At 60.4% G+C, this 95,982-nt stretch carries 83 protein-coding genes and 2 tRNA genes; 62 read left to right on the top strand and 23 right to left on the bottom strand.

Translation table 11 applies throughout. From position 1 onward, the window contains the following. Positions 1–465 (top strand): hypothetical protein (locus SCM96_08510; protein ID MDW7760665.1); only part of this gene is annotated, 465 nt, incomplete at its 5' end. 131 nt (positions 466–596) lie between these two features. On the opposite strand, the gene SCM96_08505 is transcribed toward SCM96_08510, so the two are convergent. Continuing rightward, positions 597–671, bottom strand: a tRNA-Glu gene (locus tag SCM96_08505). A 219-nt stretch (positions 672–890) separates the two neighbouring features. On the opposite strand from SCM96_08505, the gene SCM96_08500 reads away from it, so the two are divergent. The 4 genes from SCM96_08500 (at position 891) to SCM96_08485 (ending at position 5,245) form a co-directional block, all read left to right on the top strand. Next, a complete protein-coding gene (locus SCM96_08500) occupies positions 891–1,262 on the top strand; it encodes a hypothetical protein (GenBank protein MDW7760664.1) in 372 nt (123 codons plus the stop codon). A gap of 217 nt (positions 1,263–1,479) precedes the next feature. Beyond that, the gene (locus SCM96_08495) at positions 1,480–2,826 is read left to right on the top strand and encodes a phosphoglucosamine mutase (GenBank protein ID MDW7760663.1); all 1,347 of its coding nucleotides are present in this window, start codon (positions 1,480–1,482) and stop codon (positions 2,824–2,826) included. 1 nt (position 2,827) lies between these two features. Further along, complete coding sequence (gene glmM / locus SCM96_08490; protein MDW7760662.1) at positions 2,828–4,183, top strand: phosphoglucosamine mutase; 1,356 nt, start codon at positions 2,828–2,830, stop codon at positions 4,181–4,183. A 69-nt stretch (positions 4,184–4,252) separates the two neighbouring features. Beyond that, the gene (locus SCM96_08485) at positions 4,253–5,245 is read left to right on the top strand and encodes a hypothetical protein (GenBank protein ID MDW7760661.1); all 993 of its coding nucleotides are present in this window, start codon (positions 4,253–4,255) and stop codon (positions 5,243–5,245) included. A gap of 98 nt (positions 5,246–5,343) precedes the next feature. Here the strand turns inward: SCM96_08485 and SCM96_08480 are convergent, their stop codons facing one another. After that, positions 5,344–6,441 carry a 6-bladed beta-propeller gene (locus tag SCM96_08480; GenBank protein ID MDW7760660.1) on the bottom strand — a complete coding sequence of 366 codons (1,098 nt, stop codon included), beginning with the start codon at positions 6,439–6,441 and terminating at the stop codon, positions 5,344–5,346. A gap of 178 nt (positions 6,442–6,619) precedes the next feature. Between SCM96_08480 and SCM96_08475 the strand changes: the two genes are divergently transcribed. The 4 genes from SCM96_08475 (at position 6,620) to SCM96_08460 (ending at position 14,022) form a co-directional block, all read left to right on the top strand. Next, complete coding sequence (locus SCM96_08475) at positions 6,620–9,289, top strand: DUF5916 domain-containing protein (GenBank protein ID MDW7760659.1); 2,670 nt, start codon at positions 6,620–6,622, stop codon at positions 9,287–9,289. Positions 9,290–9,485: 196 nt separating this feature from the next. Next, the gene (locus tag SCM96_08470; protein ID MDW7760658.1) at positions 9,486–10,919 is read left to right on the top strand and encodes an amidophosphoribosyltransferase; all 1,434 of its coding nucleotides are present in this window, start codon (positions 9,486–9,488) and stop codon (positions 10,917–10,919) included. Between the two features lie 179 nt (positions 10,920–11,098). After that, positions 11,099–13,729, top strand: a complete 2,631-nt coding sequence (locus SCM96_08465) for a glycoside hydrolase family 2 TIM barrel-domain containing protein (protein MDW7760657.1) — start codon at positions 11,099–11,101, stop codon at positions 13,727–13,729. Between the two features lie 14 nt (positions 13,730–13,743). Then, positions 13,744–14,022: an MTH1187 family thiamine-binding protein gene (locus SCM96_08460; protein ID MDW7760656.1), complete on the top strand. Its 279-nt coding sequence runs from the start codon at positions 13,744–13,746 to the stop codon at positions 14,020–14,022. 74 nt (positions 14,023–14,096) lie between these two features. Here SCM96_08460 and SCM96_08455 read toward each other — a convergent pair whose 3' ends face one another. Beyond that, complete coding sequence (locus SCM96_08455; GenBank protein ID MDW7760655.1) at positions 14,097–15,041, bottom strand: OmpA family protein; 945 nt, start codon at positions 15,039–15,041, stop codon at positions 14,097–14,099. A gap of 214 nt (positions 15,042–15,255) precedes the next feature. Between SCM96_08455 and SCM96_08450 the strand changes: the two genes are divergently transcribed. The 3 genes from SCM96_08450 to SCM96_08440 all read left to right on the top strand — a co-directional run bounded on the left by SCM96_08450 (position 15,256) and on the right by SCM96_08440 (position 18,159). After that, the gene (locus tag SCM96_08450; GenBank protein ID MDW7760654.1) at positions 15,256–15,609 is read left to right on the top strand and encodes a TIGR04076 family protein; all 354 of its coding nucleotides are present in this window, start codon (positions 15,256–15,258) and stop codon (positions 15,607–15,609) included. Between the two features lie 91 nt (positions 15,610–15,700). Next, positions 15,701–16,771 carry an aldo/keto reductase gene (locus SCM96_08445; GenBank protein MDW7760653.1) on the top strand — a complete coding sequence of 357 codons (1,071 nt, stop codon included), beginning with the start codon at positions 15,701–15,703 and terminating at the stop codon, positions 16,769–16,771. Continuing rightward, positions 16,768–18,159, top strand: a complete 1,392-nt coding sequence (locus SCM96_08440) for a Na+/H+ antiporter NhaC family protein (protein ID MDW7760652.1) — start codon at positions 16,768–16,770, stop codon at positions 18,157–18,159. Before SCM96_08445 ends, SCM96_08440 begins: the two co-directional genes overlap by 4 nt. Before the next feature lie 47 nt (positions 18,160–18,206). Here SCM96_08440 and SCM96_08435 read toward each other — a convergent pair whose 3' ends face one another. The 4 genes from SCM96_08435 to SCM96_08420 all read right to left on the bottom strand — a co-directional run bounded on the left by SCM96_08435 (position 18,207) and on the right by SCM96_08420 (position 21,500). Beyond that, positions 18,207–18,632, bottom strand: a complete 426-nt coding sequence (locus SCM96_08435; GenBank protein MDW7760651.1) for a PIN domain-containing protein — start codon at positions 18,630–18,632, stop codon at positions 18,207–18,209. Then, on the bottom strand, positions 18,622–18,843 hold the full coding sequence (locus SCM96_08430) for a hypothetical protein (GenBank protein MDW7760650.1): 222 nt from the start codon (positions 18,841–18,843) through the stop codon (positions 18,622–18,624). Before SCM96_08430 ends, SCM96_08435 begins: the two co-directional genes overlap by 11 nt. Positions 18,844–18,983: 140 nt before the next feature. Then, positions 18,984–19,865 carry an HD domain-containing protein gene (locus SCM96_08425; GenBank protein MDW7760649.1) on the bottom strand — a complete coding sequence of 294 codons (882 nt, stop codon included), beginning with the start codon at positions 19,863–19,865 and terminating at the stop codon, positions 18,984–18,986. Positions 19,866–19,943: 78 nt separating this feature from the next. Continuing rightward, entirely contained in the window at positions 19,944–21,500 is a 1,557-nt protein-coding gene (locus tag SCM96_08420; GenBank protein MDW7760648.1) for a M20/M25/M40 family metallo-hydrolase, read from the bottom strand. 335 nt (positions 21,501–21,835) lie between these two features. On the opposite strand from SCM96_08420, the gene SCM96_08415 reads away from it, so the two are divergent. From SCM96_08415 to SCM96_08405, 3 genes are all read left to right on the top strand, one after another. After that, on the top strand, positions 21,836–22,540 hold the full coding sequence (locus SCM96_08415) for a hypothetical protein (GenBank protein ID MDW7760647.1): 705 nt from the start codon (positions 21,836–21,838) through the stop codon (positions 22,538–22,540). Between the two features lie 64 nt (positions 22,541–22,604). Beyond that, the gene (locus SCM96_08410; GenBank protein ID MDW7760646.1) at positions 22,605–22,961 is read left to right on the top strand and encodes a 4Fe-4S binding protein; all 357 of its coding nucleotides are present in this window, start codon (positions 22,605–22,607) and stop codon (positions 22,959–22,961) included. 84 nt (positions 22,962–23,045) lie between these two features. Then, positions 23,046–23,630 carry a molybdenum cofactor guanylyltransferase gene (locus SCM96_08405; GenBank protein ID MDW7760645.1) on the top strand — a complete coding sequence of 195 codons (585 nt, stop codon included), beginning with the start codon at positions 23,046–23,048 and terminating at the stop codon, positions 23,628–23,630. A gap of 70 nt (positions 23,631–23,700) precedes the next feature. Here the strand turns inward: SCM96_08405 and SCM96_08400 are convergent, their stop codons facing one another. From SCM96_08400 to bfr, 7 genes are all read right to left on the bottom strand, one after another. After that, complete coding sequence (locus SCM96_08400; GenBank protein ID MDW7760644.1) at positions 23,701–24,084, bottom strand: carbonic anhydrase; 384 nt, start codon at positions 24,082–24,084, stop codon at positions 23,701–23,703. Positions 24,085–24,153: 69 nt separating this feature from the next. Beyond that, positions 24,154–24,795 (bottom strand): molecular chaperone TorD family protein, encoded by a 642-nt coding sequence (locus SCM96_08395; protein MDW7760643.1) that lies wholly within the window; start codon positions 24,793–24,795, stop codon positions 24,154–24,156. Continuing rightward, on the bottom strand, positions 24,792–25,625 hold the full coding sequence (locus SCM96_08390; protein ID MDW7760642.1) for a DmsC/YnfH family molybdoenzyme membrane anchor subunit: 834 nt from the start codon (positions 25,623–25,625) through the stop codon (positions 24,792–24,794). The genes SCM96_08395 and SCM96_08390 overlap by 4 nt, the downstream gene beginning before the upstream one ends. Next, positions 25,626–26,249: a DMSO/selenate family reductase complex B subunit gene (locus SCM96_08385; protein ID MDW7760641.1), complete on the bottom strand. Its 624-nt coding sequence runs from the start codon at positions 26,247–26,249 to the stop codon at positions 25,626–25,628. Continuing rightward, on the bottom strand, positions 26,246–28,654 hold the full coding sequence (locus tag SCM96_08380) for a DMSO/selenate family reductase complex A subunit (GenBank protein ID MDW7760640.1): 2,409 nt from the start codon (positions 28,652–28,654) through the stop codon (positions 26,246–26,248). Before SCM96_08380 ends, SCM96_08385 begins: the two co-directional genes overlap by 4 nt. Next, entirely contained in the window at positions 28,651–29,292 is a 642-nt protein-coding gene (locus SCM96_08375; protein ID MDW7760639.1) for a hypothetical protein, read from the bottom strand. Before SCM96_08375 ends, SCM96_08380 begins: the two co-directional genes overlap by 4 nt. An 83-nt stretch (positions 29,293–29,375) precedes the next feature. Continuing rightward, positions 29,376–29,843, bottom strand: coding sequence for a bacterioferritin (gene bfr, locus SCM96_08370; GenBank protein MDW7760638.1), 468 nt, complete (start codon positions 29,841–29,843; stop codon positions 29,376–29,378). 150 nt (positions 29,844–29,993) lie between these two features. Between bfr and SCM96_08365 the strand changes: the two genes are divergently transcribed. The 19 genes from SCM96_08365 (at position 29,994) to SCM96_08275 (ending at position 53,364) form a co-directional block, all read left to right on the top strand. Further along, positions 29,994–31,382: an amino acid permease gene (locus SCM96_08365; GenBank protein MDW7760637.1), complete on the top strand. Its 1,389-nt coding sequence runs from the start codon at positions 29,994–29,996 to the stop codon at positions 31,380–31,382. Between the two features lie 39 nt (positions 31,383–31,421). Beyond that, the gene (locus tag SCM96_08360) at positions 31,422–31,799 is read left to right on the top strand and encodes a response regulator (protein ID MDW7760636.1); all 378 of its coding nucleotides are present in this window, start codon (positions 31,422–31,424) and stop codon (positions 31,797–31,799) included. An 18-nt stretch (positions 31,800–31,817) separates the two neighbouring features. Continuing rightward, positions 31,818–32,321: a hypothetical protein gene (locus SCM96_08355; protein MDW7760635.1), complete on the top strand. Its 504-nt coding sequence runs from the start codon at positions 31,818–31,820 to the stop codon at positions 32,319–32,321. A 590-nt stretch (positions 32,322–32,911) separates the two neighbouring features. Next, positions 32,912–34,876: a molybdopterin-dependent oxidoreductase gene (locus SCM96_08350; GenBank protein ID MDW7760634.1), complete on the top strand. Its 1,965-nt coding sequence runs from the start codon at positions 32,912–32,914 to the stop codon at positions 34,874–34,876. 2 nt (positions 34,877–34,878) lie between these two features. Next, on the top strand, positions 34,879–35,934 hold the full coding sequence (locus tag SCM96_08345) for a 4Fe-4S dicluster domain-containing protein (protein ID MDW7760633.1): 1,056 nt from the start codon (positions 34,879–34,881) through the stop codon (positions 35,932–35,934). Positions 35,935–35,940: 6 nt separating this feature from the next. Continuing rightward, a complete protein-coding gene (locus SCM96_08340) occupies positions 35,941–36,783 on the top strand; it encodes an FAD/NAD(P)-binding protein (protein ID MDW7760632.1) in 843 nt (280 codons plus the stop codon). Next, positions 36,780–38,699, top strand: a complete 1,920-nt coding sequence (locus SCM96_08335) for a proton-conducting transporter membrane subunit (protein MDW7760631.1) — start codon at positions 36,780–36,782, stop codon at positions 38,697–38,699. The genes SCM96_08340 and SCM96_08335 overlap by 4 nt, the downstream gene beginning before the upstream one ends. Beyond that, positions 38,693–40,378, top strand: a complete 1,686-nt coding sequence (locus SCM96_08330) for an NADH-quinone oxidoreductase subunit C (GenBank protein MDW7760630.1) — start codon at positions 38,693–38,695, stop codon at positions 40,376–40,378. The genes SCM96_08335 and SCM96_08330 overlap by 7 nt, the downstream gene beginning before the upstream one ends. A 2-nt stretch (positions 40,379–40,380) precedes the next feature. Next, complete coding sequence (locus SCM96_08325; protein MDW7760629.1) at positions 40,381–41,283, top strand: complex I subunit 1 family protein; 903 nt, start codon at positions 40,381–40,383, stop codon at positions 41,281–41,283. Positions 41,284–41,312: 29 nt separating this feature from the next. Further along, positions 41,313–41,849 (top strand): 4Fe-4S binding protein, encoded by a 537-nt coding sequence (locus tag SCM96_08320; protein MDW7760628.1) that lies wholly within the window; start codon positions 41,313–41,315, stop codon positions 41,847–41,849. Position 41,850: 1 nt separating this feature from the next. Then, complete coding sequence (nuoB, locus tag SCM96_08315; protein ID MDW7760627.1) at positions 41,851–42,381, top strand: NADH-quinone oxidoreductase subunit NuoB; 531 nt, start codon at positions 41,851–41,853, stop codon at positions 42,379–42,381. 21 nt (positions 42,382–42,402) lie between these two features. Next, positions 42,403–42,807, top strand: coding sequence for a response regulator transcription factor (locus SCM96_08310; GenBank protein ID MDW7760626.1), 405 nt, complete (start codon positions 42,403–42,405; stop codon positions 42,805–42,807). After that, entirely contained in the window at positions 42,804–44,774 is a 1,971-nt protein-coding gene (locus SCM96_08305; GenBank protein MDW7760625.1) for a cache domain-containing protein, read from the top strand. Before SCM96_08310 ends, SCM96_08305 begins: the two co-directional genes overlap by 4 nt. Further along, the gene (locus tag SCM96_08300) at positions 44,771–45,838 is read left to right on the top strand and encodes a response regulator (protein ID MDW7760624.1); all 1,068 of its coding nucleotides are present in this window, start codon (positions 44,771–44,773) and stop codon (positions 45,836–45,838) included. Before SCM96_08305 ends, SCM96_08300 begins: the two co-directional genes overlap by 4 nt. Before the next feature lie 40 nt (positions 45,839–45,878). Beyond that, positions 45,879–47,033 carry a uroporphyrinogen decarboxylase family protein gene (locus SCM96_08295; GenBank protein MDW7760623.1) on the top strand — a complete coding sequence of 385 codons (1,155 nt, stop codon included), beginning with the start codon at positions 45,879–45,881 and terminating at the stop codon, positions 47,031–47,033. Continuing rightward, positions 47,017–48,165: a uroporphyrinogen decarboxylase family protein gene (locus SCM96_08290; GenBank protein MDW7760622.1), complete on the top strand. Its 1,149-nt coding sequence runs from the start codon at positions 47,017–47,019 to the stop codon at positions 48,163–48,165. The genes SCM96_08295 and SCM96_08290 overlap by 17 nt, the downstream gene beginning before the upstream one ends. Then, positions 48,162–50,609 (top strand): glycoside hydrolase family 31 protein, encoded by a 2,448-nt coding sequence (locus tag SCM96_08285; protein ID MDW7760621.1) that lies wholly within the window; start codon positions 48,162–48,164, stop codon positions 50,607–50,609. Before SCM96_08290 ends, SCM96_08285 begins: the two co-directional genes overlap by 4 nt. Before the next feature lie 52 nt (positions 50,610–50,661). Next, entirely contained in the window at positions 50,662–52,464 is a 1,803-nt protein-coding gene (locus SCM96_08280; GenBank protein MDW7760620.1) for an SLC13 family permease, read from the top strand. A gap of 150 nt (positions 52,465–52,614) precedes the next feature. After that, a complete protein-coding gene (locus tag SCM96_08275; protein MDW7760619.1) occupies positions 52,615–53,364 on the top strand; it encodes a sulfite exporter TauE/SafE family protein in 750 nt (249 codons plus the stop codon). A 123-nt stretch (positions 53,365–53,487) separates the two neighbouring features. On the opposite strand, the gene SCM96_08270 is transcribed toward SCM96_08275, so the two are convergent. The 5 genes from SCM96_08270 to SCM96_08250 form a co-directional block, all read right to left on the bottom strand. Next, positions 53,488–53,868, bottom strand: coding sequence for a DUF2784 domain-containing protein (locus tag SCM96_08270; GenBank protein ID MDW7760618.1), 381 nt, complete (start codon positions 53,866–53,868; stop codon positions 53,488–53,490). After that, the gene (locus SCM96_08265; GenBank protein ID MDW7760617.1) at positions 53,868–55,406 is read right to left on the bottom strand and encodes an AbgT family transporter; all 1,539 of its coding nucleotides are present in this window, start codon (positions 55,404–55,406) and stop codon (positions 53,868–53,870) included. Before SCM96_08265 ends, SCM96_08270 begins: the two co-directional genes overlap by 1 nt. A 108-nt stretch (positions 55,407–55,514) precedes the next feature. After that, positions 55,515–55,600 (bottom strand) — tRNA-Leu (locus SCM96_08260). Positions 55,601–55,711: 111 nt separating this feature from the next. Continuing rightward, positions 55,712–56,110: a hypothetical protein gene (locus SCM96_08255; protein MDW7760616.1), complete on the bottom strand. Its 399-nt coding sequence runs from the start codon at positions 56,108–56,110 to the stop codon at positions 55,712–55,714. Positions 56,111–56,279: 169 nt separating this feature from the next. Then, positions 56,280–57,827 carry a peptidase S10 gene (locus tag SCM96_08250; GenBank protein MDW7760615.1) on the bottom strand — a complete coding sequence of 516 codons (1,548 nt, stop codon included), beginning with the start codon at positions 57,825–57,827 and terminating at the stop codon, positions 56,280–56,282. A 153-nt stretch (positions 57,828–57,980) separates the two neighbouring features. Between SCM96_08250 and SCM96_08245 the strand changes: the two genes are divergently transcribed. From SCM96_08245 to SCM96_08135, 23 genes are all read left to right on the top strand, one after another. Further along, a complete protein-coding gene (locus tag SCM96_08245; GenBank protein ID MDW7760614.1) occupies positions 57,981–59,516 on the top strand; it encodes a TldD/PmbA family protein in 1,536 nt (511 codons plus the stop codon). 12 nt (positions 59,517–59,528) lie between these two features. Beyond that, entirely contained in the window at positions 59,529–60,854 is a 1,326-nt protein-coding gene (locus SCM96_08240; protein MDW7760613.1) for a TldD/PmbA family protein, read from the top strand. A gap of 290 nt (positions 60,855–61,144) precedes the next feature. Beyond that, positions 61,145–62,548 carry a mercuric reductase gene (locus SCM96_08235; GenBank protein MDW7760612.1) on the top strand — a complete coding sequence of 468 codons (1,404 nt, stop codon included), beginning with the start codon at positions 61,145–61,147 and terminating at the stop codon, positions 62,546–62,548. Between the two features lie 545 nt (positions 62,549–63,093). Then, complete coding sequence (locus SCM96_08230) at positions 63,094–64,437, top strand: reductive dehalogenase (GenBank protein MDW7760611.1); 1,344 nt, start codon at positions 63,094–63,096, stop codon at positions 64,435–64,437. A gap of 4 nt (positions 64,438–64,441) precedes the next feature. Then, complete coding sequence (locus SCM96_08225; protein ID MDW7760610.1) at positions 64,442–64,651, top strand: hypothetical protein; 210 nt, start codon at positions 64,442–64,444, stop codon at positions 64,649–64,651. Next, positions 64,648–66,660 (top strand): amylo-alpha-1,6-glucosidase, encoded by a 2,013-nt coding sequence (locus tag SCM96_08220; protein ID MDW7760609.1) that lies wholly within the window; start codon positions 64,648–64,650, stop codon positions 66,658–66,660. The genes SCM96_08225 and SCM96_08220 overlap by 4 nt, the downstream gene beginning before the upstream one ends. Before the next feature lie 10 nt (positions 66,661–66,670). Next, complete coding sequence (locus tag SCM96_08215) at positions 66,671–67,486, top strand: SDR family oxidoreductase (GenBank protein MDW7760608.1); 816 nt, start codon at positions 66,671–66,673, stop codon at positions 67,484–67,486. Between the two features lie 34 nt (positions 67,487–67,520). Further along, on the top strand, positions 67,521–70,175 hold the full coding sequence (locus SCM96_08210) for a glucosidase (protein ID MDW7760607.1): 2,655 nt from the start codon (positions 67,521–67,523) through the stop codon (positions 70,173–70,175). Continuing rightward, on the top strand, positions 70,172–71,236 hold the full coding sequence (locus tag SCM96_08205; protein ID MDW7760606.1) for an ROK family protein: 1,065 nt from the start codon (positions 70,172–70,174) through the stop codon (positions 71,234–71,236). Before SCM96_08210 ends, SCM96_08205 begins: the two co-directional genes overlap by 4 nt. Before the next feature lie 12 nt (positions 71,237–71,248). Continuing rightward, positions 71,249–72,157 carry a decarboxylating 6-phosphogluconate dehydrogenase gene (gene gnd, locus SCM96_08200; GenBank protein MDW7760605.1) on the top strand — a complete coding sequence of 303 codons (909 nt, stop codon included), beginning with the start codon at positions 71,249–71,251 and terminating at the stop codon, positions 72,155–72,157. A gap of 2 nt (positions 72,158–72,159) precedes the next feature. Further along, the gene (gene zwf, locus SCM96_08195; GenBank protein ID MDW7760604.1) at positions 72,160–73,611 is read left to right on the top strand and encodes a glucose-6-phosphate dehydrogenase; all 1,452 of its coding nucleotides are present in this window, start codon (positions 72,160–72,162) and stop codon (positions 73,609–73,611) included. After that, entirely contained in the window at positions 73,596–74,345 is a 750-nt protein-coding gene (gene pgl, locus SCM96_08190; GenBank protein ID MDW7760603.1) for a 6-phosphogluconolactonase, read from the top strand. Before zwf ends, pgl begins: the two co-directional genes overlap by 16 nt. Positions 74,346–74,416: 71 nt before the next feature. Beyond that, complete coding sequence (arsS, locus tag SCM96_08185; protein ID MDW7760602.1) at positions 74,417–75,382, top strand: arsenosugar biosynthesis radical SAM protein ArsS; 966 nt, start codon at positions 74,417–74,419, stop codon at positions 75,380–75,382. Beyond that, positions 75,363–76,073 (top strand): TVP38/TMEM64 family protein, encoded by a 711-nt coding sequence (locus SCM96_08180; protein ID MDW7760601.1) that lies wholly within the window; start codon positions 75,363–75,365, stop codon positions 76,071–76,073. The genes arsS and SCM96_08180 overlap by 20 nt, the downstream gene beginning before the upstream one ends. Then, the gene (locus tag SCM96_08175; protein ID MDW7760600.1) at positions 76,060–77,589 is read left to right on the top strand and encodes a mercuric reductase; all 1,530 of its coding nucleotides are present in this window, start codon (positions 76,060–76,062) and stop codon (positions 77,587–77,589) included. Before SCM96_08180 ends, SCM96_08175 begins: the two co-directional genes overlap by 14 nt. A 9-nt stretch (positions 77,590–77,598) precedes the next feature. Then, positions 77,599–78,891 carry a TIGR04283 family arsenosugar biosynthesis glycosyltransferase gene (locus tag SCM96_08170; GenBank protein MDW7760599.1) on the top strand — a complete coding sequence of 431 codons (1,293 nt, stop codon included), beginning with the start codon at positions 77,599–77,601 and terminating at the stop codon, positions 78,889–78,891. After that, entirely contained in the window at positions 78,888–80,954 is a 2,067-nt protein-coding gene (tkt, locus tag SCM96_08165) for a transketolase (GenBank protein MDW7760598.1), read from the top strand. The genes SCM96_08170 and tkt overlap by 4 nt, the downstream gene beginning before the upstream one ends. Further along, positions 80,951–81,700 carry an HAD family phosphatase gene (locus tag SCM96_08160; protein ID MDW7760597.1) on the top strand — a complete coding sequence of 250 codons (750 nt, stop codon included), beginning with the start codon at positions 80,951–80,953 and terminating at the stop codon, positions 81,698–81,700. The genes tkt and SCM96_08160 overlap by 4 nt, the downstream gene beginning before the upstream one ends. A gap of 4 nt (positions 81,701–81,704) precedes the next feature. Beyond that, positions 81,705–82,148: a ribose 5-phosphate isomerase B gene (rpiB, locus tag SCM96_08155; GenBank protein ID MDW7760596.1), complete on the top strand. Its 444-nt coding sequence runs from the start codon at positions 81,705–81,707 to the stop codon at positions 82,146–82,148. A 111-nt stretch (positions 82,149–82,259) separates the two neighbouring features. Continuing rightward, complete coding sequence (locus SCM96_08150; protein MDW7760595.1) at positions 82,260–83,903, top strand: hypothetical protein; 1,644 nt, start codon at positions 82,260–82,262, stop codon at positions 83,901–83,903. 69 nt (positions 83,904–83,972) lie between these two features. After that, positions 83,973–86,249, top strand: a complete 2,277-nt coding sequence (locus SCM96_08145) for a spermine synthase (GenBank protein MDW7760594.1) — start codon at positions 83,973–83,975, stop codon at positions 86,247–86,249. 35 nt (positions 86,250–86,284) lie between these two features. Continuing rightward, a complete protein-coding gene (amrS, locus tag SCM96_08140) occupies positions 86,285–87,394 on the top strand; it encodes an AmmeMemoRadiSam system radical SAM enzyme (protein ID MDW7760593.1) in 1,110 nt (369 codons plus the stop codon). A gap of 61 nt (positions 87,395–87,455) precedes the next feature. Next, entirely contained in the window at positions 87,456–88,538 is a 1,083-nt protein-coding gene (locus tag SCM96_08135) for a hypothetical protein (protein MDW7760592.1), read from the top strand. Between the two features lie 3 nt (positions 88,539–88,541). Here SCM96_08135 and SCM96_08130 read toward each other — a convergent pair whose 3' ends face one another. Genes SCM96_08130 through SCM96_08115 form a run of 4 tightly spaced genes read right to left on the bottom strand, consistent with a single transcriptional unit; the run spans position 88,542 to position 92,905 of the window. After that, on the bottom strand, positions 88,542–89,579 hold the full coding sequence (locus tag SCM96_08130) for a putative zinc-binding metallopeptidase (protein ID MDW7760591.1): 1,038 nt from the start codon (positions 89,577–89,579) through the stop codon (positions 88,542–88,544). Further along, entirely contained in the window at positions 89,576–90,841 is a 1,266-nt protein-coding gene (locus tag SCM96_08125) for an aminotransferase class V-fold PLP-dependent enzyme (GenBank protein MDW7760590.1), read from the bottom strand. The genes SCM96_08130 and SCM96_08125 overlap by 4 nt, the downstream gene beginning before the upstream one ends. Before the next feature lie 7 nt (positions 90,842–90,848). After that, complete coding sequence (gene guaA, locus SCM96_08120) at positions 90,849–92,669, bottom strand: glutamine-hydrolyzing GMP synthase (GenBank protein MDW7760589.1); 1,821 nt, start codon at positions 92,667–92,669, stop codon at positions 90,849–90,851. Positions 92,670–92,713: 44 nt separating this feature from the next. Then, positions 92,714–92,905 carry a hypothetical protein gene (locus SCM96_08115; protein ID MDW7760588.1) on the bottom strand — a complete coding sequence of 64 codons (192 nt, stop codon included), beginning with the start codon at positions 92,903–92,905 and terminating at the stop codon, positions 92,714–92,716. On the opposite strand from SCM96_08115, the gene SCM96_08110 reads away from it, so the two are divergent. From SCM96_08110 to SCM96_08090, 5 genes are all read left to right on the top strand, one after another. After that, positions 92,904–93,485, top strand: coding sequence for a CbiM family transporter (locus SCM96_08110; protein MDW7760587.1), 582 nt, complete (start codon positions 92,904–92,906; stop codon positions 93,483–93,485). The two genes, SCM96_08115 and SCM96_08110, sit on opposite strands and share 2 nt — an antisense overlap. Next, entirely contained in the window at positions 93,482–93,994 is a 513-nt protein-coding gene (locus tag SCM96_08105) for a hypothetical protein (GenBank protein MDW7760586.1), read from the top strand. Before SCM96_08110 ends, SCM96_08105 begins: the two co-directional genes overlap by 4 nt. Next, a complete protein-coding gene (locus tag SCM96_08100; protein MDW7760585.1) occupies positions 93,991–94,722 on the top strand; it encodes an energy-coupling factor transporter transmembrane component T in 732 nt (243 codons plus the stop codon). Before SCM96_08105 ends, SCM96_08100 begins: the two co-directional genes overlap by 4 nt. Then, positions 94,719–95,471 (top strand): ABC transporter ATP-binding protein, encoded by a 753-nt coding sequence (locus tag SCM96_08095; protein MDW7760584.1) that lies wholly within the window; start codon positions 94,719–94,721, stop codon positions 95,469–95,471. Before SCM96_08100 ends, SCM96_08095 begins: the two co-directional genes overlap by 4 nt. A 120-nt stretch (positions 95,472–95,591) precedes the next feature. Next, positions 95,592–95,966: a response regulator gene (locus SCM96_08090; GenBank protein ID MDW7760583.1), complete on the top strand. Its 375-nt coding sequence runs from the start codon at positions 95,592–95,594 to the stop codon at positions 95,964–95,966. Positions 95,967–95,982: the final 16 nt, after the last annotated feature.

The raw sequence follows: 95,982 nt of genomic DNA, 5'->3' as shown, positions 1-95,982 counted from the left end.
CTGTTGAACGGCAACCCCCTGTTCCGCCTGCGGCAGGCGGAGCTGGAAACGTTGAAGCCCGAAGACGAGCCTTTGGTCCGCAATCTGGCCCGAACGATCCGGCGCGGCTTTCGTGAGTTGCTGGCGGCCTTGCCGGAGAGCCGTTACCCTAAAACGCGGACCTACCTGCTGAACTTCTCGCAACAGGCCCTGGTCTTTTTTGACTACTGGCTGGACCACCAACGCTGGATCCCTTTCACCACCAACATTGCCGAGTCGGCCTTCAGCCGGGTGGTGAATCGGATCAAACGGGTCGGTCGCCGTTGGAGCGAGGCCGGGCTCCTCAACTGGCTGACGATGGCCATGCGCAAAATCTTTCACCCCACGATGTGGACAAGCTTGTGGTCTCAATATCTCCGGCTTCATCGCCGTTTACACCTTGTGTCTCTCATCTCCAACTACAGGTGGATCGATGCCATCACGTAACTTTGAAACAAGCTCCATTATTCTATGTTCCGGACCCGTGATGTCAAGGATGAATGAACTGTCTCAACCCTCCTCCGGAGTTCAGAACTTGTATGGACCGGGAAAATCAGGGGATAAACAAAAAATGGATGTGGTAGCGCTACGGGGATTCGAACCCCGGTTTGATGGCTGAGAACCACCCGTCCTAACCCCTAGACGATAGCGCCACCGGAAAAAAGTAAAATAGCAGATTTGCGGACGGGCTGTCAACGAAAATCGGCTCGGCCGCACTTAACCGCAGGCGGTGAGCCGGCCCGGCGAAAAATCACCCTCCAATACACCCCGGAGGCGCATTGACGTCCGTTTCAGTCCGGATCTAAAATTCCAAGCCCCGGCCGGCCGCAGAGGTCTTGACGAGGTCGAGGAATCGTTAAGGAGGTATTGATATGAACGTCAAAAAGCTGCGTGAAGCCGTTGAAATGCAGAAGGAAAGCCTGGGCGACGGACTGCTCGCCAGCGATATCTTTTCAAGCAATGACGGCCAATCCCTGGTGGGATACAATTCCAATCCCCAGGCCTGTGCTCTCTTCAACCGCATCACCCAAATGCTTCTCAAAGCCCTGGACGGCAGCGCTTTCCCCAAACTCACGGATTACTACATCATCAACCTCGAGGGCGGGCATATGGTCGTCGTGCTCCCGATGGGCGATTTCCAGTGGGGCATGCTGATCAACACCAACAAGGTCCAGCTCGGCCTTCTTCTCAATATCGTCATTCCGAACATGATTGAGGCCTTCGAGGCGGCGAAAAAGGGCTGAACGGCGGGCTTGACCGCACGGCCTCCGCGGCCGATAATGTCATCAAACGAGGAGGGCCTCGTCCAAGGCATATCAGGAATCGGAGCAGGATCTTAAGAGGATCCGGCTCCAGGCCCTCCTCCCTTTTTTTTATTCCCGTTTCCCCGATTGCCGATCCAACCGGACCGGCCGGCATTGACATCCCTGCAAGGCCGGAGTATATGTCCCCTGGATAAAGATGAAACTTCTGAAGATCGGGTTGTCCGGTGTGCGCGGCGTCGTCGGCGAGGCCTTGACGCCCGAGCCGGCCATGGATTTCGCCTGCGCCTTCGGCACGGCCGTGGGCCCGGGACGCATCCTCGTCGCCCGCGACACACGGTCTTCCGGACCGATGCTGCGGGCCGCCTCCGTCTCGGCGCTCGTTTCCACGGGATGCGACGTCGTCGACCTCGGCGTCTGCCCGACGCCGATTCTCCAGTTCTGGATTCCCCGGCTCAAAGCCCGGGGCGGGCTGGCCATCACGGCCGGACACAACGACGCCTCCTGGAACGCCCTGACGTTCATCAACAGGGACGGAACGTATCTCAACGAATATCAGGGCCAGGAAGTTCTCGATCTCTTTCATCTCGGGCGATTCAGTCGGGTCGCTTCGGACCGGCTGGGAACCGTCCGGACCCATGAGGATCCCCTCAGTCCTTATTTCCAAGCCCTGATGCACGTCCTCGACCGCAAGGCCATCGCAAGTGCGGGATTCAAAGTCGTGGCCGATCCCTGCAACGGGGCGGCGGCCGGGATCGTCGACCGGTTCTTTTCCGAACTCAGTTGCAAATTCGTCCCGGTCAACAACACTCCGTCAGGCTATTTCCCTCATCCCCCCGAACCGAGACCGAGAAACGCCTCCGAGACATCCTCCATCATCCGGATCGCCGCGGCCGACGCCGGCTTCCTTCTGAACAGCGACGGCAGCCGCGTCTCCCTGGTCGCCGAGGACGGCGAAACCCTCTCGGAGGAATACACGTTCCCCATCGCCGCGGACCGAATTCTGGAGCGGGACGGCGGACCCGTTGTGACGACGCTCTCGACATCGCGGATGATCGACGGCGTCGCGGCCCGCCGCAAAGTCCCTGTCGTCATGTCGAAGGTCGGACAGTCGCCCGTCATCCAGGCCATGATCGCCGAGGATGCGGCCGTGGCCGGCGAAGGCAGCGGCGGCGTCGCCGCGCGTCTTTTTCAGCCGGCTTTCGACGGGTTTTTGACGATGGGACTCGTTCTGGAGGCCATGGCCGTGAGAAAACGGAAGCTTTCGGAACTCGCCGCGGAGCTTCCCCGCTATCACATCGTCAAGGAAAAAATTTATTGCCTCCCCCACCGCATCCACTCCGTCGTGGCCCGAACCCGCGACCTTTTCCCCGAGGAAGACATCCAGTCCGGCGACGGCATTCGGGTCGAGCGCCGCGACGGTTGGATCCAGATCCGGGCCTCAGCCACGGAACCCATGATCCGCATCACGGCGGAATTCGCGACGCGGCGGCGGGCCCTCGAGGAACTGGACCGGGTGGCCGCCGAAGTCGTCCGGATGGTCTGACATGAAGAGTAAATCCTCCCTCAAGGTCGGCATCTCCGGAGTCCGGGGCATCGTGGGGGACAGCCTCTCGCCCCAGGTCGCCGCCCGATTCGCGGCCGCGTTCGGAACCTACGCCGGGCGGGCCCGGATCATTGTCGGCCGGGACGCCCGATCCTCCGGTCCCATGCTGACCGAGGCCGTCTTTTCCGCCCTCCTGGCCGCGGGCTGCCGGCCGGTCGATATCGGAATCTGCCCGATCCCGACCATCCTTCTCTATGTCAAGGAGCGCCGGGCTCTCGGCGGCGTGGCCGTCACGGCCAGCCACAATCCCGGAGAATGGAACGGCCTGAAGTTCATAAGCGGCCGGGGACTCTATCTCAATCCGGCCGAAACCGCCGAATTCCTGGATATCTACCACCAGGGCGATTTCGCTTTCGCCGGCGCCGAAGGCATCCGCACGGTCGAGCGCGAGGACGGCGCCCCTCACGCCCATCTGAGAAGACTTCTTCGGAATCTGGATGTCGAGGCCGTGCGAAAGAGAAAACTACGGGTCGTCGCCGATTGCGCGGGCGGCGCGGGCTCCGTTTTGATGCCGGCTCTCCTTGAAGAACTGGGCTGCCGGACCGTCCTGATCGACGCCGTTCCCGACGGCTCCTGTTCCCGGCCTTCGGAACCGACTCCTGAAAATTTGTCCGAACTCAGCCGAACCGTCGTCAAAAACCGGGCCGACATCGGGTTCGCCCAGGACGCCGATGCCGACCGCCTGGCCCTGGTCGACGAGAAAGGGCGGCCTATGGGCGAGGACATGACGCTCGCCCTGGCCGTCCGCCGCGTTCTCGGCGGAAAGCCGGGCCCCGTCGTCGTCAACCTCTCGGCCAGCCTGGCCATCGACGACATCGCCCGGGAGGCCGGCGTTCCCGTCTTCCGGACGAAGATCGGCGAAACCCACGTCGTCGAGGAGCTCCTGCGGCGCAAAGCCGCGATCGGCGGCGAGGGAAACGGCGGCGTCGTCTGGCCGGCCGTCCATCCCTGCCGGGACAGTTTCGCCGCCGCGGGCCTCATCCTCGAAAGCCTGGCGGCCTCGAACCGAACCGCCTCGGCGCTTCGGCGCACCATCCCCTCCTACGTCCTGGTGAAAGACAAGGTCGAGGGAACGCCCGATCAGGCCCACCGCATCCTGGCGCGGTTGAAGAAGCGGCACGGCCGCCGGGAGATCTCGACCCTCGACGGACTCAAGATCTTTTTCGGCCGAAGCTGGGTCCACGTCCGGCCGTCGAACACCGAGCCTTTCATCCGCATCACGGCCGAGGCCAAAACAAAAGCGGCGGCCGAACGACTGGTTCAGTCCTTCAAGGACGACATCCGCGAACTGTCCTGATTCATAAGCTGAATATATTTCTATTGAACAAGCGTTTATGGTTTGATAACATAAAGGAACAATCCTGGCATGAGACCTTTGCTTTTTTTCCTAGCCATATCCTGGTTTCTCCCCCCGCTTGTTTACTCCACAGAAACGGTGGAAGTTCGATTGGTTCGCCAAATTCCGCTCGATGCCGGAAACATCAGGGATATCGATCTCCTTGTTGGTCCCGACGGGCGAATCTGGACGATTAACATGGAATACGGCACTATTTCTGCATGGAATGAGCATGGAGAAATCACCGGGAAATTCAATGCCCGGAGCCGACAGGATCCCCCATTGCGCAGATTCATCGGTTTTACCTGGAGTCCTTCCGGTGAGATCGCGGTCGGTAATTTGTACGACAGATCCATTGATTTCTATTCCACGGAAGGGGACATGACGCAATCTCTGCCCACGGAGGATTTCTCCTGTTTTAAACTTTACTTTGTGGATTCCGGCGATCTTATCATCCATAGAATTCCACACGACGGATTATCCGCCCGTCAGGAACTTGCTGTTCTGGAACCCTCCTTTCGCGTCAAAACCATTATCGTCTCGCACCCATTGGCGCAAAGTGGAGCGAGGTTGGAGCCTTTCGCTCCGACCCTGAGATGGATCGCTACCCAATCGGGGAAGATCTATTGCGCACGATTTTCAGGATATCGCATCGAAATCTATGACGTCGATGGCGTTCTTCTGAATGAAATCTCTCAAGAGCATGACCCCGTAGAAATCACTCAGGATGAGAAAGATGGTTTCCTGGCAATGATGCCGCCGATGTACGAAGTCAAGTTTCCTGTACACCATCCGGCAATCATGGATATGACGGTCGATGAGCGAGGCCGACTGTATGTCAGAACCCGAAAAAAGGGACCAGCGCCTTATAGATTTCCCATAGACATTTTTGATGAATATGGCGGAAGGATCGGCTATTTCTTTATTGAGGGGAAACCCCTGTTCTGGGACAATGGAAATCTATACGCAATTACAAACGGACCGATAGGCGATCTCATACTAAATGTTTACAGATTGGACTAGCTTGGAAATATTGGCCTTCCAAAACGATCGACCAAAATTTTTGACGGGGATGTTTTCATACCGGGGATTTTATTAGTCAGGTCATCCTGATTTTCATCTCAATCAGCGTCGATTTTGAACTTGCCGATCGTATACTTGGGATCTTCATCGAGGGCCGTCTCCTCGGTCGAGTCGAGTAGGAAGTAACAATTCCCCTTAGCGTCGGAGCACAGCAGCGCATACGGGCTGGGGATCCCGGTAACAACTTTTCTTCCCTCGATCGTCCATATATCCAAGAGATACGTTTCCTCAATCCCGCGGACCAGTCCATTCGCCAATGTCATCACCACAATGTATTTCCCTTCGATGACCTGCAACTTTATGATACGCGTCCAGGATTTCGACAGCCCTGTCAGCAAGTCCACTAACTCCGTCTGGGACCGAAATGACCGTCCGCTGATGCGATTCTTGAATTCGGGTTTGACCCAATAATCCGGCGGCTCTCCGATGGTTTTCAGAAGCTTGCCGTCCGCATCAATCAGGTTGATCTCATAGGCGTGAATCTGCATTGCGTAAATGGTGTCGCCCGACAAGTCAAAGGCGAAGCGGGGATACATACTTAAGATCCAATCCGTATCAGTACCGGCTTCAAAAAAGGAGCCGAGTGCCCGGCCGTTGGCACTATACTTATAGAACCAATCGGGCATTATGCGGCCTTCCGGAGGAAGCGCGAGGACTTCTAAGAAAAGATTCCTATGAGAATCCGTCCTCATGATGGAAGGATATCCATGATTGGCCGCATGGATGAAGGACGAGACGAAGGAACCATCCTGATTGAAAATGCTTACTCTTCGGGTCTTACTGTCGGCGACATAGAGATGGCCGGCAAAATCGAGACAGGCGGCAATCGGCATCATGAACTCCCCGGGTCCCTGTCCTCGGCCTCCAATCTTCCTTATGAACTTTCCTGAAGAATCGAATTCAAAAAGACAGCCGGCTCTGGGATCTAAAAAAACAATATTACCTTCGGGCCGCACATGAATTTCCCTAAGTGCCGAAACCGATAAACCCGAAGTGTCGATAAGTATCTTATCTTGTTCTTTGAACCATTTCTTGAATATGGATTCGGATTTCAGATCTTGCGCAAAAACAAATCCTATCCCCAATCCAAATACAAGACAAAACCCCATCACAATCGCACCCTGATGCTTTTTCATCACAACCTCGTAAGAAAAAATGCCGAACTAATAATAATATAAAATTATTCAGACACGAAATCTAGATTAACGACTCCGTGTCTTCCTCAGAGCTTTGATCTTACAAGAACCCGGATGGTTCATTCCGTTGGCAACAAAACAGCCTTCAAATCCGTATATCTCAATGAGGAGACGCGAAATGAAACCATCAGCCGCCCGGATAGCCCTCATTATCATTGCGATGATATCGCCGCTCGGCGCTAAAGACAGGACCGGCCTGCCCGAACCCGAACCCGGTCAGCGCATCATTCAAGCCGTCCGGACAGACGATCCGATCGTCATCGACGGACGCCTCGAAGAGATCGTCTGGCAGCGCGAGGGAGTCAACGGCTTCACCCAGAACGACCCCAAGGACGGAGAGCCGGCCACGGAGACGACCGAGGTTTGGATCGCCTATGACGACAAGGCCGTTTATGTCGCCGCCTTCTGCCGGGATTCCGAACCCGACAGAATTCTCGGCCGGCTGGGCCGCCGCGACGTTGCCGTCGATTCGGACTGGTTCTATTTCTATGTCGATCCCTATTACGACAGGCGTTCGGGATATGCCTTCGCCGTCAATCCGTCCAATTCGATCCGGGACGCCGTCCTGTCCAACGACGTCGACCAGGATTTTTCATGGGACGGCGTCTGGGAATGGAAAGCGGCCGTTCACGACAACGGCTGGTCGGTGGAAATGAGGATTCCCTTCGACCAGCTCCGGTTTTCCAGCCGGGATGAATATGTCTGGGGGGTGAATTTCCGGCGGGTCGTCAAACGCAAGAACGAAACGGCCTCGCTCGTCTGGGTTCCCAAAAGCGAACCCGCACACGTCTCCCGATTCGCCCGTCTCGAGGGAATCGGGGACATCTCCCCAGGACGGCATCTTGAAGTTGTGCCCTATGTCACCGGCCGGAGTCAATTCCAGCCGGCCGAGCCGGGAAATCCCTTCCGGACCGGACACCGCTTTCTGGGAAACGCCGGGTTGGATCTCAAGGCCGGCCTGAAAAGCAATCTGACTCTCGACGCCACCGTCAACTCCGATTTCGGCCAGGTCGAAGTCGATCCGGCCGTCATTAATCTCACGGCCTACGAAACCTATTACCAGGAACGGCGGCCCTTCTTTATCGAGGGCGCCTCGATTTTCAACGGTTTCGGCCGCGGCGGAGTTTATATCAACGCGGGGATGAACTGGCCGAGCCCGGAGTTTTTCTACAGCCGCCGCATCGGACGCGCCCCTCAGGGATATGTCACCGGGGCCGGCCATGTCGACGTCCCGGGCCATACGACGATCCTCGGAGCGGCCAAGATCACGGGCCGTCTCGGAAGCTGGAACGTCGGGTTCATCAATGCCCTGACCGCCCGGGAATTCGCCGCCCTTGACGCCTCGGGTCTGCGTTCCAAGGAAGAAGTCGAGCCCTTGTCCTATTTCGGCGTATTTCGGGCCCAGAAGGATATCGACCGGGGCCGGCGCGGGATCGGGATCATGGCTACGGGCGTCATGCGCGACACGGCGAATACGAACCTGGCCGGCATCATGAACCAAAACGCCTTCAGCCTGGCCGTCGACGGCTGGACGTTTTTCGACGCAAACCGCAATTATGTCCTCGGCGGTTGGATCGGCGGAACGCGGGTCGAAGGCACGCCGGAAAATATCCTCCGGCTTCAGCGGTCTCCTCTTCATTATTATCAGCGGCCCGACGCCGCCCACGTCGAGCTCGATCCGTCGGCCGGGTCCCTTTCCGGTTGGGGAGGCCGCATCCAGGTCGCCAAGCAAAACGCGCCCCTGATGTGGGTCTTCGGCATCGGGGCCCTCTCTCCGGGATTCGACCCGAACGATCTCGGCTTCCAGCGCGCCGGGTCGGACATCGTCAATGTCTCTTTCCTTCCCGTATATATGTGGACCAAGCCCGGCAAGATCTTCCACATGTTTGTGGCCGGCTCGGGCGTTCTGCAAAGCTATGATTTCGGAGGTAACAAGGTCTCCGAAGCCGCCGTCGTCATTCTTCAGGGAACGTTCCGGAACTTCTGGGATTTCAACGCCGAAATCGTCGCCTTTCCCGATATGCTCAACAATCGTCTGACCCGGGGCGGCCCGATGGCCATGTCACCGGCGGGCATGCAATCCAGCTTTATGCTCTCGACCGACAGCCGCCGTCCGTTCATACTGGAGGGAGGCGGGACGCTTTCAAACAACGGACCCGACGGCCGAGGCTGGAGCGCCCAACTGGCGTTCCGCTGGAAACCGGCCTCGAATCTGAGCCTATCGATCGGACCCCGATACAACTACGACGATATGGCCACTCAATGGGTCGGACGCTTTCGGGACGACCGGATGACCGCTACCTACGGAACACGCTACGTTTTCGGCCGTATCCGCCAGCAGGTCGTCTCGACCGAGGTCCGTCTCGACTGGACCTTTACCCCCGCCTTGTCCCTTCAAGCCTATCTGCAGCCGTTTATCGGAGTCGGCGCTTATGACCGATTCAAGGAACTCGCCCGGCCTCGATCCTATGACTACAATGTGTTCGGTCAAAACGGCTCAACAATTGCCTTCGCGGACGGGATCTATACCATCGACCTCGACGGCGAAGATCCGGCGGTCGCCTTTTCGTTCCGCAATCCGGACTTCAATGTGAAATCGCTCCGGGGAACGATTGTCCTTCGCTGGGAATTCAGACCCGGTTCCCTTCTCTACTTCGTCTGGACGCAGAACCGGGCCGACTATGCCAATCCCGGGGATCTTCGGCTGCGCCGCGACATGGGCGATCTTCTGACGGCTCCCGGGGACAACATCTTCATGCTCAAAGCGTCTTATCGCTGGAACATGTGAGATCGGGCTTCAGATTCGGCAACGGCCCCACACGAAATAGCCGGAAAAATCGAGGTCAACGCATTTCCGGAAAGGGCGAATGACCTATTGATCATATCGCCGCCGATAAAAACGAGTCAAGAACAATGGTTCGGCGGGCTTGACAGGATGCGGCCGCCGAAAGAGAATGAGCAAAAGCCGAAAAGGAGAAAAGGCCATGGGAGGATTCTTCGGTGCGGCGGGCCGTCAGGACATCATCGCAGATCTCTATTACGGGACGGATTACCACTCTCATCTGGGAACCAAGCGGGGCGGACTGGCCGTTTCCGGATCGAACGGCTTCGCCCGGGCCATTCACAACATTGAGAACGCCGCTTTCCGGCCCAAGTTCGACGCCGAGATCGACCGCCTGCACGGCCGTTGCGGCATCGGCATCATCAGCGACACGGACGACCAGCCCGTCCTCATCCGCTCCCATCTGGGAGATTACGCCATCGTCACGGTGGGGGCCATCAAAAACGCCGATGAACTCGTCCACAACATCTTCCTGCCGCGCCGCCTGCATCTGGCCGAGATGAACGCCGGAGAAATCAATTCCACCGAACTGGCCGCCGCCATCATCAACCAGGAGGAGAGCTTCGAGGCCGGGATCACGGCCCTTCAGAACGTTATCGAGGGCTCGTGTTCCCTTCTGATCCTGACGCCCCGCGGGATCTATGCCGCCCGCGACAAGTACGGCCGGACTCCGGTCATTCTCGGCCGCAAGGACGGCTCCTGGGCCGTAACTCAGGAGACCTGCGCCTTCCCCAATCTTGAATACGAGATCGTCCGGGATCTCGGCCCGGGAGAAATCGTCCGGGTGACGGCCGACGGTGCCGAAACGCTTCAGGCACCGGGACCGATCGACCAGATCTGTGCGTTTTTGTGGATCTATTACGGCTACCCCGCATCGAGCTACGAAGGGACGAATGTCGAATGGGCCCGCAACCGGTGCGGCGCCGCGCTGGCCCGGCGCCACCCGGCCCCGATCGATTTCGTGGCCGGCATCCCCGACTCCGGCGTCGGACACGGCCTCGGCTACGCCGCCGAGGCCAAGGTGCCGTTCAAGCGGCCGTTCGTCAAATACACGCCGACCTGGGCTCGGAGCTTCATGCCGCAGAACCAGGACGTCCGCGACCTTGTGGCCCGGATGAAGCTCATCCCCATCCGCGAACTCGTGCTCGGACAGCGGCTGCTCTTCTGCGAGGATTCCATTGTCCGCGGCACCCAGCTCAAAGACACCTTGCAACGCCTCTACGACGTCGGAGCTCGGGAAATCCACATGCGGCCGGCCTGTCCTCCTCTTCTCTACGGCTGCAAGTTCCTGAATTTTTCGATTTCGCGTTCGGAATTCGACCTGGCCGCCCGCCGGGCCGTGCGCGAAATCGAGGGCGACCGGCCCGTCGACCTTGAACCCTACGCCCGGCCGGGGACGGACCGTTACACGGCCATGGAGGAACGCATCCGGCAGCGTCTCAACCTGACGTCCCTGAAGTATCAGCACATGGAGGACATGATCGAGGCGCTCGGGCGAAAAAAGGACGACGTCTGCACCTTCTGCTGGGACGGGGTCGAGATCCGCAGCCCGGCTCTGCCTTTTCCTTCGATCTGAGTCAGGGCAAACCCTGGACCTGGGCAGGCCGCCTTATTCCAATTCCTCCTCCGGGCCGCTTGTCTTTTTCGAGGCTTGGTGGAGTGGAAGCTTAGTCCTGCCGTATCCCCATGTCAAGATAAAAGGGGTCCGTTGAGTTTTGCGCGGGAACCGCTACAATAGAAGAGTCAGGAGGAGTCATGCGCCGCATCGCCGTAACCCTCGCGGGAACCATCGCTTTATCACTAATCCAACCCCTTGGTGGCCAATTTCGTTCCGAGCAAGCCCGGTTCCAACCCGAGCGGACATCCGAACTCCGCACGCTTTGGACCCTGCAGTCCTCGGAAAAAGCCGGGGCCTCGGGCGAGGAAATTTCCAAGCCCGATTTTCTGATCCGGGGATGGATTCCGGCCGAAGTACCCTCAACCGTCCTTGGGACGCTTGTCGAGGCCGGCATCCAGCGGGATATCTTTACAGGCAGAAATCTCGAAACCGTCCCCGAAGAGCCGTTCAAATCATCCTGGTGGTACAGGCGGGAATTCGCCGTCGGCGGCGGGCCGGGAGCGAAAAGAGTGTTCCTGGAGTTCGACGGCATCAATTATCGCGCCGATATCTGGCTGAACGGCAAACTCGTGGCCGGAAAGGACGAGGTCTTCGGGCCGTTCCGCCGCTTTTCCTTCGACGTCACCGAGATCGCCCGCCCCGAAGGCATGAACATTTTGGCCGTCGAAGTCTTCCCGCCGCAACCGGGCGACTTCACCATCGGGTTCGCCGACTGGAATCCGCCCCCTCCCGACCGCAGCATGGGGCTCTGGCGCCCGGTGCGTGTGCGGACGAGCGGCGACGTCTCGCTCCGATTCCCGGTCGTTCGGAGCCGCGTGAACCTGGAGACGCGGGGTGAAGCGCGGCTGACCGTCCAGGCCGAACTGAGAAATCATGGGACGGAAACCATCAACGGAGTTCTTGAAGGACGGATCGAAAACGCTCGCTTCAGCCGGAAGGTCGCAATCCCCGCCGGAGACACTCTGACCGTGGAGTTCGCACCCGAGAATCATCCTGAGCTCGTGATCCGCAAACCGCGACTGTGGTGGACCCACGACATGGGAGGACCCGAGCTTTATCGTCTGGATCTTGTTTTTCGGGCGGGCGAAGGAATCTCCGACGGAGCCTCCGTCATCTTCGGTATCCGGGAGGTTTCATCGCGACTCAACGCCGAAGGGCACCGCATCTTCGAACTCAACGGCAAGCCCTTTTTCGTCCGAGGGGCCGGCTGGACGGACGACATGCTGCTCAACGTCCGCGGCTCAAAGCTGGAATCGGAGATCCTCTACGTGCGCCACATGAACCTGAACACGATCCGGCTCGAGGGATTCTGGGGAACAGGTTCCGAACTCTACGATCTCTGCGACCGCGCCGGCGTCATGATCATGGCCGGCTGGAGCTGCCAGTGGGAGTGGTCGGGTCTTCTGGGAAAAGCCACCGACAAGCACGGCGGCATCCGCACCGAGGACGACATCCGGCTGGCCGTCGAATCGTGGCGGGACCAGATCCGCTGGTTGAGAAACCATCCCGCCGTTCTCGTCTGGCTCATGGGCAGCGATCTCGCCCCGAGGCCGGAACTGGAGCGGCGATATCTGGAGGTTCTCGATGCGGACGATCCGGGACGCCCCCGGCTTCTCTCCGCCTCGGCCAGAGAAAGCGAATTGTCCGGAAAAACCGGAGTCAAAATGAACGGGCCCTACGATTATGTTCCGCCGGTCTACTGGTATGCCGACAAGAAAAACGGCGGGGCGTTCGGCTTCAACACCGAGTCGGGTCCGGGACCGCAGGTCCCTCCGCTCGAAAGCCTGAAACGGATGTTCCCGGGAGAGGATCTCTGGCCGATCAATGAAACCTGGCTCTTTCATGCGGCCCGCGGCAAGTTCCGGAACCTCGACCGTTATCTCGAAGCCATGGACAGGCGGCTCGGACAGGCCCGGGACGTCCGGGATTTCGCGGTCAAGGCCCAGTTCCTGAACTACGAGGGCGTGAGGGCGATGTTCGAAGCCTTTACGGCCGGACGCCCGAAGGCGACGGGCCTCATCCACTGGATGCTGAATTCGGCCTGGCCGAGCCTCTGGTGGCAGCTCTACGATTATGATCTGATGCCGACGGGTGCCCTTTACGGAGCGAGAAAAGCCAACACTCCGATCCATATTCTCTACGATTACGCGACCCGCGAGGTCAAAGCCGTCAACACGACCGCGGAGCCGGCCCAGGGGCTTCGGGCGACGGCGGCGGTCTATTCGAAGGAGATGGCCCGTCTTCAGGCCGTCGAAAGCCCGATCGATCTCGCCGCGGGCGAGATCCGGACACTCGGTGTTCTGCCCGAACCCGCGGATATCACCGGCCTCTATTTTATCGATCTCAGGCTTCTGGGAAGGAAAAATGCGCTCGTGAGCGCGAATTTCTACTGCCTTTCGACCGTGCCCGACGTTCTGGGCGAAGCCGGAACCACTCATCTTGTCACGCCCATGAAAGGATTCGCCGATCTGACGGCGCTCGCCGATCTTCTCCAGGTCCGGTTGAAAGTCCGGGAGCGCTTTACGACCCAGGCCGGTCTCATGAAAGTCGCGGTCGAACTCGAAAACCCCTCGCCCCATGTCGCTCTTCATGTCGAACTCACCGTCCTCCGTGAGGAATCCGAAGAGCCGGTTCTGCCTATCCTTTGGGAGGACAACTATTTCACGCTTCTTCCGGGCGAGTCGCGGCGTGTCGAAGCCGGAATGCGCGTGGACGACCTGCGGGGCGAGCGGCCGCGGCTTCGGGTCGGCGGCTGGAACGTCCGCTGAGAGGAGATTTGTCCATGAAAGCGATCGCGGAGATCCAGGTCATTCCCATCGGCGCGGGCGTTTCCGTCCGCAAGGAAGTCCGCCGGGCCCACGAGCTGATCGTCGCATCGGGGCTGACGGTCGAGGCCCACGCCTACGGGACCAACGTGGAGGGCGAATTGGCGGCGATTCTGGACGCGGTCCGACACGTTCACGAAACGCTGCACGCCGAAGGCGTCGTTCGCCTGTCCACGGCGATCAAGCTGGGCACGCGGACGGATAAAGAGCCCAGTCTCGGAGCCAAGCGGCTGTAGGCCGCGATATCAATAAAGACGTCACGGCCGTCCGATGACGCCGTCAGTCGCGGTTTTTTCCTGAGACCTCGCGATCAGCGGGCGACGATTTCGACCCGCCGATTCATCGCCCGGCCTTCTTCGGAGGCGTTGCTCCGGACCGGCGAGACGGGACCGACGCCGTAAGGTTTGAGCTGATCGGCCCCGACACCGAAATCGGAAACGAGTTTCGCGACAACGGCTTTGGCCCTGTCGGTCGAGAGGGCGATGTTCATATCAAAGTCGCCGGTATTGTCCGTGTGGCCGACGACCAGAACCCTCCGGGTCTTGTCCGCTTTGAGGTATTCGGCAATGGCCTTAAGGGCCGGGGCCGATTCAGCCTTGACCTCGGCCTTCCCCGTGTCGAAAAGAATGTCGTAGATGGCGATCCGGCCCTGCTCGGCCAAGCCCTCACCAATAGCCACAGCCGTCACCATCCCCATGTCCATGGGCTCCGCCTCGAGGGTGACCAGCTCATAAAACGTGCGGGTATGCTCGCTCGCGGCCCAGGCACCCGGTCCGGCGGCGACGACGACATAGATATCCTTATCGCCTGCGGAGATTTTTCCCGCCAGGTATTCGGTGATTTCGCCGGGGAACGCCGTATGCGTGAAATGGGATGTTGACAGACCGCGTTCCAAGCGGTTTTTTCCGAAGACATCCTTGAATTTCAACCCATCGATCTCAAGGGACTTGGGATCCCTCGAAACAAAGAAAATCGCTCCTCCGAGGTCCTTGATGGCTTTTTCGTAGTTTCTGATGATCTCGAGCGGAGACCGTCCTTCCGGAGCCCGGCAGAATTGCCGCCGAAGGATGCCCTCGACGGTCCGGACGGTGGATTCATCGGCGATGAATGCAAATTCTTCGAAACCGATCTTGTCGTCATACCGGATGTCGCTGCCTTTGTAGATCAGGATGATCTCTTCGGCATCCTGAGCCGGCGCCGGCAGGGATACGCCGAAAATCAGCGCCGTCATCAGGGCGACTTGTAATTTCCTCATAAATATCCTCCTTTGAATAATATATTTTCAGCTTATCGTCCGAAATCGTTGTTGTCAAATCCGGGTGAATTTGCTCTAACCGTCGTGGATCGATAAGACAGGGGTCGGCAAGTCATGGCCGGCGCAGTCTTTCATCGATCCTCAGCAATTGGCCGGTGGGATTTTTTTGTTTATAATCTCCAGAGACAACAGACCGGCGAAAAAGGAGGCCGAGATGGAAGACGGCGTCTTCAGGCTTTACGATCTTCACGTGGAGACAATTCCTCATCCGGAGGGAAAGCCGTTCGTGTGCAACCACCCGGCCGGATCCTTTTTCGAGGTCCGGGGGGAAAACATCCATTTTCCGGACGGGCAGCCTTTTCCCCTCTATTGTCTGGCGGCTCTGTTGCCTCTTCTCCCGGCCAAACAGAGGGAAACCCATCCCTGCGACTGGATGACGACGGACGCCGTCGTCGCCTGCCCCGACCCCCATTGCGGAGGACGTTTTCAAATCACCCGGACGGGAACGCGGGAGTTCCGGCATGCCGACGTCACCCGGATCCCGCTGCGGAGGAAAAGGCAATCATGATACATGACATGAGTTGTGCGTCACGAAAGTTCCTGGATATGGTTCCCATTATGGAAGACGCACCGCCGCTGAGGATATGAAGGGGGCGGCCGTGGGAAAGAAACTCATGAAATGCACCGACCTTGCTCCGGGATATTCGATTTCCCGGGTGATCAAGGGCGGTTGGCAACTGGCCGGAGGACACGGGCAGGTGGATCAGGCGCAGGCGCTCGAAGACATGCGCCGCTTCGTCGAGGCCGGCATGACGACCTTCGACTGCGCCGACATCTACACCGGCGTCGAGGAACTCATCGGCTGTTTCCTCAAGGATTATCGGGCCGCCTTCCTGTCCGGGAACCTGCCGGCCGTTCAGGTTCACACCAAGTATGTCCCCGACCTTTCCGAACTCTCCAAACTGACGTCGGGCCACATCGAGGAGACGATCGACCGTTCTCTCCGTCGCCTGGGAGTCGAGCGGCTTGACCTCGTGCAGTTCCATTGGTGGGATTTCGAGGTCAAGGGGTATGTGGAGGCGGCCATGCGCCTGAACGATCTTCGTGTCGCGGGCAAAATCCGCCACATCGGCCTCACGAATTTCGATGCCGCGCATCTCCGTGAGATACTTGATGCCGGGGTCCCCATTATTTCGAATCAGGTCCAGTACTCCGTGCTCGACAATCGCCCCGGGGCCGACCTGGCCGGAATGAAGGAAGAAAGGGGCGTCAAGCTTCTGGCCTATGGAACGGCGGCCGGGGGTCTTCTGTCCGAACGCTGGCTGGGCAAGCCGGATCCGTGTCGGGGACCTTTCGAGAACCGGTCCCTTGTCAAATACCGGCTCATCATCGAAGAGTGGGGAGGGTGGACTCTCTTCCAGGAGCTTCTCACCGTGCTGAAACGCATCGGCGAACGATACGGCGCGGGTATCGCGGACGTCGCCATCCGGTTAATAATGCAGAAACCCGCGGCCGCCGCCGTCATCGTCGGCGCAAGGGACAGCCGCCATCTCGACCGCCTGCGGCGGCTGGAATCCTTCGATCTTGACGATGAAGACAAGGCCGCAATCTCTCTCGTCCTGTCGCAAGCCAAGGGGCCGAAAGGCCCGGTTTACGCTCTCGAAAGAGACCGCGAAGGGCCTCACGGACGTATCATGAGATACAACCTCAACCACGGGGAAAACGCGTGAGCGCGACCGGGGAGGCTGCGGCCGGACCTGTCGTCCGGTTTGTCGGAGGAGTGGCGGGGGCGCTTTTTCCCTTTATCCTGTTCGTCGCCGGGGTCGTCACGGTGGCCCTTTCCGGCGCTCCGGACGAGCGGGGCTTCTGGCCCATCCTGATCCTTTCGCTCACCGTGGGACTTCTTCTGGCCAGGGAAAAACGGGCGTACTGCGAGACGGTCATCCGCGGCATGGCCCAGCCCATCGTCATGATCATGATCACCGCCTGGATGCTGGCTTCGTCCGTCGGTGTTCTGATGAGTGACACGGGCCTTGTCGAAGGGCTGGTCTGGGCCGCGGGGCAACTGAGGCTTGAGGGCGCGGCCTTCGCCGCTGCGGCCTTTCTGATCTGCGGCGCCGTTTCCGTGGCCACGGGGACGAGCTTCGGAACCATTCTGATCTGCGGTCCGATTCTTTTTCCGGCGGGTGGTCTGGCCGGCGCTTCCCCCGCCGTCCTGGCCGGAGCTATCCTGGCGGGCGCCACGTTCGGCGACAGCATCGCGCCTATTTCCGACACGACGATCGCCGCGGCCTTGAGCCAGAATGCGGATATCGGCAAGACCGTGCGCAGGCGTTTACGGTATGTTCTTCCGGCCGGGGCGGTCGCTCTCATCGCCTATGCCCTGATTCCGGGCGGGGGTGCGGAGGGACTTCGGTCGGCTGCACCCGTCGAGGGATCGCCGGCGGGGCTGCCGATGATTCTTGTTCCGGTGCTGATCATTGTTCTTCTGCTCCGCGGAAGACATCTGCTCGAGGGTCTTCTGATCGGGTTACTCTCGGGAACAGTCCTGGGACTGATCCTGGGCCGTCTTGCACCCGGCCGGCTCCTGACTCTGGACGCAGCGGAATTTTCGGCGGGGAGTTTCATCATCGACGGCATTAACCGGGCCGTCGGGATCAGTTTCTTCACCATCCTGCTGATGGGTCTCGTTGCGGCCGTCGAAGCCGGAGGGCCGCTCCGCCTTCTGGTCGACGCCGCGGCGGCCAGGAGCCGGACCCTGCGATCGACGGAATCATGGATCGTCGGGGCCGTGAGCGCGGCCGTGCTCGTCACCTGTCACAGCATCGTCGCGGTCCTGACCGTGGGACCGTTCGCCCGCAGGATCGGAGAAAGCATGGGCATCTCCCCCACACGCAGGGCCAACCTCCTCAGTCTTTCCGTATCGACGTATCCTTTTCTGCTCCCTTATTTTATTCCCGTCATCCTGACGGCCAACGCCACCCGGTCCGGAGCCCCTTTTGGAATCGAGGCCGTCAGCCCGCTTCAGACCGGGCTGTTCAATATCTACAGTTGGGCGCTCCTGGCCGTTCTGGCCGCGGCTCTTTTCCTGGGCTACGGCCGAGCCCGCGACCGCTGATTTCGAACTCCATCATTTCTTTTTCGAGCTTTTAAGGAAAAATTCCGTCAGAGAAGGAAAGGATTCAGAATTTGAAGGCTTTCGACTTTTTGCCCGTGTTGGAGATCTTCGGAATACAGAATGGGACACCCGGCCTGGAATGCCGAAGCCACGATCAGGGCATCATAAAACGCAAACTTCCACCGATCCGTGATCGTGATCGCCTGATGAAAAAGATCCATTCCGGCAAAAACCGTGCAGAGAGGTTCGAGGACCACCGTGAGGAATCGCTGGGCATCGGCCGGGGTCAAGGGCTTTGAAAATTTGAGCAGGGACGCGTTTAGAAATTCCTGTACGACCTGAGAGCTGATGCAACCCCGGGAATCCGATAACGCCTCGCCGACCAAGGCTCTGGCCCGGTCGCGTTTCCCGGGATTGTCATCATCGAACGTATAGATGAGGATGTTCGTATCGAGAAAAAACTTAGCGCTCATTCAACTCATCTCTCGAAAACTTTCTTCCGGGGCGGGCGTAGGTCAAAGCATTCATGAAGGATTCATAATCGGCGGTTTTTACGCTTCCACTGACATATTGTCGCAACCAGCGGCGGAAAACCGCATTCAACGTCGTTTTTTCCCGCCGGGCTTTTTCCCGGGCCTTTTCAATCATGACTTCCTCGGCACTGAGCGTGATGTTTTTGAGCATCTCACGAATCTCCTTAACTACACTATTTTCGTGTACACGAGATTCGTGTTTTTGTCAAGGACGGCTTGAATCGCGGCCATTGACTATCAATACAAAGGACGGTCAGGGGCGCCGGTTTTTCTCATGTCACCGGAACCCACTCAGGCCGGGATTTCCGGGAGACAGAAGGAGACGGACAGGCGCTCACCGCAGGCGGCACAGCGGATTTCGGCGGTGAGCTTCTCGCATTTGATTCCGGATTCCGTATCCCAGGCGATCCGCCAACTCCGGCCGCAGACTCCACAAACGGCGGGAAGAACAAGCCGGATTTCCAGGGTGGCCCCTTGGGTTCCCGGCTTCGGAATGCGGATTTTCCGGATTCGGAACCGGCGGCCGTGGATCTCTCCAAGTTCGGCCAGCAACCGGCGATAAAAAACGAGGGCGGCTGAAGATTTCTTCTCGGCCAAATGTCGGCCGGCCTTCGTTCTCATGTTCGAAGGCAGACATGAGGCATAAGTCAATTCCCGGCTCAGGGAATGGACGATCGCGTCTTCAAGACCTCGTCCCCGAAGCGTTGACTTGATGAAAAATCCGGCCACCCCGACAAGCCCGGCTTTGGCCAGAAAATCGGCGTCGTGGACGGCCGAAGCAAGACGGTTCCGCCGGCCGCGGGGATTGTAAAGATCCCGGACGGCTTTGGCGACTCTCCGGGTCAAACTCGGAGATGCGCCTGAAGCCGGAAGCATGGACTCGGCAAGTCCGGCCGCCGCTTCCTCTTCGGGCTCATTGTTTTCGTGGTAACGTCCTTCGACGAACTTCCCGGCATCGTGGAAAAGAGCTGCCGCTGCGGCGGCCAGTGGATCGAGCCCCTCCTCCTCGGCGATACGAAAGGCGATCTCGACGACAAGGACGGTGTGTTCCCAGAGATAGCTGTGGGAGCCGGAATCAAGCCGGCCGTCGAAGGCTCGTTCCGAAGCGGTGATCGTCGAGCGGATGTTTTCCACGAGCCCGGGGAGGCGATTCGATAGATAGTCAATAATCATGAGCCCCCCCCATTTTTCAAGCTTGGCAATTTTTTTATCTTCTTTATTTTCTGATAATTGCCAAAGCCAAGCAACAGTTCACCAATCAAGGCTAGACAGGAGGGCGGCGTGCATGGCGACGCCGTCGCGGAGGTTTTTGATCCGCAGGTTTTCGTTCGGTCCGTGCTGGTTGTTGTCGTGGTTGGCGATGGGCAGGAGCGCAATGGGAATGCCCAGCAGGCGGTCGAAAAGAGGCATGGGAATGCTGCCTCCGAGAGCGGGCATGATGACGAGGTCATCGCCGACGACACCGGCCAGAGTGCGCACGAGCGCCTGAGAGAAAGGGGCGTCAAGAGGCGCCCGGTAGGCGGGATATCCTCCCTCCCATTCCAGGCGGATCAGGCGGGGCGTATTCCGGCGCATCCCGTCATGGGGGACGTCCCGGACGATCGTCCAGCCGAAGTTCCGGATATGCGCTTCGACGAGGTCGCGGACGCGTTCGGGTGTTTGGTCGGCCACCATCCGGAAATCGACTGAGGCCGCCGCCTCGGTTGGAACGGCGTTAGCCGCTTTTTCCCGGACTCCACCGCTCGAAAGGCCGCGGACATTCAATGCGGGCCGCATGATGAGTTCCTCGAGTCGGGCATCTCCCCCCTCGCTCCAAGCCAGGGCGAATTCATGAAGAAGGCTCTCCTCAACGCGGGGAGCCTTATCGATCGCTTCCCTCTCGGACGCGGTCAGGGGGCGGACATCGTCATAATAACCGGGGATCAGGATTTTTCCCTGTGGATCTCTCATGGAAGAGAGAAGACCGGCAAGTTGGGCTGCAGGGTTGGGCGCCCAGTTGCCGTAGTGCCCGCTGTGGAGGGCGCGGTTCGGGCCGAAGACGGTCATTTCCAGCCCGCTAATGCCGCGGGCTCCGAAGACGATCTGAGGCCTCCGGGTCTGATGAACCGGGCCGTCGCAGAGAAGCATGGCGTCGGCCTGGAAAAGCTCCAGGTTTTCCTTGAGGATGGATTCAAGATGGGGAGATCCGATCTCCTCCTCGCCGTCGAAAAGAAGTTTGATGTTGACCGAAAGCGGAACGCCCTGGGCTTTGAGATTGTCGAGCGCCGCAAAAAAGGCCACGATGGTTCCCTTGTCGTCGCTCGCTCCGCGGGCATAGATCCGCCATTCGTCACCTTCCGTCCCCGCGGGGAGCTTCTCAAAAGGAACAACGGGAGCGCCGTCATCAAGTCGTCCCGATCGAAGAACCGGGATCCAGGGATCCGACGCCCAACGGGACGGGTCGACGGGCTGACCGTCGTAATGAGCATAAATCAGAAGCGTCCGTTCGGCGCCGGGAGATCGGATTTCCCCGTAAACGACCGGAGGAGCCTCAGCGAATTCGAGGAGCCGGGTTTCGATGCCCCGGCGGCGCATCATGTCGGCCAGATGCTCGGCGTTCCGCCGGATATTGGCCGCATCCGAAGCGACATTGGGAATCGCCAGGAATTCGGCCAGCTCGGCAAGAACGGGATCGACGCCCGGCGCGGCCCAAGGGGGTCCGGATGGCGAAGTCCTGCAGGCCGCAACAGTGCAGAGAAGTGCGCAAACGATGGCCGGGATGGCAAGAGACGCCGGCCGGCCCAATAATCTTCCGGGCTTGTTATTCATATCCGCCTCCCCGCCCATTCATAAGTCATACCGGCCCTGCTGTCAACCATCTCCTGTTGCCTGACCCGCAGTCCCCATTTTCCCCTAACGGCCGAGGAGAGCGTCTGCATCGCGCGATTCTCCGGCTTGACACGCGTTCATCATGCGGCATATGATTTTTTATGGCCGGGCCGGCGGACGACCCGGAAATGATGAAAAAGGGGATCGAAATGTCCGGACTAAGAAAAGGGGTCGGCGTCTCCGTGTGCCTGGCTGTCGCAGGAAGTGTTTTCCTGCACGCAGCGGTACAGATGACGCCGGAGCAGATTTCGGAAAGACCGGTCTGGGAAGCTTTTTTGACAAAAGCGAAAATCGTCGGAGCGGAAAATCTCGGCGAAGGAATCACGCGGCCGAAAAAGTTGACCCTGAAAAAAGACGGCCTTGAGAATTGCGGCGTCTGGAAAAGTCCTACAGGAGCGGGCAGCGGGACCTACGACAAATGGGAGTGCGAGATCGCCGCCTATCGGATGGACAAGCTTCTCGGATTGAACATGGTTCCTCCCACGGTCGAGAGAAGCTACCGCGGACGGAAAGGCTCCCTTCAGCTCTGGATCTTCCGCTGCACGAGCGAACTCGCCAGGGTTGAGAAAGACATCCCCTATCCCCCCGAAAAAGCCGAGCGCATAGCCAGAATGCAGTATCTCCAGAGAGCCTTCGACAGCCTGATCGGCAACGCCGACCGGACTCTTCAGAACCTGCTGTGGACCGAGGACTGGAGGCTGATCCTGATCGATCATTCGCGGACCTTCCGTTGCGGATCCATGCACGAAGAGCGTTTGATTTACGGAAAAAACGGACTGCGCGGGGATCTGCATTTTCACGAGCTTCCCCGGTCGTTCGTCGAACGTGTCCGAAATCTGACCTTTGAACGGATCCGGCAGGCCGTCGAGTTTTACGCGAATTATCGCGAAATCGAAGCCATCCTCAAGCGCAGGGACATCCTCATCGGCGAAATCGACGAGATGATCGCCGAACGCGGAGAAGCCGCCGTTCTTTATTAAAGGATCCTGTCGATTGGCGACCGCAGTTTGACAGGCCGGACACCGTATGTCAGGATGAATCGCCATGTGTGATTTTTGCTGCCACTCCGTCTGGTCGTTTGTGACCCCCTTTATCGGCGGAATCTGCAACTGCTCCCTCCCCGGCTGCCTGGCCATGAGGACGACCCTGTCCCACAAGACCCCGGTCATGTTCCGGTCGGAATACCTGGCCCGGGTGGACGACGGGAAATGCAACGGTTGCGGCGCCTGCGTCATGATCTGTCCGTTCGACGCCTTCCGGCCCCACGAGAAGAAAGCCAAGGCTCTCATCGACTGGAAAAAATGCTACGGTCGCGGCGCCTGCCGTTCCGCCTGTCCGCGCGATGCGATTGCGCTCGTCGACCGCGCATCCGTCCCGGAGGCGACCGCCCTGTGGCTTTGACCGGCCGGGGGGTCATCATGCCATGATATGGAAGCCGCTCCTGTCTTGACTAACGATTGGGCGCCTGTTTTTAGGGTAAAAAAGATGTGCCGGCCAAGCAACAAAATCAAGATGACGCTCGTCGTTCTGGCCGGAGGCGGAAGCCGGAGGATGGGGACCGACAAGACCCGGATTTCCGTTGCGGGCCGGACACTTCTCGATCATGTCCTGAACCAGGTCCGAGACCGATTCGGAGAGATTCTGATCTCCGTTTCCCCGGACAGCCCGTCCGAGGTCTCCGGGTTTCCATCCGTCCGCGATGAACGCAGCGGATTCGGACCCATGGAAGGCATCCGCCGCGGCCTCGAACGAGCCGCTCACGAAACGTGTTTTATCCTGGCCTGCGACATCCCCGACATCGATTTCGGCCTCGTCGAAAGGCTGTTGCGGAATTCCGGACACACGGACATCACCGTCCCCGTCTCACCGGACGGAACCGTCGAGCCTCTTTTCGGAGTTTACAAACAAAGAGTCTGGACGGAAGCGGAGAGGCTTTTATCACAAGGCCGGCGGAGTGTCCTGGCTCTTCACGACGCTCTCCGCACGATTCATATTCCGATAACGGCGGAAGAAAAACTCCTCAACCTGAACACCCTCGCGGACGTAAAACACTATTTATCCGCTCGATAATGCCCCGGCGGACATCTCTCGCCGTCGATTTGTCCTTGCTTGGCTTCGGCAAACCGGAGAATCGCTTGGCTCAGAGTTCGGAGAGTTCGATGACGTTCCAGTTTTCATCCACCCACAAGGCGATGACCGGAATGTTTTGAAACAACCCGCGGAGATATCGTACGGCGGCGGCCAGATGCCCCATCTGGTCGTCTTTGCAGGCCGGGTTGCCGCAACAGTCGTGGTGTCCGGCCAGGGCAATTCCGACGGAGGCATGGTTTTCCACCGAGATTTTCAGGCGATTGAGAATGGATTGAACCGCGACGGGATCGTCCCGTTCGGCCAGGATGCGATTCGGACCCGGCTCCGTGATGGAGTCGACGCAATCCGTTTGAAAACGCCGAAGGAGATAGGTCAAAACCGGCACCTGAACGCGGCCATCCATGCAATTGACGGCCGTACAGAAGGTTTTCATGTTCATTATTCCTTTGGTCCAATGATCAAAAGTTGATCATGAAACAACCGGAAGAGGAAGTCAACTCCCTCAAGTTTTGTGGGGATCGTGAAGACCGAGCGAGCGGGCCAGGAGGCGGATCGTCCCGTTCATGAGATGGGCCGCACCACGATAGAAGGATGTCGAGGCATGATCGATAACGGCCTTCGCGAACCGACCCGCCCACAGGAGGAGATGTTGAGAAAGAAAATCGGCCGCGCCCCCGGCCGCCCGGCCGCAGAGCCAGGCCAGGAAGAGAAGTTCAAAGCCGATGTGATCGTCCGGAACGGTGTTCTTGTCCGGAACTTCGAGACCGTGGCCGCGGTAGATCTCCCGGACTTCGAACGTCGTATCCTCGAACATCAAGCGGTCCTTTCCCCGATAGACGGACTCGAAAGGCGGGGCAAGAAGGCGTCCGCCCGCAAAGAGATCGACGTAATCCGCGGCGAGGTCCTTCCAGCCGCCCGAGGCGGCCGCCGTCAGCCCGTTTTTCATCATGGCCAGTCCGACCGCCGCATCACAATTCGCGGGAAGGGGCCAGTCATCGAGAAGTTCTTCCGAAGCCGTCCTTTCCAGGAATTCTTGGTCCGGCGGTTCCAGAAAAACCCGTGAGAGAAAAAGAAAAGCCGTCTCGAAGGAGGCGGCAAGTTCGGCATAAGACGGTTCGCGGTCTGAATCCGGAGTGCCGGTCATCGGCTGTAGGGTCCGACCGCGGAATAGAACAGAAGACGGCCCATCGTCTCGGCCATGATCGCCAAAGCCAGAGCGGCCGGGATCAACCGGCCGGACCAAGGAATTTTTTGAAATAATAAGGACAGCGAGACGGCCAGGCCTCCCAGCCCCAGTAGAGCGATCCGTAAAAAAAACACCGGTTGAAATGCGGGTGAAGGTGGTCTGAGAGAAGGTGTCTCACGCCATCCGAGAAGGCCGGCTCCAGGCGCGTACAGGACGGCGGTTGCGGCGGCGGCCGCAAAAAAAACGAGAGCGGCCGCAAGCCATCGGGGATCGGGCCGAATAAAATGCGCGGCCAGAGTTCCCGTCAGGGCCGCCGTCAGGACAAAGGAAAGCGGCGTATAGGGACTGTTCCAGGCCGGAACCGTGGGCAGCATATAAAGCCGGATCATTGAGAAAAGAAACAGAGTTCCGGCGACGGCGGCGAAACCGGCGACGGCGCGGGCCGCCGGAGCCCCGCCGTAACCCCGAAGTTCGAGACCGGCCAAAATCCCCAGCCCGCCCAAAAAAACAAGCTCGCTCAAGATTTCCCGGCTGAGCCAGGACGACCGGATGTTATTCAGGGCATTGACGGCTCGAAAGGGCCGGCCGAGATGGAAAAACGAAACGGCGGCGGCCGCGGCCAAAACGGCCGCGACGACTATCAGCAGCAAAAGGCGCGTGTTCCGCGTTGCGGTTTCGCCCGAGCGACCGGGAAAAAGATAGAGCGGCAGAACGGCGACGAGAAAAACGCCCGCGGCCGTCTGGCCGAGAACGGTGAAAACGGCAAGCGGCCATTCCCGGAGAAGCACTCAGACTTCCTCCCAGTTGATGACATCGACCGCCGCACCTTCGGCCCGGGCGCAGTCGCGATGGGGACGAATGACCAGGGCGGGTTCGGTCTGATCTTCTTCGGGAAGAGGGAAAATGCGGCCCGTCCCGCCGTACTTTTTTTTGAGGTCGTCGAAATCGCCGAAGTCAAGGGCGCGGCCGGGACAGGCCGCGACGCAGGCCGGCGGCTCTCCCGCATCGACGGCGTCGACACAGAAAGTGCACTTCGTCACAAGACCCGTGGCGGCGTCGAATCGCGTGGCCCCGTAAGGACAAGCCCATTCGCAATACCGGCAGCCGATACAGAGCGTCGTGTCGAGGAGGACAAGGCCGTCCGGTCTCTTTGTGATGGCCTTGGTCGGGCAGGAATCGGCACAGAGAGGATTCCGGCAGTGGTTGCAGGCCATCGAGATGTTGTAAGCCAAAACCCCGTGTTCCCAGGCCTTTCCCTTCGGGGTCCAGACGCCGCCGCCGACCTCGTAGACACGCCGCCAATGGATTCCGGCCTTGAGATCGTGACGGTCCTTGCAGGCGACCTGACAGGCCTTGCAGCCGCTGCAGGCCGCGGCGTCGAAAAAGAATCCCCATTGCTTGACGGCCGTCATGTCTTTTCCGCCTTTTCGACCTGGACCATGATCGTGTGCTGGGCGTTTCCGAAAGCCAGGGGTGTCCAGCGCTCTGAACTCAGAACGTTGACGGATCCGCGACGGTCGACGCCGTCCGGTCCGGGCGTCCACCAGGCGCCCTGGGGAATGGCCACGACGCCGGGCATGATCCGGGGGGTGATTCGGCAGGGCAGCACGACGGCTCCCCGATCGTTATAGACCCGGACCGGATCTCCGTTCGAAATCTTGCGCGGGGCCGCATCCAGAGGATTGATGAACAGGCGCTGGGGGAAGGCCTCCTCCAGCCAGTCCAAGTTCTCCATGGTGGAATGGACGCGCGAGAGATAGTGGTGGCCGACGGCCGACAACGGATATTTTTCCGCTTCGGGACCGAAGGGACTTTCCCATTCCTGAATATACTTGGGAACGGCCGGGATTTCGTCCGGTTGATTCATGTCGTGAAGGCGTTTCGAGAAGATCTCGATTTTCCCGGACGGCGTCGGCAGGGGATGCTTGACGGGGTCCTTCCGGAAAGCCTCGAAAGCGACGGCGGGCTTGGTGACGGGGACGGAGTAAACGCCGAGATTTTTCTCCTCGAACTCTTCCAGGCTCGGCAGGCCCGGAAACCGCGTTTTCCGGTAATAGTCCAAAGACCAGCGGATCCAGTCTTTTTCCGTCCGGCCCTCGGTGTAGGCTTCACCAAAACCCAGGCGCTCGGCGATCCCGGCGCAGATGGCATAGTCGCTTTTCGTCTCGAAGGGCGGATCGACGATCCGGGGCATCAGAATGACCTCGTCGCCGTATTTCCAACCGTCCTCAAGCCCCCAGGTTTCGAATTGGGTGCAAACCGGAAGGACGAGGTCGGCGAAACGGGCCGTCGGAGTCAGAAAATTGTCCTGGACGGCCAGGAATTCCACGCGGCTTTCGTCCTTCAGGATCTCGGCCGTCCGGTTGACGTTGCCGTGCTGGTTGACGATGGCGTTCGAGGCCACGGCATAAATGAGCTTGATGTCGGTCTCCAGACGCTCGGCGCCGCGAAGACCGTCCTCGGGGCCCATGCCTTTGCCGCGCAAAACCGCTTCGGTCCAGAGGTAGGACGGGATCATGGCCCGAACGGGGTTGCGCCCGGTCGGAAAAACCAGCCAGAACGGGCCGCCGTCGGGGGCCTGAAGCGCGATGCCGCTCGCCCATCCGCCGGAGATGCCGACGTTCCCCGTGATCGCGGCCAGAACACAACCGGCCCGGACGACCTGCTCGCCGTAGGCTCGCCGCTGCATCCCATAGCCCTGGTAGAGAACGCCCGGCTTGATCGTGGCGTATTCACGGGCGATGCGGGCGATGGTCGCCCGAGGTATCCCCGTCAGCGGCTCCGCCCAGTCGGGCGTCTTGGGAACGCCGTCGCGCGTCCCCAGGATGTAGTCCTTGTAACTTTCGGCGCCCTCCGCGCCTTCAGGCAGGGTTTCGGCATCGAAGCCGACGCAGTGGGTTTTGATGAACGCCGCGTCGACCAGATTTTCCTCGATCATGACATGGGCCATGGCCGACATCATGGCCGCATCCGTTCCCGGGCGGATCGGGATCCATTCGTCGGCCAGGGAGACGGCGCTCAGGGTCATGCGCGGATCGATGCAGACCGTCCGGGCTCCCTTTTCGCGCGCTTTCCTGAGAATGTACTCCGTGTTCGTTCCGTCGCGCATCTCGGCGGGGTTCCAGCCCCACATCAGGATGTAGCGCGAGTTCAGCCAGTCCTGGCGCTGGTTGCCGGTGACGGACGTTCCGTAAACATAGGGCGTCGCGGCGGAGATGCAGGCCCAGGAGTAACTGTTGTAAAACCCCAGGCAGCCGCCGAAAAGATTGAGGAGCCGCTGGGCCGTCTGGCGGCCGTTCGTCTGGTTGTAGCTTCCCGTCCCGTAGGGCACATAAAGGGCTTCGTTCCCATAAGCGTCCCGGATTCGCCGGAGTTCGGAGGCCATAAGGTCCAGCGTCTCGTCCCAGGACACCCGTTCGAATTTCCCCTCGCCGCGTTTGCCGATGCGGCGCAGGGGGTATTTAAGCCGGTCCGGATGATATTGGCGGCGCCGGTAGGCCCGGCCCCGGATGCAGGGTCTGAGTTGGGGATCGTCAACCCCGTCGTATGGCCTGTCGTCACCATCGATTCGGACAATGACGCCGTCTTTCACGGTGACCCGGAGAAGACAGCGCCCGCCGCAGTTGTGGGAGGGACAGCCGACCCGGATCATGCGTTCGGTCGAGGACCCGCCGACCGGGATCTCGGCGGAAGCGGGAACAAACAATCTCTTCGAAGCCGAGGCGCCTTTCACGGCGACCGCGGAGGAACCGACAAGGGCGCTCCAGCGGAGGAAACTCCGCCGGCTCATGGGGGCAAAATCAATGTGACGCTTCAAATCAAAAATTCCGCGGCCAGCGCGGCCGCTACCAGAGCGAGGGCGACCGCCGGGCTTTTGCGGACGGCCGGACGAAAAGCCTGTTTGCCCGGAGAAAGGATTTCGCATGCCGCAAAAGCCGGAACGGCGCCCGCAATCCCTGCGGCAAGAACAAAAACCGGGATTGAAAGAGTCGAATCGGAAATGTTGGCGAATCCCCACCACCGGCCCTCGGCCAGGGCCAGCCCGGCATAAAACAACCGCCAGGAAAGGGACACCGCAACGAAAGCGGAAAACGGCAGGGAAAAGCGACGATTCCCGGCCACCGCGGTGATACCGGCGAAAGCCAGGGATTGGAGGAGGATGGCCCGGGCCGGGTTGACGACCGCAAAGACATCGACGGCGGGAATCAGCAGGCCGCCGAGCTTCACGGAGGCGGCCGCCGCCCCGCAGATCAGAATCGCCTGCAGGCGGCCGGTCTCACGCCAGGCCCGCATCATGAGGGCCGCGCCGATCGGAAACATGATGAGAGCGGGCAGTCCCGGGATGCGGGCCATATGCAGGACATGACCGAAGGTCGCCTCGAAAAGACCCCAGGCACCGCCCCAGAAAAGAGCGGGCCAGATCAACGCATTCCGTTCCGGATGTTCATCTTTCATGATCATCCCTTTTCCGCAGGCTTTCCGATCCCGGGTGGTTCATCACCGCCGAACCGAAAAAATGCAGCCGTCTTCCCGAAGGCTCAACCGACCTGGGTAGTCAGGAAGATGGGAAGGGTCATGTGGCCGATCTGATCCTGGACCTCTTCAATCTCGTCGACATGCTGGTCCTCATCCTTGAGGATGTCTTCCAGGATGCCGCGCGTGGCAAAATCCCCGACGTCTCCGGCCAGCTTGATGGCCTTGTTGTAAGCTTTGATGGCGTCGAACTCGGAGGCCCGGTCGCTGGCGAACATCTTCTCGATATCGGACCCGATATGGAGCTTTTTGAGTTCGCTGACGATCGGAATGCCTTCGAGGAATAGGATGCGGCCGATGAGCTTTTCGGCATGCTTCATCTCGTCGATGGCCCGTTTTTCGATGACCTTGTGAAGCTTGCCGTAACCCCATCCTTCACACATTTCTGAATGGACCATGTACTGATTGATGGCCGTCAGCTCGTCCGCAAGAAGAGAGTTCAAAACCTCGATGAGCTTCTTATCGCCTTTCATGAATACCTCCTGCATGAATCATTTGCGTTGACGGTATTTTAGCCGTTCGGACGGGACATGTAAAGTGCCCGCCAAGTTCGAATTCTTTTGTCAGAAACGAATTTTTTCTGTATGATGGCGTTTCTGATATTTCCAGCGGGACGTGACGCCATGAAAACGACATCCCCGGCTTCGGCCGCCTCTCCCGAAACCGCAAACGGCCTGCGGCGAACGCTGGGCCTTTTCCCTCTGACCAATATCGTCGTGGCCAACATGATCGGCGCCGGGATCTTCACGACTTCCGGACTCCTGATGAGGGATCTCCGGGATCCCGGCTTGATGCTTCTTCTCTGGGCCGTCGGCGGACTGATCGCCCTCTGCGGCGCTTTGAGCTACGGCGAACTCGGCGCGGCTCTCCCCCACGCCGGCGGCGAATATGCCTTTCTATCGAGAATCTATCATCCGCTCCCCGGATTTCTGAGCGGCTGGGTTTCCTTCTTCGTCGGCTTTTCGGCTCCCATCGCCGCCTCGGCCATCGGATTCACGGAATACCTCGTCCGGGCCTTTCCCGGGCTGCTGCCCGAAGGGACGGTCTCTTTGGTTGGGAAAAAAGCCCTGGCCATCGCCGTCATTCTCGCCTTCACGCTCCTCCACACCCGGGGATTGGAACTCGGCACGCGCGTCCAGAACTTCCTGACCATTCTCAAAGTCGCTCTGGTCGTCGGTCTGGTCGCCGGCGGATTCGCTCTTGGTAAGGGAAGTCTGACGCATTTGACCACAGGACCGGGGCCGGGCACGGGCTTTGCCGCCTGGAAGACGGCCGGGCTGTCCCTGATGTGGATCCTCTTCGCCTATTCCGGCTGGAACGCCTCGGCCTACCTCGGATCCGAAGCCAAAAATCCCGCCCGCAACCTCCCCCGCTCGCTTCTGCTGGGAACGGGGCTTGTGACGCTTCTCTATCTCTCGCTCAATCTCTTTTATGTTTATGCCGTGCCGCCCGGTGAGATGGAAGGCGTCATCTCCATCGCGGCGCTGGCCGCGGGAAGTCTTTTCGGTCCGGCGGTTGAAACCGTGATCGCCGTCTTTGTCTCCTTCGCTTTGTTCTCGTCGCTGAGCGCCTTCATCATTCTCGGACCCCGGGTCTATTACGCCATGGCCCGGGACGGCCACTTCTTCAAGTCTCTGGCCGTCGTTCATCCCAAGTTCGGCGTCCCGGCCCGGGCCATCCTTCTTCAGGGAGCGATCGCCTCGATCATGGTCCTTCTGGGAACCTTCGATCAGCTTTTAACCTACATGGGTTTCTCGCTCGGCCTCTTTCCCCTTCTTGCGGTGTGGGGTGTCTTCAAGTTGAGAAGGAAGGGCCACCGCCTGTTGAAATTCCCCCTGTTTCCCCTGGCTCCCGTCATCTATCTGACCGCCGGTGCCGCCGTTCTCATTCTGTCCTATTTCGAAAGGCCCTTCGAATCCTCGCTGGCCGTTCTGACGGTCCTGTTGGGCGTCCCGGTTTATCTGTTTTTCCGTAAATCCCGTTCCCGAAAGGATCTTTCATCAAGCCCCTGACTGTGATATAAAAGGAAAGGATTTCCCCCGGAGGTTGACATGACTGAAAAAAGGAAAGTTCTCGTCATCGACGACGACCCCGCCATCAATGAATCCGTAAAGGCCATTCTGGACGGAAACGGCTACACGACGGAAACCGCAATCAGCGGCAAGGAAGGTCTGGAAAAATTCCGGGTCATGAAGCCGGACATTGTCCTCTGCGACATGATGATGGAGGACGTGGATGCCGGAGCCAAGGTGGCCAAGGTCCTCAAGGACGAGCGTCCGGATGTCCCGGTCTACCTCCTGAGCACGATCGGAGATGCCACGGCCCGAAACATCAATCCGGCCGATCTCGGATTCAACGGCGTTTTTCAGAAGCCCGTCAACTTCGACGTCCTTCTCTCGGTCCTGGCCAAGGCGCTCCCGAAATCCTGAATTCCGGCGCCGGACTTCATGAATCCAAGTCCCGCCGAGGTTTTTGTCCGGAACCCGGACCTTGAGGCCTTCCGGAAAACGCTCGTTTCATTCAACGGCGATTTTCCCTTTGAAACCGAGGACATGATCCGGCTGGGCGAAGCTTATCTCAAGCGTTACCCCGAACGCTTCCACGACAGAGACATGGCCGCCGTCCATATCGGATATGCTCTGGTCCGAATCTGTGTCATTGAAAAGATGGTCCGGAGTTTCCCGGCGGAAAAGCGGGATCTGCTCCGTGCGGCTTTTCAGGAAATCGCCCGAATTCCCGCCGCCATCGCCGAAATCGCCGCCCGCTCCGGCCTCCGGGAAGCGGAGCGCGATGCCGCCAAACTGGCCTCCGAACTCGACAGCATCAAAGCGTCCGTCGAGGAGATTCCGAAGGGCATGATCAAGGAGCGGTTCATGGGCGGCATCAGCGCCCTCTATAATATCCTGTACCTCGTGCGCTTCCACCTCGCCAAACTCACCCTCTCCTCATGATATTTAATCAGGGGCAGCCCGAGGCATCTGCAGCGACCATGTTCGGGTTCATCCTGATCTCTTCATTAAAATGCCGCAGAGCTTCCTATTTAAAGCCGGCATTTTAACCCTTCAGGCGATCCGATTCGGCCACATCTGCCTCGTTGCGAAGGGTTCGCAGTACTGAAGAGTACAGCTTCACCCTCCGCGCCTTGCATCTGCAGCCGCCTCAAATCGTGAATAGATCATGATGGCCTTTACGAGGCGTTTCGGGAGGGAACCCTGGTTTTGGGCGCCGAGGATGTCTGAGCTTGAACCGGCCATCGGATAAGCGGTCTGATGTGTTAGATATCCTGAAGACTCACGCTCAAATGTGCGAGTTCCGCAGGCGCCTCCCGGAACGGTGAGTAAACGGCGTGAAAAACCCGGTTTTGCTTTACAAATCCTCCTTTCTATGTTTAAAATACCTCTCAAGCCGATAATCCCGTTCTCCCTTTTCGGCGGAGAACACTCCGGATTTCGGCATGAGCGTCCGGGATGAGTGCCGGAAAGCCATTATTTGTAACAGTTTCAAACTTCCCACCGGACGAAATCACAGAGGAGCATGCGGCATGACCTACAAACCGGGCGTATGCAACTTCTGCGGCACGGGCTGCGGACACAACCTCAGAGTTGAAAACGGGTCCATCACGGGGGTTTTCGCCTCCCCCGGGCATCCCGTCGGCAAGGGCCGGCTGTGTGTCCGAGGCTGGCATATCCATGAACTTCTGGGGACAAAGGAGCGCATTCTCCATCCTCTTGTCCGGAGAAACGGACATTTCGAGAAGGTCCCGCTCTCCGAAGCCCTGGATCTGGTCGCCGACCGCCTGGGCGGCTTCGCCGGATCCGAAGCGGCCTTCTGGGCGTCTCCCCGCGCTTCGAACGAGGACATCTATTCCCTGGTCAAGCTGGCCCGTTCCGTCCTCGGCTCGAACAACATCTCCCTCCTTTCGGACGACGGCCACCGCGAGGCGGTCGACGTTCTGGGTGGAAGCTGCGGAATCCCAGCAATGCCGGGCTCGCTGGCCGACATCGCCAAGGCCGACTTTCTCCTTGTCGCAGGCGCGGACATCACACGCCAGAACCCGATTGTCGGGAGCGATCTTCATCTGGCCGCACTTCAGGGCGCGGACCTCGTGACGATCGGGGCCAGGCGGACCCAAATTGCGGAACTCAGCCGCACCCACATACAGAACAAACCCGGTACAATCGCCCTCGTTCTGGCTGCCATGGCCAAGACGCTCATCGAGGACGGCCGGGCCGCCCGGGAGTTCGCCGACAACCGCAATTCGGGTTTCGAGGCCTTCGCCGAATCGCTCCGGGGCCTGAACATGCCCGATATCGAACGTCTGACCGGATTGAGTTCCGATGACATTCGCGGCGTCGCCCTCCGGCTGGCCGGAGCGAAGCGGGCCATGGCTTTCTTCTCTTCGGGGATTTCCGGCCTCGACCGCGACACGATCGCCGTGCTCCACAACCTGTTTCTTCTCTCCGGACATGCCGGCCGGGAAGGCTGCGGCATCAATCCCATCACGGGCATCTGCAATATCGTCGGCGGCTACGATATGGGCGCCGTTCACGACCTCTGGCCGGGTTATGCCCCGGTCGGGGATGCCGCGGCCGCGGAGCGCCTGAAAACCGTCTGGGAGAAAGCGCCGACAACGACCGCCGGATTCGAAGTCAACGCCTTACTGGCCGATCCCGAAAAAAAGCTGAAAGCCCTCGTGGTCATGGATCACGATGAAGACACCGGCCGTTTCGCCGAACGGATCCGCAGCCTCGATTTCGTCGTCTATACAGGAGCCTACGCCAATCCGTTCCTGGAATCGGCCCATGTCGTCCTTCCCGCAGCCTCTTATGTCGAAACAGACGGCACCTTCACCAACACTGAACGGAGAATCCAGCTCAGCCGGGCCAAAGCCGAGGCTCCGCCGGACGCGCTGCCGGCCTGGCGGATCTTCAGCGAAATCGCGGCCCGGCGAAAACAGGACTGGGGCTTCCGGTCGCCGGAGAATGTGATGCGGGAGATTGCCAAAGTCGTCCCGGCCTATTCCGGAGTCACCTATGCGAAACTCGAAAAAGATTTCGGGATTCAGTGGCAAGGCGCCGGAGCCGGGACTCCGGCTTTCGCCCCGATTTCCGGTGCTTTTCAAGTCCCGGAAACAAGCGAGGAGTATCCCTTCCTTCTTCTGACGGGTGAGGCCAATCACTTCTGGCATCGGAACACCATCATGCGCAGAACCCAGATTCCCATGCGAGAGTACAACGCCCTCCTTCTTCTTTATCCCAACGGGTTCGTTGAAATCGCCGAAGAGGACGCCAAACGCCTCGGGCTCCGGGAAAGAACCCCGGTCTCCCTGACATCCGCCGAAGGCGCTCTGACCTCGTTCACCCGAATCTCCAAAGCCCTGAAACCGGGAGCGGCTTACGTCCCCTATTTTCTCCATGAGACGATCGCCCGGCTTCTGCCCTCCGCATGGGGATCGTCCTCCCGGGGAGAGGACGCCGCCGTTCCGATCCGGATCGAAAAGGTGTGACCATGAACATCCTCGAGAAAAAAAAGGTTCCCGAATTCATGGCGGCGCTGGCCGCGGACTATGACCTATACGGTCCGATCGTTCATCCCGATTCGAAAGACGTCCTCTTCGACAGGGCGGCCGACCCCGGGGACATCGCCCTCCAGGCCCCCATTCCTTACAACCCGGCCAAGATCCCCTTTTTCCCCCAGCGCGAATCGATCCTCGGCTATACCTATGATCGCTCGACCGGAGATGTGCGGATCGCGCCGGCCGATCTTGTCCGGCCCAAAGCCCTGGTCGGCATCCGTTCCTGCGATTTGACCGGGCTTCTCTGTCTCGACCGGTTCTTTCTCGGACAGGAGTTCGTCGATGACGTCTTCAGGGACCACCGCCGCAAAACCTTCATCGTCGCCAACACCTGTGTCCGGCCCTTTCCCCAGTGCTTCTGCGTCTGCACGGACAGCGGCCCCTCGGCCCGGGAGGGCTTCGACATCAACCTCACGGAAGCCGGAGATGTCTATCTCGTGGAAGCCGGCAGCGAAAAGGGCGAGGCTCTTGTCCGGAAGCTCGAACTTCCGGCCGCGGATGAGGCCCAGACGGCCCTCAAAGATAAAATCGTCGACGGATCCATCGCCCTCTTCGACGAGGTTTCCCGGGAAAACAAAGCCTGGATCTCCCGGGCGACCAACCGTCTGACGACGGGCTTCATCCGAAACGAGGTCTGGGAATACATCGGAAAACAGTGCTTCGAGTGCGGCGCCTGCGCGTTCACCTGTCCATCCTGTTCCTGTTTCAACATCGAGGATCTCAACGGGCCTGACGGGACGACGGACCGCTGCCGGACCTGGGATTCCTGCTCCTTCGAGGGATATACGAAAATGGCCGGCGATCACAACCCCCGCCGCCCGGTCGAGGACCGCCGCAACAAGCGTTTCTTCTGCAAGCTGTCCTATTCCCAGTCCCGGAAATACCTCCGCCCCGGCTGTGTCGGCTGCGGGCGGTGCGTCCGCGTCTGTCCCGGCGACATCGGCCTGCCCACGGTCGTGACGGCCATCCGGCGGGAGATCACGGAGTAAACGCCCATGAATGCCAAAACAGAAACCGCCATCGTCACCGTCCCAGAAATCGCCGTCGTCGATGAAATCAAGGACGAGATCGACGAGGTCAAGACCTTCTATTTCCGGTTCGTCGACGAGGCCGCCGGCCGGAACTTCCGCATCCGGTCCGGCCAGTTCATCATGTGCACCGTGTTCGGAGCCGGGGAGTTCGCCGTATCCCTGCCTTTCAGCCCCGAAAACGACCGCCTCCACCTCTCGGTCCGAAGCGTCGGCAAGGTCACCCGCGCCCTCCACGATCTCAAACCCGGCGACAAGATCGGAATCCGCGGTCCCTTCGGCAACGGCTTCCCGTTCGAGGAGATCAAAGGAAAAAACATCATCTACGTCGCCGGCGGCATCGGCCTCATCCCCCTTCGCTCCTCCATCGTCCACGTTCTGCAGCACCGGGACGAGTTCGGCCGGATCCTTCTCCTTTACGGCGCCCGAACGTCAAAAGACCTGATGTATACCTATATGATCGACAAATGGCTGAAGACGGACGGATTCGAAACTCACATCGCCATCGACAATCCCGAGCCCGGCTGGACCAAGCACGTCGGCTTCGTCAACACCCTCGTCGAGAGAGCCGGCATTCCCGTCAAGGACACCGTCGCCTTTGTCTGCGGCCCCCCGGTCATGTTCAATGCCGTGATCCGGGATCTTCTGAAACGGGGACTGAAAGATGCGCACATCATCTCGACGCTCGAACGTCACATGAAGTGCGGCATCGGCAAATGCCAGCACTGCGCCATCGGCCGAACCCTGGTCTGCACGGACGGCCCGGTTTACACCTACAAACAGATCAAAACGCTGGGGGAACAGATATGAGCCCGAATGCAACCCTCACGCCCTATCTCTTCGCCGCCTTCGGCATCCTGGCCGTTTCGGCCGGGATCGCTCCGTTTCTCGCAAAAAACAAACGCCTGGCCGGAATCGTGAATTTCCTGGCCGCGGCCGCCTCCGGCGGCCTGATCGTGACGGCGGGGTTGAAAGCCGTCGGCGGAGCCTCGGCCGGTATCGAAACCGTCCGTCTCGGACCGCTGGCGCTGCCCTTCCTCATCGACGGCTTTTCCGGACTCTTCCTGATCGTCATCGGTGTCATGGCGGCCCTGAGCGCCCTCTATTCGATCCGCTACATGGAACACTACGAAGACTACGGGGCGGGCGGCTATTATGCCGCCTTTCCGCTCTTTATTCTGGGCATGGCCGCCCTGGTGACGGTGGACGATCTCTCCACGGGGTTCACGATCGCCTGGCAGATCATGACCCTGGCCTCTTTCTTCCTGATCCGCTACGAACACCGAAAAAAAGAAAACGTCAAGATCGCCGTGACTTACCTCGTCCTCATGGAAATCTCCTGGCTTCTCGTCGTCGCCGGGGCCTGGTTCGTCAACGGCTACCGGTTCGGGGAGGACACTCACGCCATCATGGCCAAAATGGGCGGGACGTCTCCGGGATCGCTGGCCGCCTTCGCCGCCTTTCTGCTTGTCGGCTTCGGCATCAAAGCGGGCGTTTGGCCCCTTGGCCGGCTCTGGCTTCCCGGGGCCCATTCCGTGGCTCCGTCTCCGGTGAGCGCGCTCCTGAGCGGCGTGATGCTGAAGACGGGCGTCTATGGCCTGATGCGGACGTTTCTTTTCATGGCCCCGAAGGCGGAAGAGAATTTCGACATCCGCGCCTGGGGAATCGGCATCGCCGCCCTCGGCACGATCACCCTTTTCATCGGCACCGTCCAATCCGTCAAACAGAGCGACGCCAAGAGGCTGCTGGCCTTCAGCTCCATCGGCCAGATCGGCTACATCGTCCTGGCCTCGGGCCTCGTGCTTGTTCTTGCTCCTTCGACCGACGCGGCGGCACAATATTTGGCCGTCATCGTCGCGGTCGGCGCGATGTATCACATCGTCAATCACGCCGTGTTCAAGGGCCTTCTGTTCATGACGGGCGGAAGCCTCCTTTATGCCACGGGAACGAAAGATCTCAACCGGCTCGGCGGTCTGATCACGCTCATGCCTCTCACCGCCGTCCTGGCCGGGATCGCCTCCCTCTCAATCTCGGGCATGCCGCCCACAAGCGGTTTCGCCAGCAAATGGTCGATCATCTCAAGTTCCCTTCTGGCCGGCCGGAGCGACGCGGCTCTGCTGTTTTTCGGGATTGTCGCCCTCTTTACGAGTGCGGTGACCCTGGCCTGTTATGTCAAATTCTTCGGCATGGCCTTCACATCCTCGGGGACGGAATGGACGGTCAAAAAGACGGTCCGGGAGGTCCCGGCGGCCATGCTGATTCCCAAAATCCTGCTCGCCGCCATCTGCGTGATTCAGGGACTGTTTCCTCTTCTCTTTTACGGCCTGTTCGGCCGGGTCTTCGCCGCATCCAAGGGATTCATCGCCGAAAACTCCTTATCCGTCATGGCCGGGGACGGCATTCTCCGTCTTTCTCTCTCGGGCATCCGGTTGAGATATCCGCCCTCCCTGCCCCCTGGGGAAATCGCGGCCGCTCTGAGCCCTCTCATTCTCTTCGCCGTCTTTCTTGGTGCCCTGATTCTGGCCTTCCTCCTGAAACGTGCGGGGGGAGCCAAGGATGTTCCGGCTCAGACATGGCTCTGCGGCTACAAGGAACCTGAAAACATCAATCGCTACGTGGACAAGAGCATGTTCGCAGCCTTCAAGAAGCTGTTCCGCTGGACCGGAGGCGAACCGCAGGATCATGAAACTCTTCCGGTCGACCATCGAGGAGAACCATCATGCTGACGCCGGACACCTTGAAAAAAACGCTGGAGACGGAGTTCGGCACGTCCGGACTGACCGTCGACATTCCTCTTCCCCACCGCGTCTATCTCGACATCCCGAGAGAGCACCTCCGGGCCGCCGCGGCGCGGCTCATCGGACTTGGAGCAAGATACATGGTCGGGTTCGGCGCGGACAGCATCGAACGCGACGGTACGCTCCCCCTGATCCACACTTTCGCTTTCGACCGGGACGGAATCCTGGCGGCCCTCCGGACATCGGCCCCCGCGAACGATCCCGTGTTCGACTCCATCACCCCGGACATCCCCAATGCGGGCTGGACGGAGCGGGAATGCGCCGACCTTCTCGGCATGACTTTCAAAGGCCATCCGAAACCGAAACGCCTGATCCTGGCCGACGACTGGCCGGAGGGCATTTATCCGCTGCGCAAGGACGTGCCCCACAATCTGGTCCCGCCCGCAGCCGAGGACGTCGCCTACCAACTGGACGAAGCTCCACCCGGAACGACGGTCGTTCCCGTGGGGCCCTTTCACGCGAGTCTTCATGAACCGGCCCATTTTGCGGTTTACGTCGACGGCGAAACCATCAAGGGCTGCGACTATCGCGGATTCATGACTCACCGCGGCATCGAAAAACTCTGCCAGACGCAGGTCAGTTACAACGAAATTCCCTTTGTGGCCGAACGCATCTGCGGCATTTGCGGTTCCGTCCATGCCGCGGCCTACGCCCAGGCCGTCGAGGAAGCCGCCGGACTCAAGATTTCCCGGCGGGCCGAATTCATCCGGACCATCCTGCTGGAGATCGAGCGGCTGCATTCCCACCTCCTCTGGCTCGGCGTCGCCGGCCATCTCATCGGTTTCGACACGCTGTTCATGCAGGCCTGGCGGATCCGGGAGCGCATCATGTGGCTTTCGGAGCGCATCACCGGCAACCGCAAAACCTACGGCATGATCGTGATCGGCGGCGTCCGCCGGGATATCACCCCGGAGATCGGAAGAGAACTCCGCGAAACCCTCGAAACCGTCGAAAAGGAGGTCCTCGAAGTCAAGGCGGCGGTTCTGAAAGACACGTCCATTCACAAGAGAACCAAGGGCGTCGGGTTTCTTACGGAAGAGCAGACCCGCCGCTGGAGTCTGATCGGGCCGGTCGCCCGGGCCCGCGGCGTGGACATCGACGCCCGCCGCGACCATCCCTACGCGGCTTATGACGCGGTCGAATTCGCTGTTCCCGTCATGGACAGCGGCGATGTCTGGGGCACGGTCGTCGTCCGGATCCTCGAAGTCTTCGAATCCGTGAAGATCATCCGGCAGGCCCTGGACACCATGCCGAACGACGGCCCTCTGCTCACCGAATTCTCCGAAATCCTCCCTCCTCTTCGGCACGGCATGTCGACCGTCGAGGCGCCCCGCGGCGAATCCGTCCACTACGTTATCACGGGCGAGGAGAACCGGCCCGAGCGCTGGAAGGTCCGGGCGCCGACCTACGCCAATCTTCAGGGCGTCCCCGACATGCTGCTCAACAACCAGTTCGCCGATTTTCCCATTATCCTGGGCAGCATCGATCCCTGTTTTTCCTGCACCGATCGCGTCGTCGTCATCGACATGAAGAAGAAGTCCCGGACAATTCTGGACCCAAGCGGCCTCGAAAAACTCGCGAGACGGCCGCGGAGCCGGAGGAGATGATCATGGACATCGTCTATGTCTTCGTCAATGTCGCCGTGTTCCTCCTGTTCGCGCCGCTGTTTCAGGGAGTGACCCGGAAAATCACGGCCAAAATCCAGTCGCGGCAGGGCCCTCCGCTCCTGCAGCCCTATTTCGACCTCATCAAGCTTCTCGGCAAGGAGCGCATGAACTCAGCCCGGAACTGGGCTTTTTCGCTGGCTCCTCTGGGCGCCTTCGCGGCCGTTCTGACCGTCGCCGCCATGATCCCCCTCGGAGGCAAGGCCAACTTCCTGACGCAGCGCACCGACATTATCTCGCTCATCTACATGCTCGTCCTGGGCGGGGTCTGTGTTCTGCTCGGCGCCCTGGCCAGCCGCAACACCTTCGCTCTGATCGGGGCCAGCCGGGAGATGGCGACTATGATCATGATCGAACCGGTGCTGGCCATGACGCTCATTCTGGGGGCGGTCAAATCCGGAGGCCTCAAGCTGAGCGCCGCCATGGCCCCGCTGGGAAGCGCCGGCTACGGGATCTCCGCCGTTCTCATGCTGTCCGTCTACCTCCTGGCTCTCCAGGCCTTCGTGGGCCGCCAGCCCTTCGACATCGCCGAGGCGGAGGTGGAAATTCTGGAAGGACCCTTCATCGAGTACAGCGGGGCTTTCTACGGTCTGTTCAAGTACGCCATGATGATGAAGCAGATGTTTTACGCCTTCCTTTTCGTGAGCGTCTTCGTGCCGCTTCCCGCGACGGGTTTCGGGCCGGCCGACATTCTCATTCAGCTCCTGGGAATCCTCGTCGTCTTTGTCCTGATCGCAATCATCGGCGCGACGAACCCCAGATTCCGCATCGACCAGGCGGTAAAATTTTACGCCGGATTGATCGCCGTCGCCCTCGTCGCCGCCGGTCTGGCCGTCAAGGGCTTCTAGCCGAGGCAAAGGAGAAGATCATGTGGCTTATGAGCAAGATCAAACAGGTCCTCCTGGTTCTCAAGCCGGGCGTCGTTACCTTGAAATATCCCTTCGAACCCCGTCCCGCCCCGGAGGACTTCCGGGGTGCCCCGGCCTGGGACCATACGAAATGTGTCGGCTGCGGCGGCTGCGCCGACCACTGCCCGGCCCGAACGATCATGGTCCGCGACATCTGTCAGGACATCCGCGTTCTCCTCTATGACGGATCGCGCTGCATGTACTGCGGGCGCTGCGCCGATGTCTGTCCCGAAGACGCCATCGCCATGACCGAACAATTCGAGCTGGCCACGAATGACCGGGAGGACATCACCCAGAACCTCGAACTCTTCATGCTGACCTGCCGGAGATGCGGCCGGTGTTACGATATGGAGATCACGAATCTCATCGACCGGCTCGACCTCAAGGGATTCCGCTACGACAGCCTCCAGGCCCGGACCGTCCTGCGCCGGACATCGGAACAGTTCGAGCCCCGGATCCTTCGCGAGACCGAATCCTTCCAACGTCCCCATAAGCTCGGAGAATGACATGCTGGCCAAGTTATCGAAAAAATTCTTTCCCAAATCCCTCTGGGTCTATCACTGCAACAGCGGCGCCTGCAACGGCTGCGACATTGAAATCCTGAATGTCCTGACGCCCTACTACGACGTCGAGCGCTTCGGGATCCGGCTCGTCGGCTCGCCGCGGCACGCCGACGTCATGCTGCTGTCCGGTTCGGTCACGCGTCCGACGCTGCCCCTGGTCCGCAGGGCTCATGCGGCCATCCCCGCCCCGAAAATCGTCTTCGGCATCGGCTCCTGCGCGGTCGGAGGCGGTTGCTGGTTCGACACGTACAATGTCACCGGCGGCGGGGCCCAGGCCGTGCCCGTCGACTTCTATGTCCCCGGTTGCCCTCCCCGGCCTGAGGCCATCATTTACGGCGTGGCCCTGGCGCTCGGCCTGGTCGACAAGAAGGCGGCGCCCGTCGAACTCAAGCAGGTCGAATTCCCCATCGACGCCTACGAGCGCAGCAAGGCCTGGGAGGACCGGAACGTCATTTACCAGCTTCTCAAGGACTAAGGATCCACCGGAGGAATGCTCATGGCCAAGAAAATTCTTCTCATCGACGACGACAAAGACCTCGTCGAAAGCCTCGGCCAGGCCCTGAAAGCGAACGGCTACGAGGTCGTGACGGCGCTCAGCGGCTCAGCCGGCCTGAAAACGCTTCTCGCGGAAAAACCCGACCTCCTCATCCTGGACGTCATGATGGAAACCGACACGGCCGGCTTCGAAGCGGCCGCCCAGATCCGGAGCGACAGGGAAAGCTCGCGCTATCGGGAATTCCGTAACATTCCGATTATTCTGCTGACGGCCATTAACCAGGTCACGAACAACCGCTTCTCGCTCGACGACTCCAAAAACTTCCTTCCCGGCATCGACGATTTTCTGACGAAGCCGGTGGATATCGACGATCTTCTGGCAAAAATCGAGGCCGCCCTGAATTGATCAAGTTTCTCAACCGGTCCGACATCCGCCTCAAGCTGATCGTCGGGCTTCTGTCCATCGTTCTTCTGACGGGCGCCCTGTCCATTCTCGTCGGCGTCCGGATCATCGATCGGAACGTCATCCGCGAGGCCCAGGATTCGGTTGAAAGCAGCCTGGCCGCGACGGAATTCCTTTACCGGGAGGAAATCGCCAAGCGCGCCCGCATCGTGAACTATCTGTCCAAGACTTCTGAAATCGTCCAGGCGGTGGCGAGGGGGGACCGCGAATTCCTCTTCACCAAACTCGAACAGATCAAGAAGGAATTCGAATTCGACATCGTCAACCTCGTCGACGCCGGGGGCCAGGTGCTTGTCCGGGCCAATAACTTCGAGGAATACGGCGACAGCATCGCCCATTACAGCTACGTCAAGTGGGTGCTCGAAAACCGGGAACCGGTTTTCGGAACGGGTGTCCTCGAAAACGAGGACATCCGGCGGGAAGGTCCGATGCTGGCCGCCCGAACCCTGATCCCTGTGATCCCGACACCCCATGCGCAGCCGCGGGACGTCCTGGTCGAGGACCGGGCCCTGGTCATCAAGCTGGTCGCGCCCGTCATGTCCGGCCGCAGGATGATCGGCATCCTCTACGCGGCGATCGTTCTCAACAACAACGAGACGTTCATCGACCGGTTCAAAAACCTCGTCTTCCGGGACGAGGAATTCAACGACAAAGAAGTCGGGACGACGACGATTTTTCTGGGCGACGTCCGCGTGGCCACGAACGTCAAGGACCGCGACGGCCGGAGAGCCATCGGCACCCAGGTCTCGGAGGAGGTCTTTCGGGAAGTCTTCGAGGAAGGGCGGACGTTCGTCGGGAAAGCCTTCGTCGTCGATGCCTGGTATCTTTCGGGATACACCCCCATCTACGACATTCACGACCGGAGAATCGGAATCCTCTACGCCGGAATTCTCGAGGATAAATTCAACGCCATCCTCCGCGAAACAACCGTCTCGTTTCTTCAGGTCATCGCCCTGACGACGATCCTGGCTCTGGCCGTGGCCGTCTATCTCATCGGCGCCGCCACGCGCCCGGTCAAACGCATCATCACCGCCTCGGCCGAGATCGCCCGGGGCAATTACGCAAAAATCGAGATCCGGCCCGGAGACGACCAGGACATCCGGAACATCGGCACGGCCTTCAACAAGATGACCGAGGCCATCGAGGAACGCGACCGTTGGCTCAAGAATCTGGCGGAAACATCGATCCTCAAGTCCGAGAAGCTGGCCTCCATCGGCCGCCTGGCATCGGGGATCGCCCACGAGATCAACAATCCCCTGACGGGAGTCTTGACTTACAGCTGCCTTCTCCTCGAAGAGCTCAGAGGCACGCCTCACGAGGACGACCTCAAGGTCATTCAGGACGAGACGCTGCGCTGCCGGACCATCGTCCGCGGCCTTCTGGATTTCGCCAGGGACAGCCGGCCGGAAAAAATCGACGTCGACATCAACGCCCTGATCGACGCCTCCCTGCGCATTATCGAAAAAAACGTCAGCTTTCAGAATATCACCATCGTCAGGGACTACGACCGGTCGCTGCCCCTGATCAGCGTCGACACCGGGCAGATCCGGTCGGTCATCAACAATTTGGCCGTGAACGCCGCCGATGCCATGCCCGACGGCGGCCGCCTGATGATTACCACCCACAGGGATCCCTCGGGAGACGAGATCGTCATCAAGTTCGCCGATACGGGCGTCGGCATCAGCGAAGAGAACATGAAAAAACTCTTCGAGCCGTTTTTCACCACCAAGGACAAGGGCAAGGGGACGGGGCTCGGACTGGCCGTGACCTACGGCGTCATCCAGCGCCACAACGGGTCGATCTCCGTTCGCAGCAAGGTCGGCGAGGGTACGGAATTCACCATCCGGCTTCCCCGCAGGGAAGCCGGTCCCGATCCGAACCCCTGGGAGAGCGCCAAGGAGGAATCATGAGCGCCAAGCTTCTCTTCATCGATGACGAGGACATCGTCCTCCGGAGCTGCCGGCGGATCTTCACCGGTGACGAATGGGAGGTCGAGACGGCGCTCTCCGGCGAGGAGGGTCTCGAAATGGCCCGGGCCAAAGACTACGACGTCGTCGTCACCGACCTCAAGATGCCGGGACTCGGCGGCATGGACGTCCTCAAGACTCTCCGTCAGGAAAAACCCGACATCATCGTCGTGATTTTCACGGGATACGCCAACGTCGAAACGGCCCGGGAGGCGCTCAAAAACGGCGCCTTCGACTACATTCCCAAGCCTTTTACGCCCGAAGAGATCCGGAGCGTCGTCCGAAACGCCGTCCAGTCCAAAAAGGACATCGCTCCGGCGAAGATGCTCGATCTCATGGCCATCGTGTCTCATGAGCTTAAAAGCCCCGTCTCCGCCGTCCACACGACGGCCTCGACGCTTCACCGGGGTTATTTCGGCCGCCTTGAACCCGGCCAGCAGAGAATCGTGGAGTCCATTCTCCGCAACTGCGAATATCTCGAAGACATCATCCGGAGTTACATCGACCTGTCGCGGATGGAACTCGACAAGCTGGGGGCCTTCAAGGAAGAGGTTCCCTTCGCCGCGGCGGTCGTCAACGAGGCCCTGGATACGCCCGGCGTCAAGGACAACACCAAAGCCATGGACATCCAAACGGAGTGGACCAAGGACATCGTCGTTCACGGAGATCCCCGCCTGCTCGAGATCGTCGTCCGGAACCTGGTCGTCAACGCCGTCAAGTACGGCCGGGAAGGAACGCCGGTCAGGCTGCGAATGCGCCGGGAGGGCGGCGAGATGATCTTTTCGGTCCACAACGAGGGGGTCGGCATATCGGCCGAAGACATCCGCGACCGGCTCTTCAAGCGCTTCGAGCGGTTGCGGCAGCCGGGGACGGAAGGCGTCAAGGGATCGGGCCTCGGTCTCTACATCTGCCGCCAGATCGTCGAGAAGCACGGCGGCCGGATCTGGGCCGAATCCGAGCCCGGTCGATACGCCGAATTCTTCGTCGCGCTGCCTCTCAAGACCTGACGGGGGACCGTCAGGCCCGGTGCTCCGGTCATAGAACACCATGAGCGACATCATCGAAATCGGGATCCCTGTCGAGGAGATCGAAGCCCGGCGCGCCCGCGTTGCGGAAGCCCGGCGATTCGGCCGGCCCGACCGGGTTCCCGTCATTCCCGCTCTGGCCCATCGCTTCCTCATCCCCAAGACCGGAACGTCCTTTCGGGATTACTACGCCGATCCCGAAACCATGCTCCGGACCCAAATCCGGGCCCAGAAATGGCATTTGGAAAATATTCGGACGGACGCCCATGTTATTACCGGTCCCTGGGTCGGAGCCTGGTCCGACTTTCAGAACTCGTTCGAGGCGGGAAGCCTGGGCTGCCGGATCGAATTCCCAGAAAACGACATCCCCTGGGTGGCTTCGCACTGGGTTCAGGACGACACCGACCTCACTCGGCTGGAAGCCATGGACTTCATCGGCTCCGGTCTCAATGCCCGCCAGGTGGAATTCCGGGACGGGATGATTCGGGTTGCTGAAAAATATCCCGTTCGCTTTCTCGGCGGTCTCGTGTTTTATCCCGGGGCACGCCCGTCCCTGACCCGGACATCGGACGGCCCGTTCGGCATCGCCGGTGACCTCATGGGCGCAACCGAACTCTTCCTGGCCTGCGCCGAGCGCCCGGATTTCGTCCGCGAACTCCTGCGGATCATCATCGACAAGATGCTCGCCTGGCTCGACTTCGCCTGCGACCTCGAGGGTCTTCCCGAACCCCGAGATATCGCCTGGTCGGACGATCTTGCCGTCTCGCTGTCGGCGGGCATGTTCAAGGATCTGGTCCTTCCCGCGGATTGCCGCATCCGTTCTCATTTCCGCGGGAACGCCCTCTTTCACATGTGCGGCAAGTCCGACCATCTCCTGGAGATCTTCCGCGACAGTTTGGACATCCACGAGTTCCAGGGATTCGGCTGGGCCGTCGACCTGGACAGGATCCGCGAGGTCATGAGCGGACGGATCGTTCTCTACGGCAATGTCGATCCCCGGATCATCCTCTCGGGAACGCCCGCGGAAGTGATGGAGGCGTCCCGCAAGGTCATCGAAAAACTGGCTCCGGGCGGCGGGTTCGTCCTCCAGGACGGCAACAACGTTGCGCCCGGCTCGCCGATCGAGAATATCAATGCGATGATGAAAGCGGCCGAAAGCTATGGACGATACGACTGAGCAGGCCGGGTCATCGGGTTCCGGCATCGGTGAGACCCGCCGCTTCCTGGAGCGGCTGTGGCGCCTCGAAAACGAGGAACGTCCGGGCTTCCTCATCGGATACACCGGAGAGAGATTGAAAAAGGGCCGGCCCGTGCGAAGCGCCCTCTTTTCGACGGAGGGGCGGGACACCGTCCTCAACCGGCTGACCGATCCCGAAAAGTTCCTGGCCGCCCAGATCGAGGAGATCGAAGGGCAGTCGGCCTTCCCCGGCGACCTTGTCCCCGCCCTCTGTCCAACGCTCGGCGTCGTCGCCCTGCCCTCGGCTTTCGGCTGCGACGTGGTCTGGCACGAGACCGATTTTCCGTCGGTTCGTCCCCTGCCCCTCGACGACCTGAGCCGGATCATGGACATCGAGCCACCGGGGTTGCAGGCCGGTGTCCTTGGCCGCATCCTGGATACCTCGCGGGTCTTTATCGAGCGGACGTCGGGTCGCTTCCCCATCCGGTTGGCCGATCTCCAGGGTCCCGTGGACAACGCCGCGCTTATCGTTGGTCATACCCGGTTCTTCGAGGCTCTTCTGACCCATCCCCGGGAGATGCATCACCTTCTGGGCCTGACCACGGACCTTCTGATCGATTTCGCCCGGGCACAGCGCCGCCTGGTCGTGGAAATGGGCGCGGAGTTCGTGCCCGGCGGATTCCAGCCCTGGCTTCCCGATGGAACGGCCCTCTCGATTTCCAACGACTCCGGGGTGATGCTGTCCCCCGCGCTTCACGATGAATTCAGCCTGCCCTATCTCGAAAAAATCGCGGAGACTTTCGGCGGCGTCTATCTCCATTCCTGCGGAAACTGGGCTCATCTTTTTCCGAGCCTCGAAAAGTTCGCGGGGCTGCGCGGTCTTGAATTCGGAGCCTCCGAAACGGATTTCGGGGCGGTCTCCGATCGGTTCGGCGGACGCGTCGTCCTGGCCTGCCGGGTCGGACTCAACCGCGATTTCGTTTTCAAAGGAATGTTCGATTTCGTCTCGCGGATTCTTGCGGCCAGGACAACAAACCGCGGACTTTTCATTCATGTCGACGCAACGAACGGCCTGATCGGCGACGACTGGCCCGAGACCGACATCGAAGCCCTCGCGGAGCTCCTGGGATGAGTCGACGACGGTCTGTGAACCGATCCTCGAACCGTAAAAAATCGATCCCGGATTACGGCTCCGCCGCCCCCGGAGCTCCGCCCGGACTCGACGCCTTCCGCTCATGGAAACGATGGTCTTTCGCCGGAGACGGAAAGACGCGGGTCCGGCTCGACCTCTTGGCGGAAACCGGGAAAACCGCTGTTTTCGAAGTTGAGACCCTCCGCCCCTCGGTCATGAAAATATCCATGCGCCCGGCCGGCGCGAGGCCGAGTCTTCCGACCGGAATGATGATTCCATCCGCAGGCTCTCCGCATCCGCTTTCGGTCCGTGAAACGAAGGATAGAATTCATATTTCCGGCCCCCGGACCGGGCTTGTCATCCGTAAAAACCCCTTTCGCCTGACTATCACGGACGGCCGCGGCCGCATGATCCTTGAGGACGGCACGGAAGACATTGACGGTCTCGGACGGCCTCTGGCTTTTCCTTTCGGGATCGCCGACGGCATCGCAGGCGGGCGAGGGCGGGTCTTCACGGCCTCATTTCATATCCGGCCGGGGGAACGCTTCTTCGGCCTGGGAGAGAAATTCACGCGCCTGGACAAGTCGGGACAAGTCATCGTCTCCTGGACCCGGGACGCCCTCGGTTCGACGACGGAAAGTTCCCATAAAAACATCCCGTACCTGTGGAGTACCCGGGGATACGGGCTTTTCGTCGACTCCGGCGCCCGGATCACTTGGGATGTCGGAAGCTCATCCATTCGCAGCCTGAATATCGCCGTCGAGGATGACCGTCTCGATCTCTTTGTGATCCACGGCCGGACACCGGTCGATCTTCTTCACGGCTACACCGAACTCACCGGACGGCCGCCCGTGACGCCCCCCTGGAGCTTCGGGCTCTGGATATCTTCGGGGGGAACCTACCGGACTCAGGCCGAAGTCGAAGCCCTGATCGAAGGCTTCAAGCGTCGCCGCGTCCCCGCTTCAGTCGTCCACATCGATCCCTGGTGGATGCGCTGGAGGACATACTGCGACTTCCGTTGGGATCCCGAGACATTCCCCGATCCCGAAGGTCTGATCCGTCGCATCCACGGCCTCGGAATGCGTCTCTGTCTTTGGGAACATCCTTACATCTCGGTCGAGAGCGATCTCTTCGCCTTCGGCCGGAAGCGCGGATTTTTCGTTCGCCGGCCCGACGGCCGGCCCTATGTCTTCGACTACGGTCTGTCGCTGGCTCCCCGACCGGACGGGAACGTGCGTCTGTCCGAACGTCGGGAATCCTGGAACGCTCCGGTCGCCGCGGTTGACCTGACCCATCCCGGAGCCCTGGCCTGGTTCAAGGATCTTCACCGGCCGCTTCTGAGACAGGGCGTCGACGTCTTCAAAACGGATTTCGGAGAGGACATCCCGGAAGACGCCGTCTTTCATGACGGGCGAACGGGGGCGGTCATGCACAACCTTTATCCCCTTCTCTACAATCAGACCGTTGCCGAAGTCACGAAAGACGAGCGTGGATATGCGCTTGTCTGGAGCCGGGCCGGCACGGCCGGCAGCCAGCGCTATCCGGTGGCCTGGTCGGGGGATCCGGCGGCGGATTGGGACAGTCTGGCTGCGACAATCCGCGGCGGTCTGAGCGCGGGGATGTCGGGATTGGCCTTCTGGAGCCATGACATCGGCGGATTTCGGGGGATGCCGTCCGCCGAACTCTATGTCCGCTGGGCTCAGTTCGGTCTTCTCTGTTCGCACAGCCGGATGCACGGCGACGGACCGCGGGAACCCTGGATTTTCGGCGGCCGGGCTCTGGAAGCCGTCCGCAAGGCCGTGCGGTTGCGTCTCCGGCTTCTTCCCTATATCCGGAGCCTGGCCCATGAAGCGTCCCGGACGGGACTTCCCGTGATCCGGTCTCTGCCGCTGGCCTTTCCCGACGACCCCAATGTTCATGGCTGGGAGGACGAGTTCATGCTCGGTCCATGGCTCCTCGTCGCTCCATTGGTCGAACCCGGCGGCAAACGGCGCGTCTATCTTCCCGAACTCAGGCGATCCGAAGGCCCCCGCCTTTTCGGAGGGAACACAGCGAACTTCCGGAAGCTGGGATCGGCTCCGATTGGGACCCATGACGATCCGGAGGACGGAGAGGGATTCTGGATGGACTTCCGAACTGGGAAAAAATATCCGCCGGGCCGGGTCATCGACGTCCGAGCGCCTCTCGACCGGATCCCTTTATTCGTCCGCTCGGGTGCAATCCTGCCTGTGGCGCAGATCCGGGGCAACGCACCACGATGTCCGGTCGATCCCCTTGTTCTGGAAATCTGGCCGGGCCTCCCGTCCGCATTCAGGTTTTTCGAGGATGAGGGTCGGACGGACTTTTATCTGGAAAAAGCCGGGCGGAACAAAAACCTCTTGGCCCGCGGAGACAGGGCATCCCAAGACGTCAAAATCCTCTGGCGGCCGGATCCCCGGAACTGAGGCCCATCTTTTCTTTTCGATCCAAATCGCATATATTGGGCCGGAAAAGGACATGGAACATTATTTCATTCTTGCGCTGATCGCGGGGGCGCTTGCCCTGTTCGCCCTCGAAGTCGTCCGTCCCGACATCGTGGCCATCGGCGTCGCGCTCATCCTGCTCCTGACCAAAACCGTCACCATCCAGGAAGGCTTCTCGGGCTTCAGCAATCCCGCCGTCATCACCGTGATCGCCATGTTCATCCTGAGCTCGGGAATCGTCCGGACCGGGCTCACCGACCACGTCGTCGAATTCCTCGTCCGCATCGGCGGGCGCAATCCCATCGTCCTGACCGTCCTCGTCATGTTCACCGTCGGCACAATGTCGGCCTTTATGAACAATATCGGCGCAACCGCCATCCTGCTCACGGCCGTTTTCGCCGTCTCCCGCCGGGCCGAGTACCCGGCCTCCAAGCTGCTGATCCCCCTCTCGTTCGGATCCCTTCTCGGCGGCCTGACGACATTGATCGGCACACCGCCCAACATCCTTGTTTCCCAGGCCCTTGAAGAATCCGGGTTCGAAGGGTTCAAAATGTTCGATTTCCTTCCGACCGGGCTGGCCGTCCTGGGTATCGGCGTCGTCTACATGGCCCTTGCCGGACGCCATCTGATTCCGGTCCGCGAGGGAGACGCCAATTTCACCCGCCAGTACCAGCTCCAGGATTACATCACCGAAGTTGTGGTTTCCGACAAGTCGTCGCTTGCCGGAAAATCGATTCTTGAGTCCAGACTGCAGAAAGACATGGGACTCACCGTCCTGCGCATCAGCCGACGGACGGACGGAGTCATGAAGACGATTCTCCCCCGACCCGACACGACTCTGGAGGCCGAAGACAGGCTCGTCGTCGAAGGCGACATCACCCGCCTCATGGAACTTCGGGAGTCGAAACAGCTCGAGATTCATATCGAAAAGAAATTCACCGACGCCGGACTGACCGGAGGCGGCGTGCAGTTGGCGGAAGTGGCCGTCGCGCCCAACGCCTCCATCCTCGGCCAGACCATCAAGGGCGCCGACATCCGGAAGCGCTTCGGCGTTCTTGTCCTGGCTCTCAGGCGGCGCGAGCGGGCCATCCCGGCACGGTACGCACATGTCCCTCTTCAACTCGGCGACTTGATGCTCGTCCAGGGCCCTCCGGAGGCCATCACCAAGCTGGCTGAAAGCCGCGATTTTCTTGTCGTCAACCGGCTCGACCACGAACCGCGCCAGGTGGAAAAAGCCCCGTTGGCCGGCGGCATCATGCTTCTGATCATCGCCGCGGCTGCGACCGGTCTTCTTCACATTTCGGTCGCCGGATTCCTGGGAGTTGTCCTGATGGTCGTCACGGGCTGCGTGAAGGTCGAGGACATGTACAAGCGCGTCGAATGGCGGGTCATCTTTCTCATCGCCGGCATGATGCCGCTCGGCATCGCCATGGACGAGCGCCACACCGGAACCGCCGCCTGGCTGGCGGGGCACATCGTCGACCTCGCCGGCGGAGCCGGACCGCTATTGCTTTTGGCCTGCCTGTTTCTTTTCACGACCCTGATTACCGAAGTCATGTCCAACGCCGCGGCCGCCGTCCTCCTGGCCCCGATCGGGATCTCCATCGCCATCGGCATGAATCTCCAACCCCATCCCTTTCTGATGGCCATTGCCATCGGGGGTTCGACGACGTTCCTGACTCCCGTCGGGCACCAGGCCAACGTTCTCGTCTACGGCGTCGGGGGGTATCGCTTCCTTGATTTCACTCGGGTCGGAGCTCCCCTGAACATCCTCATCTTCATCGCGGCCATGATCGTTATTCCGCTGGTTTGGCCGTTTACGCCCATTCACCCATGACGCACCTGACGACTTTAAACCCAACATCCTGCAGAGTCGCATGTATCCCAATGCTCAATTCGATAGGTGAATCCGATCTGCAACCAGCCCCCCATGCCGACAAGGGACATATCTCCAGATATCGGTGGGATCCGGCAAGGGCTTCCTGACATGACGGGGATTGAACTGCCCTGGACGATCTTCCCGTTTTTTTTCCTCATTGCGGCCCTGTACGCCAGCGCCGGTCAGGGCGGAGCTTCGGGTTACCTGGCTCTTTTCGCGCTCTTCGGCATCGCCTCGCCGGCCGTTCCTCCCGTGGCTCTGGCCCTGAACATCATCGTGGCCTCGTTGAGTTTCCTGGCTTTCAGAAAAGGCGGTCACTTTTCCGCCCGGATGTTCATCCCCTTCGCCGTCACCTCCATTCCTGCGGCATTTCTTGGCGGCCTGATCCCTCTCGCTTCCTCTGTTTTCACATGGCTCCTGGGATTCTCGCTCCTTGCCGCAGCCGCCATGACTTTGCGCGGCCGGGCCGAGGCGCGCGAATCTGAACCCGTCCCACAAAAAACGCTCTGGTCTTATGGAGCCCCGGCGGGATTCCTTCTGGGATTCCTATCGGGAATGGTCGGCATCGGCGGGGGTGTCTTTCTGGCTCCTCTCATTCTGCTTGCGGGCTGGGGCGACGCGAAGAAAGCGGCTGCGCTCTCCAGTGCCTTCATCGCCGTCAATTCCGTGAGCGGGCTCACCGGACACATTCTTCGCGGAAATTTCGATCTTCGGACCGTTCTCGTTCTCAGTGCGGCCGTCATCGCCGGAGGAACGGCGGGCGCTTATGCCGGAGCCGGAATCCTTCCCGAACGAACCCTGAGAATCATCCTGGCCGCGATCCTGGCGGCCGGGGCGCTGAAGATGCTCATCGGCTGACCGACTTCCGTTCCGGCCCTGAATCACCTCTCTTTTTCATGGCCGGACTAATTTTTTCTTTTCACAAGCTCTTCATTTCTTCTCTTTCGGAGGGTTTATGACACCCGGATGATGGGATTGCGCCTAAAACTTACGGCGTTTCCTTTGCCGATCCGCAAGGTTTGTCGCCAGTGAAGCGATGAATGCGGCGATAAGAAGAACGAGCGTCAGGATGTCCACCGCGCGGGGATCGGCATCCCAGCCCGTGAACGCGTCGATGAGAAATTTGGTGTAGGACGACGGCATGTCATGGATGCCGAGTTCGGACCGGACCATCCAATGCCAATCGGTGCAGGGACAGTAGCCGTAGCCGTACCAGAGGCCGAGGATGAACCAGGAAAAGGCCACGGCCAGGACGAGAAGGAGGTGGGCCTTCCGTGTCTTTCTCCAAATCCAGCCGGTCAGAACGAAGACGATGACGGCCGAATGAAAAACAAAAAAGAACTTATCTAAAAAAGCCCACATCAAAGGTGGAGGGGTCCGTCCGGGCCGAGCGGCAGACCGAGGAAGAACCAGATCACCAGGAGAATCGTCCAGCCGAGGGTAAAGATCAGGGTGTAGGGCAGCATCGTCGAGATGATCGTGCCGATGCCGTAGCGTTCGTTGTATTTCTGGGAGAAGGTGACGATCAGGGCGAAGTAGCTCATCATGGGCGTGATGAGGTTGGTCACGGAATCGCCGATCCGGAAGGCCGCCTGGGTCAGACCCGGATGGTAACCCAGGAGCATGAACATGGGAACGAAAACCGGCGCCATGATGGCCCATTTGGCCGAGGCGCTACCCATGAACATGTTGATGAGGGCCGACAGAAAAACGAAGGCGATGATGAGCGTGACGCCCGTCAAGCCGATGTTCCGGAGGCCCTCGGCACCCTTGATGGCCACGACGAGACCCAGGTTGCTGTAGCTGAAGAAATAGACGAACTGGGCGGCGAAAAAGACGAGAACAATGTAGCCGGCCATGCCGCTCATGGATTTCGTGATGTGCTTGACGACGTCTTTGTCGCTTTTGATGGACTTGACGATAAAACCGTAGATCAGACCGGGAATGAAAAAGAAGATCAGGATGGCAATGATGATGCCGTCGAAGAAGGGTGAGTTCAGAACCGTGCCGTCCACGGGATTTCGAAAGACTCCCCATCGGGGAACGACGGTCAGGGCCAGAACGATGACGGTCGCCAGAACGCCCCAGCCGGCCCCTTTCAGCCCCTTCTTTTCGATGGGCGTCAGTTGCTCGACCGGGACCTTTTCGGCGGGACCATCGTAAGGCCCCAGCCGGGGCTCGACGATCTTCTCGGTCACCCAGGTTCCCAGAACAACAATGAGAAAGGCCGAGACGAACATGAAATAGAAATTGACGACGGGATTGACGGTCATGGCGGGATCGATGATCCGGGCCGCCGATGTGGACAACCCGGCCAGGATGGGATCCACGGATCCGACCAGGAAGTTTGCGCCGAACCCGCCGCTCACTCCGCAGAACGCGGCCGCCAATCCGGCCATGGGATGGCGCCCCAGAGCATGAAAAATCATGGCCCCGAGAGGAATCAGGATCACATAACCGGCCTCGGATGCCAGGTGGGAAAGGAGTCCCGCCGCGACGATGGCCCCCGTGACGGCTTTCTTCGGAGCACCCAGGACGAGGGCCCGGATCATGACGGTGAAAAGGCCCGATCCTTCGGCGACGCCGATGCCGACCATAACCACGAGAACATAGCCCAAGGGGGGAAAGTTGACGAAGTTGCGGATGACACTGGTGTAGATCCAGCGGATGCCCTCCGCGCTGATCAGGCTTTTCACCGTGATCGGGTCTCCGCTCACGGGATGGATGGCCTGATAAGAAAGCTGTGTGGCCACCCAGGAGACGATCATGACCGTGATCGCCAGCAGGGCGAACAGCGTGGCCGGATGAGGCAGCTTGTTGCCAACGGTTTCGATGATGTCCAGAGATTTGGAGAACGCGCGCGATGTTCCTCTTTTCAGTGCGGCGGCGAATTTTTTCATCGGCCCTCCCGAAACGGGGTTGGGAAAGTCCGGGAAAACCCGGCTTTCCTTCGCCGCTTAGTGTAAACATCGCCGGCGGGACTGTCAACGCCGGAAAACCTGGGGGAATGCCGGGGACGGGAATCGAACCCGTATGCCCCTTACGGGGCGAGGGATTTTAAGTCCCTTGCGTCTGCCATTTCCGCCACCCCGGCGGACGCGCCAATCACGACGACATGATCCCTTTTTTGCGCGGCGCCGTCAAGAACCGGGTCTCATTCGACCAAGTCAATCCGGGAAGCCCGTGGGCAGGGCAATCGAAGGCGTCAATCGAAGATGTCCCGGCGGTTCCATAGGTAATACAGGGAAAAGGCAACAAAGATCAGCGTGGCCCCGAGAAATCCGATGTTCCCGCGCCCGGCCAGGCCGAGGACGACGAGAATGTCGAAAAGCCACATTCCCAGGGCGATGAGCGCGACGAACAGGCCCGACTTCTTCAGTTGGATCAGGAGGACCGCCCCAATGATCAAGAGCAGAGACAGCAGCACATCGGGGAAAAGGAAGGCGTCGGACACGAGAGGATCGACGGGCAGGGTCCGTTCAAAGACACCAAAGACATGGTTGCCGATCCGGAACGTCAAGGTTCCGAGAGCGGCGAAAAACATGACGACGGCAATGACGACGATTCCGAGGCGGTAGACGGCCTGGGGATCTCTTCGTCTCATGGTCGGTCCTCGAGATCAGCCTATCCGATCCCCCCGGCCTTGTAAAGCGCAGTCTATCCGGCGAGCCCGGATTCCGGCCCGGCTTCTCCGTTTTGAAGACCGTGCCAGCCGATCCTTGGGCAGGCATCATAAGCCGGCGGCTCAAGGGACCTCGCCGGCTGCGGGCTCGTCAGCGGCCGGCGGCCGACCGGATGAAGGCCGCCAGGTCCTTGGTGAGCGCGGCATGCGCCGAGGGGCGGATGTACATCATGTGCCCGGCCTCGTAGTACCCGAAGGACACCCGGTCGGTGATCTGCCTGTCATAGGCCAGATGTGACATGTTGAACTCGATGCCGCCCACCGACGTGGCCATGTCATAGTAGCCGCAAATCACAAACACCTTGAGGAAGGGATTTCGGGCCATCGTGGAGCGCAGGGCCTCCGTCATGTCCATGAAGTTGTTCTGCACGTAGGTCCAGGGTCTCACATTGCCCCGTGTCTGATAACGGAGATCCGTTTCCCATTTCAGGGTGTTCTTCACGTGGTGAGTGAATCCCGCGACGTAAGGCCCGGTGAGCGCCGTATTCGACGGATCGAACTCCTGGTATTCGCCCGCCGCATCGGCATCGAGGGCCGTGAACCGGCTGTCAAGGCGTCCGACGACAAGACGCCGGTCGCGCAGCAATTCCTTGCGGAAGCGGCCAGGGTCGACGCGCAGGTTTGCCTGGAGGATGAACCGCGTTGACAGGCCCGTGTATCGCGCCAGTTTTTCCGCCGCGGCGGTCCACTCGGCATCGCTCAGCGTATTGCCCCGTGTCAGGGCCAACACGTAATCGCCGAAGGCGAACGTGCGCGCCTCGTCGACAACCTCGGCGATCGTCATCTTCTGCAGGTCGGGCGGGAGTTTCTCGTGGTACCACGCCGTCGCGGTGTAGGTTGGAATCTGAACGGCCCAGGCGATATCGTTGTTCGGCGCCATCCGGAGCGTCTGGTAGGTCAAAAGCGCCGAGAGAAGCCCGATGCCGTTCAATTCGATGCCGTGGCGCGACTGCAGCTCCAGCGCCAGGCCGGCGCTGCGGATCGAGCCGTAACTTTCACCGATCAGGAACTTCGGGGACGGGTGACGGTTGTAAGTCCGCAGATATTCGGCGATGAATTCGCCGAAGGCGCGGATATCCCCGTCCTGGCCGTGGAACCGGCTGTTGTCCGTTCCCGGCGTCACGCGGCTGTAGCCGGTGTCGATCGCATCAATGAAGACGACGTCCGACACGTCCAGGAGCGAGTAAGGATTGTCGACGAGTTCGTAGGGAGGCGCCGGCTGGAAGCCCTCATCGGCCATCTTGGCGACCTTCGGGCCGAACGACCCCATGTGCAGCCAGATGGTTGCGGATCCGGGGCCGCCGTTGAAGAGAAAGGCGATGGGACGCGTCTTGACGTCCTCGCCGTCCTTCGTGTAGGCCGCGAAAAACATTCGGGCGGCAACGTTCCCGTCGTCCAGACGGATCGGAACCGTGCCCGCCGTGGCCGTATACCGGATCTCCTTCCCGCCGAGGCGCATGACGTGCTGGGTCTGCGAGACCTTTTCCTCGTTGGGGCCCGCGTATTCGCGTTCCGCCGCCTGCCGCGGCCCGGTTCGCTGGGAGTCCGGGGGGGCTCCGGGACGCTGTTGCGCAATCGACCACGACACCGTCAATACCGTTGCCAGGATAAGAGCCGTAATAATGGATCTTCTTCGCATCGCCACCTCCTAACCTCCTTAACGTAAAGAACTCCTCTGCCCCTGTCAAGATATATCAGACATTACTGCTGTTTTTTTGGGATCGGGCAACCTTTCCCTGCCTGATCACGTCTTTATCAACGTTATTTTCCTATTTATTCAAGGAGGTCTTTCATGCGTCAAATCACCAGGCGACGTTTCCTGGAGGCAACGGCCAAGGCGGCTGCAGCGGGCCTCGCCGCGCCGGTTTTGGCCCACGGATGGTCCGTCCTGCCCTCCGCGGCCGTCGAAGCCGGCTATTTCGAGCGGGAATTCGGCATATCGGACGCCCTCTGCCGCAAGATCCTCGGCGAAGCTCTGTCCCGGGGCGGCGATTTCGCCGATGTCTTCTTCGAACACACGGTCTCAAACTGGATCGTCCTCGAGGACGGAAAGGTCAACCGGGCCGTGAGCGACATCGCCCTGGGCGCAGGTATCCGCACCGTGAAGGGCGACCAGGTCGGTTACGGATTCACCCAGGAACTGACCGAAAGCGCCATGATCACGGCGGCGGGAACGGCGGCTACGATCGCCTCCGGAACGGCCGGAAAGGCCGTTGCGAGAAGCATCGCCGTCAAAAATCTTGATTCCTATCCCCTCGAAAAGCGGCTGTCCTCGGTTCCTCTTGAATCCAAACTGCCCCTTGTCCTGGACGTCAACGAAAAGTGTTTCGACCGCTCGCCGCTCGTCGTCAAGGTCACGGCCCAATTTCACGATCAGGAGAGGCGGATTCTGGTCGTCTCGAGCGACGGCCGGCGTGCCGAAGACCTTCAGCCCCGCTCCTATCTTGCGGCCTTCGTCGTGGCCGAGAAAAACGGACGCCGCGAACAGTTCTACGCAAACCTGGGCGGCCGCCGCGGGTTTGATTTTTACACATCGGCCGACGTCGAAGAAATCGCCCGCAAGGCCGTCGACGACGCCGTCATCCTCTTCGACGCCGTGCAGCCGCCGGCCGGAGAGATTCCGGTCGTTCTCGGCCCGGGTGTGACCGGCGTTCTTCTCCACGAGGCCATCGGTCACGGCATGGAAGCCGATTTCAACCGCAAAAACGTCTCCACATATGCGACCATGATCGGGAAAAAGGTCGCCGAACCCTTCGTCACCATTGTGGATGACGGGACGCTGCCCCACATGCTGGGCTCGATCAACATCGACGACGAGGGCATCCCGGGACAGCGGACGGTTCTCGTCGAAAACGGCATTCTCCGGAGTTACATGCACGACCGGATCTCGGCCCGCCATTACGGACTCGAACCCACGGGCAACGGCCGACGCCAAAGCTACCAGCACTACCCGGTGCCCCGAATGAGAAACACGTATATGGAAGCGGGGCCCGCCGGAGTCGAGGACGTCATCCGCAGGGCCGGAAACGGCATCTACGTCCAGGACGTCAGCAACGGCGAAGTCCATATCGGCGAAGGCGATTTCGCGTTCTATGTTTCCCAGGGCCGGATGATCGAAAACGGCAAACTCGGCGCGCCGATCAAGGACGTCAACATCATGGGCAACGGACCCCGCATGCTCCGGAACATCATTCTGGTCGGCAACGACTTCGAAATGAGCCGGGGCGGCATGGGAGCCTGCGGCAAATCCGGGCAAGCCGTGCCCTGCGGTTTCGGACAGCCGACCTGTCTCGTCAAGTCGCTGACCGTCGGCGGAGTGAAGAGCTGAGGAAGGAGAGAGATGATGTCGAACGAACTTATGGATCTTGCGGCCTGGACAATCAAGGAAGCCCGCGGCGCGGGAGCCGATCAGGCCCGCGTCCGCATTTCCTCAAACCGCGCGGTCGAGGTCGGCTACCGCGAACGCAAACCGGAAACCATCAAGGAGGCCTCGACCCGCAATCTCGGCGTTGAAATTTTCGCCGGAGGCCGTTACTCCAGCCAGACGACCTCCGACCTCCGCAGGAACGCCATGAGGGCGTTCATCGCAAATGCCGTGGCCTCGACCAAGCTTCTGGCGGAAGACCCGTTCAGGACGCTTCCCGACGCGAAATTCTACGAAGGACGGGAGGACCGGGATCTCGGTTTGTTCGATCCCGGGCACGGCGCTTTCCGGCCGGAAGACCGGCATGCCCTGGTCAAGGCGGCCGAAGCGGCGGCCCTGGCCGAAGGCGGAAAGGATGTGATCTCGGTCTCCGCCCAAAGCCGGGACAGTGCCGCGGAATCCGTGATGATCTCGAGCAACGGATTCCAAGGCGCGCGGAAAAGCACATCCTATTCCCTGATGGCTTCGATGACCCTGCAGGATGCGGGCGATCGCCGGCCCAACGGCTGGGCCTATGCGGTGACGGCCGACCGGAAAAGCCTGCCCTCCCCCAAGACAATCGGACGGGAAGCGGCGAAAAACACACGCCTGCTGCTCGGAGCGAAGAAACTCAAGACCGAAACCCTCCCTGTCATCATCGTCAACCGCATGGCCGGCTGGATGCTGAACGGATTCCTGCAGCCCCTCTACGGCCGCAACATCGACCAAAAGCAATCCTTCCTTCTGGATAAATTGGGAAAGACGGTCGGTTCACGCCATTTCACCTTGATCGACGATCCCTTCATCCAGGGCGGGTTGGGAAGCCGGACTTTCGACGGAGACGGGCTGACCGCCAAAAAGATGGTTCTGGTCGAAAACGGCGTTCTCCGCAATTACTATATCGACTGGTATTACAGCCGCAAACTGGGCTGGGAACCGACGACGGGATCGCCATCCAATTTGATCATTCCTCCCGGAAGCCGCTCCGTTTCGGACATCATGAAGGACCTCGGCCGGGGCATCCTCCTCACCGGCTTCATCGGCGGCAATTCCAATCCCACGACCGGCGACACCTCGATCGGGATTTCCGGGCGGCTGTTCGAGGACGGCGTTCCCGTTCAATCCGTCGCCGAAATGAACATCGCCGACAACCACCTGAAGTTCTGGGAGCGGCTGATCGAAGTTGCCGACGACCCCTGGATTTACTCGTCCATGAGGATGCCCAGCCTGGTCGTCGACAAGGTCGTCGTCGCGGGCGTTTAAAAACCGGATCGCGCCCCAGGCGCAGGGACTTCCGCTTCGCCGCCGCCGGCGTTCATGATGGAAGAACAAATTGACATCCCGAAACATTGTGGTCTATCATCTGCCATCATGCCATCTCCCAATCCCCGGCAGCCATCGGATTGAACGGCCGGGCCGGGAGGGGCCTCGGTAAGTTTCAACGGCTTCCCGGCTTGACACATCCGGTGAGACACGGACCCCGACCTTCGAAGGCTGTTGGGTGATGCGATTGAAAGAAGGGAGGAATTCATCATGAAAAGGAAAAGCAAAGCATGACCCCCATTGAAAAATACAGAGCCATCGTGATCGGATCCGGCCAGGGCGGGACCCCCCTTTCCATGGCCATGGCCGCAGCCGGCTGGAAGACGGCCCTGATCGAACGCGCCCACGTCGGCGGAACGTGCATCAATGAAGGGTGCACTCCGACAAAGACGATGGTCGCAAGTGCGCGGGCGGCGGATATGGCGCGCCGAGCCGGAGATTACGGGGTGAAGACCGGACGGGTTGAAGTGGATATGGAAGCCGTGCGCAAACGAAAACGGGACATCGTCGCGAGCTTTCACGAGGGATCCCGGCAGCGCATCAAAAAAACAGAGGGACTGGATCTCATCATGGGGCAGGCCCGTTTCACGGCTCCGGGCAGGGTGGCAATTCGCCTGAACGACGGCGGAACCCGGACGCTTTCGGCGGACACGATCATCATCGATACGGGGACCCGTCTCCGGATACCTTCGTTGCCCGGTCTGGATGGGGTGGGTGCCCTGGATTCCACGTCGATCATGGAACTGGATACGGTCCCGGAACACCTGTTGGTGATCGGCGGCGGCTATATCGGCGTGGAATTCGGACAGATGTTCCGGCGCTTTGGCAGCCGGGTCACCCTCGTGCAGCGGGGCAAGCAGCTGTTGCCCCGTGAAGACGAGGACATCGCCCGGAAAATCCTGGAAATCCTGCAGGAAGACGGCGTGAATGTTTTAACTGAAACCGAGCCGCTCGGAGTGAGTCGCGGCTCCCGCGGACGGATCGAGCTCACGCTGCGCGCGCCTTCCGGCGAGAGCCGCCTGATCGGAAGCCACCTCCTGGCGGCTGCTGGGAGAGTCCCCAACACCGATATGCTGGATCCTGAGACTGCGGGCATCGAGTTGGACCGGCGGGGATACATCAAAGTGAACGAGCGGCTGGAGACTTCGGCGGAAGGCGTCTTCGCTGCAGGAGACGTCAAGGGCGGACCGGCGTTTACACACATCTCCTATGACGATTTCCGCATTCTCCGGACCAACCTGCTGCAGGAAGGCAAGGCCGACACGAACGGCCGGTTCGTCCCCTACACGGTTTTCATGGATCCCCAATTGGGACGGATCGGCCTGACCGAGAAGGAAGTCCGCGAAAACGGACGCCGATATCTCGTGGCCGAAATGCCGATGGCGCATGTTGCGCGGGCCATCGAAACCGGCGAGACGCGGGGAGCGATGAAGGTCATCGTGGATCCCGAGACGGAGCAGATCCTGGGAGCGGCGATTCTGGGCATGGATGGCGGCGAAGTCATGGCGGCCCTGCAGATGGCCATGATGGGCGGCGTGCCTTATCCATCCATCCGGGACGGGATTTTCGCGCATCCCACCCTGGCCGAGTCGTTTAATAACCTTTTTGCGGCGCCGCAGACTCGGCAAAGATAAAGATCCCAGGCGCAGGCCCTTCGGCACCACGATTCTTTCCACAAGATCGAACAGCCGCTGGGCCAAAAGGGCCATCCCGAGAATCACATTTCCGCAGGCGGGAACCTTGACCGCCCGGATGCCATAGCCCATCTTTCTGCGCAGCTGCAAAACCGTCTCGCGCGAGATCGTCTCATCCAGCAATGAGATCACGCCGGCATCCGGCAAAACAAGTCCCATGACAAGACGCAGAACGGTTGATTTTCCACATCCGCTCGGACCGATCAGAACCGTCGTCCGGCCCGCCGCGACCTCGAGATCGATCGATCGGACGGCCCGGACTCCGCCAAAAGACTTGCTGACGTTTCTCAATCTCAACATATCGAGATTTTCATCGGCTGACATCCTGGAAGGAGATTATCACAATAAACAAAGAAGAAATCAATTTTATCGCCTTGACAGGGGTTTCCGGATGCCGGTATAAAAGCCTTATCCGCGTTTCTAGGATTGTCCACCCGGCACCCTCCTGTGAGCGAGCGCGGGAATTCTCCTCAAAGGAGTTTGCGATGCAAAGAAGAGATTTTTTCAAGTATGGGATCGGAAGCGCGGGGTTGGCACTCGGGGCGGGACGGCCGTTTCAGGGGAATGAAGGGTTCGTCTCGCGCACCGGACCCCACGGACGCCCCTGGTGGGTCAAGGAGATCGACAGCCCGAAACTGCCCATCCAGGACGATGTCTATTCCCGATTCGATGCTTCGAAAAACGTCTTTGGGTCATTCATCAAGTACTACGGCCTGGACAATGCCAAGGAACTGAGGGTCCGGAGTCTGGAGCTGGAGCAGCTTTACTATCGGGAAAACAAGCCCGGCTACCGTCTCCAGGACCATGCTCTGGCCGACGCCGCTTGGACGGTCTCGAGGGCGGGCGGATTGAATCGAGGCCTCCGATCCTGGACGCGCCGATCCATACCTTCACCGGCCGACCGCGGTTTCGACAGGTACCAAGGAACCCCGGAAGAGGCGGCCCGGATTATCAAACAAGCCGCCCGCTATTTCGGGGCGGCGACCACGGGGATCGCGATCCTGGACCGCCGGCATATCCATTCCCGGGAGATGGGCCGGGATATCGTCTTCGAGCCCGTCGATGAGCCTTACGACACCTCCGAAAAACTCGTCATTCCCGATGCCTGCCGATACGCCGTTGCCGTGAGCATCCATCAATCTCTCGATAACATTCAGTGCTCCCCCACCGCCGTCGGCAGTGCCGGGGCGTCGCTCGGCTACAGCCGGGCGGAATTCCTGGTCGCATCCCTCGCTGAATTCATCCGCGGATTGGGCTATGTCGCCATTCCGAGCGTCAATGACTTGGGTTCCAGCGTGGCCATCGCCGTCGATGCCGGCCTCGGCGAGCTGGGCCGAACCAACCGGCTCGTCACTCCCGAATACGGACCCAACGTCCGTCTGGCCAAGGTCCTGACCGATCTGCCCCTGGCTGTCGATAAACCCATCGATTTCGGGTTGCTTGAATTTTGCAGGATCTGCAAACGCTGCGCGGAGGCGTGCCACCCCCGAGCCCTGTCCTTCGACGACGAACCGTCGTTTGAAGTCAAGGGGGAATGGAACAATCCCGGCCATAAGGCCTGGTTCGAGGATGAACCCAAGTGCTTCGCCTACTGGCAGGAATCGGTCTCGGGATGCAGCATCTGCGTCGGCGTCTGTCCCTGGTCCAAAAAGGACAAGACCATGATCCACGAGATCGTCAAAACCGCCGGCGCCAAGATTCCCGCGCTCAGCGGCTTTTTTACGACCATGGACAAGGCTTTCGGCTACGGCCGGCAACGCGATGCGGCCGAATGGTGGACGCTGGATATTCCCGAATACGGGATCGATACCCGGCCGAGGAAAGGTTAAGGTCATGAATCGCCGGAAAAACTGGCTTCATTGGCTGACGCGCGGCCTCTGGCTCCTCTGGCTTGCCTTCTGGGCCGAAGTCGCCATCGGGTCCTGGAAAGAGCTCGAGAGCCGGGCTTTCACGATCTCTCTCATCGTCTTCGTCGTCAGCCTGGTCGTGGGCGCGGGCCTCTGGTTGAAAGGCCGGGCCCGCTCTTCGCACAAGGCCTCATGAGCGAACGCGGCGCCGCGCCGGGCCCGCTTTCCTTCCGGTTCGGACCGGACGTCCTTCACGACATCGGCGCCGCACATGGTAAGGAATGGCTGGTCACGAACGGCATCGGGGGTTTTGCCTCCTCGTCCGTGATCGGGCTGAACACGCGCCGCTATCATGGCCTCCTCGTGGCCTCCCTGCACCCGCCGGTCCAGAGACGCATCCTCGTGAGTTCCGTCGATGAGACGGTCATTCTCGGGGAGAGGTCGTTCGAGCTCGGCGTCCACCAGTATCCCGGCGTGATCCATCCCCAAGGACACGTCTATCTCACTTCTTTCGATTTCAAATTCCATCCTCTTTTTTCCTACGAGGTGGGTGGAGCCCCCCTGACGAAAGCCATCTGGATGGAGCACGGCAGGAACACGACGTTCATCCGATATGCATGGCATGGGAAAGAGAGTCTCCGAATACGCCTTCGTCCCATGCTGAACGACCGGGATTATCACGGGATGCAGCGAGCTTCGGATGACCCGGATCGTTACTTGATCCGCCGAGAAGAATTCCATTTGGACGTTCGATCCTCCCCCGACGCCGTTCCCTATTTTGTCGCTTGGTCCCAGGGATCGTTCCATCCCGAAAGCGACTGGTACTACCGCACGGAATATGCCTTGGAGCGGGAGCGGGGGCTCGATTTCCAGGAGGACCTTTTCAGCCCCGGCTTCATTGAGACGGACCTTTCGCCCGGCACTCCGCTTTTCCTGAGGCTTTCGACGGACACGCCGGTCCCTCCGTTCGAGCTGGGGGGAGAGGCGCCTGCAAGCCTCGTAACGTTCGTGAGGAGGAAAGAGGAGTTATTGGCCCATCAAGCCGGGGCCCTGTCCCCCGAACGGGCTCGGCTCGTCCTCTCCGCCGACGAGCACATCGTGAAGCGTGAATCCACCCGGTCCGAGACGGTCATCGCCGGCTACCCCTGGTTCACGGACTGGGGCAGGGACACGATGATCGCCTTGCCCGGCTTGGCCCTGGCCACGGGCCGGTATGACGAGGCCAAGGCTGTCCTGAGGACCTTCGCTTCGTTCATCGACCGGGGGATGATCCCCAATCTTTTTCCGGACGGAGGGCAACCACCGGAATTCAATTCGGCGGATGGGACCCTGTGGTTCGTCGTCGCTCTTCACAAGTACTTCGAAAAAACCGGAGATCTAGCCTTCCTGGAGGAGATATCCCCCCGGCTGGACGAGATCGCCTCGGAACACATCAAAGGGACGAGATTCGGGATCAGGGTCGCCGCGGACGGTCTGCTTGCGGCGGGCGGGCCGGGAACACAGCTGACCTGGATGGACGCCAAGGTCGGCGACAAGGTGATCACCCCGCGCTTCGGTAAGCCGGTCGAGGTCAACGCCCTGTGGATCAACGTCCTCTTCATTCTCGAGCGGTTCAAGAGCCGGCTGAAGAAGGCTCCGTCCCTCCCTCTCGACCCGCGACAAACGCGCCGGGAATTCGTCCGCCGGTTCTGGAATCCCGAAGAGAAATGCCTTTACGATGTCGTCGACGGCCCGAACAAGGACGCGACCATCCGGCCCAACCAGATCTTCGCCGCGGCCCTGCCTTTTCCTCTGCTGAGCCGGACGCGGGCGCGTCACATGCTCGCCTCCGTCAAAAAGCACCTCCTGACGCCTCTGGGGCTGAGGACTCTTGACCGAAACCATCCGGATTATCGGCCCCGCTATCGTGGGGACCCCGTTGAGAGAGATTCCGCTTATCATCAGGGCACGGCCTGGCCGTGGTTGATCGGGCCTTATCTTCAGGCCTATGCCTATGCCTACGGAAAGCCCCGCCCCACGGGGCGCGTCTTGCGCCATCAGATCGCCCCCCTGTTCCGGCATCTGTCCGAAGCCGGCCTCGGCCATATCTCGGAGGTCGTGGACGGCGATTCGCCGCACGCGCCCGGCGGTTGCTTCGCCCAAGCCTGGTCTGTGGGGACCCTTCTCGAGGCGCTGGACACATTTGAGCCGGGAACGCGATCTTAAGGAGCTAACGGTGGAAAACACCCTGTCTGAGAGATTGTCGGGTCAAACCGCGGTCGTCACCGGAGCGAGCTCGGGGATCGGCCAAAGCGTCGCCATGGCCCTGGCCCGGGCCGGGGCCAACGTGGTCATCAACTACGGCACCCGGCGCGAGCCCGCGGAGCAAATGGCCGTCGACCTCACGAAAGAGGGCCGCCAGGCCATGACGTTCCAGGCGGACGTCAGCCGGGAGGACCAGGTCGCCCGCATGTTCCAAGCCGCGATCGCACGCTTCGGCACCGTCCACATCCTCGTCAACAACGCGGGCATCCAGAAGGATTCCCCGGTCGTTTCGATGAGCCTCGCGGATTGGCAGAAAGTGATCGACATCAACCTCACCGGGCAGTTCCTCTGTGCCCGGGAGGCGGCCCGCGAGTTCCTGCGCCGGGGCGTTCAGCCGGAGATCTCCTCGGCGGCGGGAAAGATCATCTGTATCAGCTCGGTCCACGAGATCATTCCCTGGGCCAACCACGCCAACTACGCCGCTTCCAAGGGCGGTGTCCTCCTCCTCATGAAGACGCTGGCCCAGGAGCTCGCCCCTCACAAGATCCGCGTCAACAGCATCGCACCCGGGGCTGTCAAGACCGCGATCAACCGTTCCGCCTGGTCGACGCCGGAGGGGCGCGAGGGGATGATGAAATTGATCCCGTACGGGCGGCTCGGAGAACCGGGCGACATCGCGGCCGCCGCGGTCTGGCTGGCCGGCGACGACTCGGACTACGTCAACGGAACGACGATCTTCGTCGACGGCGGCATGACCCTTTATCCGGGCTTTACCTCGGGAGGGTGAGGAGAGCGTCCGGCGGAGCGAAGGAGATAGACCGATGGCCGAAGGAAAAGCTGGGGGAGCGGAAAGGAAGCGGCTCGCAGACAACAATGAGCACCGGGTTTTTTGGAAGAAATGGGGCCCCTATCTGAGCGAGCGGCAATGGGGCACGGTCCGAGAAGACTACAGTGAAAACGGGACGGCCTGGGAGGACTTCCCGCACGACCATGCCCGGTCCCGAGCCTACCGTTGGGGAGAAGACGGGATCGCCGGCATTTCGGACATCAACCAGGACCTCTGTTTCGCTCTGGCGCTCTGGAACGGGCAGGACGAGATCCTGAAGGAGAGGCTGTTCGGCCTGACCGGCAACGAGGGCAATCACGGCGAGGACGTCAAAGAGCTCTATTATTATCTGGACAACACGCCGACCCATTCTTACATGAAATATCTCTACAAATATCCCCATGAGCGGTTCCCCTATGAAGAGCTCAGAGCTGAGAACCGTAGGCGGTCGAAGACCGAGCCCGAATACGAGCTGCTCGACACCGGCCTTTTCGACCACAACGCCTATTTCGACGTCTTCGTGGAGTACGCCAAGCGGGAATTCGATGACATGTTCATCAAGATCGCCGTCTTCAATCGCGGAGCCGAGGCGGCAGAGATCACCGTGCTTCCCACGCTCTGGTTCCGGAACACCTGGTCCTTCGGCAAGATCAAGAAGAAGCCTTCCATTCGAGAGATCCCTGCCGGCGGGAACGTCCGGGCCCTCCGGGCCGAACACGAGACGCTGGGCCGCACGTTCCTCTTCGGGCAGAGCGCGGATGACGTCCTGTTCACGGAAAACGAGACCAACTACGAGCGGCTCTTCGGCGTCAATAATCCGAGTCCTCGGACGAAAGACGCCTTCCACTCTATCATCGTCCACGGCCAACCGCCGAACCCGCCGGACTCTAAAGAAGGGACAAAGGCCGCCTTTGTCTACCGACTCACCGTTCCGGCCGGCGGGGATCGGACGATCTGGTTGAGATTCGCCGCTCAGAATTCCGAAGACGACCCTTTCCACGATACCGAAGCCGTTCTCAAAGCCCGGCTGTCCGAGGCGGATGCGTTTTATGCGCCTTTTGTTCCGCCCGGCGCCGGTCCCGATGCGGCTCTCGTCCAACGCCAGGCCTTCGCCGGACTCCTGTGGTCGAAACAATATTACAACTACGAGATCGAAACCTGGCTCCGGGGCGACCCCGGGCAGCCCCGGCCGCCGGAATCCAGAAAGCGGGGTCGGAACGCCGACTGGCCCTATCTCTTTAATCGCGATGTCATCAGCATGCCCGACAAGTGGGAATACCCCTGGTATGCGACATGGGATCTCGCTTTTCACTGTGTCTCTCTCGCCCTGATCGACCCCCACGATGCCAAGAGACAGCTCATTCTGTTTCTGAGGGAATGGTATATGCATCCGAACGGCCAGCTCCCGGCCTACGAGTGGGCCCTCGGAGATGTCAATCCTCCCGTCCATGCCTGGGCCTGCCTGCGCGTCTACGAAATCGAAAGGGAGATGACGGGGCGAGGAGACGTCGCATTCCTGAAACGGACCTTCCACAAACTCCTGCTCAACTTCACATGGTGGGTCAATCGCAAAGACCTCGAAGGGCGCAACATCTTCCAAGGCGGGTTCCTGGGCCTCGACAACATCGGAATCTTCGACCGAAGCCGGCCTTTGCCGACGGGCGGGCATCTCGAGCAGGCCGACGCCACAGGTTGGATGGCGATGTACGCATTGAATATGATGGTCATCGCCCTGGAGATCGCCGCGACCGATCCGGCCTATGAGGACGTGGCCTCCAAGTTCTTCGAACACTTCGCTCACATCGCCGAAGCTTTCAACAGCTGGGGCGGCGAAGACCGGGTCCGGCTCTGGAATGAAGAGGACGGTTTCTTCTACGACGCCGTCCACTCCGACGACGGCCGCTCGATCGAGCTGAAAATCCGGTCTCTCGTCGGCATCATCCCTCTGTATGCCGTGGCCGTCATGGATTCCTCCATTTTGACGAAGTTCCCGGGATTCGCGAAGCGGCTGCGCTGGTTCCGCGAGAACCGCAAGGCCCTGGACAAGAGCCTCGTCGTCGAAGAGATCTCCGGCGTCGAGACGATCCTCTTCTCCCTGCTCAAGAGGGATCACCTCGCCCGCATCCTCAAACGGGTTCTGGACGAAAAGGAATTTCTGGCCCCGGGCGGCATTCGGTCCCTATCCAAAGAACATCGGGATCGCCCCTTTTCGCTGTCCCTGCCCGGTGGTCGCTTCAGCATCCCCTATGAGCCGGGGGAATCGACAAGCTCTCTCTTTGGAGGAAACTCCAACTGGCGGGGCCCGATCTGGATGCCGACCAACTATCTTCTGATCGAATCTCTCAAGCTATTCGGACACTATTTCGGCGATTCTTTTCAGGTTGAGTGCCCCACAGGGTCGGGGCAGACAGCCGAGCTGGGAGAGGTCGCCCGCCGGCTGGCCCATCGGCTTTGCAGCATCTTTTTCGAAGACGACAAAGGCCGCCGCCCGATCCACGGCCGTGAGACCCGTTATGCCGACGACCCCTATTTTCGGAATCTGGTCCTTTTCTACGAACATTTCCATGGAGACACATGCAGGGGGATCGGAGCCTCTCATCAAACAGGCTGGACGGCCCTGATCGCCAACCTCATCAAGGAGACCGGTTGAATGCTCCCATTCAATATCCTAAAATCATGCCGTCGGATTTGTTTCTCCAGGGAATCATGCAACCGAATTACGACCTGCAGTTTTCCGTCATTTTTGAAAGGCGGACGATGAAAGAGATAAAAACTCTCGGCATAGACCTGGGAGGGACAAAAGTCGAGACGGCCCTTATCGATGAACGGGGCCGGGTCCTGTCCTCCCATCGAGAGCCGACTCATCCGGACCGCGGGCCGAAAAGGATCATCGACGATATCGTCAACTGCATCGATAAGTGCCTGGACAAGGGTGCCGGGCGGGCCACAGCCCTGGGCATCGGCGTTGCCGGCCAAGTCGACAAAGAGGGCGTCGTCCGGGCCTCTCCGAACCTCGGCTGGACCGATGTTCCTCTCAAATCGCTTCTCGAAGCCAAAACCGGGTTGCCCGTTGCCGTCATCAACGACGTGCGAGCCGCCCTCTGGGGGGAATGGCGTCATGGCGCCGGACGGGGCACCGACGATCTGGTTGTCGTCTTCGTCGGAACGGGCATTGGCGGGGGGGTCGTCAGCGGCGGCCGGGTCCTCGAAGGCTGCGGGAACGCCGCCGGAGAGCTCGGTCATATGGTCATCGTCCGGGACGGGAGGAAATGCCATTGCCCCAACCACGGCTGCCTGGAAGCCTACGCGGGCGGCTGGGCCATCGCCGAACGAGCGCAGGCCTCAGTCCGCTCCGACCCGGTCGCGGGACAACGCCTGGTCTCCCTGGCCGGAAGCGTCGAAGACATCACGGCGGAGACCGTTGCCCGGGCGTTCGGTGCACAAGACGCCCTGGCCCGGCGGCTGATCGAGGAAACGGCGGACCTCCTCGGCCAAGGTCTAGTCGGCGTCGTCAATGCTTTCAACCCCTGTCGCCTTGTCCTCGGCGGCGGTGTCATCGAGGGGCTCCCCGAAATGATCTCTATTATTGAGAAGACCGTCCGCAGCCGGGCTCTCGAAGCGGCGTCGGAAGGGCTGATGATCGTCCGCGCGGCATTGGGGACACAGGCCGGGACCATCGGAGCGGCCGCCCTGGCCCGGGAGAGAACATAAAGGAGGAGAATCATGGAACTTGCCGTCATCGGACTCGGCCGCATGGGCGGCAACATGGCCGAACGACTTGCAGCCGGAGGTCACCGGGTCATCGGTTACGCCCGCCATGCCGAGACGATCGAAGCCGCCGAGAAAAAAGGCATTGTCGGAGCCTCTTCCCTGGAGGATCTCGTGTCACACATGGCTCCGCCGCGGGTGATCTGGATCATGATCCCCGTAGGAAAGCCCATTGACGAGACCCTTGAAACCCTTGTCCCGATGCTGGCGCCCGACGACGTCATCATCGACGGCGGCAACTCCTTTTACAAGGACACGATGCGCAGGGCTTTGGAGCTGCGGGAGAAGAAGATCCATTATGTGGACTGCGGGACAAGCGGGGGGATCTGGGGCCTCAAGGAAGGCTACAGTTTGATGATCGGCGGCGAAGAAGATGCCGTTCGGCATCTCCGTCCCATCTTCGAAACTCTGGCCCCCGCCCCGGATAAGGGCTGGGGACATGTCGGACCTTCCGGGGCCGGTCATTTCGTCAAAATGATCCACAACGGCATCGAATACGGGCTGATGCAGGCCTATGCGGAGGGTTACGCCCTCATGAAAGGCAAAACCGAGTTCGACTTGGATCTCCACCGAATCTCCGAGATCTGGCGATTCGGGAGCGTCGTCCGATCCTGGCTCCTCGACCTCGCGGCGGAAGCCCTTGCTGAAGATCATGGTTTGGACGCCGTTTTGCCTTATGTCTCCGATTCCGGAGAGGGACGTTGGACCGTGATGGAGGCGATCGAGCAAGGTCAAACGGCGCCGGTCATCACTCTTTCTCTCATGCAGCGTTTCCACTCGCAGGACAGCTTCGGCTTTGCGGACAGGGTTCTGGCCGTCCTTCGGAAAAAGTTCGGCGGCCACGAGATTAAAAAGAAGGAATAGCCGTGGCGGACAAAACGATCGATCCTCATGTTTTCGTGATCTTCGGGGCGACCGGGGATCTGGCCCAAAAAAAGCTCATCCCGGCCCTGTACGAATTGATCCGGCAAGCCCACCTTGAAAAGACCTGTCGAATTCTCGGGGTCGGCTCCAAAGACATCGGCGATGACGGTTTCCGAAAAAAAACCACGGAAGCTCTGACGCAGGCCGGCTTTTCCAAGGCTGAAGCCGGGGCCTGGTGCTCCGCCTGCATTCACTATCAACCGGTGGACCTTTCTTCCGCCGGCAACGCCGTTCTGTCTTCGCGCATCGCGGATCTTGAAAAGACGTATCGTTTGCCGGGAAACCGGACCTTTTATCTCGCACTCCCCCCACCCCTTTTCCCCGACGCCATCCGGCACATCGGCGACTCGGGCCTGAACAGAAGCCACGGCTGGACCCGGCTCGTCGTTGAAAAACCGTTCGGCCGGGACGGAGCCACAGCCGGGGATTTAAACAGATTGATCTTCAAGTATTTCGATGAACCTCAGATCTTCCGCATCGACCACTACCTCGGAAAGGAGACGGTCCAAAACCTTCTCGTGTTCCGGTTCGCCAACACCATCTTCGAATCGCTGTGGAACCGGGACAGGATCGGCAGCGTGGAAATCACCGCCGCCGAGACGATCGGCGTCGAAGATCGGGCCCGCTATTATGACGGCGCGGGAGCCTTGCGCGACATCATCCAGAACCACCTGACGCAGCTCCTGGCCCTTGTCGCGATGGAACCGCCGGCCCTCTTCGATCCGGAGTCGATCCGGAACGAGAAACTCAAGGTCCTCCAGTCCATCGGGCCCCTGGAGCCGGAATCCGCGGTCTTCGGCCAATACACCACCGGGGAGATCGACGGACATGCCGCCAGGAGTTACCGGGAAGAACCGGGTGTCCGTGCGGATTCCATCACGGAAACCTATGTGGCCATTCGAGTCCGAATCGACAACTGGCGGTGGCAGGGCGTTCCCTTTTTCCTCCGGACCGGAAAACGCCTGGCCCGCCGCTTGACCCGGATCGCCGTAAACTTCCGGCGCCCCCCCGTCTGTATGTTCAAGTCTTCCGGCGGTTGCCGGATCGAGCCCAACCGGCTGGTGATCTCGGTCCAGCCCGATGAGGGGTTTCGTCTCTTTTTTGATATCAAGGAACCCGGAGAGCCCTTGCGACTGAGGACCGAAGACCTGCGTTTTCGTTATGCCGAGGCCTTCGGGAAATTGCCGGAAGCCTATCAGACACTCCTCAGGGATGTCCTCACCGGCGACCCAACCCTCTTTGTCAGATCGGACGAGGTGGAAACGTCATGGAGACTCTATGCGCCTCTGCTTGAAAAACGCTCTCTCCCGTCCTTTTATCAAGCGGGCTCCTGGGGACCGGCCGAGGCCGACGCGCTGATCGTCCGGGACGGACAGTCATGGTTGAATACGTGAGGGATGCCGAAGTCTTACGATTCGACCGGCTCGACAACGCAAATCGGGCCCTGGCCGAACGCCTCGCCGAAGTCGCCGTCGAGACCGTCCGGAATCGGGAACGATTCACCCTCGCCCTCGCCGGAGGTTCGACTCCGCGAGGGCTTTACGAATGTCTCGCCGCGCATTATCAAAAGCGGATCCCCTGGGACCGGACTCATCTCTTTTGGGGAGACGAGCGCTGGGTTCCCAAGACGGATCAGGCAAGCAACTATCGCATGGCTCATGATACTCTGATTTCAAGAATTCCCGTCCCGGCTGTAAATGTCCACCCCATGCCTGTCGATATCGGGCCGCCCGCCGAAGTCGCGCTTGCGTACGAGAAGATCCTGAGAAAATTCTTTGAGTCAAGCGACAGGGACACCCCGGAGAAGACTTTTGATGTGTTTCTGCTCGGCGTCGGGGCGGACGGTCACACGGCCTCGCTGTTTCCTGAAGACCCCGTCCTCGAAGAGCGAACACGGTGGGTCCGAAGCGTAACGGCGCCCGGCGCCATGACCCCGCGGAAGAGGATCACGCTCACTCTGCCTCCCATTATCGTTTCCCGATACGCCTTTGTTCTTGCCGCGGGTCCGGAAAAAGCCGGGGTGGTCGACCTCCTCCTCCGGAATCCCGATGAAGCCCGGCGGCGATTTCCCGCAGCCCGAGTCCGAACACGGGCGGGATCGACATGGTTTGTTGCCACGAAGAGATAAATCGACTAATATATACAAATATGATCGGGATTCCGATAAATTCATGATCGAAACTTCAGGAAAAAAGCGAAATGAGCTCTTTTGCAACCCGCGTTCAATCCGAATGCCGATCGGATCTCACCGCCGCCGGGATCGGCATCATCCAAGTCAATGTCGGGCTCAAGTGCAATCTGAGCTGCCGTCACTGCCATCTGGAATGCGGTCCGGAACGGTGGGAGTCCATGTCCCGGCCCGTCATGAGGACCGTGCTTTCGGCGGCCGATCGTGTGAAGCCGGAACTGGTCGACATTACGGGAGGCGCTCCCGAACTCCACCCGCAGATCAGGGATTTCATCCGGGCGCTTCGTGAAAGCGGGAATGCAGTCCAACTCCGGACGAACCTCACGGTGCTGTCAGAGCCGGGCTTGGAGGACCTGCCGGAATTCCTGAAAGAAAACCGTGTCCGTCTCGTCGCCTCCCTTCCCTGCTATCTCGAAGAGAACGTCTGCGCACAGAGAGGCCGCGGCGTCTACGGGAAGAGCGTCGAAATGCTGACCCGGCTCAATGCTCGCGGTTACGGCCGATCGCCGGAGCTGCCCTTGATACTCGTTTATAATCCCGGCGGACCATTTCTTCCGCCGAACCAGTTCGAACTCGAAAAGGACTACCGCCGGGAACTCGACAGCCGATTCGGCATCGCCTTTACGGAACTTCTGACGATCACCAACATGCCCCTCGGGCGATTCTGGGAGACTCTGAAACAGGAGATGAAGGATGGAGAGTACATGAAACTCCTCCACGACAGGTTCAATTGCCGGACAGTCGACAATCTGATGTGCCGCCGTCAAATCAGTATCGGCTGGGATGGAACCCTTTATGACTGCGATTTCAACATGGTCCTCGGACTGCCCATCGGCGGCGGGTTGCCCCGCAAGATCGAACATTTCGAACCGGAAAGGTATGCCGCAAGAAAAATTCGGACCGGAGATCACTGTTTCGGCTGCACGGCCGGATTCGGATCCTCCTGCGGAGGCGCGCTTGCCGCCGGAAAGAACTGAAACAGGCTCGAAAAAGCCGAGCCTCGCCAAACCCATCGCCCTCTTCGCCGTTCTTCTGGCCTTGATTGTCCTGGCCCGCGTTTTCGACCTCGGCGGCCGCGTCGGCGAACTTCGGGCCTGGATTCTGGCTCTCGGCGGTTGGGGACCTTTCGTTTATATTCTGATCTATATTGCGGCCGTGGTCCTGGCCGTTCCGGGTTCGGCCGTGACCGTCGTGGCCGGCGTCCTTTTCGGTTCCGTCCGCGGTATCGCCGTCGTCAGCGCCGGCTCGACAATCGGCGCCGCCCTGGCCTTCCTGATCGCCCGGCATATCGCCAGAGACTCCGTCGCCCGTCGATTCGAAACGAACGCCAAGTTTCAATCGCTCGACCGCCTGACAAGAGACCATGGGGCCGCGATCGTCGCCATCACCCGCCTCGTGCCGCTCTTTCCGTTCAATCTTCTCAATTTCGGTTTCGGGCTGACCCATGTCCGCTTCCGGACCTATGTCTTCTGGTCCTGGCTGTGCATGTTGCCGGGAACGGTCCTCTACGTCGTGGGCTCGGATGCCGTGTCGACCGCCGTCGCCCAAAGAAGAATTCCCTGGGTTCTGGTTTTTGTCCTCGTGGCCGTGGCGGCCCTACTCGCGGTTCTTGTCCGGGAGGCCCGAAAAAAACTCAGAGAGAAGGAGGGTCAAAATGCCCGAATCTAAACCGTTTCATGTCGTTCCCGGCGACGCGCACGATAACGTTCTGATCGCCAACGCCCATCCCCCATCCTGGGTGAACCCGGAGCCGGCCTCGAGCTATAACCTCGTGGTCATCGGCGCCGGCACCGCGGGACTGGTCGCGGCGGCCGGGGGCGCCGCGGTGGGGGCCAGGGTGGCACTCATCGAGAAAGCTCTGATGGGTGGCGACTGCCTGAACTATGGCTGTGTGCCCTCCAAAGCCGTCATCCGTTCCTCCCGGACCGCGGCCGAAATCCGGAACGCCGCGGATTTCGGGATTGTTGCGGGCGGTCCTGTCGATATCGACTTCGCCAAAGTCATGGAGCGGATGCGGCGCCTTCGGGCGCAGATCAGCGGACACGATTCGGCCGAACGGTTTAAAGGCCTGGGCGTGGACGTGTTCCTTGGGGAGGCCCGCTTCTTCGACAAACGCAGGATCGAGGTCGGCGGAAAGTTCCTGAAATTCGCCAAGGCCCTGATCGCCACGGGAGCCAAGCCGATTCATCCCCCGATCCCAGGGCTGGCCGAGGCGGGGTTTCTGACCAATGAAACGGTATTTACGCTGACCCGAAGACCGGAGTCGCTGGCCGTCATCGGCGGAGGGCCGATTGGTTGCGAACTGGCTCAGGCTTTCCGCCGCCTGGGTTCGAAGGTCACGATCATCCAGAGGGACGTTCAATTTCTGCCTCGGGAAGACCGGGATGCAGCGGAGCTCCTGGGCTGCGTTTTCGCCGAGGAAGACATCGTCTGCAAACTCAATGCTCGGATCACGCAGGTGACGGTCTTGAACGGAAAAAAACGCATCCATTTCACGGTCGACGGCCGCGAGGAGATGATCGAGGCCGAAGAAATCCTTGTCGGTGCCGGCCGGGCTCCGAACGTCGAGGGTCTGAATCTCGAAGCGGCCGGCGTGGATTTCGATGCGCGCTCCGGCGTCAAGGTCAACGGTTATCTTCAGACGACAAATCGGCGCATCTACGCGGCGGGAGACGTCGCCTTCCCCTTCAAGTTCACCCACATAGCCGAAGCGACGGCCCGGATCGTCGTTCAGAACGCCCTTTTCCTGAAAAGCAAGAAGACGAAATCTCTGACCATTCCCTGGTGCACCTACACCGACCCCGAGATCGCCCACGTCGGGATGTCCGAGAAGGAAGCCCAGGCCGCGGGGATCAAGGTCCGGACATTCGTTCGCCCGTTCAAAGACGTTGACAGGGCCGTCCTCGACGGCGAAGACAACGGTTTTGTCAAAATCCACGTCAAGAAGGAGAAGGATCGGATTGTGGGCGCAACGATCGTCGGCCGCCATGCCGGGGAGATGATCAGTGAGATCACCGCGGTCATGGCCGCCGGCAAGGGGGTCAAGCTCCTGGCCGCCTCGGTCATCCATCCCTATCCCACCCAGGCCGATGCCGTCAAACAGGCCTCCGGGCAGTATTACGCCGGCCTGATGAAACCTTTCCTGAAAAAAGCCCTTGGAAAGTGGTTTTCCTGGAAAAGGTAAGGGAAATCGGTGCGCGCGACGCGGCTGATCGTTTTTGTCCGTTATCCCGTCGCCGGGAGAGTCAAGACGCGCCTCATCCCCGTACTCGGCGAAGACGGGACCGCATCCCTCTCGCGGAGCATGGCGGAACACACTCTGAAATGGGCTTCCCGCCTGTCCGGCAAACACAGGGCCGATCTGGAGATTCGCTTCGACGGCGGATCGGTTCCAGAAACCGCGGCTTGGCTCGGGGAAAATGTCCGCTGTATCCCGCAGGGCGACGGGGACCTCGGAGACCGGATGAGCCGGGCTTTCCGGGACAGCTTCATGGACGGCATCAAAAAAACCGTACTCATCGGAACCGACATCCCCGAACTCACGGTCTTCCATATCCGCGCCGCCTGGAAAGCCCTGGATGAAAACGACACGGTCCTTGTTCCCGCTCCCGACGGCGGGTACGGACTGATCGGTGTTCGGAGGTTTTATCCGGAATTATTCCGGGGGCTTGCGTGGGGGACGGAGACGGTCCTTGAGGGGACTCTGGCGAGGGCCGCCGATCTGGGCTTATGCGTCAAGTCCTTTCCGGCTCTGCCCGATGTGGATGTCGCCGGTGACCTTCCCGTCTGGGAGCGGACGAAGCGGCGGTTTTTGTCCATCGTCATCCCGACTCTGAACGAAGGACCCCGATTGAAGCGAACCCTGGACTCCATCGGCCAGACGCCCGATACGGAAGTCATTGTCGCCGACGGGGGGAGCCGGGATGAGACATTGAGCGTCGCGCGGAAGGCCGGGGCGAAGATCGTCTCCTGCCGGCCGGGCCGCGGCGTCCAGCTCAACGCGGGCGCGGCGGAGGCCTCGGGATCCATCCTGCTTTTTCTCCACGCCGATACGCTTCTTCCCGGCAACCACGCCGCTCTCGTCCGCGGAGCACTGGAAGACCCGCTCGTCGCCGGAGGGTCTTTTGCCCTGAAATTCGAGCCCGGCCCGCCGCTTCTCAAAATCAACGAGATCACGGCCAACTGGAGGACCCGGCTTTTCCATCTGCCGTTCGGAGACCAGGCCCTTTTCGTGCGCGCTTCGCTCTTCCATCTTCTTGGAGGTTACAAAAACATCCCCCTGATGGAGGACGTGGACTTCGCCCGCCGCCTTCATCGCGCCGGTCGGACGGTTGTTCTCCGCCCTCCCGTTCTGACGTCATCCCGAAAATATGCCGGCGGATACTGGCGGAGAAACATCACGAACAAAGTCGTTTTCGCCGGTTATTTTCTGGGTGTCACCCCCGAAAAGCTGGTGGAAATGTACCGGCGCGGAGGACACCCATGACCCCTCTTGACACGCTCGTCGAAAAAAGCATCAATACGATCAGGACCCTGTCCATGGACGCCGTCCAGGCGGCCAACTCGGGCCACCCGGGCACGCCGATGGCCATGGCCCCCGTCGCCTATGTCCTGTGGCGGGATTTCTTGCGCTTCGATCCCGCCAGCCCACTCTGGCCGAACCGCGACCGTTTCGTCCTCTCGGCGGGCCATGCCTCCATGCTTCTCTACGCCCTGCTTCACCTGGCGGGCGTCAAAGCCGTGAATCCCAAGTACGAAACCCTCGGCAGGCTCTCAGTGACGCTCGACGACATCAAGAGCTTCCGCCAGCTGGACAGCAAGGCGCCCGGGCATCCTGAATACCGTTGGACCTCGGGCGTCGAGACGACGACGGGCCCCTTGGGGCAGGGGCTGGCCACCAGCGTCGGCATGGCCATAGCGGGTCGGTGGATGGCCGAATATTTCAACCGCCCCGGCTTCCCGATGTTCGACTACAACGTTTACGCCCTGGCCGGCGACGGATGCATGATGGAAGGCGTTTCCAGCGAGGCCGCATCGCTCGCCGGACACCTGAAGCTGGGGAACCTCTGCTGGATTTACGACAACAACAAGATCACCATCGAAGGGCCGACGAGCCTGGCCTTCTCCGAAGACGTGGGCCGTCGCTTCGAGGCTTACAGGTGGGACGTCATCCAGGTGACTTCCGCCAATGATCTGGAGCTTCTAGCCCGGACGTTCCGGTCGTTCGAGGATCCCTCCGACAGGCCGACGTTGATCATCGTCGACAGCCATATCGGCTACGGCTCTCCTCATAAGCAGGACCGCGCCTCGGCCCATGGCGAACCGCTGGGCGAGGACGAGATCAGGCAGACGAAACGGGCCTACGGCTGGCCGGAGGACGCCAAGTTCCTGGTCCCGGACGAGGTCAGGGATCATTTCGCTTCGGGCATCGGGACCCGCGGCCGGGCCCTGCGCGAAACCTGGTTCTCGATGTTCGACCGATACAGAGAGGCCCACCCTGAACGGGCCGATCACCTCTACAGGATGCAGCACCGGCAGCTGCCGGACGGATGGGACAAGGGCCTTCCCGTGTTCCCGGCCGACGAGAAAGGCCAGGCCGGCCGGGCGAGCTCGGCAGCCGTCCTCAACACGCTGGCACAGAACATCCCCTGGCTGATCGGGGGCTCGGCCGACCTGGCCCCGTCGACACGGACGCGCTTGACCTTCTCCGGGGCCGGGGACCTCGAAGCGGGCCGCTACTCGGGACGGAATCTTCATTTCGGCATCCGCGAGCATGCCATGGCCGCCGTTCTCAACGGACTGTCATTGTCCAAGATCCGGCCTTTCAGCTCGGGCTTCCTTATCTTCAGCGACTATGGCCGGCCGTCGCTGCGGCTCAGCGCTCTCATGGAGCTTCCCGTGATCCATATCTTCACTCACGATTCCATCGGCGTCGGGGAGGACGGCCCGACTCATCAGCCGGTCGAACATCTGGCGTCCCTGCGTGCCGTCCCCGGATTGATCGTCCTTCGGCCCGCCGACGCCAACGAAGTGGTCGAAGCCTGGAGATTGATCATCCAGCTTCGTCACGAACCCGTAGCCCTCGTGCTCAGCCGTCAGAACCTGCCCACGTTCGACCGGGTGAAATACGGCGCGGCCTCGGGAGTCGCCCAGGGAGCCTATGTCCTCGCCGGCGCGGGGGCCGGCAAACCCGAGGTGCTGTTGATGGCCAGCGGAAGCGAGGTCGCACTCTGCCTTGACGCTTACTTGAAGCTCGAGGCGGAAGGGATCGTGGCCCGGGTGATCAGCATGCCCTCCTGGGAACTCTTCGAGAAACAGAGCCGGGCCTATCGGGAAAGCGTCCTTCCCCCGGACGTCACGACCCGAGTCTCCGTCGAACAGGCCTCGACGCTCGGGTGGGCCAAGTATGTCGGGCCGTCCGGTCGTTCGATCGGGATGGAGACCTTCGGGGCGTCCGCTCCGCTGGAGGCGCTGCAAAGGAGATTCGGGTTTACGGCCGAAAGGATCGTCGAAACGGTGCATGAGATTCTGGCGGAGGTCGTTCCGTGATCCGGGCCGTGATCTTCGACCTGGACGGGACGCTGGTCCAGACGGAGAAGCTCAAGGCGGTCTCGTACGCGCGGGCCGCCGTCGAGCTTCTCCCGGTCGGGCTGGTGGAGAGCTCGGTGATCGAGGCCTTCAAGGACGTTGTGGGGCTCGATCGCTGGGAGGCCGCCCGCATCCTTGTGGAGCGCTTTGGCCTCGAGGAGAAGGCCCGGCTTCTGATGGATGGGCTCGGCGTGTCATCCCCTTCACAGGTCCTCGTCGAGCTCCGCCAGCGTCACTACCGGAGGATGATCGACGACCCTGCGGTCGTCCGCCGGCATCAATGGCCGCACAACATCGCCCTGCTCAAAATGGCCCGGAGGATGTGTTGCCAGATCGGGTTGGCCACGATGTCCTATCGCCCGGAGGTCGAGAGGATCCTGGGGATCCTGCATATCACCCGGATCTTCGACGCCGTTGCGTCGCGTGAGGACGTCGACCGCGGCAAACCGGACCCGGCGATCTATCGCCTCGTGGCCGAGCGACTTGGAGTGGCCGCCCGGGATTGCCTGGTCATCGAGGATTCGCCGAACGGCGTCAGGTCCGCCCTGGCGGCCGGGATGAGATGCATCGCCGTATCGACGCCTTTCACCCGAGAGGGGCTTCATCGAGGGGAGCGGGTCCTCAACGGCCGTTGGATCGTCGACGATCCCGGCGAGTTGATGGATGTGGTGGGCCGCATGTTCACGGAAAGCCGAGAGCAGGAGTGATATCATGAAAATCTACCTGGGTTCCGATCACGCCGGGGTGCGTCTGAAGGAAAAAATCAAGGCTGATCTGATGCGTCGAAAGATCCCCTATGAGGATCTCGGAACAACCACTCTTGACCCCGTGGATTACCCGGACTATGCTTTCCGTGTCGCCGAACATGTCGCCAAGCATAAAGGCTCGCGGGGGATCCTGATCTGCGGCACGGGAACCGGAATGACGATCGCCGCCAACAAGGTGGACGGCATTCGAGCCGTGGCGGCCTATGATACCTATTCCGCAAAAATGTCGCGTGTCGACAACGATACGAATGTCCTGGGGCTCCGGGGGCGGTATTTCCCGACCGAAAGAGCCATGAGGATCATCGCCGTCTGGTTGCGCACGCCTTTCAGCGGCAAACCCCGGCATCGGAATCGCCTCAGAAAGATCGCGGATTATGAAAAACAATGAAGACGGAAAGGCTGGCGTATATTCCCCGAGGCCCCTCGAAGAGTTGACATCGGTTGTCAATAAACGGTTAGATAGGAGCCGGATCCAGAAAGATTACAACGGAGGCAGCCGATGACCGTGATCAGCCGTTTTCACCTCGGTGAATTTCAGATAAAAGTCGAAAAACGCCTGGAGGAGTGGGAAAAGACGGGTTTTACCGGAAGGCTTCGGGCCAAGGACTATACGCTCTGGGCGGATCGCCCGGAGGAGATTTCCGACAGGTTGGGATGGCTCGACCTGCCGAAGCGGATGCCGGAAAAACTGGGTCAGATCGAATCCTTCGCCGAGGAAATCCGGATCGAAGGCTTCACGCATGTCCTGCTTTTTGGAATGGGTGGATCCAGCTTGGCGCCGGAGTTTTTTCAGAAGACCTTCGGCAATCGGCCCGGATATCCCGAACTTCTCGTTCTGGACTCCACTCATCCGGCGGCGGTCGCGGCGGCCGAAAAAGCGGTTGACCTGGATCGCACGTTGTTTATCGTCTCCAGCAAATCGGGGACGACGCTCGAAACCCTGTCCTTCCATCGATACTTTTGGGACAGAGCCGGGCGTCTGACGGGCGATCCCGGACGGCGGTTCGCCGTCATAACCGATCCAGGAACGCCGTTGGCCGCCCTGGCCGCCGAGAAGCGCTTCCGCGGGCTTTTCGAGGCGGATCCAAATGTCGGAGGGCGATACTCGGCTCTGACCGAGTTCGGCCTGGTCCCGGCCGCCGTGATCGGCATGGACATCCAGCGGCTTCTCGACGCGGCGCGGGAAGAGGCGGAAACGACCCTTCAGGTCAATCCGGTGGATGTCGCAGCGGGATATCTTCTGGGTGCCGCCCTGGGCGAAATCGCCGCGACAAGAGACAAACTGACCCTCCTCACCTCGAAGTCTCTTCGGCATTTTCCCGATTGGCTGGAACAGCTCATCGCCGAAAGCACGGGAAAAGACGGCCGGGGCATCGTTCCCGTCGCGGACGAGCCTCTTCTTCGGCCGGAAGACTACGGCGCCGACCGCGTCTTTGCCGGAATCAGCCTGGAACAGGACGGCGACCGGGATCTCGAATCCCGGCTGGACGCTCTGGAGCGGCTCGGACATCCGGTCATCCGGACAACTCTGAACGATCTTTACGCTCTCGGGTGGGAAATTTTCCGATGGGAAATCGCCGTCGCCGCCGCGGGGTCCATCATGGGCCTTCATCCTTTCAATCAGCCGGATGTCGAACTTGCCAAGTCCATGGCCAGATCATTTATGGAAGGCGGCGGGGTCGGCCGGCCGGAAGGCGACGAAAACTCCGTTCCCGCCGGCGATCCGGAGCACCTGAAAACGGCTCTCGAGGGCTGGGTTTCTCAGGCCGGGACCGGAGATTACATCGCCGTCCAGGCCTATCTTCCCCCGGCTCCGGAGATCGACCGCCGCCTGCGCGATATCAGGGCCGCACTTCTCGAAAAGATAAAACTTGCAACGACATTCGGATACGGGCCACGCTTTCTCCATTCCACGGGACAGCTTCACAAGGGCGGACCGAACACGGGCCTTTTCCTCCAGCTCGTCGACGAGCCCGGGACTGACCTCAGCGTTCCCGAAACGGATTATTCCTTCGGGACGATTGTCCGGGCCCAGGCTCTCGGGGATTATCTGGCCCTGAGGAAAACGGACCGGCGCGTGTTGCGGATCGACCTCAAAAGCGATATCGAATCCGGCCTTGACCGCATTCTCGCGGCCCTTTAAACCCTCCGGCCGGGTCACCGTTTCTTGACACGCCGGTGTCCCTGATTTACGCTTTGGCCCGGTGAGGCCATGGGGAAACCACTGAAAACGTCCCTCCTCCTCATGGGAGCGAGCGGAATCGTCGGTCAGGTTATTCTTCTCCGGGAGATGCTCGTTTCGTTTTACGGAAACGAGCTGACGATCGGCATCATCCTGGCCAACTGGCTTCTCCTCGAAGCCGCGGGCGCCGTCCTGGGCGGAAGGTTCGCGGAAAAGACGGCCAAAAAACTGGAGGTCTATGTTCTCTTCCAATTGATTTTCGCCGCGGCCTTTCCCCCGGCGGTCTTTTTCAGCCGGATCTTCAAGGCCGTGTTTTTCGAAACGCCGGGAGAAGCCCTGGGGCTTGTCTCCGTCTTCGCGGCCTCGTTCCTTCTTCTCCTTCCCGTGGCGCTCCCCCATGGCGCGCTTTTTCCCTTCGGCTGCCGGCTGGCCGCGGATCACCAAACGGAAAAAGCCTCCTCCATCGGGAATGTCTATGTCCTGGAAACCCTCGGTTCGATCGCCGGCGGAATTCTTCTGACTTATCTTCTGATTCAACTCCTGGATTCCCTCACAATCGCCATTCTGATCTCCCTGGCCAATGCCCTGATTTCCATTGTTTTGCTTCGGGTCCGGAAAATCCTCTTCGGCGCCGCCGCCGTCATGGTCGTCTTGATGATCCCGGCGCTTTCGCCGCCTGTTTTGGATCGGATCCATGCCTTTTCCCTGAGACTTCAATGGCGGGGAATGGATGTCGTCCACAGCGAAAATTCCGTCTACGGCAACATCACCGTAACCCGACAGGGCGAGCAATACACGTTTTTCTCCGACGGCCTGCCCGCGATAACCGCGCCCGATCCCGACGTTGAAGCGGTCGAAGACTTTGTGCACTTCCCCTTTCTTCATCACCCGAATCCGGAATCCGCGGCCGTTCTCGGAGGAGGCGCCGGGGGGATCATCCGGGAAATTCTGAAACATCCCGTTCGGCGGGTGGACTACGTGGAACTCGATCCTCTGGTGCTGAAGCTCCTTCATCGATTCGAGACGCCGACGACCCGGATGGAACTCGCCGATCCCCGGGTCCACGTCCATTTCTCCGACGGCCGTTTCCATATCAAACGCACGAACAATCGCTACGACATCATTCTGATCGGGCTGTCAGCTCCCCAGGAACTCCAGACGAACCGGCTCTTCACCCGCGAGTTCTTTTTGACGGCCCGGGGAAAGATGAATCCGGGCGGTCTACTCGCGCTCTCCCTGCCCGGCTCCGCGACACACATCACCGCCCCGGTTCGGGACCTCAACCGATGCATCGAGGACACCCTGCGGAGTGTTTTCCCGCATGTGCGGACGATACCCGGCGATATCAATCTCTTCATTGCCTCCGACTCTGCGGAAACGGAAAAAACGGCCGTGGCCGAACTGGCCGCCCGGATGGCCGAACGAGAGATCGAAAGCGGCATCTTCACGGACGATTACCTGGCCTTCCGGCTGCGGCCGGAGCGGCTGGCCTGGTTTCGGGAATCGATGGAAGGCGCGGAACCCCGGCTCAATTCCGACTTCCGGCCGATCGGCGTCTTTTACAGCCTTGCGACTTGGAACGCCCTTTTTGCCCCGGGTTTGACGAAGGTCTTCTCCGCCATGGGCGCGCTCAAACCCGCATCTCTGTTCTGGCCGGGCTTCCTCATTCCCGTTTTGCTGTTTCTTGCCTTCAAAATCAAACCCCGGCTTTCGACCTGGGCCGTCCCCTACGCCGTTTTGTCATCGGGCCTGTGCGGAATGATTTTCCAGTTGTCTGTCATCCTGACGTTTCAGTCGTTTTTCGGTTATCTCTATCATCAGGTCGGACTTTTGCTCACCCTGTTTCTGGCCGGCACGGCCTTTGGAGGCCGGAAGTCCGCGCGCCGCCCGGACCGGGCCGGGAACGGCGCCGGCCTTTTCCTGAAACTGGAAGCGGGCTTCGTCGGCTTGGCGGTCGGGCTTCCATTTGTCTTTTCCGGCCTCGCCCTCCTTCTCGAAACCGGCGCCGGCCGCGGCCTGCCTTATGCCGTCTTTTTCCTTATCTCGTTCGTTTCCGGGTTCCTGGTCGGATTTCAATTTCCGCTGGCGGCCGGAATCCAATTGGAACTTCCTCCCGAAAAGCGGCCTTTCGGACAAACGGCCGGACTTCTCTATGGTGCGGATCTTCTGGGAGGATTCCTCGGAGGCCTGGCCGGCGGGATTCTTCTGCTTCCGGTGCTCGGGCTCAAGGCCGCCTGTTTTTTTCTGGCCCTGGTCAAGATCGGAAGTTGGCTGCTCATCCTCGTCTTCACAAAGATGCGGAAATGACATAGAATTTTTGTGAAGGGCGGTGCGTGACGGCGATGACGGACAGACGGCATTTTCTGAAAACCATGGCCTCGCTCCTCGCGGGGGCGGGCTTTTTCCCGCCCGAGTCCGGCGCGGCGGCGGAAAACACCCGCGCGCGCAAGGAGGCGATGTTTTACCGGAAAACCGACGGACGGTCCGTCCAATGCCGGTTGTGCCCGCGGCAGTGCATCATCGAAAATCGCCGGCGGGGATTCTGCCGGAACCGCGAAAACCGGGGCGGAACGCTTTATTCCGTCGTCTACGGGAAACCTTCGACCGTGGACATCGGGCCTATCGAAAAAGCGCCGCTCTACCACTTTCTTCCGGGCCATGAACGCCTGTGCCTGGCCTGCGCAAGCTGCAACCTGCGGTGCAAGTACTGCCAGAACTGGCATCTGTCCCAGAAACGAATCGAGGATGTCAGGGTTTTTCCCCACACGCCGGCCGCCGTCGTCGAACGGGCGGTGCGGGAGGGCATGACATCGATCTCCTTCACTTATACCGAACCCACCGTTTTCTACGAGTACGTCCTCGACATCTCCCGTCTGGCCCGGGCGCGGGGGCTGCGGACATCGATCGTGTCGAACGGTTATATCAATCGGGAACCCCTGGTCGAGCTTCTCAAGGTGCTCGACGCCGTCAAGATCGACCTCAAGGGATTCAGCGAGGCGTTTTATGACGACGTATCCCAGGCAACTCTGGCGCCCGTGCTCGAAACGCTGCAGACGGTGAAAGAGAAAAACGTCTGGCTCGAAATCGTCAACCTCGTCGTCCCCTCGCTCAACGACCGGCCGGATGAGATCGAGGCGATGTGTTTCTGGATCGCCGAAAAACTCGGCCCCGAAACGCCGATCCATTTCACACGCTTCTTTCCGAACTATAAACTGCCCCATCTTCCCGCAACACCTTTGTCCACGCTTGAAAACGCCTGCGAGGTCGCAAATCGGGCCGGACTGCAATATGTCTACATGGGCAATGTTCCCGGCCATGCCGGAAACTCGACCTTTTGTCCCTCCTGCCGTGAAATCATCATCCGGCGCACCCATTTCTCCGTCGTCGAAACGAACATGAAAGAGGGAACGTGCGGGAATTGCGGCCGGCCGATTCCCGGAATCTGGGCTTAAGTCTTGCGCTTCGGGATATCTTGCACTATGATACGCGCAATCATCGAGAGTTTGAGGAACCATGAAAAAGAAACTTCGCGTGGCCTTGATCTACAATGCCTATACCGACTCTCAACCGGAATCCCCCGGCGATGAGGGCAGCGGCTGGCATCTGCAACAAATGATCCGGCGCATGGCCCGGGCCATGCGCCGCCTCGGTCATACGGTTACGGTCGTCCCCCTCTCGGACGACTTGTCCTATCTCCAGCGGAAACTCCGTAAGATCCGGCCCGACGTCGTTTTCAACCAATATGACGACGTCGTTCACGGAGCGCTCTATGAGATGCGCGTCGCCGCCTTCATCCGGATGCTCGGCTTCCCGCACACCGGCTCCCCCGCGCTGGGATTGGGCCTCAGCCGCTACAAATACATGGCGGCCAGCCTTCTCCAGGGCGCCGGCATTCCGATTCCGCCCGACACCACCCTGGTCGAACGTCTCGGCGAAATCCGGGAAAATTCCTGGCGCTTTCCGCTCATCGTCCATCCCAGCCAGGAACATGCCGGGATCGGGCTCGACCGCGACTCCGTCGTTCACACCAAAAAAGATCTGAGGGACAAAGTCCGCGAAATTCTTAAGGATTACAATCAACCGGCTCTCGTCCAGAGATTTCTTCCGGGTCGGGAATTCAATGTCGGGTTGATCGGGGGGAAAAAACTCACCGTACTCCCGCTGGCCGAGGTCGATTATTCGGACTTGCCGGAATCCATCCCTCCCATCATGTCTTACGCGGCCAAGTGGATTGAAACATCCGTGGAATACAGGAAAACCCGCGTCATCTGCCCGGCTAAAGTGCCGGCGGATTTGGCCGCCCGGATCGGCGAGACCGCCGTTCGGGCCTTCCGTGTCGTTGGCGGATGGGGTTACGGCCGGGCCGATATCCGGTTGGACGAAAACGGCGAACCGCGGGTTCTCGAGGTCAACTGCAACCCTTGCCTGGATGAAGGGATGGGGCTGGCCCGATCGGCCCGAAAGGCCGGGATTCGTTATCCCCAGCTTCTGCAGCTCGTCCTCAAGGCGGCCTTCGAAGGTCCGCCGTTCGACATGAGTCTGCCCATTTTCGGCCTGAAAAACGGGCCGGCGCCCCAAGCCAAGCGACCGAAATGACAATCAGCCGGTCAGGCGACCGGTGTAGGCGTAATCCATGGCCAGAGCAACCGCCAGGGCGACGATATCCATGATTTTTTCGCCTTCGGCGCTGCGCCGGTAAAACAACCCCAGGCTTTCGGCCCGGTTCTCGAGCTTCTTGAGGATGGTTTCCACTTCACCATCGTCCAGCTCCGACCAGCGGATGACGCGGCTCATGAGTTCGTTGCGTTTGCGCCGGAAAAGGTTCTCTGCAGCCAGGAGAACCCGGCCGCGGACGGGCGGGAAAACCTCGCGCAGCTTGTCGTCCACGTACCCGCGGGCCGAGCGGCGGAAAACCTCGGCTTTTTTCCCGTAATGATCGGCCAGGAGGATATTCATTTTTTCGACGGGCCGGACCACACGGCGGCGAAGGGTCAGGGGTTTGGTCCTTTTGATGTCCCGCATCAGCCGGTCGACATAGCGGAGTTTGCGAATGACCGGCCAATGACGGTATCGCGTTCTCCAGCCGGACCGCGGCGTCAGCCACACCGCGAACGTCTCGCTGAAATCCTCGTCGGGATGTTTCTGGGCGTAGGTTCGGCCGTAGGGATAAGAGGCGATGTGACGGACGAAATGGCGGCTGAACCGGTCGGGCCGGAAGGCGTCCCGGTAAGGTTTCGTGAAGAGACCGAACATTTCCTTCCAGCTCGTTCTTTCCCAGAGCTTGTAGGCATAGTTCAAGGCATGGCCGGCCTCGTGCCGGAGGAGCATCATGACGGTCCGGGCGTCCTCGACCTCCCCCGTCTGCTCCTGTTCCAGGCGGGCCAGCCGGCGATCGGCCAGATAGAAGGGGATGCCGATGACGGGCGTTCTGTCGGGACAACCCCATCCGTCGGCGAGATAAACCTGGGGTTTGAAGAGAAAGCCCTTTTTGTCCATCTCCCTGTGCAGGCGGTGCACAAAGGGTTCGACGGGAGAACCCTCGACCTCCAGGCCGAGATCGGAGATCCGGGTGTTGAGAAGTTCATAGCGGACGGTTTCCCAACTCTGGACGAGGGATTGGATGCTTTTCCCGCTCATGTCAATCCTTGGAGAATTTCCAGGGTCCGCTCGATGTCTTCGGGAGAATTGTAGATATGGGTGGACTGGCGGATGCTGATTCCGTCGGACTGGAACCGGGGCCGGATCCGCGCCCTGGCCCACAACTCGTCCTGGATGCGTTCGCCGGTCCAACCCTCGACGGCATAGACGGTGATGCCGGCAGCCATAGCCGGGTGAAGCGGCGTCAGAACCCGGACGCCGGGAACGGCCGACAATCCTGCGCGCAACATATCGCCGAGTTCCCTGATCCGGGTATGGATTCTTTCCGGTCCGATCCGGAAATGGAACTCGAGGGCGGCCTCGCAACCGAAAAGAAGAGACAGGTTGCCGGTGCCCCTCTGTCCGAGTCGGAATCCGGGATCTTCGCTGTTGTCCCATTGCGTGGAGGCCAGGGTCGTCCAGATGTCCGGCATGCGGTCTTTTTTGACATAGAGGAATCCCGTCCCCGCGGGAGCCAGAATCCACTTGTGAAGACTGCCGTAATAGGCGTCGCAATCCAGGTCCCGCACATCGACCGGGATGTGTCCGACGGACTGGGCGCCGTCGATGACGGTGAAGAGACCGCGGCGGCGGGCTTCGGCGCAGAGCTCGCGGATGGGAAGAATCGCACCGCTTCCGGATATGATGTGGGGCACGGCCAGCACGCGGCTGCGCGGGGTCATGGCTTTGATGAAAAGATCCAGGATCTGTTCCGGATCGCGGGCCGGTTTCGGTACGGCGATTTCCCGGCAGACGACGCCGCGGCGCTTTTCGAGAAGACGCCAGCCGCTGATTCCGCCGGGGTGCTCCTGGTCCGTGAGAAGGATTTCGTCTCCGGCCTTGAGATCGAGTCCGAGAGCTGCATAATTCATGCCCGCCGTGGCATTTTCCGTGAGGGCGATCTCCTCGGGAAGGGCGTTGATGAGCCGGCTGATTCCGGAACGGACTTCCATGTGGGGCTGGTAACCGGAGATCCAATCGGCGTCCTTGTAATCCCAATCCGCGATGCGCTCTGCGGTCAGACGCAGGTGGCCGATCACGGTGTCCAGAACGATCCGGGGCATGGCGCCGAGCGTGCCCGTGTTGAAGAAAGCCGAATCCGGGGCCAGAGGAAACAGGCCGCGGATCTTGTCCCAGAATTCGGGATCATCCGTTTCGGGGAAGCCGGCCCAGGGGTCTGCGGCGGCGCCCGCGGCGGCCGCGGAAACGGAAACGGCTGCGGCCGTTTGAGACAGGGTTTTCAGAAAATCCCGGCGGGACACGGCGGCGTCACTCCCACTCGATCGTGCCCGGCGGTTTCGAAGAGATATCGAGACACAAGGCGGAGATATCGGGAAGCTTGAGGATTGCGGCTCGGAGTTCGTCAAGAAGGGCGTCCGGCAGGCGGGCCGGTGCCGCGGTCATGGCCCGCTCCGAGTGGAGGGGCCGGACGACGACAAGTTCCCGGCCCGTGCCGTCCACAGAGAGAGGCACGAAGACCGTCGGACATTGCCAGATGTCGTCGTAAACGCCGTGGCGGCGCAAACCATCCATGACGGCCGCGTCGGCCTCGCGAAGGAGATCGAGCCGCGGCCGCGTCAGAGTGGCGGCCAGGGGCTCGAAAGAAGCCGGAACGCCCGGGCCGAGGTTCCAGAGACAGCGGTTGATCCCCTTGACTTCGCGGAAGATCCGTCCGGCGACCTCAAGCCATGTCTCCCAATCCGCCTCGCCGCTCAGGATCACGGGATGTTCATAAACCCGGAGGTCGGCTTTGACTCCGACCGAGCGGATGGGAAGAATCGAGGCCTCCAGGCTGTAGTGGTCGGCGATCCGGAACACGGCCGGCTCGATCCGTTCGAAGTCGGTCCGGTCGGACGTTCCATCCGAGCAGAGAAGCCGAACGGCCAGACCCGGACCCGGGAAGGGATGTTTCCAGACAACAGCCCGGGGCAGACCGAGAAGTTCGCCGAGCTCGCGGACTTCGACCTTGTAAAGATCGGCCAGGGGTTCGACGACGCGGCCGCGGGCGATCATCTCGTCGATGACGGGGACGCGGTTGTGGTGGGTCTTGATGGTATCGGCCCGTTTCGTGCCGCCCGTTTCGATCGTGTCGGGATAGATCGTTCCCTGTCCCAGAAGATGGTCCTCGATCCCCAGTTTTCGGGCTTCGCTCTCGAAGACGCGGACGAAGGTTTCGCCGACGGCCCGGCGTTTGGCTTCGGGATCGATGAGCCCCGCGGCGGCGGAAAGAAAGGCCTCCGATGCATCGGCGAAATGAAGATCGGTGCCGAGGCCCGCGGCCCGCAGGGTTTCGAGGACTTCGCGGCTTTCGTTTTTGCGCATGAACCCGTTGTCGATGTGAAGGAGGCGGAGTCTTCCCGGGCCGAGGGCCTTCTCGAGGAGCTTGGCGGCCACGGCGGAATCCACACCGCCCGAGATGAGAAGAAAGACGGAGGCTTCGCCCACTCTGTCCCGGATGAGGCGCACTTGCGATTCGAGGTAGTTGTCCATAGTCCAGGTCGGCCGGCATCCGCAGATGTCGAACAGGAAGTTGGAGATGATGGTTTCGCCCTTCAGCGTATCGTCAACCTCGGGATGGAACTGAACGCCGTAGCGGCGGAGCTTTTCCGAGGCGATGGCGGCAAACCGGTGGACCTCACCCTCGGGGCCGAGACATGACGTGCCGATTTCGATGAAGTCCGGGCCGATTCCGGTCACCGTGTCGAAATGGCTCATCCAGACCTGCTCGCCGGATTCGAGACCCCTGAAAAGAGGGGTTTCGGCGCAGATGTTGAGTCGGGTCCGGCCCCATTCGCTTCCGCCGTGGACGACCGTTCCGCCGTAGTGTTTGGCGATCTCCTGGTGACCGAAACAGAAACCGAGGATGGGAATCGGCAGATCATAAATCGCCTTGTTGTATTGGGAGTCCTCGCCGAACGAGGACAGACTGGGACTTCCGGAAATGATGAGGCCTTGATAGTCCTGAAAGTCATCCAGGGGATCGTCGGGCTGCCGGATCTCGGCCAAAACCTTCAGCCGGCGGACCTTTGTGGCGATGAGATGGGCGTATTGCCCGCCGAAGTCGATGACCGCGATGGCGTCATGTTTCATGTTTCGCTCCGTCGCCCTCACATTAGCGGTCTTCCGCCCCGAAGTCAACTCCCCTCTCCCCTTCTGCTTTGGCTGCTGGAAGGTGTTGATATCATTAGGTTTAAGATTAAAAAGGCATGTTTTTTAAAAGATTGTTTTCTATCTGCAATAAAATCAACAATCTCCAGCAGCCAAAGCAGAAAGGTGGCACGATATTGATTTCTTTGCCACAGTGTGATAAAAAGAAAGTCGACCATGCATATCGCCGACGGAATCGTAACGATCGAGGCCGCCGTTGCGGCCTATGCCGTAAGCCTTGGCGCCGTAGCCATCGCCGGGAAAAAGGCCGAGACCGAAGACATCCCCCGGATGGGCCTTGCAGCCGCCGCTCTTTTTTCCGTTTCCCTGATCCATTTCCCTGTCGCCGGGACATCGGTTCACCTCGGGCTTTTCGGCCTGGCCGGAATCATCCTGGGATTCAAGGCTTTCCCGGCCGTTTTCACGGCCCTCCTTTTCCAGGCCTTGATTTTCCAGCACGGCGGGCTCCTGTCCCTGGGGTTGAACGCCTTCAACATGGGAGCGGGAGCGGCGGCGGCGGTTGTGGTCTGGAAATGGTCCGGCCTCCCCGAGCCCCTGCGCGCCGGTGCCGCCGGCTTCCTGGGCGTCGTCATCCCGGCCGCCCTGATGGCCTTCGAATTCCGCCTTTCGGGATATGGGAAAGGCATCATCTTTATCCTGGGGATTTATGCGGTTGTCGGAATTGTCGAGGCCGCCCTCACCATCGCCGCCGTCGGATTCTTCCGCAAAATTAAATCCCCGATACTGGAGAAAACATGACCGCATTCAAACGCCTATCCGCCGCCGGAATCCTCATGGCCGTTCCGGTTGCACTTCTATTCGCCCACGGGTTGATCGTTAAAACCGATCTTCATCCCCCGACCGTCATCGTCTCTTCGTCCTACGACGGCGGCGGCATCCCGGCCTTCGCCGCGGCGACCGTCTTCGGCCCCGATGCTTCGGAATCCCCCTATCAGTCCGGCCGCGCCGACGCATCCGGCCGCTTCGCCTTCCTCCCGGACCGGGCCGGGGAATGGACGGTCATCATCGACGACGAGATGGGACACCGTCGCAGAGCCGCAATCACGATCGACGCGGATTTCCTGGCCGGAAAGGAAACCGCCGCCGCAAAACCCGAAATCGCCGTGGAACAGCCCGAGCCGCCCGCCGGTCTTTCGAACGCCCTCAAGCTCCTCATCGGACTCTGTCTGATCTTCGGATTCACGGGCCTCTTCATGGGACTGAAAGCGCGCCGGGATCTTCGATCGGGAAAGGCACCCCATAAATGAAATCATTCAACCGGAGTCTTAACGGCGAAGCCGACGCCCACCTGCGCAACATCGATCCCCGGGCAAAAATCATCGCATTCGCCGGGGCGGCCGCCATCGTCGTTACCGAACCGCCGGGTGGGACCCAAGCTTACCTTTACTATTATCTGATTCTGGCCGGGCTTTTCCTGTTCGGACGCATGGCTCCGGCCGGCGTTCTCCGGCGCTCCCTTCCCGCGATTCCCTTCATCCTGACCGCCGCCGTTCTTCTGCCCTTCTCAAGGATGGCCGAAAGCGGGGGAGCGGCCGACTGGGGCCTGTCCCTGTCGCTTTTTCTCAAGGCCGCGGCCGCCCTGATCCTCATCTCCCTCCTCGTCTCCTCGGACAGTTTGGACCGGGTTTTGGGCGGATTGCGCCGGCTCGGCCTTCCGGCCGTTTTCGGCTCCCTCTCCTCCCTCATGTTTCGGTTCGCGTTTATCGTCAACGACGAACGGCTGAGAACGGAACGGGCCCGGCTCAGCCGCACGCCGGGCCGGCTGCGGGTCAACCGCTTCCAGGTCTACGGGCGGCAGGCGGCCATGATATTCTTAAGAAGCTGGGAGCGCGCCCAAACACTTCATCAAGCCATGCTGTCCAGGGGCTTCACGGGAACCTATCCCTCGACCCGGGAGATGACGTTCAGACTTCGCGACGCCGCTTTTGCCGGTTTCTGTCTCGGATTATTCGGAGTCGTTCGGATCCTCGCATGACCGAGTCCGACTCCGCCGTCTCCATTGAAAATCTGAATTTTTCCTATGACGGCGAACCGGTTCTTCGAAACCTCGATCTCGAAATCCGAAGCGGAGAAACATTCGGAATCCTCGGACCTTCGGGTGCGGGAAAATCCACCCTGCTTCTCCACCTGAACGGCGTTCTTCACGGCCGCGGCCGTGTCTTCATCGGCGGCCTGGAAATAGCAAAGGCGACCCTTCCCGAAATCCGGCGCCGGGTCGGCCTGGTCTTTCAAAACCCCGACGACCAGCTCTTCAACCCGACGGTCGAGGAAGACGTGGCCTTCGGTCCGCTCAATATGGGACTCGAACGCGGCGAGGTCGAGCGCCGTGTCTCCGATGCACTGAGAGGCATGAAGCTCGAGGGTTTCGAAAAGAGAATCTCTCACCGCCTGTCTTTCGGCGAGAGGAAACGGGTTGCCCTGGCCACGGTTCTGGCCATGGAGCCTCAAGTCATCGCTTTCGACGAGCCGTTTTCCAACCTCGATCCGGCCATGGTCGAAAATCTTGTCGACATCATCCGCAATCTCAAGGCGACGGTCATCGTCGTCTCCCAACAGATTCTTCCGGCCCTGGCCTGCTGCGACCGCCTGGCCGTCCTCAAGGAAGGCCGCATTCTGAAAACCGCAACGCCGGCCGAACTGGCCGCCGACCGGGATCTTCTCCAATCCTGCGGCCTGGATTTCCGCTCGGTCTGCCGGGTTTGCCGGGATCTCGTGCCGTCCTGAGCCGCCGAGGCCCTATCTCGGCATCTTCTTCATTCCAAGGGAAAATCCGCCGACAAGGCATTCCCGGCCGGGGTTTGCCTAATTTTCAGGAATGAATTAAACTAACTTTGGAGCATCACGATGGAAGCGATAATTGTCCTTATCGACGACGATAAAACGACCCTGCAAATTTTGGAAAGCGTTCTGGTCCGGAACGGTTACCGGGTCTTCAGCGCCCGGGACGGCCAAGCGGGGTTGGAGCTGGCCAAACAGGAAAAACCGGATGTCCTGATCAGCGATATGCTCCTTCCCAAAGTCCACGGAATCGACGTCTGCAAACGGATCAAAAGCGACCCCGAAATGTCGGGGACATCGGTCATCCTGATGACGGGAGTCTATAAAAAGGCTGTGTTCAAACAGGAAACGCGTGACGCCGGCGCCGACGCCTTCCTGGAAAAACCCATTGACACCCCTCTGCTTCTCCAAACCATCGAGAAGTTTCTCAAAGCCCGCTGAATCCGACGGCGTGAGA

The organism is Acidobacteriota bacterium, from assembly GCA_033549365.1.
GTDB lineage: Bacteria > Acidobacteriota > Aminicenantia > Aminicenantales > Saccharicenantaceae > JAWSUF01.
Note: the sequence above shows the minus strand (reverse complement) of the source record. Positions and strands in the feature narration are given on the sequence as shown.

Coding starts and splice junctions, on each gene's coding strand:
- SCM96_08500 (MDW7760664.1), top strand. CDS start 891: ATGAACGTCAAAAAGCTGCGTGAAGCCGTTGAAATGCAGAAGGAAAGC.
- SCM96_08495 (MDW7760663.1), top strand. CDS start 1,480: ATGAAACTTCTGAAGATCGGGTTGTCCGGTGTGCGCGGCGTCGTCGGC.
- glmM (MDW7760662.1), top strand. CDS start 2,828: ATGAAGAGTAAATCCTCCCTCAAGGTCGGCATCTCCGGAGTCCGGGGC.
- SCM96_08485 (MDW7760661.1), top strand. CDS start 4,253: ATGAGACCTTTGCTTTTTTTCCTAGCCATATCCTGGTTTCTCCCCCCG.
- SCM96_08480 (MDW7760660.1), bottom strand. CDS start 6,441: ATGAAAAAGCATCAGGGTGCGATTGTGATGGGGTTTTGTCTTGTATTT.
- SCM96_08475 (MDW7760659.1), top strand. CDS start 6,620: ATGAAACCATCAGCCGCCCGGATAGCCCTCATTATCATTGCGATGATA.
- SCM96_08470 (MDW7760658.1), top strand. CDS start 9,486: ATGGGAGGATTCTTCGGTGCGGCGGGCCGTCAGGACATCATCGCAGAT.
- SCM96_08465 (MDW7760657.1), top strand. CDS start 11,099: ATGCGCCGCATCGCCGTAACCCTCGCGGGAACCATCGCTTTATCACTA.
- SCM96_08460 (MDW7760656.1), top strand. CDS start 13,744: ATGAAAGCGATCGCGGAGATCCAGGTCATTCCCATCGGCGCGGGCGTT.
- SCM96_08455 (MDW7760655.1), bottom strand. CDS start 15,041: ATGAGGAAATTACAAGTCGCCCTGATGACGGCGCTGATTTTCGGCGTA.
- SCM96_08450 (MDW7760654.1), top strand. CDS start 15,256: ATGGAAGACGGCGTCTTCAGGCTTTACGATCTTCACGTGGAGACAATT.
- SCM96_08435 (MDW7760651.1), bottom strand. CDS start 18,632: ATGAGCGCTAAGTTTTTTCTCGATACGAACATCCTCATCTATACGTTC.
- SCM96_08430 (MDW7760650.1), bottom strand. CDS start 18,843: ATGCTCAAAAACATCACGCTCAGTGCCGAGGAAGTCATGATTGAAAAG.
- SCM96_08425 (MDW7760649.1), bottom strand. CDS start 19,865: ATGATTATTGACTATCTATCGAATCGCCTCCCCGGGCTCGTGGAAAAC.
- SCM96_08420 (MDW7760648.1), bottom strand. CDS start 21,500: ATGAATAACAAGCCCGGAAGATTATTGGGCCGGCCGGCGTCTCTTGCC.
- SCM96_08410 (MDW7760646.1), top strand. CDS start 22,605: ATGTGTGATTTTTGCTGCCACTCCGTCTGGTCGTTTGTGACCCCCTTT.
- SCM96_08405 (MDW7760645.1), top strand. CDS start 23,046: ATGTGCCGGCCAAGCAACAAAATCAAGATGACGCTCGTCGTTCTGGCC.
- SCM96_08400 (MDW7760644.1), bottom strand. CDS start 24,084: ATGAAAACCTTCTGTACGGCCGTCAATTGCATGGATGGCCGCGTTCAG.
- SCM96_08395 (MDW7760643.1), bottom strand. CDS start 24,795: ATGACCGGCACTCCGGATTCAGACCGCGAACCGTCTTATGCCGAACTT.
- SCM96_08385 (MDW7760641.1), bottom strand. CDS start 26,249: ATGACGGCCGTCAAGCAATGGGGATTCTTTTTCGACGCCGCGGCCTGC.
- SCM96_08375 (MDW7760639.1), bottom strand. CDS start 29,292: ATGAAAGATGAACATCCGGAACGGAATGCGTTGATCTGGCCCGCTCTT.
- bfr (MDW7760638.1), bottom strand. CDS start 29,843: ATGAAAGGCGATAAGAAGCTCATCGAGGTTTTGAACTCTCTTCTTGCG.
- SCM96_08365 (MDW7760637.1), top strand. CDS start 29,994: ATGAAAACGACATCCCCGGCTTCGGCCGCCTCTCCCGAAACCGCAAAC.
- SCM96_08360 (MDW7760636.1), top strand. CDS start 31,422: ATGACTGAAAAAAGGAAAGTTCTCGTCATCGACGACGACCCCGCCATC.
- SCM96_08355 (MDW7760635.1), top strand. CDS start 31,818: ATGAATCCAAGTCCCGCCGAGGTTTTTGTCCGGAACCCGGACCTTGAG.
- SCM96_08350 (MDW7760634.1), top strand. CDS start 32,912: ATGACCTACAAACCGGGCGTATGCAACTTCTGCGGCACGGGCTGCGGA.
- SCM96_08345 (MDW7760633.1), top strand. CDS start 34,879: ATGAACATCCTCGAGAAAAAAAAGGTTCCCGAATTCATGGCGGCGCTG.
- SCM96_08340 (MDW7760632.1), top strand. CDS start 35,941: ATGAATGCCAAAACAGAAACCGCCATCGTCACCGTCCCAGAAATCGCC.
- SCM96_08335 (MDW7760631.1), top strand. CDS start 36,780: ATGAGCCCGAATGCAACCCTCACGCCCTATCTCTTCGCCGCCTTCGGC.
- SCM96_08330 (MDW7760630.1), top strand. CDS start 38,693: ATGCTGACGCCGGACACCTTGAAAAAAACGCTGGAGACGGAGTTCGGC.
- SCM96_08325 (MDW7760629.1), top strand. CDS start 40,381: ATGGACATCGTCTATGTCTTCGTCAATGTCGCCGTGTTCCTCCTGTTC.
- SCM96_08320 (MDW7760628.1), top strand. CDS start 41,313: ATGAGCAAGATCAAACAGGTCCTCCTGGTTCTCAAGCCGGGCGTCGTT.
- nuoB (MDW7760627.1), top strand. CDS start 41,851: ATGCTGGCCAAGTTATCGAAAAAATTCTTTCCCAAATCCCTCTGGGTC.
- SCM96_08310 (MDW7760626.1), top strand. CDS start 42,403: ATGGCCAAGAAAATTCTTCTCATCGACGACGACAAAGACCTCGTCGAA.
- SCM96_08300 (MDW7760624.1), top strand. CDS start 44,771: ATGAGCGCCAAGCTTCTCTTCATCGATGACGAGGACATCGTCCTCCGG.
- SCM96_08295 (MDW7760623.1), top strand. CDS start 45,879: ATGAGCGACATCATCGAAATCGGGATCCCTGTCGAGGAGATCGAAGCC.
- SCM96_08290 (MDW7760622.1), top strand. CDS start 47,017: ATGGACGATACGACTGAGCAGGCCGGGTCATCGGGTTCCGGCATCGGT.
- SCM96_08285 (MDW7760621.1), top strand. CDS start 48,162: ATGAGTCGACGACGGTCTGTGAACCGATCCTCGAACCGTAAAAAATCG.
- SCM96_08280 (MDW7760620.1), top strand. CDS start 50,662: ATGGAACATTATTTCATTCTTGCGCTGATCGCGGGGGCGCTTGCCCTG.
- SCM96_08275 (MDW7760619.1), top strand. CDS start 52,615: ATGACGGGGATTGAACTGCCCTGGACGATCTTCCCGTTTTTTTTCCTC.
- SCM96_08270 (MDW7760618.1), bottom strand. CDS start 53,868: ATGTGGGCTTTTTTAGATAAGTTCTTTTTTGTTTTTCATTCGGCCGTC.
- SCM96_08265 (MDW7760617.1), bottom strand. CDS start 55,406: ATGAAAAAATTCGCCGCCGCACTGAAAAGAGGAACATCGCGCGCGTTC.
- SCM96_08255 (MDW7760616.1), bottom strand. CDS start 56,110: ATGAGACGAAGAGATCCCCAGGCCGTCTACCGCCTCGGAATCGTCGTC.
- SCM96_08250 (MDW7760615.1), bottom strand. CDS start 57,827: ATGCGAAGAAGATCCATTATTACGGCTCTTATCCTGGCAACGGTATTG.
- SCM96_08245 (MDW7760614.1), top strand. CDS start 57,981: ATGCGTCAAATCACCAGGCGACGTTTCCTGGAGGCAACGGCCAAGGCG.
- SCM96_08240 (MDW7760613.1), top strand. CDS start 59,529: ATGATGTCGAACGAACTTATGGATCTTGCGGCCTGGACAATCAAGGAA.
- SCM96_08235 (MDW7760612.1), top strand. CDS start 61,145: ATGACCCCCATTGAAAAATACAGAGCCATCGTGATCGGATCCGGCCAG.
- SCM96_08230 (MDW7760611.1), top strand. CDS start 63,094: ATGCAAAGAAGAGATTTTTTCAAGTATGGGATCGGAAGCGCGGGGTTG.
- SCM96_08225 (MDW7760610.1), top strand. CDS start 64,442: ATGAATCGCCGGAAAAACTGGCTTCATTGGCTGACGCGCGGCCTCTGG.
- SCM96_08220 (MDW7760609.1), top strand. CDS start 64,648: ATGAGCGAACGCGGCGCCGCGCCGGGCCCGCTTTCCTTCCGGTTCGGA.
- SCM96_08210 (MDW7760607.1), top strand. CDS start 67,521: ATGGCCGAAGGAAAAGCTGGGGGAGCGGAAAGGAAGCGGCTCGCAGAC.
- gnd (MDW7760605.1), top strand. CDS start 71,249: ATGGAACTTGCCGTCATCGGACTCGGCCGCATGGGCGGCAACATGGCC.
- pgl (MDW7760603.1), top strand. CDS start 73,596: ATGGTTGAATACGTGAGGGATGCCGAAGTCTTACGATTCGACCGGCTC.
- arsS (MDW7760602.1), top strand. CDS start 74,417: ATGAGCTCTTTTGCAACCCGCGTTCAATCCGAATGCCGATCGGATCTC.
- SCM96_08175 (MDW7760600.1), top strand. CDS start 76,060: ATGCCCGAATCTAAACCGTTTCATGTCGTTCCCGGCGACGCGCACGAT.
- tkt (MDW7760598.1), top strand. CDS start 78,888: ATGACCCCTCTTGACACGCTCGTCGAAAAAAGCATCAATACGATCAGG.
- rpiB (MDW7760596.1), top strand. CDS start 81,705: ATGAAAATCTACCTGGGTTCCGATCACGCCGGGGTGCGTCTGAAGGAA.
- SCM96_08150 (MDW7760595.1), top strand. CDS start 82,260: ATGACCGTGATCAGCCGTTTTCACCTCGGTGAATTTCAGATAAAAGTC.
- SCM96_08145 (MDW7760594.1), top strand. CDS start 83,973: ATGGGGAAACCACTGAAAACGTCCCTCCTCCTCATGGGAGCGAGCGGA.
- amrS (MDW7760593.1), top strand. CDS start 86,285: ATGACGGACAGACGGCATTTTCTGAAAACCATGGCCTCGCTCCTCGCG.
- SCM96_08135 (MDW7760592.1), top strand. CDS start 87,456: ATGAAAAAGAAACTTCGCGTGGCCTTGATCTACAATGCCTATACCGAC.
- SCM96_08130 (MDW7760591.1), bottom strand. CDS start 89,579: ATGAGCGGGAAAAGCATCCAATCCCTCGTCCAGAGTTGGGAAACCGTC.
- guaA (MDW7760589.1), bottom strand. CDS start 92,669: ATGAAACATGACGCCATCGCGGTCATCGACTTCGGCGGGCAATACGCC.
- SCM96_08110 (MDW7760587.1), top strand. CDS start 92,904: ATGCATATCGCCGACGGAATCGTAACGATCGAGGCCGCCGTTGCGGCC.
- SCM96_08115 (MDW7760588.1), bottom strand. CDS start 92,905: ATGGTCGACTTTCTTTTTATCACACTGTGGCAAAGAAATCAATATCGT.
- SCM96_08105 (MDW7760586.1), top strand. CDS start 93,482: ATGACCGCATTCAAACGCCTATCCGCCGCCGGAATCCTCATGGCCGTT.
- SCM96_08100 (MDW7760585.1), top strand. CDS start 93,991: ATGAAATCATTCAACCGGAGTCTTAACGGCGAAGCCGACGCCCACCTG.
- SCM96_08095 (MDW7760584.1), top strand. CDS start 94,719: ATGACCGAGTCCGACTCCGCCGTCTCCATTGAAAATCTGAATTTTTCC.
- SCM96_08090 (MDW7760583.1), top strand. CDS start 95,592: ATGGAAGCGATAATTGTCCTTATCGACGACGATAAAACGACCCTGCAA.